The 112,438-nt window shown below is 65.6% G+C and carries 105 protein-coding genes and 2 pseudogenes (2 of these 107 running past the window's edge); 63 read left to right on the top strand and 44 right to left on the bottom strand.

Annotated features, from left to right (window positions below; genetic code table 11):
* A protein-coding gene (locus JANGC3_RS0115545) for a M4 family metallopeptidase (RefSeq protein ID WP_026133030.1) crosses the window boundary here: on the bottom strand, window positions 1-1,782 show its 5' portion. It extends 738 nt beyond the left edge of the window; only the first 1,782 of its 2,520 coding nucleotides appear in the window; it begins with the start codon at window positions 1,780-1,782; the stop codon falls past the left edge of the window.
* A gap of 742 nt (window positions 1,783-2,524) precedes the next feature.
* On the opposite strand from JANGC3_RS0115545, the gene JANGC3_RS0115540 reads away from it, so the two are divergent.
* The 4 genes and pseudogenes from JANGC3_RS0115540 to JANGC3_RS33830 all read left to right on the top strand — a co-directional run bounded on the left by JANGC3_RS0115540 (window position 2,525) and on the right by JANGC3_RS33830 (window position 6,039).
* A complete protein-coding gene (locus tag JANGC3_RS0115540) occupies window positions 2,525-3,181 on the top strand; it encodes a hypothetical protein (RefSeq protein ID WP_017877412.1) in 657 nt (218 codons plus the stop codon).
* Between the two features lie 58 nt (window positions 3,182-3,239).
* Window positions 3,240-3,398 (top strand): annotated as a pseudogene (locus JANGC3_RS33835) (IS5/IS1182 family transposase); the annotation flags it as partial.
* 140 nt (window positions 3,399-3,538) lie between these two features.
* A pseudogene (locus tag JANGC3_RS29420) lies at window positions 3,539-4,880 on the top strand (IS4 family transposase).
* A 358-nt stretch (window positions 4,881-5,238) separates the two neighbouring features.
* A complete protein-coding gene (locus JANGC3_RS33830) occupies window positions 5,239-6,039 on the top strand; it encodes a YecA family protein (RefSeq protein ID WP_232429714.1) in 801 nt (266 codons plus the stop codon).
* A gap of 349 nt (window positions 6,040-6,388) precedes the next feature.
* Here JANGC3_RS33830 and JANGC3_RS34350 read toward each other — a convergent pair whose 3' ends face one another.
* From JANGC3_RS34350 to JANGC3_RS0115510, 3 genes are all read right to left on the bottom strand, one after another.
* Window positions 6,389-6,463, bottom strand: coding sequence for a transposase (locus JANGC3_RS34350; protein WP_442789075.1), 75 nt, complete (start codon window positions 6,461-6,463; stop codon window positions 6,389-6,391).
* 77 nt (window positions 6,464-6,540) lie between these two features.
* Window positions 6,541-6,816: a transposase gene (locus JANGC3_RS32780; protein ID WP_157406671.1), complete on the bottom strand. Its 276-nt coding sequence runs from the start codon at window positions 6,814-6,816 to the stop codon at window positions 6,541-6,543.
* A gap of 8 nt (window positions 6,817-6,824) precedes the next feature.
* Entirely contained in the window at window positions 6,825-7,217 is a 393-nt protein-coding gene (locus JANGC3_RS0115510) for a helix-turn-helix domain-containing protein (protein WP_327075951.1), read from the bottom strand.
* Window positions 7,218-7,710: 493 nt separating this feature from the next.
* On the opposite strand from JANGC3_RS0115510, the gene JANGC3_RS32775 reads away from it, so the two are divergent.
* On the top strand, window positions 7,711-7,908 hold the full coding sequence (locus tag JANGC3_RS32775) for a hypothetical protein (RefSeq protein WP_157406669.1): 198 nt from the start codon (window positions 7,711-7,713) through the stop codon (window positions 7,906-7,908).
* A 333-nt stretch (window positions 7,909-8,241) separates the two neighbouring features.
* On the opposite strand, the gene JANGC3_RS0115495 is transcribed toward JANGC3_RS32775, so the two are convergent.
* The 6 genes from JANGC3_RS0115495 to JANGC3_RS0115465 form a co-directional block, all read right to left on the bottom strand.
* Window positions 8,242-8,832 (bottom strand): ABC transporter ATP-binding protein, encoded by a 591-nt coding sequence (locus JANGC3_RS0115495; RefSeq protein ID WP_017877404.1) that lies wholly within the window; start codon window positions 8,830-8,832, stop codon window positions 8,242-8,244.
* Between the two features lie 206 nt (window positions 8,833-9,038).
* On the bottom strand, window positions 9,039-10,706 hold the full coding sequence (locus JANGC3_RS0115490; RefSeq protein WP_017877403.1) for a TRAP transporter large permease: 1,668 nt from the start codon (window positions 10,704-10,706) through the stop codon (window positions 9,039-9,041).
* A gap of 59 nt (window positions 10,707-10,765) precedes the next feature.
* Complete coding sequence (locus tag JANGC3_RS0115485) at window positions 10,766-11,338, bottom strand: TRAP transporter small permease subunit (protein ID WP_017877402.1); 573 nt, start codon at window positions 11,336-11,338, stop codon at window positions 10,766-10,768.
* A 105-nt stretch (window positions 11,339-11,443) separates the two neighbouring features.
* A complete protein-coding gene (argH, locus tag JANGC3_RS0115480; RefSeq protein ID WP_017877401.1) occupies window positions 11,444-12,841 on the bottom strand; it encodes an argininosuccinate lyase in 1,398 nt (465 codons plus the stop codon).
* A 378-nt stretch (window positions 12,842-13,219) separates the two neighbouring features.
* Window positions 13,220-14,608: a YfcC family protein gene (locus tag JANGC3_RS0115470; protein ID WP_017877399.1), complete on the bottom strand. Its 1,389-nt coding sequence runs from the start codon at window positions 14,606-14,608 to the stop codon at window positions 13,220-13,222.
* A 121-nt stretch (window positions 14,609-14,729) separates the two neighbouring features.
* Window positions 14,730-15,848, bottom strand: coding sequence for a succinylglutamate desuccinylase/aspartoacylase family protein (locus tag JANGC3_RS0115465; RefSeq protein WP_017877398.1), 1,119 nt, complete (start codon window positions 15,846-15,848; stop codon window positions 14,730-14,732).
* A gap of 205 nt (window positions 15,849-16,053) precedes the next feature.
* On the opposite strand from JANGC3_RS0115465, the gene JANGC3_RS0115460 reads away from it, so the two are divergent.
* The 10 genes from JANGC3_RS0115460 to JANGC3_RS0115410 all read left to right on the top strand — a co-directional run bounded on the left by JANGC3_RS0115460 (window position 16,054) and on the right by JANGC3_RS0115410 (window position 27,032).
* Window positions 16,054-17,043, top strand: a complete 990-nt coding sequence (locus tag JANGC3_RS0115460; protein ID WP_232429713.1) for a MurR/RpiR family transcriptional regulator — start codon at window positions 16,054-16,056, stop codon at window positions 17,041-17,043.
* 5 nt (window positions 17,044-17,048) lie between these two features.
* Window positions 17,049-17,228, top strand: coding sequence for a hypothetical protein (locus JANGC3_RS33825; protein WP_017877396.1), 180 nt, complete (start codon window positions 17,049-17,051; stop codon window positions 17,226-17,228).
* A 321-nt stretch (window positions 17,229-17,549) separates the two neighbouring features.
* Window positions 17,550-18,698 (top strand): cyanophycinase, encoded by a 1,149-nt coding sequence (locus JANGC3_RS0115445; protein WP_157406965.1) that lies wholly within the window; start codon window positions 17,550-17,552, stop codon window positions 18,696-18,698.
* 152 nt (window positions 18,699-18,850) lie between these two features.
* Entirely contained in the window at window positions 18,851-20,281 is a 1,431-nt protein-coding gene (locus JANGC3_RS0115440) for an IgA Peptidase M64 (RefSeq protein ID WP_017877393.1), read from the top strand.
* 285 nt (window positions 20,282-20,566) lie between these two features.
* On the top strand, window positions 20,567-22,312 hold the full coding sequence (locus tag JANGC3_RS0115435) for a PHA/PHB synthase family protein (RefSeq protein ID WP_017877392.1): 1,746 nt from the start codon (window positions 20,567-20,569) through the stop codon (window positions 22,310-22,312).
* 2 nt (window positions 22,313-22,314) lie between these two features.
* Window positions 22,315-23,085, top strand: coding sequence for an enoyl-ACP reductase FabI (gene fabI, locus JANGC3_RS0115430; protein ID WP_017877391.1), 771 nt, complete (start codon window positions 22,315-22,317; stop codon window positions 23,083-23,085).
* A gap of 195 nt (window positions 23,086-23,280) precedes the next feature.
* Window positions 23,281-23,574, top strand: coding sequence for a hypothetical protein (locus JANGC3_RS0115425; protein WP_017877390.1), 294 nt, complete (start codon window positions 23,281-23,283; stop codon window positions 23,572-23,574).
* Window positions 23,575-23,710: 136 nt separating this feature from the next.
* Window positions 23,711-25,126, top strand: a complete 1,416-nt coding sequence (locus JANGC3_RS0115420) for a bifunctional enoyl-CoA hydratase/phosphate acetyltransferase (RefSeq protein ID WP_017877389.1) — start codon at window positions 23,711-23,713, stop codon at window positions 25,124-25,126.
* Window positions 25,123-26,328, top strand: coding sequence for an acetate/propionate family kinase (locus tag JANGC3_RS0115415; RefSeq protein ID WP_017877388.1), 1,206 nt, complete (start codon window positions 25,123-25,125; stop codon window positions 26,326-26,328). The genes JANGC3_RS0115420 and JANGC3_RS0115415 overlap by 4 nt, the downstream gene beginning before the upstream one ends.
* A 206-nt stretch (window positions 26,329-26,534) precedes the next feature.
* Window positions 26,535-27,032 (top strand): hypothetical protein, encoded by a 498-nt coding sequence (locus tag JANGC3_RS0115410; protein ID WP_017877387.1) that lies wholly within the window; start codon window positions 26,535-26,537, stop codon window positions 27,030-27,032.
* A 131-nt stretch (window positions 27,033-27,163) separates the two neighbouring features.
* Here the strand turns inward: JANGC3_RS0115410 and JANGC3_RS0115405 are convergent, their stop codons facing one another.
* From JANGC3_RS0115405 to JANGC3_RS0115395, 3 genes are all read right to left on the bottom strand, one after another.
* On the bottom strand, window positions 27,164-28,255 hold the full coding sequence (locus JANGC3_RS0115405) for a patatin-like phospholipase family protein (protein ID WP_017877386.1): 1,092 nt from the start codon (window positions 28,253-28,255) through the stop codon (window positions 27,164-27,166).
* Between the two features lie 174 nt (window positions 28,256-28,429).
* Window positions 28,430-30,760, bottom strand: coding sequence for a DNA topoisomerase IV subunit A (gene parC / locus JANGC3_RS0115400; protein ID WP_017877385.1), 2,331 nt, complete (start codon window positions 30,758-30,760; stop codon window positions 28,430-28,432).
* Between the two features lie 70 nt (window positions 30,761-30,830).
* Window positions 30,831-32,828 (bottom strand): DNA topoisomerase IV subunit B, encoded by a 1,998-nt coding sequence (locus tag JANGC3_RS0115395; RefSeq protein ID WP_026133024.1) that lies wholly within the window; start codon window positions 32,826-32,828, stop codon window positions 30,831-30,833.
* Here JANGC3_RS0115395 and JANGC3_RS33295 point away from each other — a divergent pair.
* The 8 genes from JANGC3_RS33295 (at window position 32,821) to JANGC3_RS0115355 (ending at window position 42,126) form a co-directional block, all read left to right on the top strand.
* On the top strand, window positions 32,821-33,156 hold the full coding sequence (locus JANGC3_RS33295; RefSeq protein ID WP_198292030.1) for a hypothetical protein: 336 nt from the start codon (window positions 32,821-32,823) through the stop codon (window positions 33,154-33,156). The genes JANGC3_RS0115395 and JANGC3_RS33295 overlap by 8 nt on opposite strands.
* On the top strand, window positions 33,153-33,242 hold the full coding sequence (gene kdpF, locus JANGC3_RS29410; protein WP_017877382.1) for a K(+)-transporting ATPase subunit F: 90 nt from the start codon (window positions 33,153-33,155) through the stop codon (window positions 33,240-33,242). The genes JANGC3_RS33295 and kdpF overlap by 4 nt, the downstream gene beginning before the upstream one ends.
* Window positions 33,242-35,047 (top strand): potassium-transporting ATPase subunit KdpA, encoded by a 1,806-nt coding sequence (gene kdpA / locus JANGC3_RS0115380; protein WP_017877381.1) that lies wholly within the window; start codon window positions 33,242-33,244, stop codon window positions 35,045-35,047. Before kdpF ends, kdpA begins: the two co-directional genes overlap by 1 nt.
* 10 nt (window positions 35,048-35,057) lie before the next feature.
* On the top strand, window positions 35,058-37,124 hold the full coding sequence (gene kdpB / locus JANGC3_RS0115375) for a potassium-transporting ATPase subunit KdpB (RefSeq protein WP_017877380.1): 2,067 nt from the start codon (window positions 35,058-35,060) through the stop codon (window positions 37,122-37,124).
* 10 nt (window positions 37,125-37,134) lie between these two features.
* Window positions 37,135-37,710 (top strand): potassium-transporting ATPase subunit KdpC, encoded by a 576-nt coding sequence (gene kdpC / locus JANGC3_RS0115370; protein ID WP_017877379.1) that lies wholly within the window; start codon window positions 37,135-37,137, stop codon window positions 37,708-37,710.
* A 71-nt stretch (window positions 37,711-37,781) separates the two neighbouring features.
* Window positions 37,782-40,538, top strand: a complete 2,757-nt coding sequence (locus JANGC3_RS0115365) for a DUF4118 domain-containing protein (protein ID WP_017877378.1) — start codon at window positions 37,782-37,784, stop codon at window positions 40,536-40,538.
* Window positions 40,535-41,233 carry a two-component system response regulator KdpE gene (gene kdpE / locus JANGC3_RS0115360; RefSeq protein ID WP_017877377.1) on the top strand — a complete coding sequence of 233 codons (699 nt, stop codon included), beginning with the start codon at window positions 40,535-40,537 and terminating at the stop codon, window positions 41,231-41,233. Before JANGC3_RS0115365 ends, kdpE begins: the two co-directional genes overlap by 4 nt.
* Window positions 41,234-41,379: 146 nt before the next feature.
* Window positions 41,380-42,126 carry a TorF family putative porin gene (locus JANGC3_RS0115355; RefSeq protein ID WP_017877376.1) on the top strand — a complete coding sequence of 249 codons (747 nt, stop codon included), beginning with the start codon at window positions 41,380-41,382 and terminating at the stop codon, window positions 42,124-42,126.
* A gap of 171 nt (window positions 42,127-42,297) precedes the next feature.
* Here the strand turns inward: JANGC3_RS0115355 and JANGC3_RS0115350 are convergent, their stop codons facing one another.
* Genes JANGC3_RS0115350 through JANGC3_RS0115340 form a run of 3 tightly spaced genes read right to left on the bottom strand, consistent with a single transcriptional unit; the run spans window position 42,298 to window position 44,100 of the window.
* Window positions 42,298-42,819, bottom strand: a complete 522-nt coding sequence (locus JANGC3_RS0115350) for a hypothetical protein (protein WP_017877375.1) — start codon at window positions 42,817-42,819, stop codon at window positions 42,298-42,300.
* Window positions 42,800-43,876, bottom strand: coding sequence for a 4-hydroxy-tetrahydrodipicolinate synthase (gene dapA / locus JANGC3_RS0115345; RefSeq protein ID WP_017877374.1), 1,077 nt, complete (start codon window positions 43,874-43,876; stop codon window positions 42,800-42,802). Before dapA ends, JANGC3_RS0115350 begins: the two co-directional genes overlap by 20 nt.
* Window positions 43,873-44,100, bottom strand: coding sequence for a hypothetical protein (locus JANGC3_RS0115340; protein WP_017877373.1), 228 nt, complete (start codon window positions 44,098-44,100; stop codon window positions 43,873-43,875). The genes dapA and JANGC3_RS0115340 overlap by 4 nt, the downstream gene beginning before the upstream one ends.
* Before the next feature lie 351 nt (window positions 44,101-44,451).
* On the opposite strand from JANGC3_RS0115340, the gene JANGC3_RS0115335 reads away from it, so the two are divergent.
* The 5 genes from JANGC3_RS0115335 to hemB all read left to right on the top strand — a co-directional run bounded on the left by JANGC3_RS0115335 (window position 44,452) and on the right by hemB (window position 49,189).
* Complete coding sequence (locus tag JANGC3_RS0115335) at window positions 44,452-45,471, top strand: gamma-glutamyl-gamma-aminobutyrate hydrolase (protein WP_017877372.1); 1,020 nt, start codon at window positions 44,452-44,454, stop codon at window positions 45,469-45,471.
* Between the two features lie 174 nt (window positions 45,472-45,645).
* Window positions 45,646-46,566 carry a DMT family transporter gene (locus JANGC3_RS29405; protein WP_035787744.1) on the top strand — a complete coding sequence of 307 codons (921 nt, stop codon included), beginning with the start codon at window positions 45,646-45,648 and terminating at the stop codon, window positions 46,564-46,566.
* Between the two features lie 70 nt (window positions 46,567-46,636).
* Complete coding sequence (locus JANGC3_RS0115325; protein WP_017877370.1) at window positions 46,637-47,467, top strand: 3-keto-5-aminohexanoate cleavage protein; 831 nt, start codon at window positions 46,637-46,639, stop codon at window positions 47,465-47,467.
* Window positions 47,467-48,132, top strand: a complete 666-nt coding sequence (locus JANGC3_RS0115320; protein WP_017877369.1) for an alpha/beta hydrolase — start codon at window positions 47,467-47,469, stop codon at window positions 48,130-48,132. The genes JANGC3_RS0115325 and JANGC3_RS0115320 overlap by 1 nt, the downstream gene beginning before the upstream one ends.
* 64 nt (window positions 48,133-48,196) lie before the next feature.
* Window positions 48,197-49,189 carry a porphobilinogen synthase gene (hemB, locus tag JANGC3_RS0115315; RefSeq protein ID WP_026133023.1) on the top strand — a complete coding sequence of 331 codons (993 nt, stop codon included), beginning with the start codon at window positions 48,197-48,199 and terminating at the stop codon, window positions 49,187-49,189.
* Between the two features lie 12 nt (window positions 49,190-49,201).
* Here hemB and JANGC3_RS0115310 read toward each other — a convergent pair whose 3' ends face one another.
* The gene (locus JANGC3_RS0115310) at window positions 49,202-49,966 is read right to left on the bottom strand and encodes an AraC family transcriptional regulator (RefSeq protein WP_017877367.1); all 765 of its coding nucleotides are present in this window, start codon (window positions 49,964-49,966) and stop codon (window positions 49,202-49,204) included.
* Between the two features lie 229 nt (window positions 49,967-50,195).
* Between JANGC3_RS0115310 and JANGC3_RS0115305 the strand changes: the two genes are divergently transcribed.
* The gene (locus tag JANGC3_RS0115305; RefSeq protein WP_232429712.1) at window positions 50,196-51,008 is read left to right on the top strand and encodes a DUF6708 domain-containing protein; all 813 of its coding nucleotides are present in this window, start codon (window positions 50,196-50,198) and stop codon (window positions 51,006-51,008) included.
* A 144-nt stretch (window positions 51,009-51,152) separates the two neighbouring features.
* Here the strand turns inward: JANGC3_RS0115305 and JANGC3_RS0115300 are convergent, their stop codons facing one another.
* Window positions 51,153-52,283: a YbdK family carboxylate-amine ligase gene (locus tag JANGC3_RS0115300; RefSeq protein WP_017877365.1), complete on the bottom strand. Its 1,131-nt coding sequence runs from the start codon at window positions 52,281-52,283 to the stop codon at window positions 51,153-51,155.
* A gap of 1 nt (window position 52,284) precedes the next feature.
* On the bottom strand, window positions 52,285-53,472 hold the full coding sequence (locus tag JANGC3_RS0115295) for a cation:proton antiporter (protein ID WP_017877364.1): 1,188 nt from the start codon (window positions 53,470-53,472) through the stop codon (window positions 52,285-52,287).
* A 321-nt stretch (window positions 53,473-53,793) separates the two neighbouring features.
* Here JANGC3_RS0115295 and JANGC3_RS0115285 point away from each other — a divergent pair, with 321 nt between their 5' ends.
* On the top strand, window positions 53,794-55,050 hold the full coding sequence (locus JANGC3_RS0115285; RefSeq protein WP_051068382.1) for an IS4 family transposase: 1,257 nt from the start codon (window positions 53,794-53,796) through the stop codon (window positions 55,048-55,050).
* A gap of 85 nt (window positions 55,051-55,135) precedes the next feature.
* Here JANGC3_RS0115285 and JANGC3_RS0115280 read toward each other — a convergent pair whose 3' ends face one another.
* The 3 genes from JANGC3_RS0115280 to JANGC3_RS0115270 are packed head-to-tail and all read right to left on the bottom strand — an operon-like array spanning window position 55,136 to window position 57,761.
* Entirely contained in the window at window positions 55,136-56,305 is a 1,170-nt protein-coding gene (locus JANGC3_RS0115280) for a vWA domain-containing protein (protein WP_017877362.1), read from the bottom strand.
* Between the two features lie 5 nt (window positions 56,306-56,310).
* On the bottom strand, window positions 56,311-56,895 hold the full coding sequence (locus JANGC3_RS0115275) for a GNAT family N-acetyltransferase (protein WP_017877361.1): 585 nt from the start codon (window positions 56,893-56,895) through the stop codon (window positions 56,311-56,313).
* Entirely contained in the window at window positions 56,895-57,761 is an 867-nt protein-coding gene (locus tag JANGC3_RS0115270) for an AAA family ATPase (RefSeq protein ID WP_026133022.1), read from the bottom strand. Before JANGC3_RS0115270 ends, JANGC3_RS0115275 begins: the two co-directional genes overlap by 1 nt.
* A gap of 269 nt (window positions 57,762-58,030) precedes the next feature.
* Here JANGC3_RS0115270 and JANGC3_RS0115265 point away from each other — a divergent pair, with 269 nt between their 5' ends.
* The 3 genes from JANGC3_RS0115265 (at window position 58,031) to JANGC3_RS0115255 (ending at window position 59,512) form a co-directional block, all read left to right on the top strand.
* Complete coding sequence (locus JANGC3_RS0115265) at window positions 58,031-58,360, top strand: c-type cytochrome (protein ID WP_017877359.1); 330 nt, start codon at window positions 58,031-58,033, stop codon at window positions 58,358-58,360.
* 11 nt (window positions 58,361-58,371) lie between these two features.
* Window positions 58,372-58,713, top strand: a complete 342-nt coding sequence (locus tag JANGC3_RS0115260) for a c-type cytochrome (protein ID WP_017877358.1) — start codon at window positions 58,372-58,374, stop codon at window positions 58,711-58,713.
* An 88-nt stretch (window positions 58,714-58,801) separates the two neighbouring features.
* Window positions 58,802-59,512 carry an MOSC domain-containing protein gene (locus JANGC3_RS0115255; protein WP_017877357.1) on the top strand — a complete coding sequence of 237 codons (711 nt, stop codon included), beginning with the start codon at window positions 58,802-58,804 and terminating at the stop codon, window positions 59,510-59,512.
* 91 nt (window positions 59,513-59,603) lie between these two features.
* On the opposite strand, the gene JANGC3_RS0115250 is transcribed toward JANGC3_RS0115255, so the two are convergent.
* Together JANGC3_RS0115250 and JANGC3_RS0115245 are read right to left on the bottom strand one after the other, a co-directional pair.
* The gene (locus tag JANGC3_RS0115250; protein WP_017877356.1) at window positions 59,604-60,026 is read right to left on the bottom strand and encodes a DUF1841 family protein; all 423 of its coding nucleotides are present in this window, start codon (window positions 60,024-60,026) and stop codon (window positions 59,604-59,606) included.
* Between the two features lie 130 nt (window positions 60,027-60,156).
* Entirely contained in the window at window positions 60,157-60,828 is a 672-nt protein-coding gene (locus JANGC3_RS0115245; protein WP_026133021.1) for an RNA pyrophosphohydrolase, read from the bottom strand.
* A gap of 203 nt (window positions 60,829-61,031) precedes the next feature.
* Between JANGC3_RS0115245 and JANGC3_RS0115240 the strand changes: the two genes are divergently transcribed.
* Together JANGC3_RS0115240 and JANGC3_RS0115235 are read left to right on the top strand one after the other, a co-directional pair.
* Complete coding sequence (locus JANGC3_RS0115240; RefSeq protein ID WP_017877354.1) at window positions 61,032-62,768, top strand: proline--tRNA ligase; 1,737 nt, start codon at window positions 61,032-61,034, stop codon at window positions 62,766-62,768.
* A 71-nt stretch (window positions 62,769-62,839) separates the two neighbouring features.
* Window positions 62,840-63,406 (top strand): lytic transglycosylase domain-containing protein, encoded by a 567-nt coding sequence (locus JANGC3_RS0115235; protein WP_051068381.1) that lies wholly within the window; start codon window positions 62,840-62,842, stop codon window positions 63,404-63,406.
* A 144-nt stretch (window positions 63,407-63,550) separates the two neighbouring features.
* Here the strand turns inward: JANGC3_RS0115235 and JANGC3_RS31660 are convergent, their stop codons facing one another.
* On the bottom strand, window positions 63,551-63,943 hold the full coding sequence (locus tag JANGC3_RS31660) for an SWIB/MDM2 domain-containing protein (RefSeq protein ID WP_026133020.1): 393 nt from the start codon (window positions 63,941-63,943) through the stop codon (window positions 63,551-63,553).
* A 257-nt stretch (window positions 63,944-64,200) separates the two neighbouring features.
* Complete coding sequence (gene ffh / locus JANGC3_RS0115225; protein WP_017877351.1) at window positions 64,201-65,568, bottom strand: signal recognition particle protein; 1,368 nt, start codon at window positions 65,566-65,568, stop codon at window positions 64,201-64,203.
* A gap of 218 nt (window positions 65,569-65,786) precedes the next feature.
* Between ffh and JANGC3_RS0115220 the strand changes: the two genes are divergently transcribed.
* The 12 genes from JANGC3_RS0115220 (at window position 65,787) to JANGC3_RS0115165 (ending at window position 79,311) form a co-directional block, all read left to right on the top strand.
* Window positions 65,787-66,524 carry a substrate-binding periplasmic protein gene (locus JANGC3_RS0115220; RefSeq protein WP_232429711.1) on the top strand — a complete coding sequence of 246 codons (738 nt, stop codon included), beginning with the start codon at window positions 65,787-65,789 and terminating at the stop codon, window positions 66,522-66,524.
* A gap of 212 nt (window positions 66,525-66,736) precedes the next feature.
* A complete protein-coding gene (locus JANGC3_RS0115215) occupies window positions 66,737-67,732 on the top strand; it encodes an ABC transporter substrate-binding protein (protein ID WP_017877349.1) in 996 nt (331 codons plus the stop codon).
* A gap of 22 nt (window positions 67,733-67,754) precedes the next feature.
* On the top strand, window positions 67,755-68,603 hold the full coding sequence (locus tag JANGC3_RS0115210) for an ABC transporter permease (RefSeq protein ID WP_035787738.1): 849 nt from the start codon (window positions 67,755-67,757) through the stop codon (window positions 68,601-68,603).
* A gap of 1 nt (window position 68,604) precedes the next feature.
* Window positions 68,605-69,402 (top strand): ABC transporter ATP-binding protein, encoded by a 798-nt coding sequence (locus JANGC3_RS0115205; protein ID WP_017877347.1) that lies wholly within the window; start codon window positions 68,605-68,607, stop codon window positions 69,400-69,402.
* 77 nt (window positions 69,403-69,479) lie between these two features.
* On the top strand, window positions 69,480-70,283 hold the full coding sequence (locus JANGC3_RS0115200) for a cytochrome C assembly family protein (protein ID WP_017877346.1): 804 nt from the start codon (window positions 69,480-69,482) through the stop codon (window positions 70,281-70,283).
* A complete protein-coding gene (locus tag JANGC3_RS0115195; RefSeq protein WP_017877345.1) occupies window positions 70,280-70,528 on the top strand; it encodes a PP0621 family protein in 249 nt (82 codons plus the stop codon). The genes JANGC3_RS0115200 and JANGC3_RS0115195 overlap by 4 nt, the downstream gene beginning before the upstream one ends.
* Window positions 70,529-70,537: 9 nt before the next feature.
* Window positions 70,538-72,199 carry a sensor histidine kinase gene (locus JANGC3_RS0115190; protein ID WP_017877344.1) on the top strand — a complete coding sequence of 554 codons (1,662 nt, stop codon included), beginning with the start codon at window positions 70,538-70,540 and terminating at the stop codon, window positions 72,197-72,199.
* A gap of 22 nt (window positions 72,200-72,221) precedes the next feature.
* The gene (locus tag JANGC3_RS0115185) at window positions 72,222-73,646 is read left to right on the top strand and encodes a sigma-54-dependent transcriptional regulator (protein WP_026133017.1); all 1,425 of its coding nucleotides are present in this window, start codon (window positions 72,222-72,224) and stop codon (window positions 73,644-73,646) included.
* Window positions 73,643-74,263 carry a 1,6-anhydro-N-acetylmuramyl-L-alanine amidase AmpD gene (gene ampD / locus JANGC3_RS0115180; RefSeq protein ID WP_017877342.1) on the top strand — a complete coding sequence of 207 codons (621 nt, stop codon included), beginning with the start codon at window positions 73,643-73,645 and terminating at the stop codon, window positions 74,261-74,263. Before JANGC3_RS0115185 ends, ampD begins: the two co-directional genes overlap by 4 nt.
* Before the next feature lie 349 nt (window positions 74,264-74,612).
* Window positions 74,613-77,558, top strand: coding sequence for a ribonucleoside-diphosphate reductase subunit alpha (locus tag JANGC3_RS0115175; RefSeq protein WP_026133016.1), 2,946 nt, complete (start codon window positions 74,613-74,615; stop codon window positions 77,556-77,558).
* Between the two features lie 144 nt (window positions 77,559-77,702).
* Complete coding sequence (locus JANGC3_RS0115170) at window positions 77,703-78,851, top strand: ribonucleotide-diphosphate reductase subunit beta (RefSeq protein ID WP_026133015.1); 1,149 nt, start codon at window positions 77,703-77,705, stop codon at window positions 78,849-78,851.
* A gap of 121 nt (window positions 78,852-78,972) precedes the next feature.
* A complete protein-coding gene (locus JANGC3_RS0115165; RefSeq protein ID WP_017877339.1) occupies window positions 78,973-79,311 on the top strand; it encodes a hypothetical protein in 339 nt (112 codons plus the stop codon).
* Window positions 79,312-79,575: 264 nt separating this feature from the next.
* Here JANGC3_RS0115165 and JANGC3_RS33290 read toward each other — a convergent pair whose 3' ends face one another.
* Window positions 79,576-80,079 carry a hypothetical protein gene (locus JANGC3_RS33290; protein ID WP_198292028.1) on the bottom strand — a complete coding sequence of 168 codons (504 nt, stop codon included), beginning with the start codon at window positions 80,077-80,079 and terminating at the stop codon, window positions 79,576-79,578.
* Window positions 80,080-80,965: 886 nt separating this feature from the next.
* On the opposite strand from JANGC3_RS33290, the gene JANGC3_RS0115150 reads away from it, so the two are divergent.
* Window positions 80,966-81,421, top strand: coding sequence for a YggT family protein (locus JANGC3_RS0115150; RefSeq protein WP_017877337.1), 456 nt, complete (start codon window positions 80,966-80,968; stop codon window positions 81,419-81,421).
* Entirely contained in the window at window positions 81,418-81,726 is a 309-nt protein-coding gene (locus JANGC3_RS0115145) for a DUF167 domain-containing protein (protein ID WP_017877336.1), read from the top strand. Before JANGC3_RS0115150 ends, JANGC3_RS0115145 begins: the two co-directional genes overlap by 4 nt.
* A 114-nt stretch (window positions 81,727-81,840) precedes the next feature.
* On the opposite strand, the gene JANGC3_RS0115140 is transcribed toward JANGC3_RS0115145, so the two are convergent.
* The 8 genes from JANGC3_RS0115140 to JANGC3_RS0115105 all read right to left on the bottom strand — a co-directional run bounded on the left by JANGC3_RS0115140 (window position 81,841) and on the right by JANGC3_RS0115105 (window position 89,012).
* Window positions 81,841-82,779: a carbohydrate kinase family protein gene (locus JANGC3_RS0115140; protein ID WP_017877335.1), complete on the bottom strand. Its 939-nt coding sequence runs from the start codon at window positions 82,777-82,779 to the stop codon at window positions 81,841-81,843.
* 8 nt (window positions 82,780-82,787) lie between these two features.
* Window positions 82,788-84,110, bottom strand: coding sequence for a DUF3426 domain-containing protein (locus tag JANGC3_RS0115135; protein ID WP_081611876.1), 1,323 nt, complete (start codon window positions 84,108-84,110; stop codon window positions 82,788-82,790).
* Window positions 84,111-84,118: 8 nt separating this feature from the next.
* Entirely contained in the window at window positions 84,119-85,066 is a 948-nt protein-coding gene (gene prmA, locus JANGC3_RS0115130) for a 50S ribosomal protein L11 methyltransferase (RefSeq protein WP_017877333.1), read from the bottom strand.
* Entirely contained in the window at window positions 85,063-86,478 is a 1,416-nt protein-coding gene (gene accC / locus JANGC3_RS0115125; protein WP_026133013.1) for an acetyl-CoA carboxylase biotin carboxylase subunit, read from the bottom strand. Before accC ends, prmA begins: the two co-directional genes overlap by 4 nt.
* Before the next feature lie 91 nt (window positions 86,479-86,569).
* Window positions 86,570-87,037, bottom strand: coding sequence for an acetyl-CoA carboxylase biotin carboxyl carrier protein (accB, locus tag JANGC3_RS0115120; RefSeq protein ID WP_017877331.1), 468 nt, complete (start codon window positions 87,035-87,037; stop codon window positions 86,570-86,572).
* A 90-nt stretch (window positions 87,038-87,127) separates the two neighbouring features.
* A complete protein-coding gene (gene aroQ / locus JANGC3_RS0115115; RefSeq protein ID WP_026133012.1) occupies window positions 87,128-87,565 on the bottom strand; it encodes a type II 3-dehydroquinate dehydratase in 438 nt (145 codons plus the stop codon).
* 84 nt (window positions 87,566-87,649) lie between these two features.
* Window positions 87,650-88,195, bottom strand: a complete 546-nt coding sequence (locus tag JANGC3_RS0115110) for a TlpA family protein disulfide reductase (RefSeq protein ID WP_017877329.1) — start codon at window positions 88,193-88,195, stop codon at window positions 87,650-87,652.
* A 199-nt stretch (window positions 88,196-88,394) separates the two neighbouring features.
* Entirely contained in the window at window positions 88,395-89,012 is a 618-nt protein-coding gene (locus tag JANGC3_RS0115105; protein WP_017877328.1) for a hypothetical protein, read from the bottom strand.
* A gap of 141 nt (window positions 89,013-89,153) precedes the next feature.
* Here JANGC3_RS0115105 and mpl point away from each other — a divergent pair, with 141 nt between their 5' ends.
* The 10 genes from mpl (at window position 89,154) to JANGC3_RS0115055 (ending at window position 98,608) form a co-directional block, all read left to right on the top strand.
* Window positions 89,154-90,524, top strand: coding sequence for a UDP-N-acetylmuramate:L-alanyl-gamma-D-glutamyl-meso-diaminopimelate ligase (gene mpl, locus JANGC3_RS0115100; protein ID WP_081611875.1), 1,371 nt, complete (start codon window positions 89,154-89,156; stop codon window positions 90,522-90,524).
* Window positions 90,521-91,102 carry a YqiA/YcfP family alpha/beta fold hydrolase gene (locus JANGC3_RS0115095; protein WP_017877326.1) on the top strand — a complete coding sequence of 194 codons (582 nt, stop codon included), beginning with the start codon at window positions 90,521-90,523 and terminating at the stop codon, window positions 91,100-91,102. Before mpl ends, JANGC3_RS0115095 begins: the two co-directional genes overlap by 4 nt.
* Entirely contained in the window at window positions 91,099-91,695 is a 597-nt protein-coding gene (locus JANGC3_RS0115090; protein ID WP_017877325.1) for a chorismate--pyruvate lyase family protein, read from the top strand. Before JANGC3_RS0115095 ends, JANGC3_RS0115090 begins: the two co-directional genes overlap by 4 nt.
* Before the next feature lie 10 nt (window positions 91,696-91,705).
* Window positions 91,706-93,772 carry a ribonuclease catalytic domain-containing protein gene (locus JANGC3_RS0115085; RefSeq protein ID WP_017877324.1) on the top strand — a complete coding sequence of 689 codons (2,067 nt, stop codon included), beginning with the start codon at window positions 91,706-91,708 and terminating at the stop codon, window positions 93,770-93,772.
* Between the two features lie 102 nt (window positions 93,773-93,874).
* The gene (locus JANGC3_RS0115080) at window positions 93,875-94,762 is read left to right on the top strand and encodes a TonB family protein (protein WP_035788722.1); all 888 of its coding nucleotides are present in this window, start codon (window positions 93,875-93,877) and stop codon (window positions 94,760-94,762) included.
* Window positions 94,759-95,589, top strand: coding sequence for a shikimate dehydrogenase (gene aroE / locus JANGC3_RS0115075; RefSeq protein WP_017877322.1), 831 nt, complete (start codon window positions 94,759-94,761; stop codon window positions 95,587-95,589). Before JANGC3_RS0115080 ends, aroE begins: the two co-directional genes overlap by 4 nt.
* Entirely contained in the window at window positions 95,586-96,308 is a 723-nt protein-coding gene (mtgA, locus tag JANGC3_RS0115070) for a monofunctional biosynthetic peptidoglycan transglycosylase (RefSeq protein WP_017877321.1), read from the top strand. The genes aroE and mtgA overlap by 4 nt, the downstream gene beginning before the upstream one ends.
* A gap of 100 nt (window positions 96,309-96,408) precedes the next feature.
* Window positions 96,409-96,810, top strand: coding sequence for a hypothetical protein (locus JANGC3_RS0115065; RefSeq protein WP_017877320.1), 402 nt, complete (start codon window positions 96,409-96,411; stop codon window positions 96,808-96,810).
* Window positions 96,811-96,953: 143 nt separating this feature from the next.
* Window positions 96,954-97,922: a magnesium/cobalt transporter CorA gene (corA, locus tag JANGC3_RS0115060; protein ID WP_017877319.1), complete on the top strand. Its 969-nt coding sequence runs from the start codon at window positions 96,954-96,956 to the stop codon at window positions 97,920-97,922.
* 323 nt (window positions 97,923-98,245) lie between these two features.
* Entirely contained in the window at window positions 98,246-98,608 is a 363-nt protein-coding gene (locus JANGC3_RS0115055) for a hypothetical protein (RefSeq protein WP_017877318.1), read from the top strand.
* A 15-nt stretch (window positions 98,609-98,623) separates the two neighbouring features.
* Here the strand turns inward: JANGC3_RS0115055 and JANGC3_RS0115050 are convergent, their stop codons facing one another.
* The 8 genes from JANGC3_RS0115050 to JANGC3_RS29395 form a co-directional block, all read right to left on the bottom strand.
* The gene (locus JANGC3_RS0115050; RefSeq protein ID WP_051068380.1) at window positions 98,624-99,895 is read right to left on the bottom strand and encodes an NRAMP family divalent metal transporter; all 1,272 of its coding nucleotides are present in this window, start codon (window positions 99,893-99,895) and stop codon (window positions 98,624-98,626) included.
* A 304-nt stretch (window positions 99,896-100,199) separates the two neighbouring features.
* Entirely contained in the window at window positions 100,200-100,931 is a 732-nt protein-coding gene (locus JANGC3_RS0115045) for an SDR family oxidoreductase (protein WP_017877316.1), read from the bottom strand.
* A 10-nt stretch (window positions 100,932-100,941) separates the two neighbouring features.
* On the bottom strand, window positions 100,942-102,519 hold the full coding sequence (locus JANGC3_RS0115040; RefSeq protein WP_017877315.1) for an FGGY-family carbohydrate kinase: 1,578 nt from the start codon (window positions 102,517-102,519) through the stop codon (window positions 100,942-100,944).
* 2 nt (window positions 102,520-102,521) lie between these two features.
* The gene (locus tag JANGC3_RS0115035) at window positions 102,522-103,619 is read right to left on the bottom strand and encodes an erythritol/L-threitol dehydrogenase (RefSeq protein ID WP_017877314.1); all 1,098 of its coding nucleotides are present in this window, start codon (window positions 103,617-103,619) and stop codon (window positions 102,522-102,524) included.
* Between the two features lie 83 nt (window positions 103,620-103,702).
* On the bottom strand, window positions 103,703-104,695 hold the full coding sequence (locus JANGC3_RS0115030) for an ABC transporter permease (RefSeq protein WP_026133468.1): 993 nt from the start codon (window positions 104,693-104,695) through the stop codon (window positions 103,703-103,705).
* Window positions 104,673-106,172 (bottom strand): sugar ABC transporter ATP-binding protein, encoded by a 1,500-nt coding sequence (locus JANGC3_RS0115025; RefSeq protein ID WP_017877312.1) that lies wholly within the window; start codon window positions 106,170-106,172, stop codon window positions 104,673-104,675. Before JANGC3_RS0115025 ends, JANGC3_RS0115030 begins: the two co-directional genes overlap by 23 nt.
* Before the next feature lie 60 nt (window positions 106,173-106,232).
* Window positions 106,233-107,156 carry an ABC transporter substrate-binding protein gene (locus tag JANGC3_RS0115020; protein ID WP_017877311.1) on the bottom strand — a complete coding sequence of 308 codons (924 nt, stop codon included), beginning with the start codon at window positions 107,154-107,156 and terminating at the stop codon, window positions 106,233-106,235.
* Window positions 107,157-107,301: 145 nt separating this feature from the next.
* Window positions 107,302-108,183, bottom strand: a complete 882-nt coding sequence (locus JANGC3_RS29395) for an AraC family transcriptional regulator (protein WP_081611874.1) — start codon at window positions 108,181-108,183, stop codon at window positions 107,302-107,304.
* 430 nt (window positions 108,184-108,613) lie between these two features.
* On the opposite strand from JANGC3_RS29395, the gene JANGC3_RS0115010 reads away from it, so the two are divergent.
* Both JANGC3_RS0115010 and JANGC3_RS0115005 read left to right on the top strand, forming a co-directional pair.
* Entirely contained in the window at window positions 108,614-109,276 is a 663-nt protein-coding gene (locus JANGC3_RS0115010; RefSeq protein ID WP_017877309.1) for an HAD family hydrolase, read from the top strand.
* A gap of 101 nt (window positions 109,277-109,377) precedes the next feature.
* The gene (locus JANGC3_RS0115005) at window positions 109,378-109,857 is read left to right on the top strand and encodes a hypothetical protein (protein ID WP_017877308.1); all 480 of its coding nucleotides are present in this window, start codon (window positions 109,378-109,380) and stop codon (window positions 109,855-109,857) included.
* A 1-nt stretch (window position 109,858) separates the two neighbouring features.
* Here the strand turns inward: JANGC3_RS0115005 and JANGC3_RS0115000 are convergent, their stop codons facing one another.
* A complete protein-coding gene (locus JANGC3_RS0115000) occupies window positions 109,859-110,761 on the bottom strand; it encodes a DMT family transporter (RefSeq protein ID WP_017877307.1) in 903 nt (300 codons plus the stop codon).
* Window positions 110,762-110,955: 194 nt separating this feature from the next.
* Here JANGC3_RS0115000 and JANGC3_RS0114995 point away from each other — a divergent pair, with 194 nt between their 5' ends.
* Window positions 110,956-111,741 (top strand): AraC family transcriptional regulator, encoded by a 786-nt coding sequence (locus JANGC3_RS0114995; protein ID WP_017877306.1) that lies wholly within the window; start codon window positions 110,956-110,958, stop codon window positions 111,739-111,741.
* 110 nt (window positions 111,742-111,851) lie between these two features.
* Window positions 111,852-112,438, top strand: the 5' portion of a protein-coding gene (locus JANGC3_RS0114990; RefSeq protein ID WP_026133009.1) for a glutathione S-transferase family protein. Its footprint extends 52 nt past the window's final position; 587 of the gene's 639 nt are visible here — the first part of the coding sequence; it begins with the start codon at window positions 111,852-111,854; its stop codon lies beyond the right edge, outside the window.

The raw sequence follows: 112,438 nt of genomic DNA, 5'->3' as shown, positions 1-112,438 counted from the left end.
GCCGCCGGTGGCGGTTTCATCGACGTCGAGGCCGACGTTGATGGCGGCGTAGGCGCGCTTGACGGCGGTGGCCTCGGCGCTACCGACGCCGTACAGCTCCTCGGCCGACTGCAGCACCTTGTTGCGCGCGTCGGCGTAGTTGGTGGTCGAGGTGAACTTGGTCGACAGGGCCTTGAACCAGATGCGGTAGGCCTTGTCGGTGCCGATGCCGGTCATCGCCAGCGGCGCCTTGTTCAGGTAGGAGCTGTAGTAGTCGCTGCTGGAGGTCGAGTTCGAGCCTTGCGACAGGAAGTAGAACATGCGGTTGTTCGGGCCGCTGCTGTAATGGACGTCGAGGTTCTTGATGGTGCTGCTCCAGGCGTTCGGGCTGCTGCCGTCCTTGCTTGGCTTGAACATCCAGCGCAGCGGCTGGCCGGTCTTGCTGATTTCCTTGCCCATCATCCAGTCGTTGCCGCTGTTCGGGATGGTGGTGCCGGTGCCGCCGGCGCGCGCGTAGGCTTCGACGGCCTCGCCGCTGATGTCCGAGCTGGACTCGTTCAAGCCGCCCGATTCGGCGGCGTAGTTCAGGTTGGAGGTGGCGGCGGTGACGCCGTGGCCCATTTCGTGGCCGATCACGTCGATCGAGCCGAGGCTGTTGAACGAGCTGCCGTCGCCGATGAACATGCACTTGCAATTGTCGTCGTAGTAGGCGTTGTCGTAGGCGGTGTTGACGTGGGCGGCGATGTAGGTGGCGGTGTTGTTGCCGTCCAGGCTGCTCCAACCAAGCACGTTTTTCAACATGTCGTAGGTGTTCATCAAGCCCCACATGGCGTTTACGGCGGCGGTCTGGCCGTTGGCGTTGGTGGTGCTGCCGCCGCTGATGTATTGCTGGCCGTCGCCCCAGGTGTTGCTGGCGTTGGCGTAGACGCTGCCGGCGCTGGTGCCGTGGTTGGCGTTGGTGATGGCCATCGCGCCGAAGGTGCCGCCGACGCCGCGGTTTGGATCCTTCATCATGTAGCTGCTGCCGCTCAGGGTGGTGCTGATCGGCACCTGGCCGTTGTACTGGCTGTTGCCGACGCCGACCACGGTTTTCAGCGCCTTCCACTGGGCCAGCACGCTGCCGTTCTTGGCGCTGACGACGGTGTCGAAATAGATCGGCTTGGTGCCGCTGATCATGCGCGTTTGTACCAGGTAGGCCAACTCGTAGTGGTCGACCACCTCTTCCAGGTCGAGCGCGTTGAGGGCGGCCTCGGACTTGTTGACGGCGCCGGCCACGCGCACCGACTTCATCACCGGCCAGACCAGCAGCTCGGCCACCGGCGCGCTGAAGTGGATGGCGCGCGGCGCGACGGCCTTGACCACCAGGTCGATGGCGGCGCTGCCGCTGATCGACGGCGTGACGTCGAAGCGGGCGCCGGCGGCGCCGTCGACGGTGTTGCCGGCGCCGCTGGCCAGGCCGGCGCGGCGGTCGGCCACGGATTCGCTGACGATGTCGCCGGCGTTATTGGTGACGACCACGGTTTCCGAGCCGAACACGCGCAAGCCCTTGAAGGTGTGCTGGGCGCGGCTGATCTTGGTGCCGGTCACGCCGGGGTGCTGGGCGGCGATGACGAAGCTGTGGTCGGCGTTCAGGCCGGCCTTGGCGTGTTGCGCGCTGAGTTTGGCGACCAGGCCGGCGTTCTCTTGTGGAGACAACTGGTTGACCGGCGCAGCCATCAACTGATTGGCCGCGTAGGCCGGGATAGAGGCCATGACGGGCAGGGCGGCGATGGAAGCGGCGAGTAATGTCTTACGTAAATTCATTTCTTCTCCATGGATATCGATTGAAAAACGCGGTGGGAACGACGTGGTCGCCGCTGCGCTGGCTGCCATCCCGGTGGCCACTTGTGGTGGCGGCAGCGGGTAGTGGCGACACTATTCCCATCGGCGCGGGCAAGTCAAAATTCTTCGGAAATGGGACGCAAGCGTCCAAAATATTAAAAATAAAACATTCTTGATGGATATGGAACGGGTTTCGCGGGAGCGGCCGTACACGGAAATCGCTGGCGTAGGCGCACGATTGCGGGGTTTTGTATAGGAATGGCAACGGTTTAGAGGCTACGCTCTAATTTCGCCGAGAATGCAACACAATGCCCAATTTTTCAGCAAAAGTTAGTTGCATTCCTTTAATGTTGCGTTCTACACTAGGCAAAACCCATCGGAATATCAGTCGAATGGGGAAGATAAAAAGCGCACGCGGCACGACCGCGAAAAAACACCGCGCATCGGGAACCACAGGGAGAAACAAATGACTTCAAGCACAGGTCTGGCTGCTCTATTCACCGTCTTGCGTCGCTGCGTTGCGCCGGCGGCACCACTGCCCCTTACATAGCCCCGCCGCTGGCGGCCGCCGCGGCGCCGCTTGGCGGGCGCTACCGAGACGCCCTCCGCACCCGGCCCGCGAGGCCGGGCGGAAGGCGAAACCAGACCTCATTTGACGGAGTCTTTGCGCGCGTGCGCGGGGAGCGACCTTGGTCGCCCGCCGCCGGGCAGGCGATAGTTAACTATGCTGTCGATTTCCACCAAAGTTGAACAGATCGTTATGGAGTCGGCCTTCCTGACCGAGGGCCTGGGGCGGGGCTTGATCAACCTGTCGGAGCTGGCGCGCCAGCTGCAGCCGCAGATCGAAACCGACCTGTGGAAGCCGGTCGGGCAAGCCGCCGTGGTGATGGCGCTGCGGCGCCTGGCCGAGCGCCTGCCGGTGCGGCAGGGCGGCGAGATCGTGCTCGGCGAGCGCACCGGCGAGCTGACCACGCGCACCGAGCTGACCGTCTTCACCTACCGCTACTCCGAACGCAGCTACGAATGCCAGCGCCAGTTGCTGGCGCTGGCCGAGCCGCAGCGCGGCGCCTTCATCACCGTCACCCGCGGCGTCAACGAAGTGATGATCATCTGCAGCCGCGGCCTGACCTGCATGGTCGAGGAGGTGTTCAGCGAGGAGCGCCAGTTAGCGCGGCTGGAGCACCTGACCGCGGTGACGCTGCACCTGGACCCGGCCAGCCGCGGCACGCCCGGGATCTACCACGCGGTGCTGAAGAAGCTGGCCTGGGACAAGATCAACCTGGTCAACATCATCTGCACTTACACCGAGCTGACCATCCTGCTGGAACAGTCGCAGACCGGCGCCGCCTTCTCGGTGCTGTCGAAGATCGTCGAGCACTAGGAGTGTGCGCGGCAGAAGCTGATGTGATCCAAAGCGGAAGGGTAAACGTTGTTACCAAATGAAAACGAGCTATCTTCCCTACGATCCGCAACAGCAGATGCTTCTGCCGCATGAGCTGCAAGCCTGATTGCTCGAGGGGCACCTTGTCTATTTCATCAGTGATACGATCGACTCGCTCGACCTGTCGGCCTTTCATGCGCGGTACGCGGGAGGCGGTTCCGCGTTTTGATACAGTCTGGGCCATATCTTTATACACAACTCTGAGCCGGCGATAGCCGCCTGCTGAAAAGATGTTACTTTCAATGGGTTGCAGGCCGGGGTTGTAAACAAACCGGAAATCGCGTTTACTGTCTGACTTTGGGGGACGCATTGGCCAAGGCATCTACTCGCTGGACGGAACGGGAATTCGCCGGGCTCGACCTGGGAGATGGTCGCCTCAACAAGAGTGCGAAGATACTGATGGAACGATTCACTGCAAAGCCGACTGCGAGCATTCCGCTGGCCTGCCATAGTTGGGCGGAAACGTGCGCGGACTACCGTTTCCTTAGCAACGCGGACGTTGAATGGCGCGACATGATGGCGCCGCATTGGGAGCAGAGGCAGCAACGCATGCGCGCCCGCCTGGTGGTGCTGTGCGTGCAGGACACCACCGAACTTGACCTCAACGGCCAGGGAGGCAAGGGGCTCGGGCCGCTCAATTACGAGGCGCGGCGCGGCATGTATGTGCATCCGACTTGGCGCTTACACCGCAACGCGAGCCGCTCGGCGTACTCGACGCTTGGATGAAGGCGCGGGAACCGCGCGACAAGGATGGTGTGCGACACGGGCAGAAGGAGAGCACGCGCTGGATTGAGTGTTACGAGCGGGTTGCCGAGATGCCCGCGACGCGCCTGGTGTACGTCGCCGACCGGGAGGCCGATCTGGTGGCGATGATGGCGCGCGCAGGCGCTGGGCACGCCTGCGGACTGGCTGGTGGTGCCAAGCACAACCGCTGCCTGCCGGATGGCGACGGCGAGAAACTGTGGGCGCACACGACTGCCGGCGAGGCAATGGGGGAAATTACCTTCACGATGCCAGCAAGAGAAGAGCAAAAAGCGCGCAAGGTCCGCCAACAATTGTGGGCGCGCACGCTGGAGATATCGAACGGCAAGGGCGGCACCGTTGCCGTCACCTGCGTCGTGGCGCGCGAAATCGGCGCGCCGAAGGGCGCCAAGCCGGTGGAGTAGCGCCTGCTGACAAACCGGGCGGCGCCGGCCCTGGAAGACGCCATCGAGCTCATCGATTGGTACCGGGTGCGCTGGGAAGTAGAAATTTATTTCAATATCCATCAAAAATGGTTGCAAGGTCGAAGCGCTGCAACTGTCGACCATCGATCGGATCGGACGGGGCGTTGGCCCTGTTCATAATCGTCGCCTGGCGGGTCGCATATCTGATGCGCGCTGGACGCACCTGCCCGGATCTGGACGCGGCCCTGTTCTTCGACCCAGATGAAATCCGTGGCGCGTATCTGCCGTCGAAGAAGCCCCAGCCGGGCGAACCGCCAAGCCTCAACGAAGTGCTGCGCCTGATCGCGCAGCTTGGCGGCTTCTTGGGCCGCAAGAACGACGGCGAACCCGGCGTCAAAACGATCTGGCAGGTATTACAGAGAATCATGGGCGTCGCCACCGTATTACAGTCGCTGCGCGAGGGACACGGCTGAGTTATGTATAACGATATGAGTCTGGGCCAGGAGCGGCCATTCGCTTGGTGATTAGATTTATTGATCAAGATAATCAAACCGAACATTTTATCTTTCCTAGTAGACACAAACGCACTCAGTGCGTAGACTGAAATAATTCCGTAATGTAACGATTCACTGATCGAACAGTCTTGGCGGTTGTGGCGTAGGGTTCTCAAGTGTGACGTGTTTCGCAATATTTTAGTACTGTGTGCACATATAGTTTGCCTCGAAAACTGGAACTGGAGCGGCTTCTGAAGGATCAGTCCAATGTGCTTATCAGCTTTCCAACATACATACCGGCTCGCCCTGTCTGTAGAAGTACCAGTTAGGTTATTCAATGGCAACTATCGCGCGTACTCAGACCGAACTCGATGTGCTTCTAGAAGAGCAACTTGACTTCCTCAAACTTTCTAGTGCATCTTTTGACAATGGATTTGAAGGCGAAATAAAGCGTCTTGCCGTATCTGTGCGCGTGTTGGTGCACGATACAGGCGCTTCTACTTCGCTGCTAACCCTCTCCAATAAAAAGAATACAAACTTTCTAGACACGTCCGATCCATACGACGATGAAAACGCGCTTAGCCACTCATCGTTGGTGCAAATCCACATGTCGTCAAGTGAGGCCAAACCCAAGGCTCACCTTGACGACGACATCCAGTCAAACTGGATCACTTTCGACGCGTGGTGGAACGGGATCGTATTAGTTGATTCGAAAAAGAACGAATTCAGTCGAAAAGATATTGTCTTGCATCTCGCCAATAAAGATGGCGGCGCGCATGTGGATCACGAAATTGATGAGAAATATCACGACCTGCGCACAAAGAATTCATTGGAATGGATTACTGTCCTTGGCGATGGGCGAGAAATTGCGGGAGAAGATCACGTGCCCGCTACGATGCGCCAAATCGCCCACGAGCTAATCCGGTCCCTTGATAGTCGATACCGCTGTGCGCGACCGATGGGAAAAGATACGGGGTTAGTAATACGTGGAATGAGCATGGTTGCAGGCGCTCACGCACCGGAGCAACGGTATCCAAATCTTCGCAAAGACCGCCCAATAATTGGAGGTAAGAAAGTGGGCCGCAATGATCTGTGTCCGTGCGGTAGCGGAAAAAAATTCAAGAAGTGCTGCATTTGAGCGAAAAACCTAACATGGCGTCAACCTCGCTTCCTTCGGTCGCTGGACGCTGCGCGATAAAGCCGCGCAGCGCCGGTTAGCTCTACGTTATGTGCTTAACCAAAAGGATCATTTGGCTGTGACCGAACATCAAATCAAGAAGTCTACTCTATTCATCAGTCACGCCACGTCGGATGGTGAGTGCGCCAACGCCGTGAAACAAGAGATTGGAAAAATGTTTGCCAACGGCATCAACCTCCTTTGCATTAAGTAGTCAGGAAAAATTTATTGTGAATGCAGTTCAAAACCCTTTCATCAAGGATTTCACTTCGGTCAGCAACTCACTGCCTTTCAGTCCGACGAAGCGGCGTCAGCAAGATTTGGCATGTTTCCACAAGATTTCGATGCGGTTCAGTTCCGGCCTGTAAGGTGGTAAGTAATACAGAAACAGTCATTGTGCCATCCATTTTGGCCGGCACTTCTCGATCTGCCGCCCCTTATGAAATGACGCGTTGTCGAGCACTAAATGCGCGGCACGGCATGTTTTTGCGCCGCGAGATCGTCGAAGAAACCGATCACGTCTTCGCGCACCGTTGGCCGACGTTGTGTTCGCCAGTGCAGCGTGTTGTCATGCCGCAGCGCGCCCAAGACATTGACGCGCTCGCCATGCAATAGCGGTTCCACGCCACGCGTCTGGCCAACCGGCGTCGAGCCTGATTGAATCGGCGGATTTGGACTGAAACCGGACTCGTCAAAATACAGCAGTTCGCAGTGCCCGGCACGCGCCAGTTGATCCAATTCCCCGATTATTCGTGTGGCCTTGCTGAAAGCTTCCGGTGCATACTTTTTTTAAACGGCCAACTGTAGCGATAGCGCTTGTAGTTGAAATGCATCTCGTGCAGATACCGCCTCGTCGGTTTCTGGCTGATCGCTGGCAAGCTTTCCGTTTGCGCCAGGGTGCGCAGCAAACTGTTGGCGCTGCCCCCATCGGCTTGGGCCAATGATTTCAGCGCCGCTTGCTGCTCGGCTGTCCACTTGTGCTTGCGCCCGGTATGATGCCCTTCATCCAGGCCCATCAGGCCTTCCTTGTTCCAGCGCTGCCGCCATGCGTCGATGCTGTTCAGATGGACATGGAATTCGTTCGCCGTTTGTTGTAACGTCAATCCCTGCCTCCGCCGCACTATCGCTTTTGCGCATATTCGTACCCGTGGGTGCGGAGGAAAAACACCCAGCTCAAATTCTGTCTGTCGCGCACGCCCCTAGGACGGGCGCAAGGATTTTCGTGGGTCGGGTTACGCCGTTCCGGCTAACCCGACCCACGAAAAGCGCGGCAAGCTAACGCCATTCGGGTCTGGCCGGGGCCTACGCCGTTGGACTGCTGCGTTCCTCCCCTGCGCGATCAAGCGGCCCGCCGGGCCGAACTCAGGCGATAATCCCTCCCAACCCCAGCGTTACGGCAGGGAGCCATATGTATGCGAAATGATGGAGGGATCAATTTAGATGTCCGACGCGGATTGGCACGAGATGTCGCACTGAACCCCAGCGGTGGAGGCCGACGGTATGGTGGGCCGGCTCACCGACGACAATTGGGGCCGGCGCGCAGTCTTGGCGGAAAACCTTGCTGCAACTGCCCGCACGCCTCTGCCACAGCGCCTGCTCCCGGATCACTGCGCGCACACGCGGCAAGACCAGATGAGCGACGCAAAAGTCGAAGCCTATTTTCAGGCATTCCTCGCGCTGGTCGGTGCGCTGCCGGAAATAGGTTTTCTGAATAAGCAGCTTGGCCTAAACAGCGACGGGGGCCGCCATGGTCCTGCTCGCCGCTGTGCGGGCCTGCAGGGCGAAAATGTCGGCACCCGCGCAAATATGGGAAAGGACCGAATGGCTTGATTTCGAGCGGTGCACCTGGCGTCGGCGTAAACACTGCACGGACGAGTTCTTCCCGCTGAAAAATGATAGCGTTCCGTTCGATGCACTGATGCTGGTTTGCTATATACGACATTGGGAGCAAGGGGGGGAGCTACGAAGTCGCACTGTGCAAGCTCGCCGAGATTCAAACAAGCGGCATGCACACGCCGCCCTGCCTGAATCACATGCGGATGTTCGACCTCAAGGACGAGGCCCACGATTTTGCCCGGGCCGTGGCGACGCGTTGGGGAATCGCTTGCTGGCAGCACGCCGGCGGCGCCACTGCGCAGTGCAACAGGTTTTGCTGAGAAAGCCTCAATCGCCCAGGTCGATGGTCGCCGCCAGCGGCACGCTTCCTGGCGCCTGGTAGTCGGCCAGCACCCAGGCGCGTGAGCCCTGTGCCGCCTGTGTCAGCAGCGCCAGCACAAAATTAATCGACACCTTGTCGAGTCCCGCGAAAGGCTCGTCGAGCAAGGCCAGCGGGGTGCCCGACGCGAACGCCGCCGCCAGCCAGACCTTGCGCTTCGACCCGGTGGACAGCATGTAGAAAAACTTCTCCAGATGCGGCGCCAGCGACAAGCCCTCTATCAGGCCGGGCAATGCCAGCTCGTCGAATTGCGGGTACAGGCCGGGCAGGGAACGGAAGTAATCCAGCACGCTGGTGTGCTCGAAGGCGTCGGAACGCGGATCGACCCAGAACACTTGCCGCCGGTAGGCCGCCGGCTGTTCGTCCAGGCGCACCGCGTTGATTTGCAACTGCCCGGCATCGGCCGCCTGCGCGCCGGCGAACAGGCGCAGCAGCGTGCTCTTGCCGCGGCCGTCGCCGCCGCGCACCAGCGTGACGCCCGGCGCGATGGCGGCCGACCAGTGTGCGAACAGCTCGCGCTCCGGATAACTGAAGCGCATGTCCGTGACCTGCAGCAGCGCTGGTGTGGCGATGGCGGAATGTTCGATGATGTTTCCTCTTTAATATTCGTCATGCGCAGCCAGGGCGGCAACGACGCGGCGAAGGTGAAGGATGGTGGGGAGGTGAAAGCCGTTGGCGGCGCGCCTTGTCGGCGCGCCGCCGGGCGACGGCGCCGGCCGCCGGGGCGGCGGCCGGGTGCAGCCACTTACTTCTTGTCGGTGTCGGTGGAGAAGTTCAAGGCCGGCGCTTCGTCGTCGCTTTTCTTCGGCTCGTCGGCTGGCGCCGGCGTGCCGTAGTCGGCCGGGGCGTCGATCTTCAACTCGATCTGCTCGGTCATGTCGGTTTTCTTCTCGACCGAAACCAGGTGCGGGAAGGCGATGATCAGGGCCACCATGACGACCTGGATGCAGACGAAGGGGATCGCGCCCCAGTAGATGTCGGAGGTCTTGACTTCCTTCGGCGCCACCGAGCGCAGGTAAAACAGCGCGAAGCCGAACGGCGGGTGCATGAACGAGGTTTGCATGTTCACGCCCAGCAGCACGCCGAACCAGATCAGGTCGATGCCGAGTTTTTCCGCCACCGGGCCGACCAGCGGCACCAGGATGAAGGCCAGCTCGAAGAAGTCGAGGAAGAAGGCCAGGCCGAAGAACATGATGTTGACGACGATCAGGAAGCCGGTGGTGCCGCCCGGCAGGTTCGACAGCAGGTGCTCGACCCACAGGTCGCCGTTCACGCCGCGGAACACCAGCGAGAACACGGTCGAGCCGATCAGGATGAAGATGACGAAGCAGGACAGGCGGGTGGTCGAGTTCATCGCCTGTTTCATCAGGCTCCACGACAGGCGGCGGTTGGCCATCGCCAGCAGGATCGCGCCCATCGCGCCCATGCCGCCGCCTTCGGTCGGCGTGGCCAGGCCGATGAAGATGGTGCCCAGCACCAGGAAGATCAGCGCCAGCGGCGGGATCATGACGAACACGACTTTTTCGGCCATGCGCGAGAGCAGGTTCAGTTTCAGGTGGCGGTTGGCCAGCGCGAAGGCGAAGGCGCCGACGATGCCGACGGCGGCGGCGAAGATGCCCAGTTCGTCCTTGGCCATGTTCGGATGGCCGGCGCGGTAGAACTCGGCGAAGGCGAACGAGGCGGCGACCGTGCCGACGACCAGGAACAGCAGCGAGACGGCGCCGCTGTTGCCGTTCGGCTGGCGCAGGTTGCGCGCCTCCAGCGGCAGCGCCGGCACGTGGTGCGGCTTGAAGATCGACAGGGCCAGCACGTAGCCGGCGTACATCGCCGTCAGCATCAGGCCGGGGATGAAGGCGGCCTTGTACATGTCGCCGACCGAGCGGCCGAGCTGGTCGGCCATGACGATCAGCACCAGCGACGGCGGGATGATCTGCGCCAGCGTGCCGGAGGCGGCGATGACGCCGGACGCCAGTTTTTTGTCGTAGCCGTAGCGCAGCATCACCGGCAGCGAGATCAGGCCCATCGAGATGACCGACGCGGCCACCACGCCGGTGGTGGCGGCCAGCAGCGCGCCGACGAAGATGACGGCGTAGGCGACGCCGCCGCGGATCGGCCCGAACAACTGGCCGATCGTGTCAAGCAGGTCCTCGGCCATGCCGGAGCGTTCGAGGATCAGGCCCATGAAGGTGAAGAAGGGGATCGCCAGCAGCGTGTCGTTGGCCATGATGCCGAAGATGCGGTTCGGCAGCGCCTGCAGCAGCTCCGGTTTCAGCAGCCCCAGTTCGATGCCGACGAAGCCGAAGAACAGGCCGTTGGCGGCCAGGGAAAACGCCACCGGGAAGCCGGATAGCAGGAAAATGACCAGGGCCCCGAACATGATCGGGGCGAGGTTCGCCGTTAAGAATAATTCCATGTCTCTGCGCCGCTTTTTATAAAGTTGTCGTCAATGTGCCAGCTGGGCCGTATCGCGTGTCAATCGAGGTTGTTGGCCGCCTTGATGGCCGCGATCTCGTCTTCCGGGGTGGCGACGTGCTTGGCGAATTCGTGGCCGTCGATCTGGCCGCGCAGGAAGGCGACGCGTTTGATGATCTCGGACAGGCCCTGCAGGATCAGCAGCAGGAAGCCGAGCGGCACCAGCAGCTTGGCCGGCCAGACGATCAGGCCGCCGGCGTTGCTCGACATTTCGGCGCTGGTGATCGACAGCCACGCGAACGGCACGCCGTAGTACAGGATGACCAGCGAGATCGGCAGCAGGAACACCACGAAGCCGAACAGGTCGATCCACACCTGGGTGCGTTTCGACAGGCGCCCGACGATGACGTCGATGCGCACGTGCTCGTCGCGCTTGAGGGTGTAGGCCGAGGCCAGCATGAAGATGGCGGCGAACAGGTACCACTGGATTTCCAGCCAGGCGTTGGAGCTGGAATTGAAAACGTAGCGTATCAGGGCGTTGACGGTGCAGATGATGACCGCGGCCAGCAGCGCCCAGCTGACGGCGCCGGCGATTTTTTCGTTCATCGTGTCGATGAAACGCGAGAGTGGCATAAACATGGGTGTGTCTCCTCTATCCTCTGGTGGACGCTTCTTTGGCGTCCGTTGGGGGCGTGCCGGGCGGGCGCTGCCCGCCCGCCGCGATGACGCGGCGCGCGCTTACTCGGCCAGTTGCGCGCGCACCCGGGCGATCGCGGCGCGCACCTGGCGCGGCGCGGTGCCGCCGACGTGGTCGCGCGCGGCGACCGAGCCTTCCAGCGTCAGCACGGCGAAGACGTCGTCCTCGATCAGGGCGGAGAAGGCGCGCAGCTGCTGCAGCGACAGGTCGGCCAGGTCGCAGCCGGCGTCGACGCAGGCGCGCACCGCGTGCGCGACCGCCTCGTGGGCGTCGCGGAACGGTAGGCCCTTCTTGACCAGGTAGTCGGCCAGGTCGGTGGCGGTGGCGTAACCCTGCAGCGCGGCCGCGCGCATGGCGTCCGGCTTGACGCTGATGCCGCCGGCCATGTCGGCGAAGATGCGCAGCGTGTCGACGACGGTGTCGACGGTGTCGAACAGCGGCTCCTTGTCTTCCTGGTTGTCCTTGTTGTAGGCCAGCGGCTGGCCCTTCATCAGGGTCAGCAGGCCGATCAGGTGGCCGTAGACGCGGCCGGTCTTGCCGCGCGCCAGTTCCGGCACGTCGGGGTTTTTCTTTTGCGGCATGATCGACGAACCGGTGCAGAAGCGGTCGGCGATGTCGATGAAGCCGACCCGCGGGCTCATCCAGATGACCAGTTCCTCGGCCATGCGCGAGACGTGCATCATCAGCACCGCGCCGGCGGCGCAGAACTCGATGGCGAAGTCGCGGTCCGAGACGGCGTCCAGCGAGTTGTGGCAGACGTCGTCGAAGCCGAGCGTCTTGGCCACGCGCAGGCGGTCGATCGGGAAGGTGGTGCCGGCCAGCGCGGCGGCGCCCAGCGGCAGGCGGTTGACGCGCTTGCGGCAGTCGGCCATGCGTTCGCTATCGCGGCCGAACATCTCGACGTAGGCCAGCATGTGGTGGCCGAAGGTGATCGGCTGGGCCACCTGCATGTGGGTGAAGCCGGGCATGATGGTGTCGGCGTGCAGTTCGGCCAGGTCGGTCAGGGCGCCGCGCAGCGTGCCGAGCAGGACGGTGATGTCGTCGATGGCCGCGCGCACGTACAGGCGGATGTCGGTGGCGACCTGGTCGTTGCGCGAGCGGCCGGTGTGCAGGCGCTTGCCGGCGTCGCCGACCAGTTCGGTCAGGCGCTTTTCAATGTTCAGGTGGACGTCCTCCAGGTCGAGCAGCCATTCGAACTGTCCGGCGCCGATTTCCTGGCTGATCTGGGCCATGCCGCGCTGGATCTCGGCGTAGTCGAAGGCGTTGATGATGCCCTGGGCGTGCAGCATGTCGGCGTGGGCCAGCGAGCCCTCGATATCGAACAGCGCCAGGCGTTTGTCGAAGAAGACCGATGCGGTATAACGTTTAACGAGGTCCGAGACCGGTTCGGAGAATCGCGCCGACCAGGCTTCGCTTTTTTTGGAGAGTTGAGCTGTCATAGAGTGGGGAGTGGGTCCGGTTGTTTTGACGATTATAAACAAGGAACGGGCGTGGTAGGGCATTTCGGCCATATAAGCGTCGGCCCGCGTGCACATCGCGGAAAGGTTTCAATTAACGCAAGCGGGGCGGCGCCAAAGCGCACAAATTGGCTTCGGCATGGGGTTTGCGTCATCTGTCCCGCCTTTTGCGCGTTGCGTCGCATTCGGCTGGCCGCGCGGGGGCCGTATGGCTACAGTTCAAGCATCGAAACGCCACTCAGCCGGAGGAAAACCTCATGAACATCGCCAAAAACATGGAAGCCCTTTTCGTCGCCGTCGCCGTCGTCGTCAGCGCCGCCAGCTTCGCCACCGCCGCCGCGCCGAAGGTGGCATTTGGCGCTATTGCCAGTGCATCAGGCTGGGCGGCACCAGCAGCGCCAGCGCCAGCGCCAGGTAGATCAGTTGCAGCGGCACCATCCACTTGGCCCAGGTGATCCACGGGATGCGCGCCAGCGCCAGCACGCCGACGGTGATGCCGGAAGTCGGTATCATCGGCGTGGTCAGTTCGCCGAGCTGGTAGGCCAGGATCGCGGTCTGGCGCGTCACGCCCACCAGGTCCGCCAGCGGCGCCATGATCGGCATCGTCAGCGCGGCCTGGCCGGTGCCGGAGTGGATGAAGAAGTTGATCACCGTTTGGATCAGGAACATTTTGTGGGCCGCGAAGATCGGGCTCGACGAGGCCACCAGCGGCATCAGGCTGTGCAGCATGGTGTCGATGATGTTGGCGTCGCGCGCCAGGATCATGGTGCCGCGCGCCAGCGCGATCACCAGCGCGGTGGTGACCAGGTCGCGCGCGCCCTGCTGGAAGGCGGCCACCAGCTGGTCGGCGTTGAGCCGGCCGATCAGGCCGACCGCCAGTGCCATCACCAGGAACAGGGCGGCGATTTCGTTGATGTACCAACCGAATTCGATCACCCCGAGCACCATCGCCCCCAGCGTCCCCATGAAGATCCACAGCACCAGCACGTGGGTGCGGGTCATGCCGTGGAAGTCGTCGAGATTAAGCGTGTGTTCGGCGCGCTTTTCCTGGTCGAGCGCGTAGGTCGGGCTTTTTTCCGGCGATTTCTTGATCTTCGCCGCGTACCACATCAGGAACAGCACGGTGACGGCGGTGGCCAGCGCCCACACCACCAGGCGGTAGCCCATGCCGGAGAAGATCGGCACGCCGGCGATGCCCTGGGCGACGCCGACGTTGAAGGGGTTCAGGAAGGCCGCCGCGAAGCCGACCTGCGAGCCGACGAAGGGGATCGAGACGCCGATGATCGAGTCGTAGCCGAGCGCCAGCGCCAGCGGCACGAAAATCAGGATAAAGGGGATCGCCTCCTCGGACATGCCGAAGGTGGCGCCGCCCAGCGAGAACAGGGTGACGAACAGCGGGATCACGCTGGCGCGCACCAGGCGCGAATGGGCGTGCGCCTTGGCGATCGATTTGATCAGCGAGTCGATCGCCTCGGTGCGTTGCAGCACGGCGAAGGCGCCGCCGACGATCAGCACGAAGCCGATGATCTGCGCCGCCTCGACGAAGCCTTTGATCGGCGCCATCATCAGCGCGGCGAAACCCTGCGGTTTGCTGGCGATGTAGTGGAACGAGCCGGGGTCGATCAGCGCCTTGCCGTCGACCATGTGGGTGTCGTATTTGCCGCCCGGGACCAGCCAGGTCGACAGCGCGATCAGCGCCAGGATGGCGAACAGCAGCACGAAGGTATTCGGCAGTTTGAGGCGTTTCATGGGTCCCCTTGTTGGTCGGCTTATGGGCGCCGCTTATTTAAACAAAAACCACCGGCGTGAATCGGCGGGGCGGGTGCGCCCGCCAGGGCGTAAGCCGACCTACGACACGTGCGCGATGCGCTTACTGGCTCAGCAGCTTGCCGCTGCGGAAGGCGGTGGCGCCGGCGATCTTGCCGACGTTCATGCCGCGCAGCACGTGGCGGTGCGCGCTGCGGGCGAAGAACACGCCCGCCACCGTGCAGCGCAGCGGCGTGCAGGCGCCGCTGACCGGGTCGGTCACTTCGGCCAGCACGGTGCCGGCCTCGACCCGCTGGCCCAGCTCGCACAGGAACACCAGCACGCCGGCGTGCGGCGCGAGAATCGGTTCGACGCCCTCCAGCGGCGTCGGCTGGCACAGCGGCGCCGGCAGCGACGGCGCCGCCGCGTCGATGACGCCGGCGTGCGCCAGGAAGCCGATCAGCGCCTCGGCGTCGCGCTGCGCCAGCGCGTAGCCGACGTCCATTTCGCCGCGCAGCTCGATCGTCGTCGACAGGCACGACAGCGGCAGCGGGAAGGCCGCGCCGAAGTGCTCGGCCAGTTCCCACCACAGGCGGCTGCAGGCTTCGTCGAAGGGTTCCTCGCCGGCCTCGCGCGCCAGCAGCACGGCGTGCGCGCCGAGCAGCGCCGACAGCGGCGCGACGGCGTCGGCCAGCGGCGTGCCGGTGTAGATGTGCAGCACCGCCTCGTTGTCGCAATGCAGATCGAGCACGATGTCGGCATCGATCGCCAGCCCGAGCAGGATTTTTTTCAGCGCGTCGGCGTCGGTCGACGCTTGCCAGCTCGCCACGCTGGCGCGCGCGTGGCGCCGCACCGCCGCGACGTTGGCGTCGGCGTCGGCGCCCAGCTCGCCCACCAGCGACTCCTTGAGTTCCTGCGCCACGTGCTTGTAGGCGCGGTTAAAGTTGACGCCGGTGCTCAGGTCGAAGCGGCCGAACGGCGCGCCGTGGATCGCCTGCGCCAGGCCGATCGGATTGGCCGCCGGCACCAGCACGACCTCGCCGCGGATCTTGCCGGCCGCCTCCAGCGCCAGCAGCTCGCGGCGCAGGAATTGCGCCACCAGCATGCCGGGTACTTCGTCGGCGTGCAGCGCGGCCTGGATGTAGACCTTTTTGCCGGTTCCCGGGGCGCCGAAATGAAAACTGTTCAGTGCGTAGGCGGTGCTGCTGTGCAGCGTGGAAATCGGGTGTTTTTCTGCTTGCATGGCGACTGGAGCGCCCCGGTCGGGGACGCGCGGTTGGTGGGATTCGATCCATTATGTTGCATTTTTTTCTCACTGTAAATGAACGTAAATTTATTTTCACAAAGCTGTTGTGTTTTCTTTTTGACATCGCTACAGTGGGATCGCCGCACAGCGCCATTGAAAGATCTTTTACACTATTTACACTATTCCGAGCGAAGGAAGCGCCTTGAGCCGAACCGGGCCACCGTTGAGGGAGACGCCGCCGGCGGGCGCCGACGCGGCCCGGCCCAGCGCCGACGTGGCGTTCGCCCAATCGACGCTTGGCCAGTCCCTGATCGAGGTGCTGGCGCACGGTTCGCCGTCGCGCCAGAGCATCGCCGACTTCCTGCTGCGCCACCAGTTGCGGGCGACCGCGCTGGGCATCGAAGAGCTGGCCGGCCAGTGCCGGGTGTCGACCGCCACCGTCAGCCGCTTCGCGCGCGAGCTCGGCTTCAAGAACTACGCGGCGATGCGCGCGGCGGTGGCGCAGGCGCTGCAGTCGGCGCTGCAGCCGGTCGAGAAGCTACGCAGCAGCATCGCGCGGCGCGCCGGGGCCGCCGCGCCGGCGATGGAAAGCCTGGAGTACGCGGCCGCCAGCATCGGCGCCACCGGCCAGGCGCTGTCGCCGTCCGGTTTCGAGCAGGTGGTGCGCCGGCTGGGCGGCGCGCGCACCGTGTACGTCATGGGGTTCGGCTTGTCGTCGCACCTGGCCAGCCTGCTGGCCTCGCATTTGGAGACGTTCTGCCCGCACGTGGTCGACGTCGCCGGCCAGGGCGGCACCGAGGTGGCGGCCGGCCGCCTGACCCATATCACCGCGCGCGACGTGCTGGTGGCCATATCGCTGCCGCGCTACGCGCTTGACGCGGTGCGCCTGGTGCATTTCGCCCGCGACCGCGGCGCCAGCGTGGTGGCGCTCACCGATTCGCCGGCCTCGCCGCTGGCCGGCCTGGGCGACCTGGTGCTGTACGCGCACAGCAGCCACCCGGTGCTGCCCAGCAGTTCGACCGCGGCGCTGGCCGTGATCGAGGCGTTGGTGGTGGCGCTGATGGTCTCGAACAAGAACAACGTCGACAAGGCGGCGCGCCTGACCGAGGCGGTCGCCGCCTACCTGTACGGCGCCGAGCCGGCGCCGGGCAAACCGGCGCGCAAGTCGCGCCAGTCCATTCGTGCCGGTTAGTTTTAATGCGTGTCAACGAGCGCCAAACCGGCGCGCCAGATTTCATATCCACCCGCAAGGACTACCGCGGCGTCGACCTGAGCGCCGCCGACCTGGAAACCCAGCACGGCGGCGCCGGCAAGCGCACCGCCAGCATCAGCGCCGGCTACGGCGACTTCGGGCGCGACGGCGTCTGCGGGACCTGACCGGCAGTTGGAACTGGAACAAGAACCTGAAGCTGCGCGCCGGCGTGCTCAACGTCGCCGACACCGAGCCGCCGTTCTCCAACCAGGGCGCGTTTTTCCTGGTCGGCTTCGATCCGACGTACACTGACCCGCGCGGACGCAGTTTCTTTCTCAGCGCAAACTATGCGTTTAAATAGCACGACACTTTATTAGCAGGAGAGCCCCACCGTGAAGCGATTCCAGATCTTTTTTCAACGCCTGAGCTGCGCCTGTCTGTTGGGGCTGGCCGGCCTGGCGGCGCAGGCCGCCGAGGCCGAGCCCGAATTCACGCTCAAGCCCGAGATGGGCACGCCGACCGGTTCGCTGGTCATCATTGGCGGCGGCCTGCGCGCCGACAACGCCGAGGTCTGGCAGCGGATCGTCGAGCTGGCCGGCGGCAAGGGCGCGCGCATCGCGGTGTTCCCGTCGGCCTCGATCAAGCCGGAGAAGTACGGCCAGAGCACCATCGACAAGCTCAACCAGTACGGCGCCAACGCCTTCTTCGTGCCGGTGGCCATCACGCTGGCCGGCAGCGACTACCGCGAGGCGGCCGACGACCCGGCGCTGGCGGCCAAGGTGCGCGGCGCCGCCGGCGTCTACTTCATCGGCGGCGACCAGGGCCGCATCACGCGCGCGCTGCTGCGCCCGGACGGCAGCCGCACCAGGGTGCTCGACGCGGTATGGTCGGTGTACCGCGGCGGCGGCGTCATCGCCGGTTCCAGCGCCGGCGCGGCCATCATGAGCAGCACCATGTTCTACGACGCCAAGCCGGTGCTGGAAATGCTGAAGATGGGCCTGACCGACGGCCGCGAGATCGCCCCCGGGCTGGGCTTCATCGGCAACGACGTCTTCGTCGACCAGCACCTGCTGGTGCGCGGGCGCTTCGCGCGCATGATCCCGGTGATGCTGAAGAAGGGCTACAAGCTCGGCCTGGGCATCGACGAGAACACCGCGATGGTCGTCACCGGCCGGCGCGACGTCGAAATCATCGGCTACAGCGGGGCGCTGCTGATCGACCTGTCGCGCGCCACCAGCGACGCCACCAGCAAGAACTTCAACGTCAGCAACGCCCTGGTCAGCTACCTCGACCGCGGCGACAAGTTCAACCTGGTGACGCGCGCGTTCACGCCGTCGCCGGACAAGGCCGACGGCAAGCTCGACCCGACCCAGCCCGACATGCGCGAGCCGGTCTTCACCAACGACATCCTGGGCAACAGCGCGGTGCTCGACCTGATGGGCAACCTGATCGACAACTCGCAGCAGGAGGCGATCGGCATTGCCTTCGGCAACCCGCGCGACGCGCTGGCCGAGCTGGGCTTCGAATTCAGGTTCAGCAAGACCGTCAACAGCGTCGGCTACAGCTCCAGCGAGGCGCAGGCCTACTCGGTGCTCAAGCTGCGCCTCGACATCCGCCCGATCCAGCTGCAGCAGCCCTTCTACCGCTACAAATAACGCGGGGAGGCGGACCGGAGGCGGACCGGGGACAGACCACGATTTCCGGGAAATACTTTCCCGGAAATCGTGGTCTGTCCCCGCTTACACCGCTTACACTTACAATACACGGCGTTTTTCCATTCGATTCAGACCCGACTGCAAGGATACCCATGTCTTTGTTTTGCCCCCGCTTCATCCTGGCCGGCTTCGCGCTGGCCGCCGGCCTGGCGCAGGCCGGCGCGGCCGTTCCCGCGCCGGCCACCGTGCGCCTCGACTACCAGCACAGCGGCAACACGCTGGCCGAGCAGTACGCCATCGAGCGCGTCGTCATCGAGCCGCTGCCGTGGCCGGGCGACATGGCGCGCACCCTCGACGACAGCGACCGCGGCGTGAACCGGGTCGAAGTGGTCGACCCGAAAACCGGCGAGCTGCTGTATTCGCGCGGCTTCAGCACCATTTTCGCCGAATGGCGCAGCACCGACGAGGCCAAGGGCCTGAGCCGGGCCTTCCAGGAATCGGTGCGCTTCCCGAAATTCGACAAGCCGGTGCGGGTGCGCATCCTCAAGCGCGACGAGCGCCACGCCTTCTCGGTGGTGTGGAGCGTCGACGTCGACGCCGACGCGCCCGACGTGGTGCGCAGGCAGCCGCCGGCGCCGGCCAGGCCGATCCCGATCCGCGTCAGCGGCGCCTCGCCCGGCAAGGTCGACCTGCTGATCCTCGGCGACGGCTACACCGCCGCCGAGATGGCCAAGTTCGAGGCCAGCGCGCGCAAGCTCGCCGAGCACCTGTTCAAGGTGGCGCCGTTCCGCGAGCGCGCCAAGGACTTCAACGTCTGGGCGCTGGCGCTGCCGACCCGGGAGTCGGGCGTGTCGCGGCCCTCGACCGGGGTGCACCACGCCTCGCCGCTGGGTACGCGCTACGACATCTTCGGCAGCGAGCGCTACGTGCTCACCGTCGACAACCGCGCGCTGCGCGAGCTGGCGCAGTACGCGCCCTACGAGTTCATTGAAATCCTGGTCAACAACGACACCTACGGCGGCGGCGGCATCTTCGGCCAGTTCAGCACGGCGGCGGCCAACAGCGACTGGGCCAACTACCTGTTCGTGCACGAATTCGGCCACCATTTCGCCGGGCTGGCCGACGAGTACTACACCTCGCCGGTGGCCTACCAGTCGAACGGCGAGCGGCTGGAGCCGTGGGAGCCGAACGCCACCGCGCTGCGCGATCCGGCCAAGCTGAAATGGAAAAGCCACGTCAAGGCCGGCACCGCCCTGCCGACGCCGTGGCCGAAGGCCGAATACGACGAGCACGCGCGCGGCTACCAGAAGACGCGCGCCGAGCTGCGCGCGGCGAACCGGCCGGAGTCGGAGATGAGCGCGCTGTTCAAGGCCGACCTGGAGCATACCCGCGAGCTGTTCTCGCGCGCGCCGCACCAGCACCAGGCCGGCGCCTTCGAGGGCGCCAATTACGAGGCCACCGGCTACTACCGCCCCGAGATGCAGTGCATCATGTTCGACCGCAGCGACGAATTTTGCTCGGTGTGCCGCGAGGCCATCGGCGGCATCATCGACCTGTACGCCGGCCCCGCCGCGCGCAAATAGCCGCGTCGGATCCTGCCGGCGCGCAGCTAGCGTGTCGTGGGTCGGATTCGCGGGACGCGTAATCCGACAATGTTGGCCGAAGCGCGACGCGCCGCTCCAAGCCAACGTTGTCTGCCGGCCCGCTCATCTCACGCCCGGCGGCCGGCCGGCTCTACCGCGCCACGCATTTTCAGTTCATCTTGTTAATTTTGACATAGATCAATGTTGCGACGCCGCAATTGCTCGTATAGTTGAGCCGTCCCGGGCCGATGCCGGTCCGCGCAGTTTGAACAGGAAGTTCGCCCCATGAAAATGATGTCCATGCCGCCGCCCGGCGCCGCCGGCCTCGACGCGCAGGCCCAGGCCGCGTGGGCGCGCGCCTGCGCGTCGCTGGCGCCGCAACCCCACCTGCGGGCCTGGCTGGACTGGGCCGCGCACCTGGCCGGCGCGCCGGACAAGCGCGCCGGGCTAGCGCAACTGGCGCTGCGCCAAGGCGGGCAACTGGCCGCCTACCTGGGCGCATGCCTGGTCGCCGGGCCGGGCGCGGCGCGCGCCGGCGTCGAGCCGCCCGAGCGCGGCCACCGCTTCGCCGCGCCGCAGTGGCAGCGGTGGCCGTTCAACCTGCTGCACCAGGGCTTCCTGCTGCAGCAGCGCTGGTGGAGCGACGCCACCCACGGCGTACCCGGCGTCGACCGGCACCACGAGGAAATGGTAGCGTTCATGGCGCGCCAGTGGCTCGACATATTCTCGCCCGGCAACCAGTTGGCAAGCAATCCGCTGGTACTCCAGCGCACGCTGGAGGAGGGCGGCGGCAACCTGCTGCGCGGCGCCGGCGTGCTGGCCGCCAAGCTGCGCCAACTGGCCAGCGACGCGCCGCCGCGCGGCACCGAGCATTTCGCCGTCGGCCGCGACGTCGCCGCCACGGCCGGCAAGGTGGTACTGAAGAATCGCCTGATGGAGCTGATCCAGTACAGCCCCGCCACCGCACAGGTCCACCCCGAGCCGATCCTGGTCGTGCCGGCCTGGATCATGAAGTACTACATCCTCGACCTGTCGCCGCACAATTCGCTGATCCGCTACCTGGTCGAACAGGGCCACACGGTATTTTGCATCTCGTGGAAAAACCCCGACGCCGCCGACCGCGACCTCGGCATGGACGACTACCTCGAACAAGGTTTCCACGCCGCGCTGGGCGCGGTCAACGCCATCGTCCCGCGGCGCAAGGTGCACGCCGCCGGTTACTGCCTGGGCGGCACCCTGCTGGCGATCGCGGCGGCGGCGATGGCGCGCGACGGCGACGCCCGCCTGGCGTCGCTGACCCTGTTCGCCGCCCAGACCGACTTCAGCGAACCGGGCGAGCTGGGGCTGTTCATCGACGAGGGCCAGATCGGCGCGCTGGAAGCGCAGATGGCGCAAACCGGCTACCTGAGCGGCGCGCAGATGGGCAGCGCCTTCCAGATGCTGCGTGCCGAGGATTTGCTGTGGTCGCGCCTGGTCAACGACTACCTGCTCGGCACCCCGGCCGAGATGAGCGACCTGATGGCGTGGAACGCCGACGCCACGCGCATGCCGGCGCGGATGCATTCGCAGTACCTGCGCCGCCTGTTCCTGGACAACGACCTGAGCGCGGGCCGCTATCCGGTCGGCGGCCGGCCGGTCGCGCTGAACGACATCGCGCTGCCGGTATTTTGCGTCGGCACGGCCAGCGACCACGTGGCGCCGTGGCGCTCGGTGTACAAGTTGCACCGCGAAAGCGCCACCGAGATCACCTTCGTGCTGACCAGCGGCGGCCATAACGCCGGCATCGTCAGCGAGCCGGGCCACCCGCACCGGCACTACCAGATCCACACCCGCGCGTGCGGCGCGCCGTACCAGGGGCCGGACGCCTGGGCCGCCGCCGCGCCGCGGCGCGACGGTTCGTGGTGGCCGGCCTGGACCGGCTGGCTGCGCCAGCGCTGCGGCGCGCCGCAAGCGGCGCCGCCCGCCGGCGCGGCCGCGCTCGGCTACCCCGTGCTGGGCGACGCGCCCGGCGCCTACGTGATGCAGAGGTAAGGATGATCGATCCCGGATTGCAGGGCAAGAAAGGGCTGGTGGTCGGCATCGCCAACGAGCACAGCATCGCCTGGGGCTGCGCCCGCGCCTTGCGCGCCGCCGGCGCCGAGCTGGCCGTCACCTGGCTCAACGACAAGGCGCGGCCGCACGTCGAACCGCTGGCGCGGCAACTGCCGGCGGCCATCGCCATGCCGCTCGACGTCACCTCGGCGCCGCAGATGGCGGCGCTGTTCGCGGCCATCGCGGCGCAGTGGGGCAGGCTCGACTTCCTGGTGCATTCGATCGCCTTCGCGCCGAAGCAGGATTTGCAGGGCCGCGTGGCCGACAGCTCGGCCGCCGGATTCGCCCAGGCGATGGACGTTTCCTGCCACTCCTTCGTGCGCATGGCCAAGCTGGCCGAGCCTTTGATGCGCCACGGCGGCAGCTTGATGACGATGAGCTACCTGGGCGCCGAGGAGGTGATCGGCGATTACGGCCTGATGGGGCCGGTGAAGGCGGCGCTGGAGGCGTCGGTGCGTTATCTGGCGGCCGAGCTGGGGCCGGCCGGCATCCGCGTCAACGCGGTGTCGCCGGGGCCGCTGGCGACCCGCGCCGCCTCCGGCATCGCCCATTTCGACCGGCTGCTGGCCGACGCCGCCGCGCGCGCGCCGTTGCGCCGCCTGGTCGACATCGACGACGTCGGCGCGCTGTGCGCTTTTTTGGCCGGCGACGCCGCCCGCGCCATCACCGGCGGCACGCTGTACGTCGACGCCGGCTACCACATCCTGAATTGATAGTCAGGTTGGGGGCCTGCGCGGACGCCACAGTTGAGCGAACTCAACTAGAGGAATTCGTGCCACCGCGCCGGTATAGGGGTAGTATGGAAAACCTTTCTGGCGCCGCCGGTAATAGGGGCTGCGCTGTTTTTTGTTCAACTTTCCGTATTCGCAGCAGCGAACGGTTTTTTCCCTCGTTTAAAAGGACCCACCATGACCACGAATACCGAACTGCCGATGAATCTGTACAAAGCCAACTTGGAACTGTTGCAAACCGCGGGCAAGCTGGTGCAGGAAAGCGGCCAACAATTCATGAGCCAGGGCACGCCGGGCGACTTGCAATCGTTCGCCGGCAACCTGGCCAGCAGCCAGGCCGCCTTTTTCCAGGGCATGACCGCCGCCGTCCAGGCCTGGCAAAAGGAATCGACCGCCGCCATGAGCAGCCTGAACACCGCCGCGCCGTTCGGCAGCGCGATGGGCGACTTCATGAAACAGTTCAACAAGTAATCGCACGCACGTCGTCCCAGCCAGCGGCGGGGGAAGAGCGGGGTCAGACCCCACGGGTCTGGCCCCGGCTTTTTGCCGCTGGTTTTACACGCGGCCGCGGCCCTCGCGCCGCCTCAATCCTGACCATTCCGCGCATATGACGATAGTTCCAGACGACGACCTGAAGATCATCCGCAACCGCACCTTCGACCAGATCGCCATCGGCGACAGCGCCGCCATCGAACGCACGCTGAGCACCGAGGACATCCAACTGTTCGCGGTGATGTCGGGCGACGACAATCCGCAGCACGTCGATCCGGAGTTCGCCGCCTCGACCCGCTTCCACGGCGTTATCGCCCACGGCATGTGGGGCGCGGCGCTCATTTCCGCCGTACTCGGCACGCGCCTGCCCGGCCCCGGCACCATTTACCGCGGCCAGACGCTGCGCTTCCTGCTACCGGTGCGGGTCGGCGACACGCTGACCATCAGCGTCACCGTCGGCGCCATCGTGGCCGAGAAGAAGCTGCTCAGGCTCGACTGCCTGTGCGTCAACCAGGACGGCAAGACCGTCATCGAGGGCGAGGCCGAGGTCATCGCGCCGACCGAGGCTATCGTGCGCCCGCGCACCACCCTGCCCGAGGTGCGCCTGAGCACCGGCGGCGGCGTGCAGCGCCTGCTCGACCACGTCGCGTCGATGGCGGCGATCCGCGTCGCGGTGATCCACCCCTGCGACGAACTGAGCCTGTCGGCCGCGCTCGACGCCCGCGCCGCCGGCCTGATCGTGCCGGTGCTGGTGGCGCCGCGCGCCAGGCTGGAGGCGCTGGCCGCCGCCGCCGGGCTGGACTTGGCCGGCGTCGAGATCGAGGACGTCGCCCACAGCCACGCGGCGGCGGCGCGCGGCGCCGAGATGGCCGGCAGGGGCCAGGTCGAGGCGCTGATGAAGGGTAGCCTGCACACCGACGAGCTGATGGCCGCGGTGCTGGCGCCGGCGGCCGGGCTGCGTACCAAGCGCCGCATCAGCCATTGCTTCCTGATGCAAACGCCGGCCTATCCGCGCCCCTTCATCATCACCGACGCCGCCATCAACATCGCCCCGACGCTGGAGCACAAGGCCGACATCGTGCGCAACGCCATCGACCTGGCCCACGCCATCGGCGTCGCGCTGCCGCGCGTGGCCATCCTGGCGGCGGTGGAGACGGTCAACCCGAACATGCCGGCCACGCTGGACGCGGCGGCGCTGTGCAAAATGGCCGACCGCGGCCAGATCAGCGGCGCGCTGCTGGACGGCCCGCTGGCCTTCGACAACGCCGTCTCGGCCGCCGCCGCCCGCGTCAAGGGCATCGTCTCGGAAGTGGCGGGGCGGGCCGACGTGCTGGTGGTGCCGGACCTCGAAAGCGGCAACATGCTGGCCAAGCAGCTTGAATATATGGGCGACGCGGCCAGCGCCGGCATTGTGCTGGGCGCCAAGGTGCCGATCGTACTGACCAGCCGCGCCGATTCGCGCGAAAGCCGCATCGCCTCCTGCGCCATCGCCCTGATGCTGGCGCACCAGTACCGCGCCAGTCCGCCATGAAAAACCAGGCCGAACTGATCCTGGTGCTGAACTGCGGCTCGTCGAGCATCAAGTTCGCGCTGTTCGGCGCCGGCGCCGGCGCCGCGGCGCCGCCGCGCCAGGCCGAGTGGAGCGGCAAGGTGAGCGGCATCGGCGGCCCGAAGGCGGCCTACCGCGACAGCGCCGGCGCCGCAGAGGACCTGGCGGACGGCGCGCCCAAGCCCTACCACGGCGCGCTCGAGCGCATCCGCGCCCACGTCGTCGCGCGCCTGGACGGGCGCGCCCTGCGCGCCGTGGCGCACCGGGTGGTCCACGGCGGCAGCAAATACTCGGCGCCGACGCGTATCGACGCCGCCGTGCTGGCCGACTTGAAAACCTTCATTCCGCTGGCGCCGCTGCACCAGCCGTTCGCGCTCGAGGCCATCGAGGTGCTGCTGGCCGAGCTGCCCGGGCTGGCGCAGGTGGCCTGTTTCGACACCGCCTTCCACCACACCGTGGAGCAGGTCGAGCAAATGCTGCCGCTGCCGTACGCGGCGTGGCAACGCGGCCTGCGCCGCTACGGCTTCCACGGCCTGTCGTACGAGTACATGGCCGAGGTGCTGCCGGAGCGCTTCGGCGCCCCCGCGCGCGGGCGCGTCATCGTCGCTCACCTGGGCAGCGGCGCCAGCCTGTGCGCGCTGCGGGACTTGCGCAGCGTCGCCACGACCATGGGTTTTTCCGCGCTCGACGGGTTGATGATGGGCACCCGCTGCGGCGCGCTCGACCCCGGCGCGGTGCTGTACATGATGGAGGTGGAAAAGCTGACGCTGCAGCAGGTCGGCCACCTGCTGTACCACGAGTCCGGCCTGCTGGGCGTGTCCGGTGTGTCGGCCGACCCGCCGGTGCTGCTGGAACTGGAAGGGCGCGGCGACGCCACCGGCGAACGGGTGCGCGCCGCGCTGGCGTTGTACGTGCGCCGCATCGTGCGCGAGGTCGGCGCGCTGACGGCGATCCTCGGCGGGCTGGACTTGTTGGTGTTTACCGCCGGCGTGGGCGAGCACAGCGCCGAGCTGCGCCAGCGCATCTGCGCCGGCCTCGGCTTCCTGGGGCCGCAACTGGACCCGGCCGCCAACGCCGTCCACGGCGCGCTGATCTCGGCGCCGGACAGCCGCCTGCTGGTCGGCGTCGAACCCACCAACGAGGAATGGATCGCGGCGCGCCACGCCGCGGCCACGCTCGCCTGAGCGCTTGAGGCCGCTTGTCTTGCAGAAATTTTATTCTTGCAACGTGTGCTAGCGCACAGAAGGGTGGAGGCGGAGTCGTTATTCTGCATGCATGTTGTGGTTTTGCTTTGGCAGAAGCGGACCCGATACCTGGCAGATTTATGAATGTTTGCCCGCTTCCTATAAAACTAAATAAACATCCATCCAAACTCGAAAGGTTACACACCATGAATAAATTACTCGCCACCCTGATCGCCGCCACCTTCGCCACGTCGGCATTCGCCCAGACCGCTGTTCCAGCGCCAGCCGCGCCAGCCACCGAAGCCGTTGTGAAGGCCGAAGCCAAAGCTGAAAAAGCCAATTCCAAGGCTGTCGTGAAAGAAATGAAAGTGGACGCCAACGCCGACGAAAACGTCGCCGAAGCGGCCGTCAAGGCCGACAAGAAAAAGCAGAAAGCCCACGCCAAAGCGCACAAAGCCCATGCCAAAGCGGCCGATAAAGTCGCCGGCGCGGACGCCGAAGACAAAATGAAGGCCGAAGCCAAAGCCGACAAAGCCGTTGCCGGCGCCGATGCCAAAGCCATCAAGAGCTCGGTGAAAGCCAACGAAAAACTGGCCAAGGAACAAGTTGAGGCGAGCGCCGACAAGGCCATCGCCGCCACCAAAACCGAAGAAGTCAAAGCCAAGGGCGCCGCCGACGTGAAAGCCGCCGCGGCCAAGAAGTAATCAGTAGTCAGTAGACCGGCCGGCCCGACAGCCGCCCCGCCAAAAGAACCAGAAACGTTAATCTGGGGACGGACCCGACCGGTCCGACCCCGGCTTTTCGCCTTTGGTTCTTTTGTCATGGGCGGCTTTTTTCATGGCGCCGGCCGATTGTGTTTGGTGGCGTGGCGCATCTGCGGCTTCTCGCCGGCGGCGGCCTTGGCGAACGCCTCGCGCGCGCGCTGGTAGCCATACTGCCACTGCGTTTCCACCTGGACGACGAAGCTGCGGTAGTCGGCCGGCATCACCAGGCGGATGCGGTTTTCGCGCCACGCCAGCTTTTGCTGCATGCCGCTGCTGCGCAGCACCTGCTCGACATCCGAGGAATCGATCCACACGTCGGCGCGCTGGGCGTGGATATGCCGCAGGCGCTGGTTGCCGTCGATGCCCAGCACCGCCCGCAGCGCCGGAATGGCCGCGTTCTGGCTGAACGGCGCCTTCATCTCGATCACCACGCTGTGCGCCATCCGCTGCGCCACCTCGATCGGGAACAGGTCGATCACGCCGCCCATGTAGTGCTGGTCCTCGTGGGCGTGGCAGCGGAAATAAAACATATCCGAAATCGAAATGCGCACCGCGTCGCCGATCGGCATGCCGACGTCGGTGAGCAGGCGCGGCGCAATGGCGTTGTCGCCCCATTGCGGCGCGCTCAGCGGCGAGACCATGCCGTCGAGTAGGGCGGCGCTGCGCGCGTCGCCGAACACCGTCTCGGCGAACAGCTTGCGCCCGGCGCGCAACTGGCCGACGTCCTCCGGTTCGAACAGGATCTTGCCGCCGACGATGGCCACCGCCGGCGCGTCGTACGACTGCCGCGGCGGCAGCGGCAGCTCGGGCGGAATCTCGAAGAAATAGTCGTCGAACAGGTCCGGGACCAGCTTGGTGCGGCCTTTTTGCAGGCGGCGTTTCAGCGCGCGCACAAAGGAGCGGCCGATGGCCGCCTTCGGCGTCGACTGCAGGCCGCACAGGAAGGCGTACATCGCCGGCGAACTGACCCAGGCCTTGCGCTGGGCGTCGTCGGGCAGGGCCTGGATCACGGCCGCGGCGATCGAGCCGCCGCAGCTGGCCAGCAGTAAGTCGGGTGGATTGCCGCTGTCGACGGCGGCGGCGTACATGCCGAGGTAGTAGGGGAAGCGGAAGCCGCCGCCGGCCATCACCAGGCAGCGCTGATATTTGGGGGATTGGTTCATGGTTCAAGATCATCCAGCGTTGCCGGGATTTCCGTGGGTCGGGTTAGCCCGCATTCCGTTACACGGCGTGGCTAACCCGACGACGTTGGCGTGGAGCTGCGCGTCCCGCCTCGGCCAACATGGTCGGATTACGCTACGCTCATCCGACCTGCGGCAGGTTAACTGAAGGTCGCGTCAGACGATCGGCGTCAGCGACACCGGTTTCAGCTTCGACTCCAGCGTCTTGCCCTTGCGCGCGCGCTTGCCGAAGTGGGCAGCCAGGCCGGTGGCCGACAGGCGCGCCTCCTGCGGTTTCGCGGCGCGGCCGATGCCCGACACCAGCACGCCCTTCTGGCTGATCGGCTGTGCCGCCAGCAGTTTTTCCTTGGCGTCGAGCTCCATCAGCGTGACGCCGCGGCCGCCGTTGGTCAGCGTCTTCATCTCGTCGAGGCCGAACACCAGCAGGCGCGCGCCGTCCGAGACGCAGGCCACGGCGCTGGCGCCGTCGGCGACCACCCGCGGCGCCAGCGGCAGGTCGCCCTCGTCGAGGGTGATGTAGGCCTTGCCGCCCTTGATGCGGCTGACCATGTCGCCGGCCTTGGCGAGGAAGCCGTAGCCGGCGCTCGATGCCAGCAACAGCAGCGTGGCGGCGTTGCCGGCGAAGTAGTGCAGGATGCGCGCGCCGCCGGCCAGGTCGACCAGCGTGGTGATCGGCACGCCGTCGCCGCGGGCGTTGGGCAGGGCCGCCACCGGCACCGAATAGATCTTGCCGTTGTTGCCGAAGCCGAGCAGGGTGTCGACGGTGCGGCACTCGAAGGCGCCGTGCAGTGTGTCGCCGGCCTTGAAGGTGAACAGCGCCTGGTCGTGGCCGACGCCGGTGCGGGCGCGGATCCAACCCTTGTCGGAGACGATCACGGTGACCGGCTCGTCGACCACCTTCTGCTCGGCGACGGCTTTTTGCGCCTCCTCGATCAGCGTGCGGCGGGCGTCGCCGAACTGCTTGGCGTCGGTCTCGATTTCCTTGATGATGCAGCGCTTCATCGACGCCGGGTTCTCGAGCAGGTCTTGCAACGCCTGGCGCTCCTTGCGCAGCTCGGCCAGCTCCTGCTGGATCTTGATGGTTTCCAGCCGCGCCAGTTGGCGCAGGCGGATTTCCAGGATGTCCTCGGCCTGGATCTCCGACAGTTTGAAGGCCTCGATCAGGGCCGCCTTCGGTTCGTCCGATTGGCGGATGATCTGGATCACCTTGTCGATGTTCAGCAGGATCGCCTCGCGACCCTCGAGGATGTGGATGCGGGCGTCGACCTTGCCCAGCTTGAAGGTGCTGCGCCGGGTCACGGTGGTGAAGCGGAAATCGATCCATTCGCGCAGGATGTCGCCCAGGCCCTTCTGCCGCGGCCGGCCGTCGCCGCCTATCATCACCAGGTTGATCGAGGTCGACGATTCGAGCGAGGTGTGCGCCAGCAGCATCAACATGAACTCGGTCTGGTCCTGGTTCTTCGACTTCGGCTCGAACACCAGGCGCACCGGCGCGGCGCGGCCGGACTCGTCGCGGATGGTGTCGAGCGAATTCAGGACCAGCGCCTTGAGCGTGATCTGCTCGGGCGACAGGGTTTTCTTGCCCAGCTTGATTTTCGGATTGGTCAGCTCTTCGATCTCTTCCAATACCTTCTGCGACGAGGTGCCCGGCGGCAGTTCGGTGACCACCGCCTGCCACTGGCCGCGCGCCAGCTCTTCGATCTTCCAGCGCGCCCGCACCTTCATGCTGCCGCGGCCGTTGGCGTACATGTCCTGGATCAGCGCCGGCGGCGTGATGATCTGGCCGCCGCCCGGGAAGTCCGGGCCGGGGATGATCGCCATCAGCTCGGCGTGCGTCATTTTCGGGTTGCGGATCAGCGCCACGGCGGCCTGCGCCACCTCGGCCAGGTTGTGCGACGGGATCTCGGTGGCCAGGCCGACGGCGATGCCGGAGGCGCCGTTGAGCAGCACCATCGGCAGGCGCGCCGGCAGCAGCTTCGGCTCCTCGGTCGAGCCGTCGTAGTTCGACTGGAAGTCGACCGTGCCCATGTTGATCTCTTCCATCAGCAGGCGGGCGATCGGCGTCAGGCGCGCCTCGGTGTAGCGCATCGCCGCGGCGCCGTCGCCGTCGCGCGAGCCGAAATTGCCCTGGCCGTCGATCAGCGGGTAGCGCAGCGAGAAGTCCTGCGCCATGCGCACCAGCGCGTCGTAGACCGACTGGTCGCCGTGCGGGTGCAATTTGCCGAGCACGTCGCCGACCACGGCGGCCGACTTGCGCGGCTTGGCGGTGGCGTTCAAGCCCAGTTCGTTCATCGCGTACAGGATGCGCCGCTGCACCGGCTTCTGGCCGTCGCAGACGTCGGGCAGGGCGCGCCCCTTGACCACCGAGATCGCGTAGTCGAGGTAGGCGCGCTCGGCGAAGGTGGACAGGGTCAGCGTTTCGCCGTCGGCGGGTGGCTCCGGCGGCTCGGGCGGGGTGGCGTCAAATAGGTTTGCTTGTGTGGACATAGTGTTGTTCGGTGTTGAAATGGGGGTGCGGCGGCGCGGCGCCGGGCGCCGGGCCGCCGTGTCGGCGCGGTCAGATGTCCGCTTCGGCCTCGTTGCCGTGTTCCTCGATCCAGGCGCGGCGTCCGGCCGCCTCGCCCTTGCCCATCAGCATGTTGAAGCGCGCCGACGAGGCCGAGTGGTCGATCTCGCCCAGCGCCACCGGCAGCAGGCGGCGCGTGTCGGGGTTCATCGTGGTCTCCCACAACTGCTCGGCGTTCATCTCGCCCAGGCCCTTGAAGCGGGAAATCGCCCAGGCGCCCTGCTTGACGCCCTCCTTGCGCAGCTTGTCCTCGATGGCGACGAGCTCGCCGTCGTCGAGCGCGTAGATCTTCTGGATCGGCTTCTTGCCGCGCGCCGGCGCGTCGACGCGGTACAGGGGCGGGCGGGCGATGCAGATGTGGCCGCTGGCGATCAATTGCGGGAAATGCTTGAAGAACAAGGTCAGCAACAGCACCTGGATGTGCGAGCCGTCCACGTCCGCGTCCGAGAGGATGCAGATCTTGCCGTAGCGCAGGCCGGACATGTCGGGCGCGTCGCCGTGGCTGTGCGGGTCGACGCCGATGGCCACCGCCATATCGTGGATCTCGTTGTTGGCGAACAGGCGGTCGCGGTCGGTCTCCCACGAGTTCAGCACCTTGCCGCGCAGCGGCAGGATGGCCTGGAATTCCTTGTCGCGGCCCATCTTGGCGGAACCGCCGGCGGAGTCGCCCTCGACCAGGAACAGCTCGTTGCGGCCGATGTCGGTCGATTCGCAGTCGGTCAGTTTGCCGGGCAGGACGGCGACGCCGGAGGATTTCTTCTTCTCGACCTTTTGCAGCGAGCGCTGGCGCGACTGCGCCTGTTTGATGACCAGGTCGGCCAGCTTCCTGCCGTATTCGACGTGCTGGTTCAACCACAACTCCAGCGGCGGCTTGGTGAAGGTCGACACCAGGCGCACCGCGTCGCGGGAATTCAGGCGCTCCTTGATCTGGCCCTGGAACTGCGGGTCCAGCACCTTCGCCGACAGCACGAAGGAGGCGCGCGCGAAGACGTCCTCGGGCAGCAGCTTGACGCCCTTGGGCAGCAGCGAATGCATCTCGACGAAGTTCTTGACGGCGCCGAACAGGCCCTCGCGCAGGCCGGACTCGTGGGTGCCGCCGTTCGAGGTGGGGATCAGGTTGACGTAGGATTCGCGCACGATGGCGCCTTCCTCGGTCCAGGCCACCACCCAGGCCGCGCCCTCGCCCTCGGCGAAACCCTCGGCGTCGGGGCCGGCGTACTGCGCGCCCTCGAACAGCGGGATCAGGGTCTCGCCGTTGGAGACCTGGGCCAGCGACTCGGTCAGGTAGCCGCGCAGGCCCTCGGCGTACAACCAGGTCTGCACGTCGCCGCTCTTGGCGTTGGTCAGCGTGACGGTGACGCCGGGCAGCAGCACCGCCTTCGAGCGCAACAGGCGCTGCAGCTCGGTCTGGGAAATCTGCGGCGAGTCGAAATACTTCGGATTCGGCCAGGCCGTGACGCGGGTGCCGGACTTCTTGCCCTCGCGCGGCGCCGGGCGGGAGTTGAGCGGCTCGATCACCTCGCCGTCGGCGAACACCATGTGGTGCAGGCCGTTGCCGTTGTCCTCCTTGCGCCAGACGGTGATCTCCAGGCGCGACGAGAGCGCGTTGGTGACCGAGACGCCGACGCCGTGCAGGCCGCCGGAGAAGGCGTAGGCGCCGCCGGAGCCCTTGTCGAACTTGCCGCCGGCGTGCAGGCGGGTGAAGACGATTTCCACGGTCGGCACGTTTTCCTCGGGGTGCAGGCCGACCGGGATGCCGCGGCCGTTGTCCTCGACGGTAACGCTGCCGTCGACGTTTTGCGTCACGGAGATCAGATTGCAATGACCGCCGAGCGCCTCGTCGGACGCGTTGTCGATCACTTCCTGGATGATGTGCAGCGGATTTTCAGTGCGGGTATACATCCCCGGGCGTTGCTTGACGGGTTCCAGTCCCTTGAGGACGCGGATCGATGATTCGCTGTAGTCTGATGCGGGTTTTTTAGTGGCCATACGTGTTCAAGCTGATAAAGGCGGTACTGGGTTTATGCGGACGCCTGCGCATTCTATCCTTATCGGGGCGCAATACGCCAAACGGCGAGCGCCGAAACCCCGCCGCCGTCCGGAAAAACACGAAACGCGGCGATTTTTACATCTTGTTTACACCCGTCCCTGGAGTCTTTACGAAATTTTTAGACGCTTCCCGCTAACCTTCACGGCATCAAAACAAACCTTACTGGGGATGGTGATGGATATCGTATTTATCGGCTTGATTGCCGCGTTTTTCGCCGCCGTGTGCGGCTTTGCCGTCGCTTGCGACACATTGGGAGGCCCGCAATGAACGCGTTTTATGTGCTCGGCGCGGTCGTGTCGGCCGCCCTGTTGGTGTATTTGCTGGTGGCGCTGTTGAAGGCGGAGCAGCTGTGATGACGACGCCATCGATATTGTTGTTGCTGGCCTTCCTGCTGGTGTTGCTGGCGCTGGCCTATCCGCTCGGCCTGTATATGGCCAGGGTCGCCGGCGCCGCCCCGATCCGCGGCCTGGGCTGGCTGCGGACATGCGAAAACGGCCTGTACCGCCTGGCCGGTCTGCCCGCCGACAAGGCGATGGGCTGGAAGCGCTACGCCATCGCGCTGATCGTCTTCAACACGCTCGGCGCCGTCTTCGTCTACGCGCTGCAGCGCCTGCAGGGCGTGTTGCCGCTGAATCCGCGGGGCCTGGGCGCGGTCAGCCCGGATTCCTCGTTCAACACGGCGGTCAGTTTCGTCGCCAACACCAACTGGCAGGGCTACGGCGGCGAGCAGACGATGAGTTACCTGACGCAAATGCTGGGCCTGGCCGGGCAGAATTTCTTTTCCGCCGCGACCGGCATCTGCGTCATTTTCGCGCTGCTGCGCGGGTTTTCGTCGCGCAGCTCTAAGTCGATCGGCAATTTCTGGGTCGATATGACGCGCTCGACGCTGTATGTGTTGTTGCCGCTGTCGCTGCTCTTCGCCGTCGCGTTGATGGGCCAGGGCGTGGTCCAGAACTTCGCCGCCTATACCGAGGTGGCGCTGCTGGAGCCGGTCGCGTACGCGGCGCCGCACACCGGCGCCGACGGCCAGCCCGCGCTCGACGCGGCCGGCCAGCCGGTGCTGCAAGCCCGGCTCGCCACGACGCAAACCCTGGCCATGGGCCCGGTCGCGTCGCAGGAGGCGATCAAGCTGCTCGGCACCAACGGCGGCGGCTTCTTCAACGCCAACTCGGCCCATCCGTTCGAGAACCCCAGCGCGCTGAGCAATTTCCTGCAGATGCTGGCGATCTTCCTGATCCCGGCCGGCTTGTGCTTCACCTTCGGGCGCATGGTCGGCGATATGCGCCAGGGCTGGGCGGTGCTGGCCGCGATGACCTTGCTGTTTACCGCGCTGACGCTGGCCCTGATGGGCGCCGAGCAGGTCGCGCATCCGGCCTTGCAGGCGCTGGGCGTCGACCAGGGCGCCAGCGCCTTGCAGGCCGGCGGCAATATGGAGGGCAAGGAGACGCGCTTCGGCATCGGCGGCTCGACGCTGTTCGCGGCCGTGACGACGGCGGCCTCCTGCGGCGCCGTCAACGCGATGCACGACTCGTTCATGCCGCTGGGCGGCGCCGTGCCGCTGCTGTTGATGCAGTTCGGCGAAGTCATTTTCGGCGGCGTCGGCACCGGCCTGTACGGCATGCTGATGTTCGCCATCCTGGCGGTGTTCATCGCCGGCTTGATGATAGGGCGCACCCCGGAATACCTGGGCAAGAAGATCCAGGCCTACGAAATGAAGATGACCTCGCTGGCCATCCTGGCGACGCCGGCCCTGGTGCTCAGCGGCACCGCCGTCGCCGTCATGCTCGATGCCGGCAAGGCCGGCATCCTGAACCCCGGCGCGCACGGTTTCTCGGAGGTGCTGTACGCCTTCACCTCGGCCGCCAACAACAACGGCAGCGCCTTCGCCGGCCTGTCCGCCAACACGCCCTTCTATAACGTGATGCTGGCCGTGGCGATGTGGTTCGGCCGCTTCGGCGTGATCGTGCCGGTGCTGGCCGTGGCCGGTTCGTTGGCCGCCAAGCAGCGCCTGGCGGCCAACGCCGGCACCATGCCGACCCACGGTCCGATGTTCATCGCCTTGCTGGTCGGGATCGTGGTCCTGGTCGGCGTGCTCAATTACGTGCCGGCGCTGGCGCTCGGCCCGGTCATCGAACATCTGCAACTTTTCACCAAATAAGAGGTTCACCATGTCATGCACAAGCCTGACGCTGTTCGACGCCGCCCTGATCGGCCCCGCCGTCCTGGACGCGTTCAAGAAACTCCACCCGCGCACGCAGTGGCGCAGCCCGGTGATGTTCGTCGTCTACGTCGGCAGCATCATCACCACGCTGTTGTACTTCCAGGCCCTGAACGGCGCCGCCGAGGCGCCCGCCGGCTTCATCCTGGCGACCACGGTGTGGTTGTGGTTCACGGTGTTGTTCGCCAATTTCGCCGAGGCGCTGGCCGAGGGCCGCAGCAAGGCGCAGGCGGCCTCGCTGCGCGCGCTGAAACAAACCGTGATGGCGAAGAAGCTGGCCACGCCGGTCCACGGCGCGAGCTGGTTGCCAACCCCGGCCACCGATCTGCGCAAGGGCATGACGGTGCTGGTCGAGGCCGGCGACGTGGTGCCGGCCGACGGCGACGTCGTCGCCGGCGTCGCCTCGGTCGACGAAAGCGCCATCACGGGCGAGTCGGCGCCCGTCATCCGCGAGTCCGGCGGCGACTTTTCGGCCGTCACCGGCGGCACCCGCGTGCTGTCGGACTGGTTGATCGTGCGCGTTTGCGTCAACCCCGGCGAAGCCTTCATCGACCGCATGATCGCCATGGTCGAAGGCGCCAAGCGGCAGAAGACGCCCAACGAGATCGCGCTGACGATCCTGCTGGTGGCGCTGACGATCGTCTTCCTGATCGTCACCGTGACGCTGCTGCCGTTCTCGCTATTCGCCGTCGCGGCGGCCCAGTCCGGCACGCCGGTCACCATCACGGTGCTGATCGCGCTGCTGGTGTGCCTGATCCCGACCACCATCGGCGGCCTGCTGTCGGCCATCGGCGTGGCCGGCATGAGCCGCATGATGCAGGCCAACGTCATCGCCACCTCGGGGCGCGCGGTGGAGGCGGCCGGCGACGTCGACGTGCTGCTGCTCGACAAGACCGGCACGATCACGCTGGGCAACCGCCAGGCGGCCGCCTTCGTCGCCGCGCCCGGCGTCAGCGAGCGGCAACTGGCCGACGCGGCGCAACTGGCCTCGCTGGCCGACGAGACGCCGGAGGGGCGCAGCATCGTGGTGCTGGCCAAGCAGCGCTTCAACATCCGCGAACGCGAGATGGCGGCGCTGGACGCGCGCTTCGTGCCGTTCACGGCGCAGACGCGGATGAGCGGCGTCGACGTCGCCGGGCGCGCGGTGCGCAAGGGCGCCGCCGACTCGGTGCGCAAGTACGTCGAGGCGCTGGGCCGGCCCTATCCCGAGGAGGTGGCGCGCGCCGTCGAGGATATCGCCCGCCGCGGCGGCACGCCGCTGGTGGTGGTCGACGACGGCCGCGTGATGGGCGCCGTCGAGCTCAAGGACATCGTCAAGGGCGGCATCAAGGAGCGTTTCGCCGAGCTGCGGCGGATGGGCATCAAGACCGTGATGATCACCGGCGACAACAAGCTGACGGCCGCCGCCATCGCCGCCGAGGCCGGCGTCGACGACTTCCTGGCCGAGGCCACGCCGGAGGACAAGCTGGCATTGATCCGCAGTTACCAGTCACAGGGGCGGCTGGTGGCGATGACCGGCGACGGCACCAACGACGCCCCGGCGCTGGCCCAGGCCGACGTCGCCGTGGCGATGAATTCCGGCACCCAGGCGGCGAAGGAGGCCGGCAACATGGTCGACCTCGATTCGAACCCGACCAAGCTGCTGGAGATCGTCGAGATCGGCAAGCAGATGCTGATGACGCGCGGCTCGCTGACGACGTTTTCGATCGCCAACGACATCGCCAAGTATTTCGCCATCATCCCGGCCGCCTTCGTCGGCACCTATCCGCAACTCAAGGCGCTTGACGTGATGCACCTGGCCAGCCCGGCGTCGGCGATCATGTCGGCGGTCATTTTCAACGCGCTCATTATCGTGGTGCTGATCCCGCTGGCGCTGAAGGGGGTGCGCTACCGGGCCATCGGCGCGGCCATGCTGTTGCGCCGCAACCTGCTGGTGTACGGCGTGGGCGGCATCGTCCTGCCCTTTATCGGCATCAAGCTGATCGACATGGTGTTATCCGTTTTTAATTTCGTATAAAGGACCTATTATGAGTTCCATCATTCGCCCCGCCCTGGTGCTGTTCGCCTCGCTGACGCTTGTCTGCGGCGTCGTCTACCCCTTCGCCGTGGCCGGCATCGGCCAGGCCGTCTTCCCCGACGAGGCGGGCGGCAGCCTCGTGCTGGCCGGCGGCAAGGCGGTCGGCTCGCGCCTGATCGGCCAGTCGTTCACGTCGCCGCGCTACTTCTGGGGCCGGCCGTCGGCCACCAGCCCGATGGCCAACAACGGCGCCGGCTCGGGCGGCTCGAACCTGGGGCCGGCCAATCCGGCCCAGCTGGACGCCGTCAAGGGCCGCGTCGACGCCCTGCGGGCGGCCGACCCCGGCAATACGGCGGCCGTGCCGGTCGACCTGGCGACGGCCTCGGGCAGCGGCCTGGACCCGGAGATCAGCGTGGCGGCGGCGCGCTACCAGATCGGCCGCGTCGCGCGCGCCCGCGGCATGCCGGCCGAGCGGGTGCGCGAGATCGTCGCGCGCCATGAACAGGCGCGATATTTCGGCTTTCTCGGCGAGGCGCGCGTCAACGTGCTGGCGCTGAACATGGCGCTCGACGCCGCCCGCAAGTAAGATGCGGGTTAAGCCGGCGGCGCGGCGCGCGCCGCGTTAATCCGACCTATTCGACTCCGAGCAAGGCAAGCATGTTCCCGAACGAGCAGCAACGCCCCGACCCCGACGCCCTGCTGGCGCAGGTCCAGGCACAGGAAAGAAGGGCCGCGCGCGGCAAGTTGCGTATTTATTTCGGCGCTTCGGCGGGCGTCGGCAAAACCTACGCGATGCTGGCGGCCGCCCGCAAATTGCAGGCGGACGGCCAGCAGTTGCTGGTCGGCGTCGTCGAAACCCACGGCCGCGCCGAGACGCTGGCGCTGGCCGACGGCTTGCCGCTGCTGGCGCGCAAGGCGCTCGCCCACCGCGGCAAGACGCTGGCCGAGTTCGACCTGGACGAGGCGTTGCTGCGCCGTCCGCCGCTGATATTGATGGACGAACTGGCGCACTCGAACGCGCCTGGGTCGCGCCACCCGAAGCGCTGGCAAGACGTCGAGGAGTTGCTCGACGCCGGCATCGACGTCTTCACCACGGTCAACGTGCAGCACCTGGAGAGCCTGAACGACGTGGTCGGCGGCATCACCGGCGTGCGCGTGGCCGAAACCCTGCCCGACACCGTGTTCGACCGCGCCGACGAGGTGGTGCTGGTCGACCTCCCCGCCGACGAGTTGCTCAAGCGCCTCAAGCTGGGCAAGGTCTACCAGCCGCGGCAGGCCGAGCGGGCGTCGCAGAATTTTTTCCGCAAGGGCAACCTGATCGCGCTGCGCGAGCTGGCGCTGCGGCGCACCGCCGACCGCGTGCAAGACGAGGTGCAAGCCTACCGCGTCGAGAAATCCATCAACCCGATCTGGAAGACCGGCGCCGCGCTGCTGGCCTGCGTCGGCCCGCGCCCGGGCAACGAGCACGTGGTGCGCAGCACGGCGCGCCTGGCCAGCCAGCTCAACGCCGAATGGCACGCGGTCTACATTGAAACGCCGCAGTTGCGGCACCTGCCGTCGCCGCAGCGCGAGCGCATCCTGAAGACGCTGAAACTGGCGCAAGACCTGGGGGCGCGCACGGCCGTCCTGTCGGGCAACGACATCGCCGGCGCCATCGTCGACTACGCCCGCGCCGGGAATATCTCGAAACTGATCGTCGGACGCGCCCACCGCACTTGGCCGTGGCGCGCCGCGCACGCCAAGCGCATCGCGCAACTGGCGCCCGACGCCGACCTGATCCAAATCGGCCTGGCCGCCGGCCAGGGGACGCCGGCGCCGGCCGCCGCCGCGCGCGGCGCCGCGGAGGACGGCGCGCAGGCCGGCCGGCACCCGGCGCGCCACCGGCGCTACGCGCTCGCCGCCGGCGCCAGCCTGCTGACGGCGGCGTTCTGCCTGCCGCTGCTGGACCATCTGGGACTGGCGCTGGCCAATATCGCCATGCTGTTCCTGCTGACGGTGGTGCTGGTGGCGGTGCGCCTGGGGCGCGGGCCGGCCGCGCTGGCCAGCCTGGTCGGCGTGGCCGCCTTCGACTTCGGTTTCGTGCCGCCGCGCTTTTCCTTCGCCGTCGGCGACATCCAGTACCTGATCACCTTTGGCGTGATGCTGGCCGTCGGCCTGATCACCGGCCACCTGACCGCCGACCTGCGCTTCCAGGCGCGGGTGGCGGCGCACCGCGAGGCGCGCGCCCGCGCGCTGTATGAGTTCGCCCGCGACCTGTCGGGCGTACTGCAGACCGAGCAGATCGTCGAAGTTACGCGCAACTACATCCAGCGCGCCTTCCAGGCCCGCGCCGCGCTGCTGGTGCCGGACGACGACGGCCGTCTGCACATGGCGGCGGCCGCCGACGGCGCGCCCGGCGCCGCGCTCGAGGTCGACCTTGGCATCGCCCAGTGGGCCTTCGACCACGCCGAGGCGGCCGGCAGCGGCACCGACACGCTGCCGGCGTCGACGGTGTTCTACCTGCCGCTGGTGGCGCCGATGCGCACCCGCGGCCTACTGGCGCTGCTGCCCGAAAAGCGCCGCTGGCTGCTGGTGCCGGAGCAGCGCCAGCACCTCGACACCTTCGCCGCGCTGGCCGCCATCGCGCTCGAGCGGGTCCACTACATCGACGTGGCCCAGGGCGCGCTGGTGCAGATGGAGTCGGAGCGGCTGCGCAACGCGCTGCTGGCGGCGCTGTCGCACGATTTGCGCACGCCGTTGACGTCGCTGGTCGGCCTGTCGGAGTCGCTGGCGATGTCGGCGCCGCCGCTGGCGCCGGCCCAGCTCGACATGGCCCGCGCGCTGGAGCAGGAAGCGCTGCGCATGAGCGCCCTGGTCGCCAACCTGCTCGACATGGCGCGCATTGAAAGCGGCCACGTGCGCCTGAACCTGCAATGGCAGGCGCTGGAGGAGGTGGTCGGCAGCGCGCTGCGCGCCAGCGCCGCGCAACTGCGCTCGCACACGCTGCGCACCCGCCTGGCGGACGCGCTGCCGCTGGTGCGCTACGACGCCGTGCTGATCGAGCGCGTGCTGTGCAACCTGCTGGAGAACGCCGCCAAGTACACGCCGGCCGGCAGCGCCATCACGGTGGCGGCGGAACCCAGCGGGCAGTATCTGCAAGTGACGGTCTACGACGACGGCCCGGGCCTGCCGGCCGGCCGCGAGGAAGCCATTTTTGAAAAATTCACCCGCGGCGAACGCGAGTCGGCCAAGCCGGGCGTCGGTCTGGGGCTGGCGATCTGCCGCGCCATCGTCGAAGCGCACGGCGGTACGATCCGCGCCGGCCGCGCGCCGCGGCACGGCGCCGCCTTCGTCTTCACGCTGCCGCTGGGCACGCCGCCGGCGATGCCCGCACCCGACGACGGCGACGCCACCTTGAACGGATACATACCATGAGCGACACCCCCGCGACGGCCCTGCTGGTCGAAGACGAACCGCAAATCCGCCGCTTCGTGCGCGCCGCGCTGGAGCAGGAGGGCTGGCAGGTTTTCGAGTCGGCCACGATGCAGCGCGGCTTGATCGACGCCGGCACCCGGCGCCCCGGGTTGATCGTGCTCGACCTCGGCCTGCCCGACGGCGACGGCATCGACTTCATCGCCGACGTGCGCAAATGGTCGGGCGTGCCGATCATCGTGCTGTCGGCGCGGGTCGGCGAGGGCGACAAGATACGCGCGCTGGACGCCGGCGCCGACGACTACCTGAGCAAGCCGTTCGGCGTCGGCGAGCTGCTGGCGCGGGTGCGCGCGACGCTGCGCCGGCAGCGCCAGCCGGGCGCCGGCGCCGACGGCGCCTTGCAGTTCGGCGACGTCAAGGTCGACCTGAAGGCGCGCCTGGTCACGCGCGGCGGCCAGCTGGTGCACCTGACGCCAACCGAATTCCGGCTGCTGTCGGTACTGGTGGCGAACGCCGGGCGCGTCGTCAGCAATCCGCAACTGCTGCGCGAAGTGTGGGGGCCGTCGCACGCCGAGAACGGCCACTACCTGCGCATCTACATGGGGCACCTGCGCCACAAGCTGGAGAACGACCCGACCCAGCCGGTCTACCTGTTGACCGAAACGGCGGTCGGCTATCGCCTGTTGCTGCCGCTATGAACTAACGCCATCCCGGCCTGAGCCCCCCTTCGACGTGACAAGGCGCGCGCGCGCGCCAGGGGGGCGGCTGGCCAAAATTTTGCAGCGACGGGCCAGCTGCGCCATTCCGGCAAAGGCCCATTCCACCCACTACGAAGAAGAACACCATGAAAAAACTGATCCTTGCCGGCGCCATCGCCGCAGCCTGCGCCGCCGGCCCGCTGCGCGCGCAAGACGCCAAGCCCGACAACGAGCTGAGCTTTAACGTCGCCGGCGTCTCCGACTACCGCTTCCGCGGCATCTCGCAAACCCGCCTGGAGCCGGCGCTGCAAGGCGGCGCCGACTACGTCAACAATCCGACCGGCTTCTACGCCGGCGCCTGGGCCTCGACCATCAAATGGACCAGGGACGCGGGCGGTGGCGGCGACGTCGAAGTCGACCTGTACGGCGGCAGGCGCGGCGCGATCGCCCGCGACTTTTCCTACGACGTCGGGGTGCTGGCCTATGTCTACGCCGGCAACGACCTGGGCAGGGTCGGCCTGAAGAACGCCGACACGCTTGAACTCTACGGCCAGCTCGGCTACGGCCCGGCCTACGTCAAGTATTCGCACGCGGCGACGAACCTGTTCGGCGCCGTCGACAGCAGCAACAGCGGCTACCTCGACATCGGCGCGAACATCGACCTGACGCATGGCTGGACCGGCAACCTGCACGCCGGCCACCAGAGCGTGAAGCGCGCGCCGGCGGCCAGTTACAGCGATTGGAAGCTTGGCGTGACGAAAGACTTCGGGGTGCTCACGGGCGCGCTGGCCGTCATCGGCAGCAACGCCGACAAGGGCGCCTACGCCTCGCCGGTGAACGGCAAATTCACCGGCAAGACGGCGCTGGTGCTGACGCTTGCCAAAACCTTCTAAGGGAATGCGGCGCGGGGCCGGCCCAGGCGGCGTTGAGTTGGCCGCTGGTAGAAGGGCGGATTGGCCGGAGCGGCGCAATCCGCCCGTGTTGTCCGCAGCGAGACGCGCCGCCGCGGGCCGCCCCCCGGCTTTCAGGCGGCGCGGCTAACCGGCTTCAGCCGCGTCTTGCCTTTACTGGAACAGCGCCGCGTACAAGCGCTCCGCGTCGGTCACGACGGCCGCCGGAATCCGCGCCGCGACGACACCGGCGCGGGCGCATTGTTGCGGCGAGGCCTGCGCGCAGGCGAGTACGAGCAGCACGCGCAAGCCCGGGTTGAACATGCGCGCCCTGCCGATGCGCCGGATCAGCAGGTCTTCGCCGGCCGCGTCGTCGCGGGCCGGATCGAGCGGCACGACGACGGCGCGCGCGGCGATCAGCGCCGAACGGCTGGCCAGCGAATCGCGGGCCTCGCTGTCGATGACGATGTCATGGTAGCAGTTGACTAGGTGTTCCAGTTCCGGCCGCAAACCCTTGGCGCTGATGGCGCGCGCCACCAGCTTCGGCCGGGCGGCGCAGCATTCCAGCGCGCGGCGGCGCGGATCGGCGTCGAGCAGCAGCACCTTGCGCCCGGCCAGCGCGCGCGCGGCGGCCAACCGGCCGGCCAGCATGGATTTGTCCATGCCGCCGTGCGCGTCAGTGACGGCGATGATCATCGCGGCGCCCGCAGGGAACGACGGCGGCGCCGGATAGCGCTGGCACCGGCGTGGCCGGGCCGTCGCCGCGCCGGTCGGCGCGGGCGCCGCGCGCCGGCCACCGCGGCAGCGTCATCAAGGCCTCCAGCGCATTCGACAGGCGCGCCCTGCCGGCGGCCGTCATCGGCGTCATCGGCAGGCGCAGCTCGTCGCCGATCCGGCCCTGCAACGCCAGCGCGGCCTTGACCGGGCCGGGGTTCGGCTCGGCGAACAGCAGCCGTATCATCGGCAGCAAGGCCTTGAACAGTTCCCGCGCCGCGTGCGCGTGGCCGCCTTTGACCAACTCGTACAACTGCGCGTACAGGTCGGGGCGGATGTGCGCGGCGGCCGAGATGGCGCCGTGGCCGCCGGCGCACAGCGTCGCCAGCAGCAGCGCGTCGTCGCCGCTGAGCACGTCCAGCCGGGTCGTCGCCAGCAGTTCGGTGATCTGCCGCATGCCACCGCCGGCTTCCTTGATGGCGACGAAGCGCGTGTCCAGGCTGAGCTCCGCCACGGTGGCCGGGGCGATGTTGACGCCGGTGCGGGCCGGGATGTTGTAGAGGATGATCGAATGGTCGGTGAGCGCCGAAATGGCTTGGAAGTGGCGCAGGATGCCGGCCTGCGACGGGCGCGCGGAGGAGGGTGCGGAAATGAGCAGGCCGGCCAGCGGCTGGTCGTTATAGCGCTGCACGCGCGCGGCGACGGCGCGCGTGTCGCCGCCGGCGACGCCCATGACGACGGGGAAGTGCGGGCCGACGGCGTCGAGCACCGTGCGCAGCAGCGCGGCTTGTTCGGCCTCGCTCAGCGTCGCCGCCTCGCCGGTGCTACCGCACACGACCAGGCCGTGGATGCCGTTGGAGGCCAGTTGCGCCGCCAGGGCCGCCGCGGCGGCGTAATCGACGCCGCCGTCGCGCAAGGGCGTGACCATCGGCACCCAGATGCCCTGGAAGTGGGCGGTGATGCGGCGGGACGACATGGCGTTGTCGCAGCTGTTCAACATGGCCGGCGCTTGCCGCGCGCCGTGGTGGGCGTGGTTCATGATCGCTGCGCCTTGCGGATGCGCCCGAATTCCGCCGCCGGGAGCAGGCGCATCACCGCGTCCATGGTCAGGCGGATCGCCGGCTCGGGCAGGCACAGCCACACCTTCATCCGCTCGGCGTGCTCGACCGGCTCGACGCGCATGAAGGAAAGCATGCCACCGCAGGTGTGCGCGACCAGCCGGCGCAGCTCGGTGAGGCGGCCGGTATCGACGGTGACGTGCATCAAGAAGGTCGGCCGGCGCGGCGGGCGCTGGCGCGAAGGTGGGATGATAGGCCCGGATGTGCGACGCGAAGAAGGTTCCATGGGGAGGTTTGCACCTGTCGTTGAGATGCTTTCAAGGTTAGCAGTCCGCGTATAAAGATTCCCTAAAAAACCGGGGCCGGCGCGTAAACGCCACGTATACATTGATACGCCCGCCGCTTGCGCCCGCAAAACCGGCGCGCCGGCCCCGGCTCGACGCCGCGGGCGTTCGTTGGCGTCGCCCGCGGCGCGTTTTTGTTACAAAATCTAATCGTGTGGACTGTCCAGTAGGTTTATATTGAAACATCATCGTTACCCGCAGGTGCCAAGCCCATGTCCGATATCGATCCCCCCAATCCGGCCGACGCCGACCAGGCCGCGCCGCGGCCCGAGGGCGGCGCCGAGCGCCGCACCGACAAGGGCGCCTCGCACCCGGAACGCATCCCCGACCGCCGCTCCGCCGATTCGGCGCCGCGTTATCTGAAGGAAAACGACACGCCGTTCGCGCTGGGCTGGCGCGTGGTCATGGCGCGCTACCGCGCCATGCGCGACAAGGCCGGGCGCGATTTCATGCGCCGCACCTTGCGCATCGGCATTTCCGCGCGTATTTTCCATCCCGAACCGGGTTCGACCGGCCTGCGCAGCAAGAACCTGCAGTATCTGGAGGAGTCGATCGCGCAGTGGGTGATGTCGCGCGACGTGCTGGTGTTCATGATTCCGACGGTCAACACGGGCGGCCTTCTGCATCCTAGTAACATTACCCTGCGCCATTACGCGCGCCACCTGGACGGCCTGGTGCTGCAGGGCGGCGCCGACGTCTCGCCGCAGACCTATTCGGAGGCGGCCACCCGGCCCGAATGGAACGGCGACCGCGCGCGCGACCTGTACGAGCTGGAGCTGCTGCACGAGTTCGTCGACGCCGGCAAGCCGGTGCTGGGCATTTGCCGCGGCTGCCAGCTGATCAACGTCGGCTTCGGCGGCACGCTGTACCAGGACATCGCCTCCGACGTGCCCGACGCCGCCGAGCACGTCAACAGCCTGTACGACAGCCACCGCCACACGATCGCCTTTCCGAAGGGCTCGACGCTGGCCTCGCTGTTCCCGAAAAACACCGGCGAAGCCCTGGTCAATTCGATCCACCACCAGGCCGTCAAGGAGTTGGGGCGCGACATCACCATCGAGGCGGTCTCGCAGCCGGACAACATCGTCGAGGCGATCCGCTACCAGCGCGCGCATTTCGTCGTCGGCCTGCAATGGCATCCGGAATTCCATTCCGCCGGCGGCGTCGAACTGCTCGACTGCACGCCCATCCTCGACAATTTCCTGCGCGCCGCGCGCGAAACCCGCTTTTGACGCGCCGCTGATGTGCCGCGGCGCCCGCCACCCCGCCCGGGTGGCGGGGCGCAACTTGGCAATTTCCGCGTAGTGTTTGTCCGCTTGCGGGCAGTCGCCGGCGGCCTCTTCCCCTATCATTATTCTATTGCCACAGTTCAATAAGTGGCCAATGAATGATGGGAACGAGCCGGTATGACGAGCAACGCGCACCCTGCCAGATATGGTTACGTCATCCTGGCGTCGACTCTGTTGTTCGGCTCCACCTTTCCCGCCACGAAGGCTGTATTGCAAGAGATGACGCCGCTGTGGGCGGTCTCCCTGCGCTTCCTGGTGGCCGCCTTGTCGATTTACCCCTTCCTGTTGTTGAACCGGATATTTCTGAAGCGGCCGATCATCCCGCCGGCCATGCCGTGGCGGGTGATTGCCGCGGTCGGCCTGTTGCAGACGGCCGGCTCGACCGGATTCCTGAACCTCGGTTTGCGCACCACCTCCGCCCCCAAGGCGTCGATTCTGATGGCCTGCACGCCGCTGATCGTGGCGCTGCTTTCCGCCATCGTCTTCAAGGAGAAAATCCGCCTGCTGGCGCTGCTCGGCTTGCTGATCTCCTTTGTCGGCGTGGTGCTGTGCATCGGCCCGGCGGCGGTGGCGGCGGGCACATTCGGCCTGGGCGACGCGCTGGTGCTGTGCGGCGCGCTGTGCTGGTCGGTCGCGACCTTGCTGGTCAAGCGCGCCAACCTGCGCATCGATATTTTCCTGCTGTCGTTCTGGCAAATGGCGATCGGCGCGCTGGTGCTGGCGGCGCTGGCGGCGGCCGCCGGCGAAAAATTCGCCGCGCCGGTCAGCGCCCCCATCTGGCTGGCCTTCCTGTGGCTGGCGGTCCCGGCCACCACCGGCGCGATGGCCCTGTGGTTTCTGGCCCTGCGCCTTGGCGGCGCGGTGCAAACCTGCGGCTACCTGTTCCTGTCGCCGCTGTTCGCCTCGATTATTTCCTTTTTTGCGTTCGGCTACGTGTTGAGTCCGATCGAACTGGCCGGCGGGGTGCTCATCGGCCTGGGTATTTACCTGGGAGCGAAGGGCGCGCCGAAACCGGCCGCGCTGGCCGCGGCGGCGTGAGCGTGGCGCCGGCGTCCGCCTTGGCGTTTTTTTGTTGTCGTAACTTAATAGAGAGTGCGTTCCATCCATTATGAAAAAATTGATCATCACCGCCGCGGTCAACGGCGGCATCACCAGCCGCCAGAAACACCCGGGCGTGCCGTTTACGCCCGAGGAAATCGCCGAGTCGGTCTACCAGTGCTGGAGCGCCGGCGCCGCCGTCGCCCACATCCACGCCAGGGACGAGCACGGCAACGCGTCCTACCAGTTCGAGAAGTACCATGAAATCGCCGAGCGCATCCGCGACAAATGCGACATTCTGATCAACTTCAGCACCTCCGGCTTGAACCTGCCGCCGCATCTGGATGAAAAAGAGGCGTGGAACCATTTGTGCCTGCGCCCCGAGATCGCCTCCTTCAATTGCGGCTCGGTCAACCACGGCAACAAGCCCTTCATCAATTCGCCGGCGCTGGCCAAGCGGTTGGCGACCGACATCGCCGAATACAAGGTCAAGGCGGAAATCGAGGTGTACCACCAGGGCATCATCGGCGAGGCGCTGGCCTTGCGCGAGCAGGGTTTCCTGCAAGGCGTGCTGTGTTTCAGCTTTGCCTTGGGCATACCCGGCGGCGCCGCGGCGACCTGCAAGAACCTGCTGCATTTCGTCGAGAGCATTCCCCAGGACAGCGTCTGGTCGGCGCTGGGCATCGGCAAAAGCCAGTTGTCGATTAACCTGCACACGATGTTGTTGGGCGGGCACGTGCGCACCGGCCTGGAAGACAATGTGTATTACCAGTACGGCGAACTGGCGCGCGACAATGCGCAGCTGGTCGAGCGCCTGGTCACGCTGTCGCGCGAGGTGGGCCGCGACGTCGCGTCGCCGGACGAGGCGCGCGCCATCCTCGGCATCGCCGCCCGCCACTGATGACGCAGATGCTCAATCCGCACAGGGAGCGGGAACCGGCGTTCCACGGCGCCGCCATCGACGAGGCCGTCGTCGCCGTGGTCTTGCTGCACGGGCGGCGCCAGTCGCCGGCCGACGCGCGCGCGCTGTTTGACGCCTTGGACGCGCCGCGGGCGCTCTGCGTTTTGCCCTCGGCCAGGGAGCGCAGCTGGTATCCGCACGGTTTCATGGCGCCGCTGGCGGCCAACCAGCCCTCGCTCGACTACGCCATCGATTGCGTCGACGCGGCGGTGCGCTTGCTGCTCGGCCGCGGATTCGATGCCAGCCGCATCGTCTTCATGGGCTTTTCCCAGGGCGCCTGCCTGGCCGCGCACTATGTCTACACCCACCCGGCCGCCTGGGGCGGGCTGGTGGCCCTGTCCGGCGGGCTGATCGGCCCGCCCGGGCAATTGCCGCGGCCACCGGCGCGCGCCTTGACGATGCCGGTGCTGCTGGGCGCCAGCGACGCCGACAGCTGGATCCCGCTGCCGCGCGTGCAGGAAACGGCGGCGCTGTTTCGCGCCGCCGGCGCCACGGTCGACTTGCGCGTGTATCCGGGCATGCCGCACCAGACCAACGACGACGAGATGCAAGCGGCGCGCGCATTGCTGGCCGCGCTGGCCGAGCGCAGCGCCGCCTTGGCGTAAGCCGCCGCGCGCCCCGGCCCCGGCCCCGCGGGGCCTTCCCGCTCCATTGTGAAAGGATTTCATTGTGCAAAAGCTACCAGTCAGCCGGCCCCGGCGCTTGAGGAAAGGCCGCGTCATCCGCGAGTTGGTGGGGGAAACCTGCCTGCTGCCAAGCGACCTGATGTATCCGATATTCGTCATCCACGGCGGCGCGCGCAGCGAGCCGGTGGCGTCGATGCCGGGCGTCGAGCAACTGTCGCCGGACCTGGTGCTGGCGCTGTGCGCGCGCGCCTGGAAGCTGGGCATCCGCTCGGTGCTGTTGTTCGGCATTCCCGCCAAGAAGGACCAGGACGGCTTCGGCGCCTGGGCCGACGACGCCCCGGTGCCGCAGGCGATCCGCCTGATCAAGCAGGGTCTGCCGGAAATGCTGGTGCTGACCGACGTCTGCCTGTGCCAGTACGCCGAGCACGGCCACTGCGGCGTGCTGCGCGGCGACAGCATCGACAACGACGCCACGCTCGACGTGCTGGGCCGCATCGCCTTGAGCCACGCCCGCGCCGGCGCCGACATGGTGGCGCCGGCCGGCATGGTCGACGGCCAGGTCGGCGCCATCCGCCACGCGCTCGACCAGGCCGGCTTCCAGGACGTCGGCATCATGTCGTACTCGGCGAAATACGCGTCGGCGTTCTACGGGCCATTCCGCGAGGCGGCCGACTCGCGCCCGCAACTGGGCGACCGCGCCAGTTACCAGATGCAGCCCAGCAACGCGCGCGAGGCGCTGCGCGAGGTCGCGCTGGACGTGGCCGAGGGCGCCGACATCGTCATGGTCAAGCCGGCCATGGCCTACCTCGACATCGTCGGCAAGATCCGCGCGGCGTGCCTGCTGCCGGTCGCCGCCTACAACGTCAGCGGCGAATACGCGATGGTCAAGGCGGCGGCGGCCAAGGGCTGGATCGACGAACGGCAACTGGTGCTGGAAATATTGCTGGGCATGAAGCGGGCCGGCGCCGACATCATCATCAGCTACCACGCGCTGGACGCGGCGCGCTGGCTGGCCGACGGCGGTGAAGCGAGTTGAGCCGCCGATACGCTAGCCGGCGTGGGCGCCCGCCACGCTGTTGCGGTACTGGCTGGGCGAGGTCCGCATAATGCGCCGGAACATGGCCGAGAACGCGCCGGGCGTCTCGTAGCCCAGGTCGCCGGCGATCAAGGTCACCGCTTCGCCGGCGCACAGGCGCGGCAGCGCCGCCATCACCGCCGCCTGCTGGCGCCAGTACAGGTAGGACACGCCCAGCCGGGCGTGGAACAGCCGCGCCAGCGTGCGCTGCGAGGCGCCGACGATGCCGGCCCATTCGGCCAGGCCGCGCGGGTCGGCCGGGTTGTCGAGGATGGCCGAGCAGATGCGCCGCAGGCGCGGGTCGCGGGTGGTCGGCAGGCGCAGCGCGGTCTCGTCGGACCAGGTGATTTCCTCCATCAACAGCGACATGATGCGCGCCTCCTTGCTGTCCTTGGCGTAGCGTTTGGGCAGGCCGTTGGCGCGCACGATCAGCTCGCGCAGCAGCGGCGAGATCAACACCGCCTGCGGCGCCAGCGGGCTGGCCGCCAGGCCGGCGCAGCTTTCCACGTACACCGAACGCAGCGAGACGGCGCCGCGCGCGCGCATGCGGTGTTCCATCTCGGACGGAATCCACAAGCCGCGCGCCGGCGGAATCAACCACACATGTTCGCCCACGGACAACTCCATCACCCCCGCGATGGCGTAGGTGAGCTGGCCTTGGCTATGCGTATGCGGTCCCACCGTGTATCCGTTCGGATACTCCCGGTTGACCACCCAAACGGACTGCTCTGCGTTCATTTCGCCGATGTTTACTCGCTAAAAATTACAAAAATACACATTTTATTTTTTAATTAATTATAGCACGCAAGAAAAGCCGCTCCCGTCGGCGAGGAAACGGACGCCGCGCCTGCGGAGCGTCGATTTCCTTTGTCCCGGGACAATAGCCGGCTCTGGAAAACTATTGCTGTGTGGATACATTCATTATTTCGTTGAAATTCCACGGATGCTATTGCATCCAACAAAAACAATGGATGGCGGATTAATTTTTCTCTATTTAACTATCTTAGTTTCCATTGTGGGCTTTTCCTATGTCGCCTTCAAATTTGGCCGCGACGAGTTTTTTTCCCTCAAACGCCGGCCCATCCGTTTCAACCGGAAAGAGCAAAAAATCCACACGATACGGCGCCGGCGCTTTTTCGCCAAGCCCGGCGAAGGCGACGTGACGTGGGAGGTGCCGTGGAACGCGCAATCGATCTTTTGCATGCACCGGAGCGACAAGGCAACCGACGACTCGTATCACATCCGGCACTACTCGGTTGACGAGCAGGGCAACGTGGTGCGAGCCTTCGCCCTCGGCCGCCAGTGGGAGGGCAAGCGAAACCTGGAGGGTCTGCTGTCGCAATGGAATTACTGGTGCGAATACATGAACAAGGGGCCGGCGGACCTACCGTCGCCGCCGCTGTTTTTCAGCGAGCGCGAGAACATGCGCGAGAGCCTCTTGTTCTGCATGTACGAGATGGGTTTTACCGCCGGCACCGTGTTTCGGCTGATCATGATGCCGCTGATCCTGTTTTTCACGAGCCACCGCTTGATGGCGTTGTGGACTTGCCGCGATACGCTGTGGCCAAAGTCGGTAGAGGCGGTCAGCGCCATCGCGCCCGACGATGCCTACGACCAGCCGCGCGGCGACACGCCGGTCGGTTGGGCCGAGACGGCGATCGCGCGAGCTCGGCATGACTGGCCGTTCGACCCGAAACGGAAAGTGGAGAACTGGCGCGGCGAACCGGACGGCGCGAAAAACGCGCTGCTTTGGGCGCAGCACACGCCACCGCCAGTTTGAACTGACGGCGGGAGGGATGCCTCGCGTCGTGCCGGCGCATGCCAGGCAAGGCATGTTGCTTTGCCTGCCTTCTTGTAGACGGGGGCGCGGCCGTTCCAGACTTGGAACAGTTGGTCGTCGCGCGCCGCCATGGCGCGGGCGCCGTTAAAAATGCATCGGCTCGCCGCGGAAGCTGCGGATGGCGGCGTCGACCATGCCCTCGGCGCTGCCCTGGCGGTCGTACTGGGTGCGCAGGTATTGCGCGTCGCTCCACAGCTTGGTGACGTCGGACAGGTGCTTCAGCGCCGCCGTGCTGCCCAGCGCCTCGCCGTGCGGCTCCATCTTGCGCAGCGTCGTCATGATGTCTTCCCGCAGCGACATCGTCTCGTAGGTTTTCGGGTGCGTGATGGCGCCGTCCAGGCCGAAGCGGCAAGCCTGGAAGCGGTTGTAGTTGTAGACCAGATAGTCGTCCTCGGCCGGCGCCGCCTCGCGCCGCTCCAGCAGGTGCCGGCATAGCGCCTGCAGGTAGGCCGCCAGCGCGGCGGCGCGCTCCACCGTCAGCGGCGTGTCGCACACGCGCAGTTCGATGGTGCCGAACTCCGGCTTGGGCCGGATGTCCCAGTAGAAATCCTTCATGCTTTTGATGATGCCGGTCTTTTCCATCTTGGCGAAGTACTGGTTGGCGAACTCGTCCCAGCTCAGCGTGAACGGCGCCCGTCCGCTCATCGGGAAGGCGAACACCGAGTTCAGGCGCGCCGAGTCGAACAGCGTGTCGCGCCCCTGCACGAACGGCGACGAGGCCGACAGCGCGATGAAGTGCGGGATGTAGCGGTTCAGCGAGTGCAGCAGGAACATCGCGTCGTCGCCCGAGGCGCAGCCGATGTGCACATGCTGGCCGAAGATGGTGAATTGCTTGGCCAGGTAGCCGTACAGTTCGGAAATCTCCTTGAAGCGCGGCTTGGAAAAAATCTTTTGCGCGGCCCACTGCTGGAACGGGTGGGTGCCGCCGCCGCTGATGCCGATGTTGAGCTTGTCGCCGGCGGCCACCAGCGTGTCGCGGATTTCCTGCAACTGCGCCAGCAGCGGCGCGTGCTCGGTATGCACGCTCGAATTGATCTCGATCATCGATTCGGTGATTTCCGGCGTGACGTTGCCGGGGAAGGGGTTCTTGCCCAGCAGATGCAGCAAGTCCGGGCTGGCGGCGGTCAGGTCGAAGTCCGACAGGTTCACCAGTTGCAATTCCAGTTCGACGCCGAAGGTCAGCGCGGCCGATTGGCTAAACGGTTCTAGCGACATGTTAGCGCTCCTGTTCGTTATGGGTTTCCTTGGCCCAAATCAGGGCGCGCTGGATGAGGATGGGGCCGAGCAGTTCGAGGATCAGGACGAAGGCGGCCAGCGAACTGAGTTCCTCGGCGAAACCGACGCCGCGGTGGCGCGCGTGTTCGACCAGCAGCACCACGGATACCGACACCGGCGTCAGCGCCATGCCGGTGAGCACGCCCTTGCGCCAGGAAATGCCGCTGACGTGCGAGAACGCGCCCACGCCGATGATCTTGGTGAACAGGCGCCCGGCGATCATCGCCAGCGCCAGGCCGGCGCCGGCCACCACCTTCGGCCATTCCAGCGTCGAGGCGGCGAACACGAACAGCAGCACCGTCAGCAGTTCGCCGAGGGCGCCGAAGTTGCGTTGGGCTTGGCTGAAGGCGACGCGGCGGTGGCGCGCCACCAGGCCGAACACCAGCGTCGCCAGCAGCGGCGACAGGCGGGTGCTGTAGGTGATGGCGACGAGCAGGATCACCGACAGCGCGAAGGCGACGGTGGCGTCCTGCGCCATGTTGCCGAGGCGGCGCAGCATGGCCGGCACGACGATGCCGAAGACGGCGCCGGCGCCGGCCGAGGCTAGTAGCATGGTGAAGCTGCTCATGCTGGCGTCGAGCAAGTCGCCGGAGTTGTGGAACATGCGGTAGCCAACGATGACGTTGAAGGTGAACACGGCCAGCACGCAGTTCAGCGCCGACATGTGCATGACGCGTTCGCTGACCTGGCCGGAACTGCGCTCCTCGTTGATGACGCGCATGATCGTCGCCGGCGAGGTCGACATCGACAGCGCCGCCAGCAGCAGCGCCGACACGGTTGCGACGTTGAATTCGACGGCGATCAAATAGACCACGGCGAAGGTGCCGATCGACTCGACCAGGCCTGCCACGGCGATCCACGGGTTGTTCGACAGCCAGCGCAGGTTGATGCGGTAGCCCAGCTCGAACAGGATCAGGCCGAAGGCGACGTCGGCCAGCACCAGCATCGGGCCACTGCCGACGTGCGGCAGCACGCCCAGCTGGGTTTGCGCCAGCGCGAAGCCGACCACGCCGTAAAAACTGATGCGCGGCAGACCGGTCCAGCGGTGGCCGAACTCGCCGGCGACCCAGGCCAGGGCGATGGCGAACGGCCAGGACAGATCGGATGCAATGGATAAGATGCTTTGCATAGACACTCCTCAATGATGAATTCTGTGCAGTCGGCGCGCGGCCCGCGGGGGCCGCCGCGGCTTGTTGCCGAGAGTGCATTGCCGATTCTACTTGATGGGAGGCGGCGCACGATACGATGGCCGTGTTGCCTATCGGGTAAGAAATTGCGGTCTTGCGAGGCGCCACGGGCGCATGCAAACCAAGGGCTTCACCCCGGGGGCAGACCCCAATCCACCCAAGTTAAGAATTTTTCTTTAAAAGTAGAGCGAAATACAATAAAAAGCTTGACATGCCAGTGAGGTAGGGCGCGGCCAGTGAGATTTTTTACCTCATTGGCCGCCATGTCCCTTGCCGCACTGTTCAACGATCTTGCCGCGCATTTGCAGTCCGTCGAATTCCTTCTGACGGCCCGACATATTGAACNCCCCGCCGCATTTTCCCGCCAGCGAAAATTGCCGTTGCCGGCGCTGGTCGCGTTGATGCTTACCGGTATGCGCATGAGCGTCCAAGCCGAGCTCGACGTATTCTTCGCCCATCTGCAGCAACGTGCGCAATTGGTGCGCAAGGTGTCTGAGCAGGCGTTCGCCCAGGCGCGCGTCAAGCTGTCTCTGACGGCCATTCCCCTGCTCAACGACTGGCTGGTCGCACGCGCCGAGTACCACGGATTTGTGCCGCGCTGGCGCGGCCTGCGTTTGGGCGCCGCTGATGCTTCGACCATGCGCTTCGGCTTGCGCGCGAGCCACGTCAAGCGCGCCGCGCTGGCCGATCAAATCCTGTTCGGCCTGTTCCTTCCCGGCGCGGAGTTGATGCTTGCGGCCTCGCTGCACGGCATCGAGGACTGCGGCGAGCGGCAAATGCTGGTCGAACACCTGGACCGGCTTTCCGGCACCGATCTTCTGCTGCTCGACCGGGGCTACCCGTCCCGATGGCTGGTATCGCTGCTCAAACATCGTCACATTGCGTTCTGCATGCGCGTCGAGAAGGCCGGCAACGGCGGCTTTCCCTGCGTGCGCGACTTCCTGCGCTCCGGTCTGAGCGAGCAGCTCGTCATGCTGCGCGCGCCCGACCGGCGCGACGCCGACGATTATGAATGCCCCCGAGAACCCCAGCAGGTGCGCCTCGTCCGCCATGTCGCGCCGAACGGCAAGGTGCGGGTGTTGATGACCAATTTGTTCGACAGCGCGCGCTTTCCCGCCGACGGCTTCGGCGACCTCTACCACAAGCGCTGGCGTATCGAGGAAGCCTTCAAGCGGCTCAAGCATCGACTCAATTTGGAGCATGTGTCCGGCCTGTCCCAGCAAGCCGTGGTGCAGGACGTCGCCGCCAAAATCATGTGCGATAACTTGCAAACCCTGGCGGCCTTGACAGCCCACGACAGCGCCGACCTGCGCGCAGCCGAGCGCATCAACCACGCCTATGCGCATACCGCCCTCAAACCATTGTTGCCGGCCCTCCTGCTCGGAAAAAAGGTGGCGAAGTTACTGCGCGAGGTGCTGCGCCTGATTGCGAAACGGACATACGTCCATAGGGAAAATCTATCCAAAACACGCAAAGCCAGGCCGAAGCCGCACAAGCACATGGCCCAAAAACCATGTTAAAAGGTTGGAAAATCCTTAACTTGGGTGGATTGGGGCAGACCCCGAGGGCCCGGCCTCGGCTCTTTGCCGTTGCTTTCAACCGCGCTTATTTGCTGAGCAGGCGCATGCCGCGCTCCAGCCCTTCTATCGACAGTGGGAACATGCGGTTGTTCATCAACTGCCTGACCACGGCAATCGACTGGCGGTATTGCCACAGCCCCTCCGGTTCCGGATTGAGCCAGATGAATTTCGGGAAGGCGCTGGTGAAGCGCGCCAGCCAGCTGGCGCCGGCCTCCTCGTTGTTGTACTCGACCGAGCCGCCGGGTTGCAGGATTTCGTAGGGACTCATGGTGGCGTCGCCGACGAAGATGAGCTTGGTGTCGGCCGGGTACTTGCGCAGGATGTCCCAGGTCGGGAAGCGCTCGGCGTTGCGGCGGCGGTTGTTCTTCCACAAGTAATCGTAGACGCAGTTGTGGAAGTAAAAGAACTCCATGTTCTTGAACTCGGTCTTGGCCGCCGAGAACAGTTCCTCGGTGCGCTCGATGTGGTCGTCCATGGTGCCGCCTACGTCGAGCAGCATCAGCACCTTGATGCGGTTCTTGCGCTCGGGCCGCATCTTGATGTCGAGGAAGCCGGCGTTGCTGGCGGTGGCGTGGATGGTCGCGTCCAGCGCCAACTCGTCCTCGGCGCCCTCGCGGGCGAACTTGCGCAGGCGCCGCAGCGCCACCTTGATGTTGCGCGTGCCCAGTTCGCGCTCGGTGTCGTAGTCCTTGTAGGCGCGCGCCTCCCACACCTTGACGGCGGTGCGGCTGCCGCCCTTGCCGCCGATGCGGATGCCTTCCGGGTTGGTGCCGCCGTTGCCGAACGGCGAGGTGCCGCCGCTGCCGATCCATTTGCTGCCGCCCTCGTGGCGCTCCTTCTGCTCCTTCAGCAGCTCGTTCAAGCGGTCCATCAGCTTGTCGTAGCCGAATTTTTCCAGCTGCGCCTTTTGCTCGTCGGACAGCTCGCGCTGCATGCGCTTGACCAGCCAGTCGAGCGGAATCGCGGCGTTGCTCTCGAAGGCCGCGTTGACGCCCTTGAAGTACTGGGCGAAGGCGCGGTCGAACTTGTCGTAATGGGCCTCGTCCTTGACCAGGGTCAGGCGCGACAGGTAATAGAAGTCGTCCATCGAGGCCTCGATGACGTTCTGTTGCAGCGCCTCCAGCAGCGTCAGGAACTCCTTGATTGACACCGGGATCTTGGCGTCTTTGAGCGTGAAGAAAAAATCGATCAACATGGTAATTAGTCCCGCTTCAGCTTGTATTCCAGGTGCGCCTTGATTTCCGGCCACTCGCCGCGCGTGATGCTGTAGAGGTGGGTGTCGCGCACGGTGTTGTCGCGGCGCAGCGCGTGGTGGCGCAGCACGCCGTCGAGCTTGGCGCCAAGGCGGGAGATCGCCGCCTGCGAGGCGAAATTGAAGTTGTCGGTGCGGAAACCGACCAGCGCGCAGCCGAGCGTCTCGAAGGCGTGCGTCAGCAGCATCAGCTTGCAGCTGGTGTTGACGTGGGTGCGCTGGTGGCGTTTGCCGTACCAGGTGTAGCCGATTTCGACCCGGTCCAGCTCGGGCACGATGTCGTGGTAGCTGGTGCTGCCGAGCACGACGCCGCTGGCCTGGTCGACGACGGCGAAGGCCAGGCGGGCAGGGCGCATTTCGGCGGCCTTGAAAATGTACTGGTCGACGTGCTCGGGTTCGGGCACCGAGGTGATGCGCAGCTTCCACAGCTCGCCGTCGCTGGCGGCCGCGCGCAGGCCGTCGGCGTGGTGCGGCGCCAGCGGCTCGAGCCGCACCCCGTTCAAGGCCAGCGTCAGTGGTGCGGGCGCGCGCATCAGCGGTTGGTCCGCGACATGAACACCAGGCGCTCGAACAGGTGCACGTCCTGCTCGTTTTTCAGCAGCGCGCCGTGCAGCGGCGGCACCACCGCCTTGGCGTCCTGGCTGCGCAGCGCCTCGGCCGGGATGTCTTCGGCCAGCAACAGTTTCAGCCAGTCGAGGAATTCCGACGTCGACGGTTTCTTCTTCAGGCCGGCGACGTCGCGCACCGCGTAAAAGGTTTGCAGCGCCTGCGCCAGCAAATCCTTCTTCAGGGTCGGGAAGTGCACGGCGACGATCTGCTCCATCGTGTCCTTGTCGGGGAACTTGATGTAGTGGAAGAAGCAGCGGCGCAGGAAGGCGTCCGGCAACTCTTTTTCATTGTTGGAGGTGATGATCACCAGCGGCCGGTGCCTGGCCACCACCATCTCGCGCGTTTCGTAGACGTAGAACTCCATGCGGTCTAGTTCGCGCAGCAAGTCGTTCGGGAACTCGATGTCGGCCTTGTCGATCTCGTCGATCAACAGCACCACCGGCTCGGGCGCCGTGAAGGCTTGCCACAGCACGCCCTTGACGATGTAGTTGTGGATGTCGCGCACGCGCTCGTCGCCCAGTTGCGAGTCGCGCAGGCGCGAGACGGCGTCGTACTCGTACAGGCCCTGCTGGGCCTTGGTGGTCGACTTGATGTGCCATTGCATCAGCGGCATGTTCAGCGCCGCCGCCACCTCCTCGGCCAGCATGGTCTTGCCGGTGCCCGGCTCGCCCTTGATCAGCAGCGGGCGCTGCAAGGTCAGCGCGGCGTTGACCGCCAGTTTCAGGTCGGCGGTGGCGACGTAGTTGTCGGAACCCTGGAAGCGGTGGCCTTGGCCTTGAGGTGCGTGCATGGACGTGTCGATCACAGTGTAAAGTGGAAGAATGTTGCGGTTACGCCGAGTATAAGACAGAACCGCGCAAAACGGCCATGGTGGCCCGCCCGGTCACCCCGCGGCGCCGGCGCGCGAGGGGGGAAGCGGCGGCGAGGTTGCGCTTCCACACGGCGCGCATTCAAAGTGGACTTGCGGGAACGTCTTGGGTTAGAATCGCAGGTTGTTAGTGTAAAGCTCAACGTTTGCACCCGCCTTATCCCCGATTACCACTGATTACCTTTGCCACCATGAAAAAAATCATCGCACTTCTCGTGCTCGCCGGCATGGCCACTGTCGCCGCAGCGGCGGACATCGTTGGAAACGCCAAGGCCGCCACCGCCAAGGTTGAAATGTGTATCGGTTGCCACGGCATCCCAGGATACAAAGCGACCTTCCCGGAAGTTTTCCAGGTGCCGATGATCGGTGGCCAGTCGGCCAAGTATATCGAAAGCGCGTTGAAAGCCTATCAAAAGGGCGATCGCAAGCACCCGAGCATGAAGGGCATTGCCGCCAGCCTGTCGGACCAGGACATCGCTGACGTTGCCGCATACTACTCGCAGCAAACCAAGACGAAATGAGGAACAAGAACATGAAAAAAATACTCACCGCCCTGATCTGCTCCGCCATCTCCTTGAGCGCCTTCGCTGGCGGCAACATCGACGCCGGCAAGGCGCTGGCCGAAAAATACAGCTGCGCCGCCTGCCACGGCAAGGACCTCGGTTCGCCGATCGACCCTTCATACCCGAAACTGGCCGGCCAGCACAAGGACTACCTGGAACACGCGCTGACCGCCTACAAGCGCGGCGACGCCCCGAACGGGCGCAACAACGCCATCATGACCGGCCAAGTCAAACCGTTGACCAACCAGGACATCAAGGATTTGGCAGCTTACATGCACAGCCTGCCTACCGGCCTGGTGCTGCACCGCTAAGACGCGCGGCCCGGTTGGACAAGAAAAAAGCCACGTTCGTTTCGTGGCTTTTTTCTTTTCTAAGCAGAACTTGCCGTAAAAAATAGCCATGGACAAACGCATTAATGTGGCCGAACCGGTGGCGGCGATTGGCACTGTTCGATCGCTTCGGGTCCGATCGGCCCGGTCGGCGCAGCCCGGCGTCGTGCCCGCCGCCGTGGCGATCGCCGGCGTGGGGCTGGACGGCGATGTCCACGCGGACACGCTCTCGCCCCGGCAGGTGTTGCTCGCCGGCGTACACGCCTACGATCAATACCGGCTTGAGGCCAACGCGCTGCGTGAAAACCTGTTATTGGATCTGGATAGTTCGGTGTTGCGGTCGGGCGCGTTGTTAAGGATAGGTCCGCAGGCGGTGCTTTGGCTGACGTTCCAATGCGAACCATGTGGCCACCTCGATGCCCACCAGCCAGGTCTGTCCAAACGGATCGGCGCCCATCGAGGCATGTTGGCGCGGGTGGTGCGCGGCGGCGAGGTCAGGCCCGGCGATGCCGTCGCCTGCCTGCAGCGTTCGCTGCCCGGTTGGTCGGACGACTGGCGTGAGCGCGTCGTGCGCATTTTGCAGTCCGTCCCCGACGATATGGTGCTGGAATACAAGCAGCTCGCGCGCCTTGCGGGCGTGTCGACCAGCTACTGCCGGGTTTTTCCGAGAATGGCGCGGGATCTGGGCCTATCGGAAAAGCTGGTGCCGATGCGCAGCCAGTCTGGCAAAGCGCGCTGGGAAGGAAGCGAGTTGTTCGATGTGGAGCAGGGCCGGCGATGAGCTTTGCTCTTTGCCGACCAGCTCGGCTTGCATGTGCTCCGGCACCGCCAACAACCCTTTGAGGTCTAGTGGGGCGACGCCTGTCGCAAGCTTAGCGCCGGCGCACGCATTCGAGGTAGGCGGCGCCGTCCGGCGGCAGGCCGGCGCGCTGCGAGTTCCAGATCATCTGGCCCAAGCATTCCATCATCTGGTGGTGCGCCGCGTGTTCGGAGTCGAGCCGCTGCGCCAGGCTTTGGCTGGCCGCGCGGACGCCGCTCGGGCGGTCCACCGCGATTTGCTCCGCGATGGTCAGGTGCATCGACAAGTGCAGGAAGGGGTTGGCTTGGCCGCCGTCGACCGAGTAGTCGCGCGCCAACGCCGCGTCGACGTCGCCCAGATCGCTTTCGTATTCGGGGTGCTGGACGATCCAGTCGAGCGCGATTGCTTCGAGCGGACTGAGAATTTCCTTGGCGTGGTGCTTGCGGTAGATGTCGCAGAAGAAACGGCGTACATCGTCGGAGGAGGGAGTAAACATCGTTGGGTCACTGGGCTAATTGGAGCAGCCGACATTGTACCCCCGTGTCGATTATGTGTACTCTGTACAGGGATAAATGTAAAAAACGGGCATCCTTGGATGCCCGTTTTGTTTTGCCGCCGGCCGGCGCCTACTCCTTGTGCTCCGGCGCCAGCAGCGCCGGTTCCGGGGTGGGCTCGGCGGCCGGCTCGGCCACCGCCACCGCCACCGCCGCCTCCAGCGCCTCGCAGTGCTGCGCTTCGCAGTGCTGCGCCTCGTGCGTGCGCGGCGCGTGCGGCTGGCGCAGGTAGCGCGAGGTGTGCCGGTGCGGCGGCGGGTTGCCGTGCACCGGCCACGTCAGGAAGCGCGACAGTTCCTGCAGCGCCCTCTGGTAGACGTCGCGCTTGAACTCGATGACGACGTCCAGCGGCACCCAGTACTCGTGCCAACGCCAGGCGTCGAACTCCGGGTGGTCGGTCAGGCGCAGGTTGACGTCGTTGTCGCGGGCGCACATACGCAGCAGGAACCAAATCTGCTTTTGCCCCCGGTAGTGGCCGCGGATTTCGCGTTTGATGAAATGGTCCGGCACTTCGTAGCGCAACCAGTCGCGCGTGCGGCCGACAATCTTGACGTGTTCCTGCCTTAGTCCTATCTCCTCTTCCAGTTCACGAAACATGGCCTGTTCGGGGGTTTCCCCGTACTTGATGCCGCCTTGCGGAAACTGCCACGAGTGCTCGCGCACCCGTTTTCCCCACCACACCTCATTTTGGGCGTTTAGCAGGATGATGCCGACGTTGGGCCGGAACCCTTCACGATCGAGCATAGTGCACCTCAAACTTTCTGCGGCCGAGCGTCTTTTTTACATTTTTGCCCACAACTCCGCACGCCGGCAGCGTTTTCGGGGTACGAAAACGGTCGGAGTGGCACCAATTGCACGCATTTGTATAAAGTATGGACGCATCAGCCAGCTAATCCTTTAAAATTAGGTTGATTATAACCCTCTCTTTTTAAAAAGAATTCACCGTTATGCGCGCCTCCCGTTTTTTTATCTCAACGCTCAAAGAAGCCCCATCTGACGCCGAAATCGTCAGCCACCAATTGATGATGCGCGCCGGCATGATCAAGCGCATCGGTTCGGGCATTTACACCTACATGCCGATGGGCCTGCGCGTCATCCGCAAGGTCGAGGCCATCATCCGCGAGGAGATGAACGAGGCCGCCGGCATCGAGCTGCTGATGCCTTTGGTCCAGCCGGCCGAGCTGTGGCAGGAGACCGGGCGCTGGGACAAGATGGGCGCCGAATTGCTGCGCGTGAAGGACCGCCACGGCCGCGACTACGCGATCCAGCCGACGTCGGAAGAGGTTATCACCGACGTGGTGCGCTCCGAGATCAAGTCCTACCGCCAGCTGCCGCTGAATTTTTACCATATCCAGACCAAGTTCCGCGACGAGCGCCGGCCGCGTTTCGGCCTGATGCGCGGGCGCGAATTCACCATGAAGGACGCCTACTCGTTCGACCGCGACGTCGCCGGCCTGCAGGCGTCGTACAAGGTGATGTTCGACGCCTACGTCAAGATCTTCACCCGCTTCGGCCTGAAGTTCCGCGCGGTGGCGGCCGACAACGGCGCCATCGGCGGCTCCGGCTCGCATGAGTTCCACGTCATCGCCAGCACCGGCGAAGACGCCATCGTCTACTGCCCGAGCTCCGACTACGCCGCCAACATGGAGGCGGCCGAGGCGCTGCCGCTGGCCGCCGCGCGCGCCGCGCCGGCGCAGCAGCTGGTCAAGACCTCGACGCCGGGCACGGTCAAGTGCGAAACCGTGGCGGCCCTGCTCGGCCTGAAGCTGGAGCGGACGCTGAAAACCATCGCGCTGACGGTCGACGGCGAGAAGGACGGCAAGGTCGCGAAACAATACTGGATGCTGCTGCTGCGCGGCGACCATGAACTCAACGAAGTCAAGGTCGGCAAGATCGCCGGCCTGGCCGGCCACCGCTTCTCCACCGAGGCCGAGCTGCTGGAAGTGTACGGCACCGTGCCGGGCTACCTGGGGCCGATCGGCACCAAGGCGCCGGTCACCGTGGTTGCCGACCGCACCGTCGCCAACATGAGCGACTTCTGCTGCGGCGCCAACGACGCCGACTTCCACTACACCGGCGCCAACTGGGGCCGCGACATGGCCGAGCCGGCCATTGTCGCCGACCTGCGCAACGTCGTCGAAGGCGACGCCTCGCCGGACGGCCAGGGCGTGCTGGCGATCGAGCGCGGCATCGAAGTGGGCCACGTGTTCCAGCTCGGCACCTCGTATTCGCAGAGCATGAAGGCCACCTTCCTCGACGAAAACGGCAAGCCGGCGCCGCTGCAGATGGGGTGCTACGGCATCGGCGTGACGCGCATCCTGGGCGCGGCGATCGAGCAGAACTTCGACGACAAGGGCATCATCTGGCCGACCGCGATCGCGCCGTTCGAGCTGGTGCTGTGCCCGATGAACTACGACCGCAGCGAACTGGTCAAGGCCGAAACCGACCAGCTGTACGCGGCCCTGCAAGCGGCGGGCGTCGACGTCATCGTCGACGACCGCGGCCTGCGCCCGGGCGCGATGTTCGCCGACTGGGAGTTGATCGGCGTGCCGCACCGCGTCGTCATCGGCGAGCGCGGCCTCAAGGAAGGCAACCTGGAATACCAGGGCCGCCGCGACACCGAGGCCACCGCCGTGGCGCTGGCCGACATCGTCGGCTTCGTCCAGGGCCAGATGCGGAAGTGAGAGCGCTCTCGCTTAGCGGGCGCGGCGCGCCGTGGCGCTGGAGCGGCGCGCTGCTGCTGGCCGCCGGCCTGATGGGCGGCGGCGGCGCGCGCGCCGGCAACCAGAAGGAGGAGGCGCTGGCCGACTCGGTCCGGCTGGCGCTGTCGCACGCGATCAAGGACGACCGCCCGCCGCGGCAGACGTTCAGCGCCGACAAGGACCGCCTGCATTACGAAAACTGGCTGGCGCAGATGTCGCAGCGGCTGGCGCGCAAGCTGCCGGACGCGCAGGTGCGCACCGAGTTCCTCGAGGCGGCCTGGTACGAGGCGCGCCGCGCCGGCCTCGACCCGGCCCTGGTGCTGGGCCTGATCCAGGTTGAATCGGCCTACCGCAAGTACGCGGTGTCGATGGCGGGGGCGCGCGGCTATATGCAGGTGATGCCGTTCTGGACCGGCGTGATCGGCGACAGCGACCGGCGCAAGCTGTTCCACATGCAAACCAATCTGCGCTACGGCTGCGCCATCCTGCGCATGTACGTCGACATGGAGGGCGGCAACCTGTACCTGGCGCTGGGGCGCTATAACGGCAGCCGCGGCCGGCCGGAATACCCGAACGCCGTGCTGACGGCGTGGAAGCGCTGGGAGCTGACGGCGATGTAATGGCGGCGCCGCCAAGAAAACCAGCGGCGCTCTTCGCCGTGGGTCCTAAGTCGGCAAGCGGGGTGTTGGCCGGGCAAAAAAAATGCCCCGATCGCGCTGGCGACAGGGGCACTCCGATCGGCCACCGGAGCCGACCGCGTTCTATTATTTCAAATGATCGGAGATGAGCTTGGTCATTTCAAACATGGACACTTGGGCTTTGCCGCCGAACACAGCTTTGAGCTTGTCGTCGGCATTGATCATGCGGCGGTTCGCCGGATCTTGCAGGTCGAGCTTTTTGATGTAGTCCCACACTTTTTTGGTCACTTCGGTACGCGGCAATGGGTCCGCGCCAACGACGGCGGCCAAGACTGTGGACGGTGTCATCGCTTTCATGAACGCTGCGTTCGGCTTGCGTGGAACTGCCGGAGCCGCCGCTTTTTTCACTGCTGGCTTTGCTGCCGCTTTTGCTGGTGCTGCTTTTTTAACTGCTGCAGGTTTGGCTGCCGCAGCTTCTTTAGCTGGCGCTGCTACTGGGGTTTTTTTGGCTGTTGCCATCTTCGAGCCTCCTTAACGAACACATGGGAAATTGCGCAATTGATCGCACGGCTAATATTGGTGGGGTTTTACCGAGTACGCAAGTGTTTTTCACGTTTTCCCCCGGAAAACATGCCTAAATAGCCTCCCCGGCGCGGCGCCGCACCGCTTCGGGGCGCGGCACCGGCGTTTTGCCCGTAAACACCGGCATTCCCGGGGCTGGCCGACGCCGCGGCGGGCGCGCCGCGGCCGGCGCCGCCCCCCCGTCGAAGCGGGCCTTAGCGCATGCCCGGCATCATGCCCTTCATGCTGCGCATCATTTTCATCATGCCGCCGCCGGACAGCTTCTTCATCATCGACTGCATCTGCTCGAACTGGGTCAGCATGCGGTTCACTTCCTGCACCTGGACGCCGGCGCCGGCGGCGATGCGGCGTTTGCGGGTGGCCTTGATCAGTTCCGGCTTGGCGCGCTCCTGCGGCGTCATCGAATCGATGATGCCGACCATGCGCCGCACCTGCTTGTCGGCCTGGTCCATGTTCTTGCCGCCGGCGGCTTGCTGGAACTGCGCCGGCAGCTTGTCGACCAGGCTGGCCATGCCGCCCATTTTCTTCATCTGCCCCAGTTGCGACTTGAAGTCGTTCATGTCGAACTTGCCGCCGACCTTGATTTTCTGCGCCAGGTCGGCCGCCGCCTTGACGTCGACGCCCTTGCGCGCCTCTTCCACCAGCGCCAGGATGTCGCCCATGCCGAGGATGCGGTTGGCCATGCGGGTGGCGTCGAACGCCTCCAGGCCGTCGAGCTTCTCGGACACGCCGGCGAACTTGATCGGCTTGCCGGTGATGTGGCGCACCGACAGCGCGGCGCCGCCGCGGGCGTCGCCGTCCAACTTGGTGAGCACGATGCCGGTCAGCGGCAGCGCGTCGTTAAAGGCCTTGGCGGTGTTGATGGCGTCCTGGCCCAGCATGGCGTCGACCACGAACAGGGTCTCGATCGGCTTGACGGCGGCGTGCACGGCGGCGATCTCGCGCATCATCTCCTCGTCGATACCGAGGCGGCCGGCGGTGTCGATGATCAGCACGTCGTGGTAGTGCTTCTTGGCCCAGTCCAGCGCGGCCAGCGCGATGTCGACCGGCTTGTCGTCGCTCGACGACGGGAAGAAGTCGGCGCCCACTTGCGCGGTCACCGATTGCAGCTGGGCGATCGCGGCCGGGCGGTAGACGTCGGCCGAGACGGTCAGGACCTTTTTCTTTTTCTCTTCGCGCAGGTACTTCGCCAGTTTGCCGACGGTGGTGGTTTTACCCACGCCCTGCAAACCGGCCATCAGGATGATCGCCGGCGGCTGGCAGGCAAAGCTCAGCTGCGAGGCGTCGGGGCCGAGGTCGGCGCCCATGATGGCGGCCAGCTCGCGCTGCACCACGCCGACCAGGGCCTGGCCCGGCGTGAGCGAACCGACGACGTCCTCGCCCATCGATTTTTCCTTGACCTTGGCGATGAATTCGCGCACGGCGGGCAGGGCGACGTCGGCCTCGAGCAGCGCCAGGCGCACTTCGCGCATCATCTCGGCGGTGTTGGCTTCGGTCAGGCGCGCCTCGCCGCGCATGGTCTTGACGACCTTGGCGAGCCGCTGGGTAAGATTATCTAGCATGATGAACCTGCAATGTGGAGCTGGGAAGGGCGGCACGGGGCCGGACGTTGGGCGCCATTTTACCCCATCGGGGGCGGCCGCGGCCGCCGGCCCGCGCGCCCGCGCCAGGGCGGCGGCCGGCATTTTTGGCGCCCGCGCCGGCGCCCCGCTCCGACTCCTGCTACCATGGCCGGGCCGGCCCCCGCCGGCGCGTCCCCTACACGAGGCCCAGGACACGCATGAAACCGTTGATTTTTTCCTTGATGCTGGCCTTGGCCGGCGCCGTCCACGGCGCCCCCGTGAGCATGGCGTTCGGCGACAACCTGCCGCCGTATATCATGGCCGAGAGTCATTCGGGCATCGAACTCGACGTCGTGCGCGAGGCGCTGGCCTTGCGCGGCCACGAGCTGCGCCCCCAGTACGGGCCGATGGGCCGCATTCCGTTCAGTTTTATCGAAGGCAAGGTCGACGCGATCATGATGGACGTCGGCGAGGACATGGCGGCGCACGGCGGCCACTACGGCGAGGCGCCGGTGCTGTACGACAACGTCTTGTATACGCTGAAGCGGCGCCAGTTGCGCCTGCGCAAGCCTGCCGACCTGAAGGGGCTGAGCATCATGGCCTTCGTCGGCGCCGCCAAGCGCTACCCCGAATGGCTGCTGCCGCTCAGCCGCACCCCCGAGTACGTCGAGCGCAACAACCAGGCGGTGCAGCCGCTGTTGCTGTCGCTGGGGCGCTACGACGTGGTGCTCAGCGACCGCACCATTTTCCAGTATTTCAGCGCCCTGCAACGGCGCGCCGATCCGCATTTCGTGCTGCCGGCGGTCGAGGAGCATGCGCTGCCGCCGCCCGATCCGCGCGATTACCGTCCGGTGTTCCGCGACGCGGCCGTGCGCGACGACTACAACGCCGGCCTCGAGCAATTGCGCAAGAGCGGTCGCTACAAGGCGATTTACGGCAAATACCTGGAAAAATGAGCGGTGTTGGAAAGCGGCGGCGCCGGCTTGCGCCGCGGCTTTCCATTTGCATAACGCCGAGTCGGCCAAATTGCACGGCATCGAGCCCCGACCTCACCGTTTCATGCGGTTGCGCAATAAAAAAATGTTTCTGACGCGCCAACGCTTGGTATCATCTGCTGGCAATTGCCGTTTATCGCGGGCCGCAACAACACCCTATTCAGGAGAAGTGGATGAGCAAGCATTGGAAGCGGGCCGGCGCGATCGCCGCCGCCGTCGTGGGCATTACGGGCGGGTTGCTGGCGGCCGGCGCCGCGCAGGCCCAGGAGGTGGTACGCCTGGGCAACCTGAAGTTCGCCCACTTCGGCGCCATCTCGTATATCAAGGAAATCGCGCCGAAGTGCGGCATCAAGGTCGAGGAGCACATTTTCGCCAAGGGACTCGACGTGATGCAGGCGATCATCGCCGGTGAGCTCGACGTTGGCGCCACCGCGTCCGAGGCGGCCATCTCCGGGCGCGCCGGCGGCGCCGCGATCTTCGTCGTGGCCGGTTTCGCCAAGGGCGGCGCGCGCCTGGTCGGGCGCAGCGACCTGAAAATGCAGTCGGTGAAGGACTTGAAGGGCAAGAAGGTCGGCGTCACCCGCGGCGGCATCCAGGAAGTGCTGCTGCTGGCCGAGCTGGCCCAGCACGGCCTGACGGTGTCGGACCAGCCGGGCAAGGACGTGCAACTGGTGTTTCTCGCCTATGCCGACCTGAACCAGGCGCTGATGGGCAAGAACATCGACGCCATGATGCAGTCCGAGCCGCAATCGTCGCAGGCGCTCAACAAGGGCTTCGGCAAGGAGATGCTGAAGCCCTACGACACGCCGATCGGCGAGCCGGTGCGCACCTTGGTGATGACCGAGAAGTTCTACAGGGAGCGCCGGCCGGCCGCCGAGAAGTTCATGCGCTGCTTCGTCGAGGCCACCAAGGCCTTCATCGATACCCCGGCCGTGGCCGAGAAATACGTGCGCGAGGTGATTTTCAAGGGCCAGATCAGCAAGGACGACTTCGACGACGCCATCAGCAACTCGCCGTACACCTACGACATCACGCCCGAGCACATCCAGACCACCACCGACGTCATGCACAAGACCGGCGTCGGCAAGATGAGCAAGCCGCCGCTGGCGAAGGACTGGGTCAAGACCGACCTGCTGGTTCAGGCCAAGAAAAGCCTGAACGTCAAATAAACCACACGGCGACGGAGGCGGCATGGGCACAAGGGGCGTGGGCGCGCGGCAGTGGCGCGAAATCGGCATCGGCATGGTCGTGCCGGCGGCGGTAATTGGGCTGTGGCAGGTGGTGGCGATGCTGGGCTGGGTCAACCCGCAGGTGCTGCCGTCGCCGCTGGCGGTGCTGCAGCGCTGGATCGCCTACCTGCTGCCGGTGGCGCCGTTCGCCGACTACGCCTACGCCGGCGCCGGCGCCTGGCTGGGCTGGGCCGTCTCGGGCGAGCTGATCGTCGATTCGCTCGGCAGCCTGTACCGGGTCGCCGCCGGCTTCGTCATCGGCGCCGGCCTGGCCCTGCCGCTCGGGCTGGCGATGGGCGCCAAGCCGCGCGTCTACGCCTGGCTCAATCCGCTGGTGCAGGTGCTGCGGCCGATTCCGCCGATCGCCTACATCCCGCTGTCTATCCTCTGGTTCGGCCTGGGCAACCCGCCGGCGGTGTTCCTGATCGCCCTGGGCGCCTTCTTTCCGGTGCTGATGAACACCGTCGCCGGGGTGCGCCAGGTCGACGGCATCTACCTGCGCGCGGCGCGCAACCTGGGCGCCTCCGGCACCACGCTGTTCGTGCGGGTGATCCTGCCGGCGGCGGTGCCCTACATCCTCTCGGGCGTGCGCATCGGCATCGGCACCGCCTTCATCGTCGTCATCGTCTCCGAAATGATCGCCGTGAACAACGGCCTGGGCTTCCGCATCCTGGAGGCGCGCGAATATTTTTGGTCCGACAAGATCATGGCCGGCATGATCAGCATCGGCCTGCTCGGCCTGGCCATCGACGTCGCCATGAACAAACTGAACAATCATCTGCTGCGCTGGCACCGCGGCATGGAGAACTGATATGAGCGCAGCGCACATCGTCATCAGCCAGGTCAGCAAGGTGTTCCGCACCGACGAACGCGAGCTGGTGGCCCTGAAGGACATCAACCTGGAAATCCCGCGCGGCCAGTTCGTCTGCCTGCTGGGGCCTTCCGGCTGCGGCAAGTCGACGCTGCTCAACGCGGTGGCCGGCTTCGCGCCGCCCAGCGCCGGCGGCATCAGCGCCGACGGCCGCGTGGTCACCGGGCCGGGGCCGGAGCGCGGCATGGTGTTCCAGGAGTACGCGCTGTTCCCCTGGATGACGGTGGCCGAGAACATCGCCTTCGGCCTGGAGATCAAGGGCGCGCCGAAGGCCGAGATCGCCGCCACCGTGGCCAAGCTGCTGCAAATGCTCTCGCTGGGCGACTTCGGCGCGCGCTTCCCGAAGGACCTGTCGGGCGGCATGCGCCAGCGCGTCGCCATCGCCCGCGTGCTGGCGCTGGACTCGCCGATCATGCTGATGGACGAACCCTTCGGCGCGCTGGACGCGCTGACCCGGCGCAACCTGCAGGACGAGCTGCTGCGCATCTGGGCCGAGCTGAAAAAAACCATCCTCTTCGTCACCCACAGCATCGAGGAGGCGCTCTACCTGGCCGACCGCATCGTCGTCATGACCTACCGGCCGGGCACGGTCAAGCGCGACCTGCTGGTCGAGCTGCCGCGCCTGCGCGACCCGGCCTCGGCCGAGTTCAACGCCCTCAAGCGCGAACTGGGCCACCTGGTGATGGAGGAGCAGCAGCGCCACCACAACGACGAACTGCGCCTGGCCGCCGTCGATTGAGGTCGGCGGCGCCCTGAACCGGCGCGTTCCCGCCCGCCCCGAACCCCGCGGGCGGCCTATGGTGTAAACTTAAACTTATGCAGACATTCTTTTTTATCGCCGCCGCCTTGTCCTACGCCGTGTGCGCCGTCCTCCCGTCCCGCCAGGGTGCCTGGATTACCGCCGCCACCGGCGTGGCCTGGCTGCTGCACGGCGTCACGCTGGGTGTCGATTTGATCGCGCCGGGCAGCGTGCGCATCGGCTTCGCGGCGATGCTGTCGTCGGCGCTGTGGGTCTCGGTGGGCGCCTACTGGCTGGAGAACCGCAACTTCGCCCTCGACGGCCTGCGCCGCCTGGTCATGCCGAGCGCCGCCGCCGTGCTGCTGCTGGCCTGGGCCTTCCCGGGCAGCCAGGTGCTGTTGGAGGGCAAGTCGTCGATGTTCGGCTGGCATATCGCCGTCGCCATCCTGGCCTACAGCACCTTGACCATCGCCGCCTTCCACGCCGTGCTGATGGCGCTGCAAGAGTCGCGCCTGCACACCCGCGGCGAGCGCATGGGCTTTCTCGGCGCCGCGCTGGACCAGTTGCCGGCCCTGCTGACGATGGAAAAATTGTTGTTCCGCATGATAGGTTTCGGTTTCGTCCTGCTCAGTTTGACCGTGCTGTCGGGCATCGTCTTCTCCGAGCAGTTGTTCGGCAAGGCGCTGACCTGGGACCATAAATCGGTGTTCACCCTGTTGTCGTGGCTGCTGTTCGCCGCGCTGCTGGCCGGGCGCCGCTTCCGCGGCTGGCGCGGCAAGACCGCGCTGAGCTTCACCCTGGCCGGTTTCGCCACGCTGGCGCTGGCCTACGTCGGCAGTCGTTTTGTACTGGAAGTGGTTTTGCATCGGGGATTGGCATGACACGTATTCTATTTTGGCTGGCGCTGGCCTTTCTGGTGCTGATGGCGGTGCGCAGCAAGTTGCGCGGCATGCGCCAGCAGGGCGAGCGGGCGCGGCCGCCGGCGGCGCCGGCGCGCGCCGAGGCGCTGGCCGACCCCGAGGCGATGCTGTGCTGCGCCCAGTGCGGCGTGTATTACCCGTCGTCGGAGACGGTGCAGGCCAAGGGGCGCGATTTCTGCAGTCAGGCGCACGCCACCTTTCCCTAGGGCCGGGCCGTGACGACGCGCCTGCGCGGTTGGACGGCGGAGTCGGGCGACACCTTCTGGCGCTCGCTGCAGACGCTGAGCCTGACGCGGATGATGATCGCCAGCGTGCTGCTGGTGTACCTGCTCGTCGGCGGCGTCGGCTGGCACGGCGGCGGCCAGTTGGCCTATGGCGAGCTGTGCGCCGCCTACCTGCTGCTGGCGGCCGCCTTCGCGCTGCTGACGCTCTACCGGCGCCAGCGCTTCCTGCTGCAACTGCTGGTGCAACTGGCCGTCGACGTCGGCGTCATCTCGCTGATCTACATGGACGCCGGCGGCGTGCGCAGCGGCCTGGCCATCCTTTACCTGTTCCCGCTGGCCGGCGCGGCGATCCTGGCGCCGTTGCTGCTGGCGCTGTTCAGCGCGGCGCTGGTGACGCTGTTCATGCTGTCCGAAAGCATTTACCAAGTCCTGGCGCTGGAGGGCGAGCGCGGCGTGCTACAGGCCGGCCTGTACGGCGCCTCCTTCTTCGCCGTGGTACTGCTGGTGAGCCGCCTGGCCGCCAAGCTGATCGGCCAGGAGGCGCTGGCGGCCCAGCGCGGCAACGCGCTGGCGATCCAGCTGGCGATCAACCGCCTGGTCATCGCCGACATGGGCGACGGCGTACTGGTGGTCGGGCGCGACGGCCAAGTCTTCACCGGCAACCCGGCGGCCCTGCAGATGTTGGGCCTGGCCGGGCTGGAGCTGAATTTCCGCCTGGCCGACAGCGCCAGCCTGGGGCCGATCGCCGTGGCCTACGACGACTGGCTGGCCGACGCCGGGCGCAGCACCGTGTACCTCACCGTCAAACCTTATACCGACGCCGCGCTGCAGGGCGTGACGGCGGCCTGGAGCGGGCGGCGCGAGCTGGCCACCCACTTGAAGGCGCGCTTCGCCACCGTCGACACGGCCGGCCTGGCGGCCGAGCGCAGCGTCATCTTCCTGCAGGACGTGACGGCCATCGAAAACCAGGCGCAGCAACTGAAGCTGGCGTCGATGGGCCGCCTTACCGCCAGCATCGCGCACGAGGTGCGCAACCCGCTGTCGGCGATCGGCCACGCCACCGCGCTGCTCAGCGACGACCTGGTCGAGCCGGTCCACCTGCGCCTGCTGCGCATCGTCGGCGACAACGTGGCGCGGGTCAACCGCATGGTCGAGGACATCCTGCAACTGTCGCGCAAGGTCCAGGTGCAGGAGGAGGCGCTGGCGCTGGCGCCCCTGCTGGCCGAACTCATGGCCGAGTTCCAGCAAACCCACGCGCTGGCCGACGCGGTGGTGCGGCTGGACGGCTGCGGCGCCGCCGAGGTGCGCTTCGACCCGCTGCACCTGCGCGAAATCCTGCTCAACCTGCTCAACAACGCGGTACGCTACGCCAGCGGCGGCCCGGGCAGCATCGAACTGTTCGTCGTGCGCGACAAGGCCCGGCGCCTGGAACTGCACGTGCAGGACGACGGCCCGGGCATTTCGCCGGAGGTGCGGGCGCACCTGTTCGAGCCGTTTTACACCACCTCCAGCAAGGGCACCGGCCTGGGCTTGTATCTGGCGCGCGAACTGTGTTTGAATAACGGCGCGCTGCTCGATTACGAGTACCATTTCGCCAGCGGCGGCCGGCGCGCCAGCGGCCGCTTCGTGATCACCTTCGCGGCGCCCCTATGAACCTTGCAGAAAAGGCCGCACCATGAGTTCTCCCCGTATCCTGGTGGTCGACGACGAAGCCGATTTGCGCGAGCTGTTGGAAATCACGCTCGTCAAGATGGGGCTCGACGTCGACAGCGCCGATTCGCTGGGGCAGGCGCGCGCCTTCCTGGCGCGCAGCGAGTACGCGCTGGTGCTGACCGACATGCGCCTGCCCGACGGCCTCGGCCTGGAACTGGTGCGCGAAGTGGCCGGCGCGTATAAGAACACGCCGATCGCCGTGGTGACGGCCTTCGGCAGCACCGACAACGCCGTCGTCGCGCTCAAGGCCGGCGCCTTCGACTACGTCTGCAAGCCGGTGGCGCTGGACCAGCTGCGCCTGCTGGTGCAGTCGGCGCTGGGCTTGAGCGCGCCCGCGCGGCGCCAGGCCGCCAGCGCGGCGGCGCCGGCCTCGCGCCTGAAGGGCGAATCGGCCCAGGTGCAGGCGCTGCGCGCGCAGATCGCCCGGCTGGCGCGCTCGATGGCGCCGATCGCCATCAGCGGCGAGTCCGGCAGCGGCAAGGAGCTGGCGGCGCGCGAGATCCACGCGCAAAGCGCGCGCGCCGAGCAAGCCTTCATCGCCGTCAACTGCGGCGCCATCCCGGAGGCGCTGATGGAGGCCGAGTTCTTCGGCTACCGCAAGGGCGCCTTCACCGGCGCCGTCGACGAGCGCGACGGCTTTTTCCAGGCCGCCCATGGCGGCACGCTGATGCTCGACGAGGTGGCCGACCTGCCGCTGGCGATGCAAGTGAAACTGCTGCGGGCGATCCAGGAACGGCGCGTGCGCAAGATCGGCGCCACCGCCGAGGAGGCGGTCGACGTGCGCATCATCAGCGCGACCCACCAGGACCTGTCCGCGTGCGTGGCGGCGGGGCGCTTCCGGCAAGACCTGTTCTACCGCCTCAACGTGATCGAACTGTGCCTGCCGCCGCTGCGCGAGCGGCTCGACGACCTGGAGGTGCTGACCGAGGCGATCCTGGCGCGCCTGGCCGGCCCCGGCCAGCCGGCGGCGCTGGCGCCGGCGGTGCTGGCGGCGCTGCGCGCCTATTCCTTCCCGGGCAACGTGCGCGAGCTGGAGAACATCCTCGAGCGCGCGCTGGCCTACGCCGACGACGGCGTCATCGGCGTCGGCGACCTGGCGCTGAAGGGCGCCGGCGTACCCGCGCCGGCGCCGGCCGCCGCGGCCGGCCTGGACGGCGCGCCCGCGGCGGCGGCGCCCGGTTTCGCCTTCGCGGCGGCGCCGGACGGCGGCGCCGGCCTGCCGCACTGCCTGCCGGAATACCTGAGCCAGGTCGAGCGCGACATCATCGTGCGGGCGCTGGCGCAAACCCAGTTCAACCGCACCCAGGCGGCGCAACTGCTGGGCATCAGCTTCCGCCAGCTGCGCTACCAGATGCAAAAGTTGAACATCCAGGAGCCGGAGGCGTGACGCCGGCGGCGGCGCTGGCGGTGGCGGCGGACGGCTGGTGCGCCGGCGCGGCGCGCTACGCGTCGCCGCATTGCGACGCCCGTCCGGACGGCGCCGAAGCCGAGCTGCTGGTGATCCACAACGTCAGCCTGCCCGCCGGCCGCTTCGGCGGGCCGCATGTGTCCGACTTGTTCACCGGCCGATTGGACTATAATGCCGATCCCTCGTTCGCCGATTTGCGCGGCTTGCGGGTGTCGGCGCATTTTTTCGTGCGCCGCGACGGCCGCCTGATCCAGTATGTTTCCGGCAACGACAAGGCTTGGCACGCCGGCCTGTCGGCGTTCCGGGGACGGCCGCGCTGCAACGAGTTTTCCATCGGGGTCGAGCTGGAGGGCAGCGACGTGGTGGCGTTCACGGCAAGCCAGTACGCGACCCTGGCGGCGCTGACGGCGGCGCTGCAGGCGCGCTACCGGCTGCGCGACGTCTGCGGCCACGAGCATATCGCGGCCGGCCGCAAGACCGACCCGGGACCTTGTTTCGATTGGAACCTTTATAAAAAAACATTGTGCGAATTGCTGGTTCGCCAAGGTGCGTTAGTACCCACTTACCGGCAGCTGGGCTTCCCGGCGACAGTTTGAAAAGTCAACACAAAAAGAGTGGAAAAGTGCAAATATCTCGCCCCCCGCACGCTTGCGTTAACCAAATTTGAGTACTACAATTAGTAAAATTTATAAGCTTCAACACTATATCTAGTAGTCTCCTGGGATTTCACCACTGTTGCTAGATACGTCTGGAACACCGCTACCAGGCAGTCGCCGGACATTATCATCCGCAAACCAATGACCCGAACCAACATTCAAGAGCCGTTGGAAGGGGCATTCTTTTGCTTTTTTAAAGCACCATTTTCCGCAGAACTCGCGCCTGATCGGGGGTTCTAATTCATTACCATCGGCTTGGCACATCGCCGGGCCGCTACCGGGAGCTTCAATGCAATCAACCTCAGACATGTCCATCCATCCGGCAGCAATTCCGGCAGCAGTGCCGGCCTCGGCCAACAACAGCGTCGGCCCGACCGCCGCGGCCCTGGGCGACTATCGCATCATCCGTCGCAACGGTTCGGTGGTGGCGTTTGAGCCGTCGAAGATCGCTATCGCCATGACCAAGGCGTTTTTGGCCGTTAACGGCGGCCAGGGCGCGGCCTCGGCGCGCGTGCGCGAACTGGTCGAGCAATTGACCGACGGCGTGGTCGCGGCGTTGGTGCGCCGCCAGCCTAGCGGCGGCACCTTCCATATCGAAGACGTGCAAGACCAGGTGGAATTGTCGTTGATGCGTTCGGGCGAACACGACGTGGCCCGCGCCTACGTGCTGTACCGCGCCAAGCACATGGAAGAGCGTCGCCTGCAAAAAGAAGCGCAGCAGGGCGGCGCGTCCGCCGCCGCCGCGCCGCAGTTGCACGTGACCGAAAACGGCGAGCGCCGTCCGCTCGACATGAACCAGGTGCGCGACCTGATCAACGCCGCCTGCGTCGGCCTGGAAAAGCACGTCGACGCCGAAGCGATCCTGTCGGAGACGCTGAAGAACCTGTACGACGGCGTGCCCGTCGAAGAGCTGCACAAGTCGGCCATCCTGGCCGCCCGCGCGCTGATGGAAAAAGACCCGGCCTACAGCCAGGTCACCGCGCGCATCCTGCTGCACACGGTGCGCAAGGAAGTGTTCTGCAAGGAAGTGCCGCAAGCCGGCGCCGCCGCCCACTACATTGAATACTTCCCGGCCTACATCGCCAAGGGTATCGACGCCGAGCTGCTCGACCCGCGCCTGGCCGACTACGACCTGGCGCGCCTGGCCAAGGCCCTGGTCGCCGACCGCGACCTGCAATTCGGCTACATCGGCCTGCAGACGCTGTACGACCGCTACTTCCTGCACATCAACGAAGTGCGCATTGAAATGCCGCAGGCGTTCTACATGCGCGTGGCGATGGGCCTGGCCCTGAACGAGAAGGACCGCGAAGCGCGCGCCATCGAGTTCTACAGCCTGCTGTCCTCGTTCGACTTCATGAGCTCGACCCCGACCCTGTTCAACTCGGGCACCCGCCGCTCGCAGCTGTCGTCGTGCTACCTGACCACGGTCTCGGACGACCTGGAAGGCATCTACGACGCCATCAAGGAAAACGCGCTGCTGGCCAAGTTCGCCGGCGGCCTGGGCAACGACTGGACCCCGGTGCGCGCGCTGGGCGCCCACATCAAGGGCACCAACGGCAAATCGCAGGGCGTCGTGCCGTTCCTGAAAGTGGTCAACGACACCGCCGTCGCGGTCAACCAGGGCGGCAAGCGCAAGGGCGCGGTCTGCGCCTACCTGGAAACCTGGCACATGGACATCGAGGAATTCCTCGACCTGCGCAAGAACACCGGCGACGACCGCCGCCGCACCCACGACATGAACACCGCCAACTGGATTCCCGACCTGTTCATGAAGCGCGTGATGGAAAAGGGCGACTGGACCCTGTTCTCGCCGAGCGAAGCGCCGGACCTGCACGACAAGGTCGGCAAGGCCTTCGAACTGGCCTACAACGGCTACGAGGCGCGCGCCGCCGCCGGCGAGATCCGCGTATTCAAGAAGATCGCCGCGCTCGACCTGTGGCGCAAGATGCTGTCGATGCTGTTTGAGACCGGCCATCCTTGGATCACCTTCAAGGACCCTTGCAACATCCGCAGCCCGCAGTCGCACGTCGGCGTGGTCCACAGCTCGAACCTGTGCACCGAAATCACGCTCAACACCAACGAAAGCGAAATCGCCGTCTGCAACCTGGGTTCGGTCAACCTGCCGGCCCACATGAAAGAGGGCAAGCTGGACCACGTCAAGCTGCAAAAGACCGTGCGCACCGCCATGCGCATGCTCGACAACGTCATCGACATCAACTACTACGCGGTTGAAAAGGCGCGCGCCTCGAACATGGCGCACCGTCCGGTCGGCATGGGCATCATGGGTTTCCAGGATTGCCTGCACATGATGCGCGTGCCGTTCGCCTCGGACGCCTGCGTCGCCTTCGCCGACACCTCGATGGAAGCGGTCTGCTACTACGCCTACCTGGCCTCGACCGACCTGGCCGAGGAGCGCGGCCACTACAGCTCCTACAAGGGTTCGCTGTGGGACCGCGGCATCCTGCCGCAGGACTCGGTGGCGCTGCTGGCCGAAGAGCGCGGCGGCTACCTTGAAGTGAACAATTCGTCGGCGATGGACTGGTCGCTGGTGCGCTCGCGCATCAAGCAATTCGGCATGCGCAACTCGAACTGCGTGGCGATCGCCCCGACCGCCACCATTTCGAACATCATCGGCGTGTCGGCCTGCATCGAGCCGACCTACCAGAACCTGTACGTGAAATCGAACCTGTCGGGCGAGTTCACCGAGATCAACGCCCACCTGGTGCGCGACCTGAAGGCGCGCGACCTGTGGGATGAAGTCATGATCTCCGACCTGAAATACTTCGACGGCAGCCTGGCCAAGATCGACCGCATCCCGCAAGACCTGCGCGAGCTCTACGCCACCGCCTTCGAAGTATCGCCGACCTGGCTGGTGGAAGCGGCGTCGCGTCGCCAGAAGTGGATCGACCAGGCCCAGTCGCTGAACATCTACATGGCCGGCGCGTCGGGCAAGAAGCTCGACGAGACCTACAAGCTGGCATGGTTGCGCGGCTTGAAGACCACCTACTACCTGCGCACCATCGCCGCCACGCACATGGAGAAGTCGACCTCCAAGACCGGCGCGCTGAACGCGGTGGCGGTCGACGGCGGCATGTCCGCCAGCGCCCAGGCCGCACAAGCGGCGGCGGCACCGGCCGTCACGGCGGCCGCGGCGGTCGCGGCCGACGCGGACGGCGAGGCGTGCTACCTGCGTCCCGGCGACGACGGCTTTGAAGAGTGCGAAGCCTGCCAGTAAACGTTGGACGGCCGCCGCGGCCTTGCCGCGCCGGCCGCTTGTACCCGCTAGTATCCGCTTGAGTTTGACCCGACCCGGCCCGCCGGGCGGTCTTTTTACAGATTACCCGCCGGCTGTTGGCCGGCACATAAAGGAATACACACCATGTTGTCTTGGGATGATGAAGTTTCGTCGGCGCCAGCGCCACGCCAGCCGCAACCGGCCCCGTTGGCCGATACCGGCCTGAACCTGGGCGCCGCCGCGGCCGAGCCGGAAGCGGCGCCGGAGGCAGTCGCCAAGCGCGTCAATGCCGACGACAAACGCATCATCAACGGCAAAACCGACGTCAACCAGCTGGTGCCGTTCAAATACAAGTGGGCCTGGGACAAATACCTGGCCGGCTGCGCCAACCACTGGATGCCGCAGGAAGTGAATATGCAGCGCGACATCGAGCTGTGGAAAAACCCGAACGGCCTGACCGACGACGAGCGTCGCCTGGTCAAGCGCAACCTGGGCTTCTTCGTCACCGCCGACTCGCTGGCCGCCAACAACATCGTGCTCGGCACCTACCGCCACATCACGGCGCCGGAATGCCGCCAGTACCTGCTGCGCCAGGCCTTTGAAGAGGCGATCCACACCCACGCCTACCAGTACATCGTCGAGTCGCTAGGCCTGGACGAGGCGGAGATCTTCAACGCCTACAACGAAGTGAAGTCGATCCGCGACAAGGACGAGTTCCTGATCCCGTTCATCAACACGCTGACCGACCCGGCCTTCACCACCGGCACCGTGGAAAACGACCAGAAGCTGCTGCGCTCGCTGATCGTCTTCGCCTGCCTGATGGAAGGCCTGTTCTTCTACGTCGGCTTCACCCAGATCCTGGCGCTGGGCCGCCAGAACAAGATGATGGGCGCGGCCGAACAGTACCAGTACATTCTGCGCGACGAATCGATGCATTGCAATTTCGGTATCGACTTGATCAACACGATCAAGATGGAAAACCCGCTGTTGTGGACTGCCGAATTCCGCGAAGAGATCAAGGGCCTGTTCCTCAAGGCCGTCGACCTGGAATACGCCTACGCCGAAGACACCATGCCGCGCGGCGTGCTGGGTCTGAACGCGCCGATGTTCAAGGGTTACCTGCGCTTCATCGCCAACCGCCGCGCGCAGCAAATCGGCCTGGAGCAAATGTTCGCCCAGGAAGAAAATCCCTTCCCGTGGATGAGCGAAATGATCGACTTGAAGAAAGAGCGTAACTTCTTCGAAACCCGCGTCATCGAATACCAGACCGGTGGCGCCCTGAACTGGGAATAAGAGCCTCTGCCGATGTGGAAAAAACCCGCCTTGGCGGGTTTTTTTATGCGCGTTCCAAGCGCGCCAAGCTTACTCTGGCGCGCCATCCACGGCCCGAACCGCCGGTATCAATTGCGCCGAAATGATGGCCTCGGCGAAGACCCGCGCGCGCGTCTTCGCGTACCAACCGGCAGGCGCGCGCGAGGGGTGGCAAGCCGATTTGGCGCGCTACCGCGAAATAGCGCACGTATCCTGCAAAAAAGCCCACGAAAACGTGTTGTGCTGGTTGCGCATTGACAAGGTTTTCGTGTACTTTATGAGATTGAAAATGCGAGCATTAGAATGCGCGGTTTTTTCAGCCGCGTGGCATCGCAAAAAATCGCAAATCGGGATACAAATTCATACGGATATGCACAAGCCCACACCGTTTTTTTCTGCCGCCATGCTTGAATTTTTTCAGGCATGGCGGTTTTTGTTTTGAAGAATGGGGTGTGGCTGCGGGCGCGTTGAAGACGACCGAAAATCGTCCCGGCGGGCACGCAACACACCAGACTTTGCCACCAGCTGCGAGATTGGGCAGGGTGGCACCGACGATGGCTGAAGTGCTGCAAACGTGAGGAGTTGCAGCAGTTCAGCTGGTGCCGAATTCATTAGCGCAAACCTGTTGTTTGTGCCGATGAATAATTCGCCTGGCCCAATATGATGGGTTGGACGGGTTTTAATCTTGTAGCGTAAATTTCTCATCTCAGATGAAGGAGAGACAAATGGCAACAGCCGCTAAGAAACCAGCAACAAAGAAACCAGCCGCCAAGGCAGCTCCCGTCGTTAAAAAGCCGGTAGCAGCAGTTAAGGCAGTGGCCGCAAAACCAGTCGCGAAAGCAGTAGCGAAGCCAGTAGCCAAGGCCGCCGCTAAGCCAGCCGCGAAAGCAGTAGTCAAAGCAGTCGCCAAACCAGTGGCAAAAGCTGCAGCCAAGCCGGCGGCCAAAGCGGCAGCCAAACCAGCGGCCAAAGCGGCAGCCAAACCAGCGGCCAAAGCGGTAGCCAAGCCAGCGGCCAAAGCAGTAGCCAAGCCAGCGGCCAAAGCAGCAGCCAAGCCAGCGGCCAAACCAGCGGCCAAAGCAGCAGCAAAGCCAGCGGCCAAAGCAGCAGCAAAGCCAGCGGCCAAAGCAGCAGCCAAGCCAGCGGCCAAAGCGGTAGCCAAGCCAGCGGCCAAAGCGGCAGCCAAGCCAGCGGCCAAAGCGGTAGCCAAGCCAGCGGCCAAAGCGGTAGCCAAGCCAGCGGCCAAAGCGGCAGCCAAGCCAGCGGCCAAAGCGGTAGCCAAGCCAGCGGCCAAAGCGACAGCCAAGCCAGCGGCCAAAGCGGCAGCCAAGCCAGCGGCCAAAGCGGCAGCCAAGCCAGCGCCTAAAGCGGCAGCCAAGCCAGCGGCCAAAGTAGCAGCCAAACCAGCGCCTAAAGCGGCAGCCAAGCCAGCGGCCAAAGTAGCAGCGAAGCCAGCGCCTAAAGCCGCAGCGAAGCCAGCGGCCAAAGCAGCGGCTAAGCCAGCGGCAAAAGCGGTAGCGAAGCCAGCGGCCAAAGCGGCCGCGAAGCCAGCGGCCAAACCGGTAGCGAAGCCAGCGCCTAAAGCAGCAGCGAAACCAGCGGCTACTGTCGCTGCCAAGCCAGCGCCGAAAGCGACAGCGAAGCCAGCGGCCAAAGCAGAAGCCAAGCCAGCGGCCAAAGCGGCAGCTAAACCTGCGGCCAAAGCAGCAGCCAAGCCAGCGGCTCCAGCGCCAGCGCCACTTGCAGCGGCGCCGGTAGCGGCCGTAGCGCCAGTCGAAGCGAAGCCAGCCGCGAAAAAAGCGGCAGCCAAGCCGAAGAAGGCCGCAGCGCCGAAGAAGGCCGCCGTCGCCAAACCGGCAGCGGTGGTAGCGCCAGCAGCAAAAACAGTGTTGGCACCGGCAGCAGCCTGGCCGTTTCCTACCAGCACTCGCCCGTCGTAACCCAGTTCGCTTGGGTGCCTTGATGAGGCAATACGCCGCTGTGTGAATCAATCACACAGCGGTTTTTTTTGGAGAATCGTCGTGCTTAGTATTCTTACGTTGATCGTTGATACGGTTGCCAGCGTGTTGGGTGGCGTTTTGTTGTTGCGGTTTTGGATGCAGGCGGTCCGGGTACGACCGCCATCGACGGTCGCGCAATTCACCTTTCAACTGTCCGATTGGCTGGTGCGCCCGTTGCGCCGGATTGTGCCCGGCGTCGGTGGTTACGATTGGGCTAGCCTGATCGGCGCCTTCCTGGTCGTGCTGTTGGCCACGTCGCTGTGGCTGATCGCCGGCATGCCGTTCCAAACCATCCTCTTGATGGCTTTGCAGCGTTTCCTGCAATGGATTCTGTACGGCTTCATGGCCCTGCTAATAATCGAGGCAGTGTTTAGCTGGATTAATCCGCATGCGCCGCTGGCGCCGTTTGTGCGGGCCTTGAACGAGCCGCTGCTGCGTCCCGTGCGCCGGGTGGTGCCCTTGTTTGGCAGTTTGGACTTGTCGTTGCTGGTCGCGCTGATCCTGCTGCAGGTCGCGCAACTGCTGGTCGGCATGTTATTTGGTAGTCGATGAGTAAAGCTTGGTGTTCGGCGCTGCCGGGCGGCGTCCGTCTGGCCGTGCAGATCACGGCGAACGCCAAGAAAACCGAGGTCATCGGCGTGCTCGATGACGCTCTCAAGCTGAAGCTGCACGCGCAGCCGATTGAAGGCAAGGCCAACGAGGCCTTGATCCGCTACCTGGCCGCTACGCTGGCCGTGCCCGGGAGCGCCATCACACTGACCCACGGGCAGACCAATAAACGCAAATTGCTGGAGATTGTATCGGCCAAGCTGACGCCGGAGGTGGTGGCGCGCTTGATGGGTGTTGCCGCTACTTGAAGGCGCGCGGCAAGTCTCTTTAAACCAATGGCGTAACCCCGGGGTCAGACCTTAAGGGCTGACCCCGGCGCTTCGCCGGTGGTGTACATGGCGCAAGCGGCGCGCCTTGGTTCATTAATAGCGGTAGCCGAACGCCGCTTCGAAGCGGTCGCCGATTTCGCTCGCCGTCAGCTTGTGGTTTTGCGCGCCCTGGTGGGCGATTTTGATCGAGCCCATCAGACTGGCCAGGCGGCCGCTGGTTTCCCAGTTCAGGTCGTTGGTGATGCCGAACAGCAGGCCGGCGCGGTAGGCGTCGCCGCAGCCGGTCGGGTCCAGCACCGCGTCGGCCGCCACCGCCGGGATGTCGATGCGCTTGCCGTCGGTGTAAATTTCGGAACCTTGTTCGCCACGCGTGACGATCAGCGCTTCCAGGCGGCTGGCCATGTCTTGGATGGTCAGGCCGGTGCGCTCCATCAACATTTCGATTTCGTAGTCGTTGGCGGTGACGTAGGTGGCTTTGTCGATGAAGTCGATCAATTGCTCGGTGTTGAACATCGGCAGTTGCTGGCCCGGATCGAACATGATCGGGATGCCGATGTCGGCCAAGTCTTGCGCGTGCTTGAGCATGCCTTCGTGGCCGTCCGGCGAAATGATCGCGACCCGCGCCGGGCCGGCTTTGGCGACATTGTTTTCATGCGCGAACGACATCGCGCCCGGGTGGAAGGCGTTGATCTGGTTGTTGTCGGCGTCGGCCGTGACGAAGCACTGGGCGTTGTAGCTGTCGGCCTTGATCATGATGTTTTCGGTGGAGATGCCGAGTTTTTGCAGGCGTTCCAGGTAGGGCCCGCAATCCTGGCCCATCACGCCGATGATGCGCGGCTCGCCGCCCAGCATTTTCAGGTTGTAGGCGATGTTGCCGGAGCAGCCGCCGAACTCGGTGCGCAGGGTCGGCACGAGGAAGGATACATTGACCTTGTGCAGTTGGTCCGCCAGCAGGGATTCGCCGAAACGGCCGCTAAATTGCATGATGGTGTCGATGGCGAGTGATCCGCAGATCAGGGAGGTCTTGGTCATGATAGTGTCTATGGATAGAAAATTGCGATGTGATAGCCAGATGCCTTCAACTGGGCCAATTCAACGTAGAGTTTAACGGCTTGTTCCGAGCGCGGGGGAAATCCCTTGCTGAGATTGATAGACTGCGGCAGGTAGTCGCGCGGCGCAATCACGCGGCGCAGCACCGCCTTGTCGCTGGCGTCGTCCAGCGTCAACTCCAGATAGGGCCAAGCTTGCGCGCCGCCGCTGGTATTGCGTAGCACGGTTGCGTAGGAGAAGGTCCGCTCGGCCAGGCTTTGCAGTTCGCCAGGTTCGATCGACAACAGGTCGATCTGCGCCGGCAGCTCGACGCGGCATCCCACCGCGGCGCACAGCGACACCAGCGCCGGTTTTAGCTGCGGCACCTGGGCCGCCAATTGATTGCGGAAGGTGGTCGCGCCTTGCGCCAGCAGCGTGAGCAGCAGCACCAGCGAACCGGCCGCCATCAGCGTGCGCAGCATCTTGCCGGCGCGCTGGCGCCGGCGGCCTTGCTTGACGAAGCCCGGCTCGTCTTCGCCGGTATCCTCGTCTTCGTCTTCGTGCTCGGGCAACTGTTCGAGGTCGGCTTTGTCGTCGCTTGCCATGGCGTCTTCGGCGGGCGTTATGGGCGCGTCCTGGTCCGCCGCAATGCTGGCTGGTGGCGGCTCGGCGTCGTCGCCCGGCGCCTCGAACGAGGGTTCGCGCCGGCCGTCGTTGGAACGGCGTAGCAGCAAAGACGGGGGCGCGTCCTGGCCGCGCCGGCGTTCCGCGTCGGCCGCGGACTCCGCTGGCAACGCGGCCGTTGATTCGTCGTCAAGGGAAGGCTCGATGTCGGACTCTGGCTCAGGCGCGGTTTCGAATGCGGGCTCTGGCTCAGGTTCAAGTTCGGACTCGACCAATTGCTGGCGTGCCGGCTCGTCGGCTGCATGCAGATCCGACGCCAATGCGTCGTCGGGCGCGGGCTGCAACTCGGACTCCAGCTCCGCCTCCCACTGCGGCCCCAACGTCAACTCCTCCGGCTGCAGCGGTTTCAGCTGGGCGTATTCGGGCAACAGGCCATACGGGTCGAAGGAGGTATCGAAGTCGAGCGCGTAGGGCTGCTCCTCGGCCGCGGACGCGGCTTGGCCGGCGGAACGCTCGGCAACAGCATGGGCAGGGGGCGGGGCGGCGTGTGCCGCCAGCGGCGGCAGCGCAGCCGGGTCGTGCAGGGCGGCGTTGCCGTCGAATACTTCATTGCAGGAGCCGCAGCGCACAATGCCCCCACGCAACTTCAACTGGTCGGCAGCGACCCGAAACAGTGTGTTGCAATGGGGGCATTTGGTGGCGAGCGCCATTGCGGTGGTTACGCGCCTTCTTTGACGCGCGCCAGCGGCGCCGCATCGCTGCCGAGGCGGCCATGCAGGGCAACCCAGCCGTCTTGCTCGGCCCACACGCCCAACTTGATAAACGGCGCGTAGGCGTCGATCACTTCGTTGGCCTGGCGCGCCAGCACGCCCGACAGGATCAGGGCGCCGCCGTCGGCGACGCGGCCGGACAGCATCGGCGCCATCACCTTCAACGGGCTCGACAAGATATTCGCCACGACGGTGTCAAAACGCTGCCCGGCGTGCGCCGACTTGGCGAACGTGTCCGGCAGGAAGTATTCGATGTCGCACTTGTTGCGCAAGGCGTTGTCGCGCGCCGATTCGATCGCTTGCGGGTCGATGTCGACGCCGGTGACGACGCCCGAATCGAGCTTCTTGGCCACCATCGCCAGAATCCCCGAGCCGCAACCGTAGTCGAGCACGGTCTTGCCGGGCGCCGGATTGGCTTCCAGCCATTCCATGCACAGGCGGGTGGTCGGATGGCTGCCGGTGCCGAAGGCCAGGCCCGGGTCCAGCTCCAGGATCAGGCCTTCCGGGTCCGGCGCCTCGTGCCAGCTCGGCACGACCCAGATGTTCTTGCCGATGTGGATGGGCGCGAACTGCGACTGCGTCAGCCGCACCCAGTCCTGCTCGGCCACCGCGCGCAGCGTGAACGCCGGCGCGGTTTTCAGGCGGATCGCCTTGGCCGCGGCCGCCACGATGGCGCTCTGGTCGGCGTCGACGTCGGTCAGGGCCACCACGCGGCTGTGTTCCCATGCCGCCTCTTCCGGCTCCATGCCCGGTTCGCCGAACAGCGGCTGCTCGGCGTCGGTGCCCTCGTCGGCGTCTTCCACCGACACCGACAGGGCGCCCGCTTCCATCAAGGCGTCCGACAGGGCCTCGGCGTTGTCGCGCGCTATTTCGATGACGATTTCTGTCCAGCTCATGCTTGTACCTTGACGTCCAACTTGTTGGCGATGCCAGGGCCGACCTTGGCGGCGCCCTTGGACAAGTCCGGCATGTCCGCCAGTTTCTGTTCCAGATAATGGATGTTGGTGCCGCCTTCCATGAAGCGCGCGTCGATCATCAGTTCGCGGTGCAGCGCGATGTTGGTCGAAATACCCTCGACGACCATTTCCGACAGCGCGATCTGCATGCGGCGGATGGCTTGCTCGCGCGTGGCACCGTAGGCGATGACCTTGCCGATCATCGAATCGTAGTGCGGCGGCACGTAGTAGCCGGCGTAGGCGTGCGAGTCGACACGGATGCCGGGACCGCCCGGCGTATGCCAGGAAATGATCTTGCCCGGCGACGGCGTGAACTTGAACGGGTCTTCGGCGTTGATGCGGCATTCGATGGCGTGGCCGGACAGCATCACGTCGCGCTGGCGGAAGCGCAGCTTCTCGCCGGCGGCGATGCGGATCTGTTCCTGCACGATGTCGATGCCGGTGATCATCTCGGTGACCGGATGCTCGACCTGCACGCGCGTGTTCATCTCGATGAAATAGAACTCGCCGTTTTCGTACAGGAACTCGAAGGTGCCGGCGCCGCGGTAGCCGATCTTGCGGCAAGCCTCGGCGCAGCGGTCGCCGATTTTTTCGATCAGCTTGCGCGGGATGCCCGGCGCTGGCGCCTCCTCGATGACCTTCTGGTGGCGGCGCTGCATCGAGCAGTCGCGTTCGCCCAGCCAGACGGCGTTCTTGAATTCATCGGCGAGGATCTGGATTTCCACGTGGCGCGGATTTTCCAGGTACTTCTCCATATACACTTCGGGGTTGCCGAAAGCCGTGGCGGCCTCGGCCTTGGTCATTGCCACCGCGTTCAGCAGGGCCGCCTCGGTGTGGACGACGCGCATGCCGCGCCCGCCGCCGCCGCCGGCCGCCTTGATGATGACCGGATAGCCGACCTTGCGCGCGGTTTGGATGATGATTTTCGGATCGTCCGGCAGCGCGCCTTCGGAGCCGGGCACGCAGGGCACGCCCGCCTTGATCATGGTTTGCTTGGCCGAGACCTTGTCGCCCATCAGACGGATCGATTCCGAGCGCGGTCCGATGAAGACGAAACCGGATTTTTCGACGCGTTCGGCGAAGTCGGCGTTTTCCGACAGGAAGCCGTAACCCGGATGGATCGCCTCGGCGTCCGTCACTTCCGCCGCGCTGATAATGGCTGGCATGTTCAGGTAGCTCAGGCTGGAGGGTGCCGGTCCGATGCAAACGGATTCGTCGGCCAACTTGACGTATTTCGCGTCCTTGTCGGCTTCGGAATGGACCACAACCGTCTTGATGCCCATTTCGCGGCAAGCGCGCTGAATACGGAGGGCAATTTCACCCCGGTTGGCAATAAGGATTTTTTCAAACATGGGTAGGTTTCGCGTATGTCTGTGAGAGCCGGGCAGGCCGGCGGCAAGTGAAGGGCGCTGCGGGCGGCCGGAGCGGCCGCCTAGCTGGCTGTTAGCCGATCACAAACAGGGGTTGGCCGAATTCGACCGGCTGGCCGTTCTCGACCAGAATCTGGGTCACGACACCGGCTGCGTCCGAGTCGATTTCATTCAACAGCTTCATCGCCTCGATGATGCACAGGGTGTCGCCTTCCTTGACGGTGCTGCCGATTTCGACGAAGGCCGGGGTGCCCGGGGCCGACGAGCGGTAGAAGGTGCCGACCATAGGCGACTTGACCACGTAACCGGTCGGCTCGACGGCGGCGATAGGCGCCGCAGCGGTCGGCGCCGCGCCCATCGGCGCGCCGGCTTGCTGGTACTGCTGCTGCATGCCTTGCGGCTGCATCATGACAACTTGGTTTTGCGGCATGGCGGACGACTTGACGATGCGGACCTTGCTCTCGCCTTCGGTCACTTCCAGCTCGGCGATATCCGACTCGGCGACCAGGTCGATCAAGGTCTTCAGTTTTCGTAAATCCATGTAAAACCCCTTGGAATTATATTGTTATAAGAGTAATGCGGTGCTATTGCTCAGAAGCATCCCGCGATAATTGCGTGCAGATCGCGTAGATTAACGTGTTTTAAGCGCAAAGTCGATGGCAAAGCGATATCCATCGATACCGAGGCCGCAGATCACGCCCTGCGCGATCGCGCTGAGAAAAGAGTGGTGGCGAAATGCTTCGCGCTGATGAACATTCGAAATATGCACTTCCACGAACGGAATGGCCACCCCCGCCAAGGCGTCGCGCAAGGCCACGCTGGTGTGCGTGAGCCCGCCCGGATTGATGACGATGGCGTCCACGCCCTCGGTCTTGGCGGCGTGGATGCGGTCGATCAAGGCACCCTCGTGGTTGCTTTGAAAGCAAGAAAGCTGCGCGCCGGCCGCCCTGGCCTGGGCCTGCGCGGCTTGCTCGACGTCGGCCAAAGTGCTCGCGCCGTAGACCTCTGGCTCGCGCGTCCCCAATAAATTCAAGTTGGGACCGTTCAGCAGAAGGAGGTTTTTTGCCATGTATTAGAGACCATTTTTCGCGAAAGTTCCGCATTTTGCCGCCAAAGGGGTGCCTTGGCAAGAGAAAATATATTGTCGAAATAATTAGAGTGTAGCCAGGTCGGCACGCAATTGTTCAAACTTCAAGCGGCCCAGATAGGTCTTCTTGACCTGTCCGTCGGCGCCGATCAGGACCGTGTAGGGCAAGCCGCCGGCAGTATTGCCAAACTGGCGCGACAAGTCGGTGCCGCCCATGCCGGCCACGTACACCGGATAGGAAATCTTCACTTTTTCGGCAAATTGCGCGATGTTGCCGGGCGAATCAATGCCAATGCCGATGACTTGTACGTTTTTGCCGGACATCTCCTGCTGCAGCGCCGACAGTTCCGGCATTTCCTCAACACAAGGGGCGCACCACGGCGCCCAGAAATTCACCACCATCGCCTTGCCCTTCCACTGCGACAGGGCTTGCCCCTTGCCCGCGGCGTCGGGCAGCGACTGCGCGAACAAAGCCTGCACCGGACCGTTGACGCTTGGCGCGGCGGCGGCCGGCAGCGGCTCGGCTTTATTGCTGGTAACGGCGACGTAGGCGCCCATGCCGCCAAACAGCAGGGCGACGAGGGCGTAGGTAGCGAAGTTCTTCTTTGCCATGGCAATTCACTGGAAAAAGGTATTAAACAACCGACACTGTACAGGAAATGCGCGCGGGTGCTGCTCGGGCCGACGAATACCCGGGATCACTCCATACCGGTTTCAGCCGATGGATGGGGGGTTTTGACTATTTCAACGCGCCGCATATAGATATACATATATATATAGCGGCGCAAGACGAAGCGCGCGGCCAAGCCGGCTACCCGGCGGCGGGGTTTTGCGTGCTTGCCAACAGCAGCGCCCGCAAGCCGGCCGCGTCGGTGCGCACGGCCTTGGCTTTCAGGGCGCCGCGCAGGTCGTCGAGTTCGTACAAGGCCGCGTGCACGCCCTCCTTGTTCCACAGGAAACTGACGGTTTCAACCGGGTCAAAGCGCGGCCCCTTGAAGTGCGGGGTTTCGGAAATGTCGATATTCACGTTCTTACCCAGCAGAAAAATCTGCACGTCCTTGGCGCTGTCGGCGAACAACTGCAAGTAAATTTCCGCGTGCGGCCCGGCGGTGCCGTTGAACACCGCGCCGGTCAGATAGGGGTGGAAGCGCTCCAGCGCCTCCATCACCTGCAAGGCAATGGTGCGTAGCTGGAACAGCCGCGCCGGTTGCGTATCGGCGAGAAACAGCGCGTTATACAGCCGTACCTCGTTTTCAATCTGCGCGTTGTCGGGCAGGAAATTGGCGACGGACGGGGTATCGCCGAGCAGTTGCCGCGCCGCCTTGCGTTTCGCGGTGCTGTAGTCGGCGCCGTCCTGGGCGACCAGGCGCGCGGCGGCGGCGGCAATTTCGTTGCGCAGCCCTTGGGCGTCGTCGTAAGCGTTTGTCATGCAGACGATGATACCCCGAACCGCGAAACGGTAGCGGCGGGGTGGCGTGGCGCAGTTGGCAAGTTGTACTTTGACGCGGGGGCGGCCGCCTTCTCAGGTAAAATCTCACACTTACACATTCGCCAGCGCAAGCCTCTCAACATGCATATTCATATTCTCGGCATCTGCGGCACCTTTATGGGCGGCCTCGCAGTGCTGGCCAAGGAAGCCGGCCACCGCGTCACCGGCTGCGACGCCAACGTTTACCCGCCGATGAGCACCCAGCTGGAAGCCCAGGGCATCGAGTTGATCCAGGGTTTCAGCCCGGAACAGACCAAGCTTGCGCCCGATCTGTACGTGATCGGTAACGTGGTGTCGCGCGGCAATGCGCTGGTCGAGGAGATTCTGAACCGCAGCCTGCCCTATGTGTCCGGGCCGCAGTGGATCGGCGAACATATCTTACGCAACAAGTGGGTGCTGGCCGTGGCCGGCACGCACGGCAAGACGACGACGTCGGCCATGCTGACCTGGATTCTCGAGGACGCCGGTTACGCGCCCGGTTTCCTGATCGGCGGCGTGCCGATGAACTTCGGCATTTCGGCGCGTTTGTCGGGCAAGGGCGTCGATTCGGACTTCTTCGTTATCGAAGCGGACGAGTACGACACGGCCTTCTTCGACAAGCGCAGCAAGTTCGTCCACTACCACGCGAAAACCGCGGTCATGAACAACCTCGAATACGATCACGCCGATATCTTCCCCGACCTGCACGCGATCGAGACGCAATTCCACCACTTGGCGCGCACCGTGCCGGGCATCGGCCGGATCGTCTTCAACGGCGACGAGGCGGCGCTGGGCCGGGTGTTGCAGCGCGGTTGCTGGAGCGAAAAGGAAAGCTTCGGCCACGGCGACGACAAGGACTGGGCCATGAACGAGCACGACGACGGCAGTTTCGACGTGCTGTTCCAGGGCAAGGTCGCCGGCAGGGTCGAGTGGCAACTGACGGGCAGGCACAACCGTTGCAACGCGCTGGCAGCCATCGCCGCCGCGCGCCACGTCGGCGTGCCGACCGCCCAGGCGGCGCAGTCGCTGGCCAGGTTTGAAAACGTCAAGCGGCGCATGGAAGTGCGCGGCGTGGTCAACGACATTACCGTGTTCGACGATTTCGCCCACCATCCGACGGCCATCGCCACCACCGTGGGCGGATTGCGCCAGAAGATCGGCGCCAAGGGCCGCATTTTGGCGGTGCTGGAACCACGCTCGAACACCATGAAGCTGGGGGCGATGAAGGACGCCTTGCCGGGCAGCCTGGTCGACGCCGACCTGGTATTCGGTTTCGGCAGCCCCGAGGCGCTGGGCTGGAGCCTGGGCGACGCGTTGGCGCCGCTGGGCGCGCGCGCCAGCAGTTTCGAGCAGATCGACGCGCTGGTGGCGGCCGTGGCCGGCGCCGCGCGTCCCGGCGACCAGATCATTGTGATGAGCAACGGCGGCTTCGGCGGCGTGCACCAGAAGTTGCTGGAGGCGCTGGCGCAATGATTTTGTACCTGCACGGATTCCGTTCCTCGCCGCTGTCGATGAAGGCGCGCCTAATGGCCGGGCGCATGGACGCGCTGGGGCTGTCCGCGCAGTGGCGCTGCCCGCAGTTGCCGGCCTCGCCGAAGCTGGCCATCGAGCTGGCGCTGGCGCTGGCCGCGGCGGTGCCGGCTGACGAGTTATGCATCGTCGGTTCGTCGCTGGGCGGCTATTACGCGACCTGGCTGGCGGAGCGCCTGGCTTGCCGCGCGGTGTTGCTGAACCCCGCCATCAAGCCGCTGCAAGACCTCGACAAACACGTCGGCGTCACCACCCAATTCCATTCCGACGCGCCGTTCGAGTTCAAACGCGAGTATATCGACGAGCTGCGCGCGCTGGCGGTGCCGCGCATTACCGAGCCGCAACGGTATTTCCTGATCGCCGCCACCGGCGACGCGGTGCTGGACTACCGCGACATGGTGGCGCACTACGCCGGCGCGCGCCAGCAGGTGATCCAGGGCAGCGACCACGGCATCGCCGAGTTCGCCGATTACCTGGCGCCGGTGCTGGCGTTTTGCGGCGTCGCGGACGGCGCGCGGTGAGCGGCGGTTCGCTCCGGCAGACCGAATGGCAGCGCCACATCAACGCCGTCAACGCGCCGCCGGCGCTGCGCCACTGGCTTGTCGGCGGCGGCTCGCTGACGGCCAAGTTGCGCGCGCACAGCGGCAGCTTCCGCGTCCAGTGCCTGCACCAGTTGACCGCGCGCTGCCTGTCGGACGAGGCCGCGGCGATCGGTTTGCACCGGCCCGGGCGGGTGTGGGAGCGCGAAGTGCTGCTCAGGTGTGATAATACGCCGGTGGTGTTCGGCCATACCGTGGTGCCGATGTCGGCGACGGCGTCGGACTGGCCGCTGTTCAGCGCGCTGGGCGAGCGCTCGCTGGGCACCACGCTGTTCGGCGACCGCAAGGTGCGGCGCGGGCCGTTGGAATTCGCCCGCCTGCGCGCCGGGCATCCGCTGGCGCGGCGCGCGCTGGCCGCGCTGGGGCCGGCCGGCCACGACGAGCGGATTTTGTACGCGCGGCGCTGCCTGTACCAGCGCCGCCAAGGATTGCTGCTGGTGACAGAGGTGTTTCTGCCGACGGTATTGGCGTTGGCGCACCCTGTTGCAACCGAAACATTAATAAACAGACTATAAGAACAGAGCAATGAATCTATTTTTTGAAGAATCCGGCGATTTCAAGGTGGGCACGATGATGTCGCAAGCGGGCGAGGCGTATCAGGTCGAGATGGCCAGCGGCAAGCGCACCAAGGTCAAGATCAAGGACGTGTTGTTGCAGTACGCGGCGCCGGCCCCGGTCGAATTGCTGGAGAAGGCCAAGGCGGTCGCCGCCGAGATCGACCTCGACTTCCTGTGGGAAGTGGCGGGCGAGGAGGAGTTCGGCTTCGCCGAGCTGGGCGCCGAGTATTTCGGCCACGCCCCGCTGGCGCCCGAGGCGGCCGGCCTGATCCTGGCGCTGCATTCGGCGCCGGTGTATTTCTACAAGAAGGGCCGCGGCCGCTACAAGGCCGCGCCGGAGGCGTCGCTGAAGGCCGCGCTGGCCGGCATCGAAAAGAAAAAGCTGCAAATGCTGGTGCAGGCCGGCTATGTCGAGGAGTTGAAGGCGAACACCTTGCCGGCCTCGATGCAAAACATGGTGTTGCAACTGTTGTTCAAGCCGGACAAGAACACCATCGAGTACAAGGCGTTGGAAGCGGCGTGCAACGAATTGCACACCAACCCGGCGCGGCTGATGTTGGCCACCGGCGGCGTCGCCACGCCGAAGGACTTGCATCTGTCGAAGTTCCTGTTCGAGAACTTCCCCAAGGGCGCCGGTTTCCCCGACGTGCCGGTGCCGGGCGTGACGGCGAAGTTGCCGCTGGCCGAGGTCGCCGCGTTCTCGATCGACGACGTCACCACCACTGAGATCGACGACGCCTTTTCGGTCGTCAAGCTGGACGACGGCACGCTGCGCGTCGGTATCCATATCGCCGCGCCGGCGCTGGGCATCCGCCCGGACGACGCGATCGACAAAATGGCGCGCCAGCGCATGTCGACCGTGTACATGCCCGGCGACAAGATCACCATGTTGCCCGACGAGATAGTCGCCGCCTTCACGCTGGCCGAGGGCAAGACCTGCCCGGCGCTGTCGCTGTACGCGACGCTGGACCCGACGGACTGGAGCGTGCTGAAGACGGAAACCCGGGCCGAGCTGGTGCCGATCGCCAGCAATTTGCGCCACAACGACCTCGACGACCTGGTCAACGAGGAAACCCTGGCCAGCGGCGAGGGCGACTACCCGCACAAGGCCGAGCTGGGCGTGCTGTGGCAGTGGGCCCAGCAGCTGGAGCAGGGGCGCATGAAAAAGCGCGAGGGTTTCGGCCTGAAGCCGGAGCAGAACAACCGCGTCGACTTCAACTTCTACGTCGAGAACGACGTCGTCACGGTGGCGCGCCGCAAGCGCGGCGCGCCGCTCGACAAGATCGTCGCCGAGCTGATGATTTTCGCCAACAGCAGCTGGGGCAAGCTGATGCACGAGCACGGCGTGCCCGGCATCTACCGCGCCCAGGGCGGCGGCAGCGGCAACGGCTGGGCCGCCAAGATGCAGGTGCGCATGGTTACGCACGCGGCGCCGCACCAGGGCCTGGGCGTCGACCAGTACGCCTGGAGCACCTCGCCGCTGCGCCGCTACACCGACCTGGTCAACCAGTGGCAAATCATCGCCTGCGCCGAGCACGGCGTGACGGCGCCGCTGGTGGCGCCGTTCAAGCCGCGCGACGCCAATTTGTTCGCCATCGTGTCGGCCTTCGACGCCGCCTACGCGGCCTACGGCGAGTTCCAGTCGAACATGGAACGCTACTGGTGCCTGCGCTGGCTGGGCCAGGAAACCGCCCGCCAGGTCGAGGCCGTGGTGTTGAAGGACGAGCTGCTGCGCCTGGTCGACATTCCGCTGGTGATCAAGCTGCCGGGCATGCCGCAGGTGGCGCGCGGCGCCTCGGTCACCCTCGACATCCTGCGCTGGGACGAGGTCGACCTGTCGATCGAGGTGCGGCTGCTGGACATCGCGGCGGCGCCGGAGTTGGCGGCGGACGCCGAGCTGGACTATGAGGACGAGGCCGACCAGGACGGCGGCGCCGCCGCCGCCGAAACCTTGCAGGAGGCCGGCCAGGGCGCCGACGCCGAACTGGCCGAACTGGCCAGCGCCGCCGCCGGCACCGAGCCGGCCGTGGAGTAAAGCCGTGGGCGCCGCGAAAAACCCGGAAGGGCGCGGCGCCAATCACGTAGAATCCCCACTATCGCTATTCTTCCGAAGTAACGAACCGATGCCTGCTTGCGCGTGACGTATTTTCAACAAAACCGTTTCCTGATCATCGCCGTCGCGATTTCGCTGCTGGCGCACGGCGCTTTGCTGGGAGTGCACTTCGTCGCGCCCGCGCCGCCGCCGCTGGCGCCCACCGATCCCGGCTTGGAAGTGATCCTGGTCAACGCCAAGCACAAGAAAAAGCCGCTCAAGGCGGATGCGCTGGCGCAGGCCAACCTGGACGGCGGCGGCCAGGCCGACGCCGGCCGCGCCAAGTCGCCGCTGCCCGACATGCGCAAGATGGAAACCGGCGACAGCGTCAAGTCGAGCAAGCGCAGCATCGCCGACCTGGAGCAGCGCCAGCGCGACCTGATGACGCAGGTGCACCAGCCGACGCCGTACCGGGCCGCCCCGATCACCGAAAAAAACCCGCCCGACCCGACCCCGAAGGGCGCCGACCTGCTTGAAACGAGCAAGGCGATCGCCCGCATGAGCGCCGAAATCAACCAAACCATCGAAGACCAGAACAAGCGCCCGCGCAAGACCTTCATCACGCCCAGCACGCAGGAGGTCGGTTATGCGATGTATTACAAGACCATGCAAAAGCGCGTCGAGGAAATCGGCACGCTCAATTTCCCGCAGCAAAACGGCCGCAAGATGTACGGCGAGCTGGTGGTCTACATCCCGATTTTCCAGGACGGTACGATTTATATGAAGGACGGCGGCGTGCGCATCGAGAAAGGCTCGGGCAACCCGGCGCTCGACGCCGCCGCGCTGGCGATCGTGCGGCGCGCGGCGCCGTTCGGGCGTTTCCCGCCGAATATGTTATCTAGCGACAAGGATGATCTGTGGGTTATCATCACGCGGTTCAAATTTACCCGTGAAGAAAAAATGGAAGCCAATCTGACTAGTAGCGCGCATTGAGCGGCGCCGCCCGCTACGCTGTGTTCGGCAACCCGATCGCGCACAGTAAATCGCCCGAGATCCACGCCGCCTACGCCGCCCAGACCGGCCAGGACATCGCCTACGAGCGCATGCTGGCGCCGCTGGACGGCTTCGCCGCCGCCGCGCGCGCCTTCTTCGCCGCCGGCGGCCAGGGCGCCAACGTGACGGTGCCGTTCAAGCTGGAGGCGTGCAAGCTGGCCACCGCGCTGACGGTGCGGGCGCAGGCGGCCGGCGCCGTCAACACCCTGAGCTTCATCGACAACGAGATCCACGGCGACAACACCGACGGCGACGGCCTGGTCGCCGACATCATGCGCAACGCCGGCGTCGACATCGCCGGCAAGCGCGTGCTGCTGCTGGGCGCGGGCGGGGCCGCGCGCGGCGTCGTGCTGCCGCTGCTGGAGCAGCGCCCGGCGCAATTGCTGATCGCCAACCGCACGCGCGCCACCGCCGACGCGCTGGTGTTGCAGTTCGCGCCGCTGGCCGGCGCCGCCGGGTTGCTGCAAGCCTGCGAATTCGACCAGCCGGACGCGCCCTTCGACCTGATCATCAACGCCACCTCGGCCAGCCTGGGCGGGGAACTGCCGCCGCTGGCGCCGGCGCTGTTCGCCAGCCACACGCTGGCGCTGGACATGATGTACGGCGCCCAGCCGACGGTATTCATGCGATTTGCCGCCGCCCACGGCGCCCAGGTGCGCGACGGCCTGGGCATGCTGGTCGAACAGGCCGCCGAAGCCTTCCTGGTCTGGCGCGGCGTGCGCCCCGACACCGCCGCGGTGCTGGCGCGACTGCGCGCGGCGCTATGAGCAAGGCGCGCAAGACGGCGCCGCGCGGCGGCATCGGCGGGTGGATCAAGTGGATTTTCCTGCTGCCGGTGAGCGCCTTCCTGGTGATCCAGTTGTATTTCCTTTTGCAAATTTGCTGGTGGGTCAAGCACGACCCGGACAGCACCGCCTTCATGCGCGAGCAATTGTCGGTGTTGCAGGAGAAAAACCCGAACGCCGAGCTGAAGCACACCTGGGTGCCGTACCAAGGCATCTCGAACAACCTCAAGCGCGCCATCATCGCCTCGGAGGACGCCAACTTCTCCGGGCACGAAGGGGTCGACTGGGAGGCGCTGCAAAAGGCCTACGAAAAGAATACCCGCAAGCACAAGGTGGTGTCGGGCGGCTCGACGATCACCCAGCAACTGGCGAAGAACCTGTTCCTGTCCGGCTCGCGCAGCTATTTGCGCAAGGGCCAGGAGCTGATCATCACGTTCATGCTGGAAACGCTGATGGACAAGGAACGCATCTTTGAAATCTACCTGAACGTGGTGGAGTTCGGCACCGGCATTTTCGGCGCCGAAGCGGCGTCGCGCCACTACTACAACGTCGGCGCGGCGGGCCTGGGCGCCAGCCAGGCCGCCAAGCTGGCCGTGATGCTGCCCAATCCGCGCTTTTTCGACAAGCACCGCGGGTCCGGCTACCTGGCGCGGCGCACCGGCGTCATCTTGCGCCGCATGGGCTCGGCCGAATTGCCGTAACGCCGGGGCGTTAAGTTAGCGTGGCGTAGGTCGGCGCGCACTTCGCGGCTTGGGTTCCGAGCCCGTTGGTTTTGTTCGTTTCCACCACAAGGAGGTAACAATGCATCATCGACAACGCGGCGCCATCAATTTGTACTGGGTCGCCATCCTCTCCGCCGCGTTCGCGGCCGTCGCCCTGGCGGCGCTATTTTCCATGCGCGCCGAACGCAACCTGTTTGCCGACGGCTGGCACAAGCTGGTCAAGGGCGCCGGCGCCGAAGCCGTCGTGCAAAGTTCGCAACAGGCGTTGGGCGCGCCGGCCGCCGGCGTGCTGCGCAAATGCGTCATCAACGGTAAAACCGTGCTGTCCGACGTCGACTGTGCGGCCAACCATCCCGGCAGCGAAGTGGTGGTGGTGCACCGGACCAAGGGCATCGAGTCGCCGAAAGCGCCGGCGGCGGCGGCGCCCGACACGGCGCCCGCCACCATGCAGGACAAAATGATTGAAAAGGCTACCCGCTGAGGCAAAATTTCGCGACCGGACTGGTCGGGAAAAGGGCTTTGCGGGTACACTTGCGCTGTTTTGATTTTGGCGCTGCGATTGGCGGCCGGCGCTAGCACCATCTATACGATATACGACAACCCAACGTCCGGCTGAGAGCGCGCATGATCAATGTCTTTGTTTTACAAAATGGCCGGCTCAACCAGGTGCCGATCGACAGCCGCACCGACTTGGAAAGCGTGGAGCCGGTCTGGGTCGACCTGACCGACCCGAACGACGACGAGCGCGCCTGGGTCAAGGCGATCTACGGCGTCACGCTGCCGGGCGAAGACGAAGTCAAGGACATCGAGGCGTCGGCCCGCTATTACGAGGCGGAAAACGGCGACCTGCACTTGCGCACCGACTTCCTGCTGGAAGAGGACGACGGGCCGTCGCGCATCGTCACCGTGGCCTTCATCCTGGCCAAGAAAATGTTGTTCTCGGTGCATACCGACGACCTGCCGGTGTTCCGCCTGGTGCGCATGCGCGCGCGCTCGCGGCCCGGTTCGATCGCCGACTACATGGACGTGCTGCTGGACCTGTACGCCACCGACGCCGAGTATTCGGCCGACGCGCTCGAGGGCATTTACCAGAACCTGGAAGAGGTCAGCGGCCGCGTGCTGCAGGAAGAGTTCACCGACCAGGACGCGGCCGCCGCGCTGAACTCCATCGCCCACGAGGAAGATTTGAACGGGCGCATCCGCCGCAACATGATGGACACGCGCCGCGCCGTCAGCTTCCTGATGCGCGGGCGCCTGCTCAATTCCGAGCAATTCGAGGAGGCGCGCCAAATTCTGCGCGATATCGAATCCCTGGACGGCCACACCTCTTTCCTGTTCGATAAGATCAACTTCCTGATGGACGCCACCGTCGGTTTCATCAACATCAACCAAAATAAGATCATCAAGATCTTCTCGGTGGCCAGCGTCGCCTTCCTGCCGCCGACCTTGATCGCCAGCATCTACGGCATGAATTTCAAGGGTTGGTTCCCGGAACTGGACTGGTCGCTCGGCTATCCCTTCGCGCTGGCGCTGATGATCACCAGCGCGATCGCGCCGTTTTGGTACTTCCGCCGCCGCGGCTGGCTCAAATAAGTTCCCGGCGTTCCCGCGAGGACTGATGAAATAGGTCATCCGCTGGCCATGGATGACATATTTCGTCACGTCTAGTCATGTTCCGACATTACGAAAAGCAAGCAATCTTGAGCTAGGGCCAGCAAGGTTTATTTGTGTCATGCCTGTTTTGATGCGGGTGACAATTGGAGAGCATAGGTCGGAAAATTTGCACGAAACTGTTCCATATTGATACGACGCCGGGTCCGGGTAGCGGCGCCAGAGTTTGTTCTTTTTGCCTTTGCGCCGCGGGTAAAAAGATGGCTGTGACAAAGCGACGCTTTACAGTCCAACAGGGAGTCACCATGTCTCGATTCGTTCCATCCGGCAGCTATCAAAGAACTGCCACCCAGATCAATTCCAACCTGTACGGCAAGGCGCAGCGCCGCGACCAGAGCTGGGTCGCCAGCGGCGCCAACATCACCAACCTGTCGGGCGGCCTGGTCAACCTGGACGGTTCGCTGCAGGCGGAAAACGACGCCGCGCCCAGCGCCGGCTTCGTGCCCAACGGCAGTTACAAACAGACCACCGAAAACGTCTCGGTGGTGCTGTCGGCGTACTGTCAAAAGATCGACGGCAGCTGGCAATGGGCGACGCTCGACATCACCCGCTACATCGCCGGCCACGGCGACATCGCCAACATCGACGGCGACCTGAAGATCCAGTAAGGGCCGCGGCTGCGCCTACATGGTGGCGAACATCGCCACCACCGCCGCCAGCATCACCGCCACGCCGATCCAGCCGATGGCGGTGTGGCGGGCCGTCAGCGTGAAGCGGCCCATGACGCTCTTGTTATGCGCCAGCAGCATCATCACGACCATGATCGGCACCGCGATCACGCCGTTGATCTGGGCCGACCAGATCAACGCCTTGATCGGGTCGATCGGCGCGAAGTTCAGCGCCATGCCGCCTATCGTCGCCAGCGAGATAATGACGTAGAATTCACGCGCCTCCAGCGCCTTCAGGTCCAGCCCGTTGGGCCAGCGGAAGCTTTCCGTGACCGCGTAGGCGGCCGAGCCGGCCAGCACCGGCACCGCCAGCAGGCCGGTGCCCAGGATGCCCATGGCGAAGATGAAGAAGGCGAATTCGCCGGCGATCGGCCGCAGCGCTTCGGCCGCCTGGGCCGAGCTGTCGATGTTGCTGATGCCGTGCACGCCCAGCGTGGCGGCCGCCGTCAGGATGATGAAGTAGGCCACCAGGTTTGAAAACCCCATGCCGATATAAGTGTCGAGTTTGATGCGGCGCAGGTGTTTGCCGGCGTATTCCGGCGCCTTGCGCAGCGGCTGGCCGCCGCCGTCGGCGCGCAACTCCTCGACTTCCTGCGAGGCTTGCCAGAAGAACAGGTAGGGGCTGATGGTGGTGCCGAAGATCGCCACGATCATCGCCACCGACTCCTTGTTCCAGGTGAAGCTGGGCCAGACGGTGTGGCGCGCCACCTCGGTCCAGGGCATTTTGATGGCGAACACCGTGGCGACGTAGGCCAGCAGGCCTAGGGTCAGCCATTTCAGGTAACGCACATAGGTGCGGTAGGGCAGGAAGATTTGCAGGGTCAGGCAGAGGAAGCCGCAGCCGAGCGAATAGAAGTGCGCCGAGCCGACGCCGGTCAGCAGGCGCAGCGCCTGGCCCATCGCGGCGACGTCGGCGGCGATGTTGATGATGTTGGCCACCAGCAGCAGCGAGACGATGCTGTAGAGCAGCCAAGCGGGGAAGGCGCGGCGGATGTTGGCGGCCAGGCCGCGCCCGGTGACCAGGCCGATGCGCGCCGACACCAGTTGGATGCCGACCATCAGCGGGTACGTCAGCACCAGCGTCCACAACATGTTGAAGCCGAACTGGGCGCCGGCTTGGGAATAGGTGGCGATGCCGGACGGGTCGTCGTCGGCGGCGCCGGTGATCAAGCCTGGACCGAGCGCCTGGACGGCCTCGTGGTTGCTGATGCGCTTAAATAATGTCATGTTGGCCAATGCAAAACGGACGGCCAACGTGGCGGTCGGCGCGTTAAATCAGAAGGGAGGGGGGCGGTTTCATGTCGGCGCAGTGTAGCAACTATTGCCGGACGCCGGTGTAACGGAGGTGTAAGCAATTGTTAGTGCCGCTTGGCATGCGTGGCGGCGCCGCGGGGCGTCCAGTTAGCGTGCCGTAGGCCGGATCAACCGATCGGGCGCCATCCGGCCATGTTGGCCGAAGCGAGGCGCGCCGCTCCCGGCCAACGTTGTCGGCTGACGTTCAATGGGTTAAGCGGGCGATACAATCCGCCGCTTAACGGCAGGTGTAGCCGCCGTCCACCGGCAGGCTGACGCCGCTGATCATCGACGCCGCCTCGCTCAGCAGGAACAGGATGGGCCGCGCCACCTCGTCCGGCCGGGCGAAGCGGCGCAGCGGAATCGCCTGTAGCATGGGCGCGCTCTTGGCCGGGTCGCCCCAGGCCCGCAAGGCCATCGGCGTCAGCGTCACGGTCGGGTTGACGCTGTTGACGCGGATGCCGTGCGGCCCCAGTTCCAGGCACATCACGCGGGTGATGGCGTCCAGCGCCGCCTTCGACGCGCAGTACGACAGGTGCTCTTCCAGCGCCACCAGCGCGGCCTGGCTGGAGACGTTGACGATGCTGCCGGCGCGCCGCTCGGCGACCATGCCGGCGGCGACGTGGCGCGCCACCAGCGCCGCGCCGCGCGCGTTGACCGCCATCACGCGGTCGAAGTGCTCGCCGCGCAGTTCCAGGCACGACTCCAGTTGCGCCACGCCGGAGCAGTTGACCAGGCCGTCCAAGCCGCGCACGCCGGCCAGCGCGCGCTCGATGGCGGCGCCGTCGGCGACGTCCAGCGGCAGCGGCTCGCAACTGCTGTCGGCTTGCAGCGCGGCCAGCTTGGCGCGGTCGCGCCCGACCGCGACGACCGCGGCGCCGGCCGCTCGCAGCAGTTGCGCGGTGACCAGGCCGATGCCGCTGGTGGCGCCGGTCACCATGATTTTTTTGCCGCTGAAATCGAATCGCATGTGCTTCCCCTTAAAGTGACGCAGGCTGTTCGGCGGCCTGCTGCGGCGCCGCCTGCAAACCGTGCATGATCGGTTTCAGCGCCGGATACAGCTCGCGGTACAGCGCGAAGCCGCGGCGGTAGACGGCGCCGGCGGCGGCGTCCGGCACGGCGCGCGGCACCAGCGTAATCCAGCCGCGCCGCGCCGCCCGCGGCGTCACCAGGCCGGTGCCCAGCGCCGCCAGCAGCGCCGCGCCCAGCGCCGCTTCGACGTTTTCGGCGATGGTGTAGACCGGGTAGCCGGTGACGTCGGCGATGATCTGCATCCACAGGTCGGAGTGGGCGGCGCCGCCGACGACGATCAGTTTGTCGTCCAGCGATTGCGCGCCCTTGGCGCCGGCGTCGATGTTGTGCTTGAGCGCGAACGTGACGCCCTCCAGCACCGCCCGGTACAGGTGGGCGCGGCTGTGGTACAGGCTCAGGCCGACGAAGGCGCCGCTGGCCTTGGCGTCCCAGATCGGGCTGCGCTCGCCCATCAGGTAGGGCAGGAACAGCACGCCGTCGGCGCCGGCCGGCACCTTGGCGGCGCTGTCCTCCATCAGCCGGTGCGGATCGGCGTGGCCGAGCGCGCGCGCGGCGTCGACGTCGGCCTGGCAGAACGCGTCGCGGAACCAGCTGACCGAGGCGCCGGCCGCGATGGCGCCGCCGAACACGTACAAGTCCTCGCCGCCGTTGTGCACGTGCGGCATGCTGATCAGGCCGTTGCGCGCATCGACCCGCTGGTTGATGTAGCCCCAGCACATGCTGGTGCCGATCATCGCCACGTGCTGGCCGGCGCCGCTGACGCCGGCGGCGAAGGTGGCCACCGCCGCGTCGACGCCGCCGGCGACGATCGGCGTGCCGGCCAGCAGGCCGAGGCGCTGCGCCAGTGCCGGCAGCAGGCCGCCGACCACCTCGGACGAGTCGACCAGGCGCGCCGGCATCATGGCGGCCGGAATGCCGAGCCGCTGCAGCATCTCCAGCGACCAGCGGCGCCCGCGCATGTCGTAGACGCCGCCGATATTGCCGGCCGAGCTGTGGTCGACCGCGACCTCGCCGCACAGCAGGTAGTTGATGTAGCTGTTCGGCGGCAGGAACTGGCGGGTGCGGCGCCACACCTCCGGGCGCTGGCGCCGCAGCCACAGCATCTTGGTGTAGCCGTAGTAGCTGTCGACCGAATTGCCGGTGATGTCGTAGAGCCGCTCCAGGTCGAGCGTTTGCCGGACCCATTCCACCTCGGCGGTGGCGCGCCGGTCCATCCAGATCAGGCAGGGGTGCAGCGGACGCATGTCGGCGTCGACCGGAATGCCGGAGCCGCCGTACAGGCTGCTCACGCAGAGCGCCTTGATCTGTTCGGCGCGCAGGCCGCTCTGGCGCACCACCTGCGCCACGCACTCCAGCACCGCCTGGTACCACACGTCCGGCCACTGCTCGGCCCACAGCGGCTGCGGCGTGTCGACCTGGTAGCCCCGCGCGTGCTGGGCGACGATGGCGCCGGCGCAGTCGACCAGCAGCGCCTTGGTGCTCTGGGTGCCGATGTCGACGCCGATGACGTAGTCTTTGCCGTCCATGCTCAGCCCTGGGCCGCGGCCGGTTTCAGCAGCACCTTGATCGAGTCGAGCGAGTTCGCCAGCGCGAACGCCCGTTCCCAGTCGTCCAGCGCGAAGGCGTGCGTGACGATGCCCTTCGAGGTGATCAGGCCGCGCTCGAACAGGTCGATCGCCACCGGGTAGCAGTACGGTCCCAGGTGGGCGCCGCGCACGTCGAGTTCCTTGCGGTCGCCGATGATGGACCAGTCGGCGCTGGTCTCCTTGCCGAACACGCTGAATTCGACGAAGCGGCCCAGCTTGCGGATCAGGTTCAAGCCCTGCGTCACGCCGGCCGGCACGCCGGTCGTTTCGATGTAGACGTCGCAGCCGTAGCCGCCGGTCAGGGCGCGCACGATCGCCATGGCGTCGTCCTTGGCCGGGTTGATGGCGACGTCGGCGCCGAAGGCCAGCGCCAGGTCGAGGCGCTCCTGCACCAGGTCGATGACGACCAGCTTCTTCGGCGTTTTCAACGCGGCGATCTGCACCATCATCAGGCCCAGCGGGCCGGCGCCGGCGATCACCACCACGTCGTCGAGCTGCACCTCGGCGCGGTTCACGGTGTGGATCGCGCAGGCCATCGGTTCGATGATGGCGGCGTCCTCCAGCGAGACGGCGTCGGGGATTTTATGCACCAGCGCGGTCGGCGGAATGCGCATGTAGTCGGCCATGCCGCCGTCGGCGACCTCGCGCTGGAAGCCGAAGATGTTGTGGACTTCGCACATCCAATATTTGCCGGAGGTGCAAAAGCGGCACTTCGCGCACGGCACGATCTGCTCGGCGATGATGCGCTCGCCGACCTGGACGCCGAAATGCCCCTCGGCGCCTTCGCCGGCCTCGACGACGTAGCCGAAGAATTCGTGGCCCGGCACCACCGGCGGCTTGACCCAGCCCGGCTGGCCCTCGCCGCCCCAGAACATGGCGGCGCCGGAATGGCATTTGCAGTCGCTGGCGCAGATGCCGCAGGCGGCGATGCGGATCACCAGCTCGTTGGCGCGCGCGCGCGGGCGCTTGATGGTTTGCAGGCGGTAGTCTTGCGGGCCGTGGCAGACCACGGCCTGCATGTCGATTTCGGTGTATTGCATAAAAACTCCGTTGGATAAAGTGTTGGATAAAACCAAAGGCAAGGGCTGGGGTCGGACCCCGGCTTTGCGCCGTTGGTGTGGTGCTAGCCGCGCTTGCCGTTGTTGCGGCTGATGTAAATGGCCAGCAGGATGATCACGCCCTTGATGATGTTTTGCAGGTAGGGCGAGACGCCCATCATGTTCAGGCCGTTGTTGAGCACGCCCAGCATGAGCGCGCCGATCAGGGTGCCGACGATGGAGCCGCGCCCGCCGGTGATGGCGGTGCCGCCCATGACGACGGCGGCGATGGCGTCGAGTTCGAAGCCGACGCCGGCGTTGGGCTGGCCGCTCATCAGGCGCGACGTCAGCACCAGCCCGGCGATGGCCGCCGTGAAGCCGCTGATGGCGTACACCAGCAGCTTGTAGCGCGCCACCCGCACGCCGCTCAGGCGGGTCGCCTCCTCGTTGCCGCCGATGGCGTAGATGTAGCGCCCCGGCGGCGTGTGTTCGAGCAGCACGTAGGCCAGCGCGAACACCAGCAGCATGGTCAGGATCGGCGCCTGCACGCCTAGCACGCTGCCCTTGCCGAAGAACTCGAACCAGGCCGGCAGGTCGTTGATCGGGTAGCCGCCGGTGTACAGCAGGGCCATGCCGCGGGCGATGCCCATCGTTGCCAGCGTGACGATAATCGGCGGCATCTTGGCGTAGGCGACGAAGAAGCCGTTGCCGACGCCGAAGGCGACGCCCACCGCCAGGCCGATCGGGATGGCGGCGGCGGGCGGCACGCCGGCCACCATCAGGCCGGCGCTCAGGGTGCCGGTCAGCGCCATCACCGAGCCGACCGACAGGTCGATGCCGCCGCTGATGATGGCGCAGCTCATGCCGACGGCGATGATGGCGTTGATCGAGACCTGGCGCGCGATGTTGACCAGGTTGTCGAGCGACAGGAAGTGCTCGGTGGTGGCGATCATCACCGCGCATACCAGCAGCAAGCCGGCGAAGGGCAGGAAGGCCGCTTGTTTGCCCAGGGCGCGCCACAGCGCGGCGGCCGGGGCCGGGGCGGCGGGCGGGGTGTTAGTGTTTACCGGCTGTTGCATGGCGCATTACCTCGCTTGAATTGATGGACTCGGCTGCCAGTACGGTGACGATGGCGCCCTGTTTGAAAACGGCGACGCGGTCGCACATGCCGACGATTTCCGGCAGCTCGGAGGAGATCAGGATGATCGAATAACCCTGCCCGGTGAGCTCGCGCATCAGCCGGTAGATTTCGGCCTTGGCGCCGACGTCGATGCCGCGGGTCGGTTCGTCGAAGATCAGGATCTTGCAGTGGTGGTTGAGCCAGCGCGCGATCACCACCTTCTGCTGGTTGCCGCCGCTGAGCGTGGCGACGCGGCTGTGCGGGCCGGGCGCCTTGATGCCGACCTTGGCGATCATCGCCGTGGTGGTGCGCAGCTCGCGCTCGCGGCTGATCAGGCCGCCCGGCAGCAGGTACTTCCCCAGGTTGTTGATGGAGATGTTGTCCTTGATGCTGAAGTCGGTGATCAGGCCCTCGACCTTGCGGCTTTCCGGCAGCAGGCCGATGCCGTGCTTGAGCGCGTCGGCGGGGTCGCGCAGCGCGACCTTGGCGCCGCCGACCCGCACCTCCTTGTGCCAGGCCGGATGGGCGCCGATCACCGCCAGCGCCAGTTCGCTGCGGCCCGAGCCGACCAGGCCGGCGAAGCCGAGGATTTCGCCCTCGCGCAACGCGAAACTGTTGGACGGGCCGTCGCGGCGAAGGCGCACGTCGCGCGCCTCCAGCGCCAGCGGCGCGTCCGGCCGCGGCGCCGGCTTCGGCGGAAAGCCGCTTTCCAGTGTGCGCCCGACCATCATCTCGACCAGCTGGTCGACGTTGGTCCCGGCCACCTCGGCCATGCCGGCGTAGCGGCCGTCGCGCAGCACGGTGATGCGGTCGCACACCTCGAAAATCTCGTCCATGTGGTGCGAGATGAAAATCATCGCCACGTCCTGCCGCTTCAGCTCGCGCATGATGGCGAACAGCTGCCCGGCCTCGCCCGGCGTCAGCGTTGCGGTCGGCTCGTCGAGGATCAGGATGCGCGCGTTCAACGACAGCGCCTTGCCGATCTCGACGAACTGCTGCTGCGCCACGCTGAGCTGGCAGATCTCGCGCGACAGGTCGATGTCGATGCCCAGGCGCTCGAAGGTGGCGCGCGCCCGGGTCTTCATGCGCGCCTTGTCGAGCAGGCCGAAGCGGTTGCGCAGCTCGCGTCCGAGGAAAATGTTCTCGACCGCGTTCAGATAGGGGACCAGGCTGAATTCCTGGAAGATGATGGCGATGCCGGCGGCGATCGCGTCCTTATAGCTGTGAAAGTCGCGCGCCGTGCCGTCGACGACGATCTCGCCCTCGTCGGGGCGATGGATGCCGCTGAGGATCTTCATCAGGGTCGACTTGCCGGCGCCGTTCTCGCCCAGCAGGGCGTGGATCTCGCCGCGGCGGATCGACAGGTCGATGCCGCTGAGCGCCTTCACCCCGGGGAAGCCCTTGGATATGTTCTGCAGTGTCAGAATCGTGTTCATTGCGTGCCTCTTGCCGTTTTTGAAACAGCGCCCCGGGCCGCGGCCGCGGGGCGCCCGGAGTTACCAGCTGAAGGTCTTGGCGCCGTCCTTGTCCACCAGCTTCACTTCGACCGGCACGCTGGCCGGTACGTTGGCGCCCCACTTCTTGGCCAGCGCGATGGCCAGCGCCAGGCGCACCTGGTCGCGCGGGTACTGGGCGGCGGTGGCGATGAACTTCGAGTTCGGCTTCAAGATGGCCTTGATCGCCTCCGGCGCGCCGTCCACGCTGGTCAGCTTGACGTCCTTGCCGCTGGCCTCGATGGCCGACAGCGCGCCCATCGAACCGCCGTCGTTGACGCTGAAGATGCCCTTCAGCTTGGGGTTCGCCTGCAGGATGTTTTCGGTCACGGTCAGGGCCTGGTCGCGTTCCTGCTTGCCGTTCTGGGTGGTGACGATTTTAATCTCCGGGAACTTGGCCAGCGCGTCCTTGCAGCCGCGCACCCGCTCCAGGATAGGCACCACGGCGATGCCGTCGAGGATGGCGACGTCGCCCTTGCCGCCCAGGTTCTTGGCCAGGAAGGTGCAAGCCATCTGGCCGGCGTCGAAGTTCTTCGAGCCGACGAAGGAAGCCACCGGGCCGTTGGCGTTGGCGTCCACCGCCACCGTGATCACGCCGGCGGCGTGGGCCGACTTCACCGCCGACTGGATGCCGACCGAATCGGTCGGGTTCAGCAGCAGGATGTCGATTTTCTTCTGGATCATGTCCTCGATGTCGCTGGTTTGCTTCGACACGTCGTGGCGGGCGTCGGTGATGACGACGCTGGCGCCCAGCGTGGCGGCGGCTTCCTCCAGCGCCTTTTTCATCGTGATGAAATACGGGTTGTTCAGCTCCTGGAACGACATGCCGATCTTCAGCGGCGCGGCCAGGGCGGGGGCGGGGGCGGACAGTAGCATGGCGCCCAGCGGGCCAGCGGCCAATGCGATCAATTTTTTCGAGTAGAACATGATGTCTCCTTAGTTTTTATAATGGGTGCTTGGGTTTTGACGTTGTTGCGACGGGCAACACTGTGGCGCTGCCCGTAATTCGGGCAGTACGCGGCCTCCTTTTCTGGTGGCGGGGCGGCAGGGTGGGGGGAGGTGGGTGGGACGGCTAGCCGGTGGCGGCGCTCGCCGTTTTCATCTCGTCGTAGCGGCGGAACTTCGACGGCGGAATGCCTTTTTGCGCCAGGAACTGGCGGTTGAAATTGGACAGGTTGTTGAAGCCGACCTTGTAGCAAATCTCGGTGATACTGAGTTCGCTATTGGTCAGCATTTCGCAGGAAATGCGGATGCGCAGCTGGTTCACGTAATGCACGAACGAGATCCCGGTGTGCTTGCGGAACGAGCGCGAGAACGAGCTGACGTTCTGCCCGGTCAGCTCGGCCAGGTCGGTTTCGCGCAGGTCGGTCGAGAGGTTCTTGCCGATGTAGGCCAGCGCCAGGTTGATCTTCGACGACATATAGCTGTTCGGGTCGGGCAGGTAGTCCGGGCTGGCCAGCGGGCGCCGCCCGGCGTCGTGCAGCAGTAGGTCGAGCAGCGACAGGAACAACAGCACGCGGCGGCAGCCCTTGGCCTCCAACAGCGCCAGCATCAACGGCTTGGCGGCGACGCCGGCGGCGGCCGTGAACAGCAAGCCGCTGCGCGACTCGGCCAGCAGCGCCTCGACCTGCTGCAGCTCGGGGAAGGCGTGGATCGCGTCGGCGATGAATTCGCTGGAAAATTGCAGCACCAGGCAGCGCTGCTGCACCGGACGGTGGTCGGGCAGCTCGCTGACCCAGTTGTGCGGCAGGTTCGGCCCCGACATCACCAGGTTGCCCGGCTCGAAATCGCCGATGTAGTCGCCGACGAAGAACTTGCCGGTGGTGCTGGTGATCAGCTGGATCTCGTATTCGGGATGGAAGTGCCAGCGCACCGTGCGATAGGGATAGCCATGCGACCAGGCGGTAAAGGACTCGTCGCGCCGTACACAAACCAGTTCGAGATCGGGCTTCATGCATGTCTCCAGTTATGCTTCGCTGACCGCGGCGCTGTTGCCTTGCCGGATCGCGTTGTCATCATTTATGGCTTCATTCTATGTACTTGAGCTGCCTTGCACCACTACATATGGCGCGGTTAACTGATACTTTTTTTGCATTCCGGCGGTAGATAGGCGGAAAAATGTCAAATTTGGTGCAGCGCGTCACAATTTTCTATGCAATACGTTTGCATCTGGCTCCGACGGAACAACAAAATAGTATCGAAGATGCTTTCCATTCGACGTGGTGCGCCGGCGCCCGGGCGTCTACGATTACGGCGTCCGGGCCACGCTGGCCGCCGCTCACGCGCGCGCCGCCCCGCGCCGCGCCGACTTAAACAACTGCGATTGGAGATACACATGCGAGCCCCCCATGCCGACTAGCCGCCGTATTGGCCCGATTACCCATTTGGTCAGTGACTGCGACGGCGTTCTGATCGACAGCGAAGCGGTGGCGCTGGACGCGCTGCTGTCGGCGCTGCAACCGCGCTTCGGCGACGGCGAGCGCCTGGTAGGGCTGATCCGGCCGCTGCTGGGCCGCGAACTGGCGCCGCTGCTGGTGGAAGTGTTCGGGGAATGTGGCGCCGACGCCAGCGAAGCCGAGCTGGCCGCCATCCGCGCGCTGGTGGAGGCGCAGTGCGACCTGCGGCTGGCGCTGGTGCCCGGCGTGGCGTCGGCCATGGCGGCGATCGCGCTGCCGAAGGCGGTGGCCAGCAACAGCAGCAGCGCGCGGGTGCACGCGGCGCTGGGCCGCACCGGGCTGGCGCCGCTGTTCGGCGCGCGCATCTACACGCCGGACCTGGTCGGTAGCGCCAAACCGCACCCGGGCGTGTATCTGGTGGCGGCCGGCGGTTTCGACGTCGCGCCGGGCGCCTGCGCGGCGGTCGAGGACAGCGTCACCGGCGTCACCGCGGCGGCGGCGGCCGGCATGTACGTGCTCGGCTTCACCGGCGGCGGCCACATAGTGGCGGGGCAGGCCGCGCGGCTGCGGGCGGCCGGCGCCCACGCCACGTTCGACGCCATGGCGCAGCTACCCGGCCTGATCGACGCGTTGACAAAACCCAAGACGTAACCCCGGCCCCTGCCTCTGGTTTGTTTTACATTGCCAATTGAACATGTAAAACAACCGGCTTGCTATAAACTTCATCCTTTCCAGTCACCAAGGCCATCCCCATGCCGAACATACTGCCCCTGAACGCGCTGGCCCTGACCCTGCTGGTGCTGGCCCCAGGCGCCGCGCTCGCTTGCGACGCGCTGGTCGGCAGCTACGCGCTTGCCGCCGGCGGCGTCGCCGTCATCAACATCGTCAAAACCCCGACCGGCTACGCGCTGAGCACGCGCGAAGGCGGCCGCGTCGACGGCCCCTGGAAACTGGCCGAGCCATCGATGCGCGCCGGTACCAGCGCGCAGTTGAACGCCGGCGGCGTCGGCGTCGAGATGGACGCGCACTCCTGCGGCCTGTCCGCGCCGGACGGCTTGTTCCTGAAAGTGAAGCCCGGCGCGAAGTACCAGGACAACAGCCGCACCGGCCAGAACCGCATCGAAACCCGCGGCAGCGAGACCGGCTACATGATCTACCTGGCCCAGGGCATCGTAATGGCCGGCGTCGACCTGTTCCCGGTCCCCTTCACCGGCCAGGCGGCGCGGCAATAGCTCAATTGCGGCGCAGATTGACCATCACGATACCGGCCAACACCAGCACGGCGCCGGCGGCGAAGCGCACGCTCAACTGCTCGTCCAGCAGCAGCACGCCGAAGCCGACGCCGAACAGCGGCGTCATGAACGAAAACGCGGAAATGCGCGAGGCCAGATAGCGCCGCAACATCCAGAACCACGCCAGGTAGCTGGCAAAGGCGACGATGACGACCTGGAAAAACATGCTGACCCAAGCCATGGCCGTCATCGAAATCGCCTGCACGTCGCCGTCGCCGACGGCCACGGCGATCAAAATCACCGCCGCCACCGCCAGTTGATACAACAGCGTAGTGGTGGGCGCCGCCTCCGACAGCGACGAGCGCCGCACGACGATGGTGGTGGCGGCCCAGAACAGGCTGGCCAGCAGCGCGAAACCGTCGCCGATCAGCGTGTCGCTCCAGCCCGTGCCGGCGCCGGTGAAACCATTTGAAAACGCCAGCGCGATGCCGGCGAAAGCGGCGCCGATGCCGGCCCACTGCATGCGCCCCAGACGCTCGCCGGCCACGCCCCAGTTCAGACCGAGCACGGTGAAAATCGGCGCCGCGTATAGGAACACGACGATATGCGAGGCCGAGGTGTAGTTCAGCCCGAGCGAGACGCACAGGAACTCGGCGGCGAACAAGACGCCGGCGGCGATGCCGGGCCAGAAGGTGCCGTCGCGCAGCGAAAAACCGTTACCGCGCCAAAACATCAGCGCGCACACCATCAGCGCCGCGCCGCCGGAACGCAGCCCGGTCTGCAGCATCGGACTCATGCTGACGGCGGTCGCCTTCACCGCGACCTGCTGCAAGCCCCAGCACATGCACAGCACCAGCATCACCAGCGCGGCGAAGCCGTCGAGCGGTTTGCGCGCGGCGCTCATGCGGTGCGCCCGGTGGCGCCGGCGGCACGTTCCGCGACGCCGCGCCGTTGATGAAGTGCGAACATAGCTATTCCCTGTTTTATGCCGCGTAATGCTGCGGTGATGCGCAGTTGCGCCCTTGTGGTCAATTATAGGGGTGGCGGCTTGGGATGGTATAGTTAAAACCAGACAAACAATACGACACTTCGGACAAAATGGCCGTACACCTGCGCCAGCCGCCGTTCAGCGACGAACTGCCCCATCCGGTCTACATCCGCAGCGAAAAGCTAGAAAGCGACAGCACCTATCCGCGCCACAGCCACGGCTGGGGCGAATTCGTCTACTCGTTCAGCGGCGTCATGGAAGTCAAGCTGGCGCAGCGCAGCTACCTGGCGCCGCCGCACTACGGCATCTGGCTGCCGCCCGAGGTCGAGCACACCGGCAGCAACCGCTTCGAAGCGTGGTTTTGCTCGCTGTACCTGTCGCGGGAGCTGTGCGCCGGGCTGCCGGCGGACACCTGCACGCTGGCGGTCGGCCCGGTCATCACATCGATCCTGGCCGATCTGACGGCGCGCAAGGTCGACTACCCGCGCGGCGCCGAGGACGCGCGCCTGGTGCAGGTGCTGATCGACCAGCTCGGCCTGGCGCCGCGGCACGACAGCTACCTGCCGATGTCGGACGACCCGACGCTGGGCCAGGTGCTGGCCGAGTTGCGCAAAACCCCCAGCGACAAGCGCTCGCTGGAGGCGTGGGCGCGGGCCGTGCACAGCACCGAGCGCACGTTGTCGCGGCGCTGCCAGCGCGACCTCGGCATGTCCTTCAGTGAATGGCGCCAGCGGCTGCGGTTGGTGAGTGCGCTGCCGATGCTGGACGCCAGGATGCCGGTGCAGTCGGTCGCGCTGGAGCTGGGTTATAGCACCTCGTCGGCCTTTATCGCGATGTTCCACCGCATGCTGGGCATCACGCCGGAAGAGTTTCGCAAGCGCAGCCGCGGCGCTTGAGGGAAGCGACAAGCGGCGGATTTTTTTTCGTTGGCGGCGCGATTGTTGTTTACTTCTGTACCGAACGTTCGGTATTATTGATGGGGTCAACTTTACACAGGAAAACCGCCATGCCAACTCCCCAACCCGCTCAAGCCATCCGTCTGTACGGTTTTCGTCTTTCCGGGCACGCGCACCGGGTCCAGTTGTTCCTGTCGCTGCTGGACTTGCCGGTGGAAATGATCTATGTCGATTTGCGCGGCGGCGAGCAGAAGCAGCCGGCGTTCCTGGCCAAGAACCCGTTCGGGCAGGTGCCGGTCATCGAGGACGGCGATGTGACGCTGGCCGACTCGAACGCGATCCTGGTCTACCTGGCCAGCAAGTATGGCGAGCCGCACTGGCTGCCGCGCGACGCCGAGGGCGCCGCCGCCGTGCAGCGCTTCCTGTCGGTGGCGGCCGGGGAAATCGCCCGCGGTCCGGCGCTGGCGCGGGCGGCGGCGCTGTTTGGCGTCCCGTGCGACCGCGCGGCGGCCCAGGCGCTCGCGGTGCGAGTGCTGGGGATTTTCGACTCGCATCTGGCCGGGCGCGCCTTCCTGGTCGGCACCCAGCCAAGCATCGCCGACATCGCCTGCTACAGCTACATCGCGCACGCGCCCGAAGGCGGCATTCCGCTGGAGCCGTATGCAAACCTGCGTAACTGGTTGAGTAGCGTCGAAGC

The sequence above is a fragment of the Janthinobacterium sp. CG3 genome, from assembly GCF_000344615.1.
Classification (GTDB): Bacteria; Pseudomonadota; Gammaproteobacteria; order Burkholderiales; family Burkholderiaceae_D; genus Janthinobacterium.
The sequence above is the reverse complement of the archived record's forward strand: the minus strand, read 5'-3'. Positions and strand labels throughout refer to the sequence as shown.

Excerpts from the sequence above, each read along its gene's own strand:
- JANGC3_RS0115420 (WP_017877389.1), top strand. The coding sequence starts at position 23,711 with ATGACGATAGTTCCAGACGACGACCTGAAGATCATCCGCAACCGCACC.
- JANGC3_RS33825 (WP_017877396.1), top strand. The coding sequence starts at position 17,049 with ATGCGTGTCAACGAGCGCCAAACCGGCGCGCCAGATTTCATATCCACC.
- JANGC3_RS0115065 (WP_017877320.1), top strand. The coding sequence starts at position 96,409 with ATGCATCATCGACAACGCGGCGCCATCAATTTGTACTGGGTCGCCATC.
- JANGC3_RS0115305 (WP_232429712.1), top strand. The coding sequence starts at position 50,196 with ATGGATGGCGGATTAATTTTTCTCTATTTAACTATCTTAGTTTCCATT.
- JANGC3_RS0115175 (WP_026133016.1), top strand. The coding sequence starts at position 74,613 with ATGCAATCAACCTCAGACATGTCCATCCATCCGGCAGCAATTCCGGCA.
- JANGC3_RS0115310 (WP_017877367.1), bottom strand. The coding sequence starts at position 49,966 with ATGAACGCAGAGCAGTCCGTTTGGGTGGTCAACCGGGAGTATCCGAAC.
- JANGC3_RS0115435 (WP_017877392.1), top strand. The coding sequence starts at position 20,567 with ATGAAAATGATGTCCATGCCGCCGCCCGGCGCCGCCGGCCTCGACGCG.
- JANGC3_RS0115275 (WP_017877361.1), bottom strand. The coding sequence starts at position 56,895 with ATGCGCGCGCCCGCACCACTGACGCTGGCCTTGAACGGGGTGCGGCTC.
- JANGC3_RS0115105 (WP_017877328.1), bottom strand. The coding sequence starts at position 89,012 with ATGACAAACGCTTACGACGACGCCCAAGGGCTGCGCAACGAAATTGCC.
- JANGC3_RS0115445 (WP_157406965.1), top strand. The coding sequence starts at position 17,550 with ATGGGCACGCCGACCGGTTCGCTGGTCATCATTGGCGGCGGCCTGCGC.
- JANGC3_RS29405 (WP_035787744.1), top strand. The coding sequence starts at position 45,646 with ATGACGAGCAACGCGCACCCTGCCAGATATGGTTACGTCATCCTGGCG.
- JANGC3_RS0115335 (WP_017877372.1), top strand. The coding sequence starts at position 44,452 with ATGTCCGATATCGATCCCCCCAATCCGGCCGACGCCGACCAGGCCGCG.
- JANGC3_RS0115135 (WP_081611876.1), bottom strand. The coding sequence starts at position 84,110 with ATGGCGCTCGCCACCAAATGCCCCCATTGCAACACACTGTTTCGGGTC.
- JANGC3_RS0115035 (WP_017877314.1), bottom strand. The coding sequence starts at position 103,619 with ATGCAATACACCGAAATCGACATGCAGGCCGTGGTCTGCCACGGCCCG.
- JANGC3_RS0115095 (WP_017877326.1), top strand. The coding sequence starts at position 90,521 with ATGATTTTGTACCTGCACGGATTCCGTTCCTCGCCGCTGTCGATGAAG.
- fabI (WP_017877391.1), top strand. The coding sequence starts at position 22,315 with ATGATCGATCCCGGATTGCAGGGCAAGAAAGGGCTGGTGGTCGGCATC.
- JANGC3_RS0115540 (WP_017877412.1), top strand. The coding sequence starts at position 2,525 with ATGCTGTCGATTTCCACCAAAGTTGAACAGATCGTTATGGAGTCGGCC.
- JANGC3_RS0115300 (WP_017877365.1), bottom strand. The coding sequence starts at position 52,283 with ATGTCGCTAGAACCGTTTAGCCAATCGGCCGCGCTGACCTTCGGCGTC.
- JANGC3_RS0115470 (WP_017877399.1), bottom strand. The coding sequence starts at position 14,608 with ATGAAACGCCTCAAACTGCCGAATACCTTCGTGCTGCTGTTCGCCATC.
- JANGC3_RS0115465 (WP_017877398.1), bottom strand. The coding sequence starts at position 15,848 with ATGCAAGCAGAAAAACACCCGATTTCCACGCTGCACAGCAGCACCGCC.
- kdpB (WP_017877380.1), top strand. The coding sequence starts at position 35,058 with ATGTCATGCACAAGCCTGACGCTGTTCGACGCCGCCCTGATCGGCCCC.
- JANGC3_RS0115495 (WP_017877404.1), bottom strand. The coding sequence starts at position 8,832 with ATGCGCTTCAGTTATCCGGAGCGCGAGCTGTTCGCACACTGGTCGGCC.
- JANGC3_RS0115260 (WP_017877358.1), top strand. The coding sequence starts at position 58,372 with ATGAAAAAAATACTCACCGCCCTGATCTGCTCCGCCATCTCCTTGAGC.
- kdpF (WP_017877382.1), top strand. The coding sequence starts at position 33,153 with ATGAACGCGTTTTATGTGCTCGGCGCGGTCGTGTCGGCCGCCCTGTTG.
- JANGC3_RS0114995 (WP_017877306.1), top strand. The coding sequence starts at position 110,956 with ATGGCCGTACACCTGCGCCAGCCGCCGTTCAGCGACGAACTGCCCCAT.
- JANGC3_RS33830 (WP_232429714.1), top strand. The coding sequence starts at position 5,239 with ATGGCAACTATCGCGCGTACTCAGACCGAACTCGATGTGCTTCTAGAA.
- JANGC3_RS0115245 (WP_026133021.1), bottom strand. The coding sequence starts at position 60,828 with ATGCTCGATCGTGAAGGGTTCCGGCCCAACGTCGGCATCATCCTGCTA.
- accB (WP_017877331.1), bottom strand. The coding sequence starts at position 87,037 with ATGGATTTACGAAAACTGAAGACCTTGATCGACCTGGTCGCCGAGTCG.
- kdpE (WP_017877377.1), top strand. The coding sequence starts at position 40,535 with ATGAGCGACACCCCCGCGACGGCCCTGCTGGTCGAAGACGAACCGCAA.
- JANGC3_RS0115240 (WP_017877354.1), top strand. The coding sequence starts at position 61,032 with ATGCGCGCCTCCCGTTTTTTTATCTCAACGCTCAAAGAAGCCCCATCT.
- JANGC3_RS0115365 (WP_017877378.1), top strand. The coding sequence starts at position 37,782 with ATGTTCCCGAACGAGCAGCAACGCCCCGACCCCGACGCCCTGCTGGCG.
- JANGC3_RS0115050 (WP_051068380.1), bottom strand. The coding sequence starts at position 99,895 with ATGACATTATTTAAGCGCATCAGCAACCACGAGGCCGTCCAGGCGCTC.
- JANGC3_RS0115150 (WP_017877337.1), top strand. The coding sequence starts at position 80,966 with ATGCAGGCGGTCCGGGTACGACCGCCATCGACGGTCGCGCAATTCACC.
- JANGC3_RS0115280 (WP_017877362.1), bottom strand. The coding sequence starts at position 56,305 with ATGTTGATCGATTTTTTCTTCACGCTCAAAGACGCCAAGATCCCGGTG.
- JANGC3_RS0115185 (WP_026133017.1), top strand. The coding sequence starts at position 72,222 with ATGAGTTCTCCCCGTATCCTGGTGGTCGACGACGAAGCCGATTTGCGC.
- aroQ (WP_026133012.1), bottom strand. The coding sequence starts at position 87,565 with ATGGCAAAAAACCTCCTTCTGCTGAACGGTCCCAACTTGAATTTATTG.
- JANGC3_RS0115215 (WP_017877349.1), top strand. The coding sequence starts at position 66,737 with ATGAGCAAGCATTGGAAGCGGGCCGGCGCGATCGCCGCCGCCGTCGTG.
- JANGC3_RS0115235 (WP_051068381.1), top strand. The coding sequence starts at position 62,840 with ATGGGCGGCGGCGGCGCGCGCGCCGGCAACCAGAAGGAGGAGGCGCTG.
- JANGC3_RS0115250 (WP_017877356.1), bottom strand. The coding sequence starts at position 60,026 with ATGTTTACTCCCTCCTCCGACGATGTACGCCGTTTCTTCTGCGACATC.
- JANGC3_RS0115025 (WP_017877312.1), bottom strand. The coding sequence starts at position 106,172 with ATGAACACGATTCTGACACTGCAGAACATATCCAAGGGCTTCCCCGGG.
- kdpA (WP_017877381.1), top strand. The coding sequence starts at position 33,242 with ATGACGACGCCATCGATATTGTTGTTGCTGGCCTTCCTGCTGGTGTTG.
- JANGC3_RS0115045 (WP_017877316.1), bottom strand. The coding sequence starts at position 100,931 with ATGCGATTCGATTTCAGCGGCAAAAAAATCATGGTGACCGGCGCCACC.
- JANGC3_RS0115030 (WP_026133468.1), bottom strand. The coding sequence starts at position 104,695 with ATGCAACAGCCGGTAAACACTAACACCCCGCCCGCCGCCCCGGCCCCG.
- dapA (WP_017877374.1), bottom strand. The coding sequence starts at position 43,876 with ATGAACCACGCCCACCACGGCGCGCGGCAAGCGCCGGCCATGTTGAAC.
- JANGC3_RS0115085 (WP_017877324.1), top strand. The coding sequence starts at position 91,706 with ATGAATCTATTTTTTGAAGAATCCGGCGATTTCAAGGTGGGCACGATG.
- JANGC3_RS0115485 (WP_017877402.1), bottom strand. The coding sequence starts at position 11,338 with ATGCCACTCTCGCGTTTCATCGACACGATGAACGAAAAAATCGCCGGC.
- JANGC3_RS29395 (WP_081611874.1), bottom strand. The coding sequence starts at position 108,183 with ATGAAGCCCGATCTCGAACTGGTTTGTGTACGGCGCGACGAGTCCTTT.
- JANGC3_RS0115205 (WP_017877347.1), top strand. The coding sequence starts at position 68,605 with ATGAGCGCAGCGCACATCGTCATCAGCCAGGTCAGCAAGGTGTTCCGC.
- JANGC3_RS0115395 (WP_026133024.1), bottom strand. The coding sequence starts at position 32,828 with ATGGCCACTAAAAAACCCGCATCAGACTACAGCGAATCATCGATCCGC.
- JANGC3_RS32775 (WP_157406669.1), top strand. The coding sequence starts at position 7,711 with ATGAGCGACGCAAAAGTCGAAGCCTATTTTCAGGCATTCCTCGCGCTG.
- corA (WP_017877319.1), top strand. The coding sequence starts at position 96,954 with ATGATCAATGTCTTTGTTTTACAAAATGGCCGGCTCAACCAGGTGCCG.
- JANGC3_RS0115255 (WP_017877357.1), top strand. The coding sequence starts at position 58,802 with ATGGACAAACGCATTAATGTGGCCGAACCGGTGGCGGCGATTGGCACT.
- JANGC3_RS0115295 (WP_017877364.1), bottom strand. The coding sequence starts at position 53,472 with ATGCAAAGCATCTTATCCATTGCATCCGATCTGTCCTGGCCGTTCGCC.
- JANGC3_RS0115055 (WP_017877318.1), top strand. The coding sequence starts at position 98,246 with ATGTCTCGATTCGTTCCATCCGGCAGCTATCAAAGAACTGCCACCCAG.
- JANGC3_RS0115440 (WP_017877393.1), top strand. The coding sequence starts at position 18,851 with ATGTCTTTGTTTTGCCCCCGCTTCATCCTGGCCGGCTTCGCGCTGGCC.
- JANGC3_RS0115265 (WP_017877359.1), top strand. The coding sequence starts at position 58,031 with ATGAAAAAAATCATCGCACTTCTCGTGCTCGCCGGCATGGCCACTGTC.
- JANGC3_RS0115140 (WP_017877335.1), bottom strand. The coding sequence starts at position 82,779 with ATGACCAAGACCTCCCTGATCTGCGGATCACTCGCCATCGACACCATC.
- kdpC (WP_017877379.1), top strand. The coding sequence starts at position 37,135 with ATGAGTTCCATCATTCGCCCCGCCCTGGTGCTGTTCGCCTCGCTGACG.
- JANGC3_RS0115170 (WP_026133015.1), top strand. The coding sequence starts at position 77,703 with ATGTTGTCTTGGGATGATGAAGTTTCGTCGGCGCCAGCGCCACGCCAG.
- mpl (WP_081611875.1), top strand. The coding sequence starts at position 89,154 with ATGCATATTCATATTCTCGGCATCTGCGGCACCTTTATGGGCGGCCTC.
- prmA (WP_017877333.1), bottom strand. The coding sequence starts at position 85,066 with ATGAGCTGGACAGAAATCGTCATCGAAATAGCGCGCGACAACGCCGAG.
- JANGC3_RS0115410 (WP_017877387.1), top strand. The coding sequence starts at position 26,535 with ATGAATAAATTACTCGCCACCCTGATCGCCGCCACCTTCGCCACGTCG.
- JANGC3_RS0115005 (WP_017877308.1), top strand. The coding sequence starts at position 109,378 with ATGCCGAACATACTGCCCCTGAACGCGCTGGCCCTGACCCTGCTGGTG.
- JANGC3_RS0115210 (WP_035787738.1), top strand. The coding sequence starts at position 67,755 with ATGGGCACAAGGGGCGTGGGCGCGCGGCAGTGGCGCGAAATCGGCATC.
- parC (WP_017877385.1), bottom strand. The coding sequence starts at position 30,760 with ATGTCCACACAAGCAAACCTATTTGACGCCACCCCGCCCGAGCCGCCG.
- JANGC3_RS0115110 (WP_017877329.1), bottom strand. The coding sequence starts at position 88,195 with ATGGCAAAGAAGAACTTCGCTACCTACGCCCTCGTCGCCCTGCTGTTT.
- JANGC3_RS0115145 (WP_017877336.1), top strand. The coding sequence starts at position 81,418 with ATGAGTAAAGCTTGGTGTTCGGCGCTGCCGGGCGGCGTCCGTCTGGCC.
- JANGC3_RS0115490 (WP_017877403.1), bottom strand. The coding sequence starts at position 10,706 with ATGGAATTATTCTTAACGGCGAACCTCGCCCCGATCATGTTCGGGGCC.
- JANGC3_RS0115320 (WP_017877369.1), top strand. The coding sequence starts at position 47,467 with ATGACGCAGATGCTCAATCCGCACAGGGAGCGGGAACCGGCGTTCCAC.
- JANGC3_RS0115270 (WP_026133022.1), bottom strand. The coding sequence starts at position 57,761 with ATGCACGCACCTCAAGGCCAAGGCCACCGCTTCCAGGGTTCCGACAAC.
- JANGC3_RS0115040 (WP_017877315.1), bottom strand. The coding sequence starts at position 102,519 with ATGGACGGCAAAGACTACGTCATCGGCGTCGACATCGGCACCCAGAGC.
- JANGC3_RS0115165 (WP_017877339.1), top strand. The coding sequence starts at position 78,973 with ATGATGGCCTCGGCGAAGACCCGCGCGCGCGTCTTCGCGTACCAACCG.
- JANGC3_RS0115350 (WP_017877375.1), bottom strand. The coding sequence starts at position 42,819 with ATGATCATCGCCGTCACTGACGCGCACGGCGGCATGGACAAATCCATG.
- JANGC3_RS0115415 (WP_017877388.1), top strand. The coding sequence starts at position 25,123 with ATGAAAAACCAGGCCGAACTGATCCTGGTGCTGAACTGCGGCTCGTCG.
- argH (WP_017877401.1), bottom strand. The coding sequence starts at position 12,841 with ATGACAGCTCAACTCTCCAAAAAAAGCGAAGCCTGGTCGGCGCGATTC.
- JANGC3_RS0115220 (WP_232429711.1), top strand. The coding sequence starts at position 65,787 with ATGAAACCGTTGATTTTTTCCTTGATGCTGGCCTTGGCCGGCGCCGTC.
- JANGC3_RS31660 (WP_026133020.1), bottom strand. The coding sequence starts at position 63,943 with ATGGCAACAGCCAAAAAAACCCCAGTAGCAGCGCCAGCTAAAGAAGCT.
- JANGC3_RS0115020 (WP_017877311.1), bottom strand. The coding sequence starts at position 107,156 with ATGTTCTACTCGAAAAAATTGATCGCATTGGCCGCTGGCCCGCTGGGC.
- JANGC3_RS0115405 (WP_017877386.1), bottom strand. The coding sequence starts at position 28,255 with ATGAACCAATCCCCCAAATATCAGCGCTGCCTGGTGATGGCCGGCGGC.
- accC (WP_026133013.1), bottom strand. The coding sequence starts at position 86,478 with ATGTTTGAAAAAATCCTTATTGCCAACCGGGGTGAAATTGCCCTCCGT.
- JANGC3_RS0115425 (WP_017877390.1), top strand. The coding sequence starts at position 23,281 with ATGACCACGAATACCGAACTGCCGATGAATCTGTACAAAGCCAACTTG.
- JANGC3_RS0115000 (WP_017877307.1), bottom strand. The coding sequence starts at position 110,761 with ATGAGCGCCGCGCGCAAACCGCTCGACGGCTTCGCCGCGCTGGTGATG.
- JANGC3_RS0115355 (WP_017877376.1), top strand. The coding sequence starts at position 41,380 with ATGAAAAAACTGATCCTTGCCGGCGCCATCGCCGCAGCCTGCGCCGCC.
- JANGC3_RS0115325 (WP_017877370.1), top strand. The coding sequence starts at position 46,637 with ATGAAAAAATTGATCATCACCGCCGCGGTCAACGGCGGCATCACCAGC.
- JANGC3_RS0115340 (WP_017877373.1), bottom strand. The coding sequence starts at position 44,100 with ATGCACGTCACCGTCGATACCGGCCGCCTCACCGAGCTGCGCCGGCTG.
- mtgA (WP_017877321.1), top strand. The coding sequence starts at position 95,586 with ATGAGCAAGGCGCGCAAGACGGCGCCGCGCGGCGGCATCGGCGGGTGG.
- JANGC3_RS0115200 (WP_017877346.1), top strand. The coding sequence starts at position 69,480 with ATGCAGACATTCTTTTTTATCGCCGCCGCCTTGTCCTACGCCGTGTGC.
- JANGC3_RS0115195 (WP_017877345.1), top strand. The coding sequence starts at position 70,280 with ATGACACGTATTCTATTTTGGCTGGCGCTGGCCTTTCTGGTGCTGATG.
- ffh (WP_017877351.1), bottom strand. The coding sequence starts at position 65,568 with ATGCTAGATAATCTTACCCAGCGGCTCGCCAAGGTCGTCAAGACCATG.